The organism is Denitratisoma sp. DHT3 (assembly GCF_007833355.1).
Classification (GTDB): domain Bacteria; phylum Pseudomonadota; class Gammaproteobacteria; order Burkholderiales; family Rhodocyclaceae; genus Denitratisoma.
This window is the reverse complement of record NZ_CP020914.1, coordinates 1426555-1539752: the sequence shown is the minus strand read 5'-3', so window position 1 is coordinate 1539752 and position 113198 is coordinate 1426555. Positions and strand designations below refer to the sequence as shown.

The following is a 113198-nucleotide window of genomic DNA, read 5'->3' as shown; positions in this document are numbered from 1 at the left end:
GCAGACCCTGCATGGCGCTTTGCAGCGACTGGGCCATTTCCTGGCCGCCGCTGGCCAACTGCTCGCCGAGCAGGCGCGCGAATTCGGCGCGGGCCTCGTTGCCCAGCTCGGTGAGCTTGAGGCCGGCCTCGATCATGTGCTGGGCGGTGGCCTGGGCATATTGACTGCGCATGCCGAGCAGTTGCTGGGGGTCCTTCACGCCCAGTTGCGCCCTGGTCTGGGCGACTCCGTCTTCGAACAACTGCCGCGCCAGATCGGCCTGCAATTCGATCATGCGCTGGGAACTGGCCATCGAGAGGCGGGTCAGTGCCATTGCCGCCTCCAGGTTCTTTTGCTGCATCTCCGCCAAGGGAGGGACGGAAGTGCTCATGGGCTTCTCCTTGTGTGATGGAACCGCGACGACAGGGGCGAGGCCGGGGCCTCGTTCGGACTGCAGGGAAATCGACCGCTGCCGGTTCTTGAAAATGACCGGATCGGCATCAACTATAGCCCTATCGAACCAAGGGACGCCAACATCATGCGATTAGACAAATTCACCACCAAGTTCCAGCAGGCGCTGGCCGACGCCCAGAGCATCGCCGCGGGCGGCGATCAGCAGTTCATCGAGCCGGTGCATCTGCTGCTGGCCCTGCTCAATCAGGAGGACGGCGGCACCGCTTCGCTGCTGGGCCGCGCCGGCGGCAACGTGGCGGGGCTGAAGGCCGCCCTGCAGAAGGCCGTCGAGCGCCTGCCCAAGGTGGAGGGCCATGGCGGCGAGATCACCGTCGGCCGCGATCTCGCCGGCCTGCTGAACTTGACCGACAAGGAAGCCCAGAAGCGCGGCGACGAATTCATCGCCTCCGAGATGTTCCTGCTGGCCCTGACCGGGAACAAGGGCGAGGCGGGCCGTCTCCTGAAGGAGGCCGGCGTGATGCGCGCGCCCCTGGAAAAGGCGATCGAGGCGGTGCGCGGCGGCCAGAGCGTGGGCAGCGCCGAGGCCGAGGGCCAGCGCGAATCGTTGAAGAAATACTGTCTGGACCTGACCGAGCGCGCCCGCCTGGGCAAGCTCGATCCGGTGATCGGCCGCGACGACGAGATCCGCCGGGCGATCCAGATCCTCCAGCGCCGCACCAAGAACAACCCGGTGCTGATCGGCGAGCCCGGCGTCGGCAAGACCGCCATCGTCGAGGGCCTGGCGCAGCGCATCGTCAATGACGAGGTGCCGGAGACCCTGAAGGGCAAGAAGGTGCTGTCGCTCGACATGGCGGCGCTGCTGGCCGGCGCCAAGTACCGCGGCGAATTCGAGGAACGCCTGAAGGCGGTGCTGAAGGAGATCGCCCAGGAAGAGGGGCGCATCATCGTCTTCATCGACGAGCTGCACACCATGGTCGGCGCCGGCAAGGCCGAGGGCGCGATCGACGCCGGCAACATGCTCAAGCCGGCGCTGGCGCGCGGCGAGCTGCACTGTATCGGCGCCACGACGCTGGACGAATACCGCAAGTACATCGAAAAGGACGCCGCCCTGGAGCGCCGCTTCCAGAAGGTGCTGGTCGACGAGCCGAGCGTCGAATCGACCATCGCCATCCTGCGCGGCCTGCAGGAGAAGTACGAGCTGCACCATGGCGTGGACATCACCGACCCGGCGATCGTCGCCGCCGCGGAATTGAGCCACCGCTACATCACCGACCGCTTCCTGCCCGACAAGGCGATCGACCTGATCGACGAGGCGGCGGCGCGGATCAAGATGGAGATCGACTCCAAGCCCGAGGTGATGGACAAGCTCGACCGGCGCATGATCCAGCTCAAGATCGAGCGGGAGGCGGTCAAGCGCGAAAAGGACGAAGCCTCGCAAAAGCGCCTGGCGCTGATCGAGGAGGAACTGGCCAAGCTGCAAAAGGAATATTCCGACCTGGAGGAGATCTGGAAGGCCGAGAAGTCGGCCGTGCTCGGCTCCGCCCAGATCAAGGAGGAGATCGACCGCGTGAAGGCCCAGATGGCCGAGCTCCAGCGCAAGGGCCAGTTCGACAAACTGGCCGAGCTGCAATACGGCCAGTTGCCGCAACTGGAGGCGCAACTGGAGGCGCAACTGAAGGCCGCGGAAAAATCCGGCGACGGCAAGAAGAGCGTCAACAAGCTGCTGCGCACCCAGGTGGGCGCCGAGGAGATCGCCGAGGTGGTGTCCCGCGCCACCGGCATCCCGGTCAGCAAGATGATGCAGGGCGAGCGCGAGAAGCTGCTCAAGATGGAAGAGCGCCTGCACAACCGGGTGGTGGGGCAGGACGAGGCCGTGCGCCTGGTGTCCGACGCCATCCGCCGCTCCCGCGCCGGCCTCTCGGACGAGAGCAAGCCCTACGGCTCCTTCCTCTTCCTCGGCCCCACGGGCGTGGGCAAGACCGAGCTGTGCAAGACCCTGGCCGAGTTCCTGTTCGATTCAGAGGAGCACCTGATCCGCATCGACATGAGCGAGTTCATGGAGAAGCATTCGGTCGCCCGCCTGATCGGCGCGCCGCCGGGCTACGTCGGCTACGAGGAGGGCGGTTACCTGACCGAGCAGGTGCGCAGGAAACCCTACTCGGTGATCCTCTTCGACGAGGTGGAAAAAGCCCACCCGGACGTGTTCAACGTGCTGCTGCAAGTGCTGGACGACGGCCGCATGACCGACGGCCAGGGCCGCACCGTGGACTTCAAGAACACGGTGATCGTGATGACCTCCAACCTGGGCAGCCAGATGATCCAGCAGATGGCCGGGGACGACTACCAGGTGATCAAGCTGGCGGTGATGGCCGAGGTGAAGACCTTCTTCCGTCCCGAGTTCATCAACCGCATCGACGAGGTGGTGGTGTTCCACGCCCTGGACGAGAAGAACATCGCGGCGATCGCCCGGATTCAGCTCGCCTATCTGGAAAAGCGCATGGCGCGGATGGAAATGGGTCTGGACGTCGACGACTCCGCCCTGGCGGAACTGGCCAAGGCCGGCTTCGATCCGGTGTTCGGCGCCCGGCCGCTGAAGCGGGCGATCCAGGAGCGGATCGAGAATCCGCTGGCCAAGGGCATCCTGGAAGGCCGCTTCGGCGCCAAGGACCGGGTGCGGGTCAGCGCCAACCCGGCTGGTCACCTGCTGTTCGAAAAAACCTGAACGGTGGCTCGCCCTCTCGCTCCACGCGAGGGGGCGAAGAACCTCGGTTGGACATAGAGCAAACTCAGCAGTTTTTCCGCCGCGCCGTCGCAAGGAAAAACGGCACGCGCCGGAGGCGCAAACTGTACGCTGCTGCCACGAACGCTCCCCGTGACCTTCGAGCGCAGCGAACAAATGAGAACCCCCGCGAGGGGGGCGAAGGGGGGCAGGCCTTATTTCACAATGCTGAATTCCTCGTAGGCGCGCACCGCTTCGGCGGCGTACATCAGGGACGGGCCGCCGCCCATGTAGACGGCCACTTCGAGGGTTTCCATGAACTGCTTGCGGCTGACGCCGAGCTTGACCAGGGTCTTGACGTGAAAACCGATGCAGCCATCGCAGCGGGCGGCGACGCCGATGCCCAGCGCGATCAGTTCCTTCTGCGTCGCGTCCAGCGCGCCGGGCGCCATCGCCGCCTTTGCCATTCCGGAAAAGCCGGCCATGGTTTCCGGGGCTTCGCGGCGGAAAGTGGCGATGGCCTGGTTCAGATCCTGGGTGATTTGCTTGAATGACTTGGACATCGCGCCTCCTTGTTAATTAGAAAACTCTAATATACCAGGGTGCGTGGATATTTTGTGCGGAGAGGGCCATACCGGGCCATGGGAGATTCGATGATGAGAAAAAACCTATGGAGCGCCGCGGGCGCCGTGCTGCTTGGCGTCGCCTTGTGGGGACTGGCCCAGGGGCAGGGCGAAGCGCGCCAGGCGACGCCGCGCGCCGTGGTGCCGCGTGGCGACCTGGCGCCGGACGAAAAGTCGACCATCGACATTTTCCGCCGCAGCAACCCGTCGGTGGTCTATATCACCACCCTGGACAAGGTGGTGAATCTCTGGACCATGAACGTCACCGCCGCGCCGCGCGGCACCGGATCGGGCTTCGTCTGGGACGAACTGGGCCATGTGGTGACCAACTACCACGTGGTGGCCGGCGCCACCGCCGCCAAGGTGCGCCTGGGGGATCAGCGCAGTTTCGACGCCAGGCTGGTGGGGGTGAGCCCCGAGCATGACTTGGCGGTGTTACAGATCCAGGTGCCCGAGCGCAGGCCCCAGCCCCTGCCGCTGGGCAGCAGCCATGATCTGCTGGTGGGGCAGCGGGTGCTGGCGATCGGCAACCCCTTCGGCCTCGACCATACCCTGACCACGGGCGTGATTTCCGCGCTCGACCGCTCCCTGGAAGGCGAGGACGGAGCCACCATCCATCATCTGATCCAGACCGACGCGGCGATCAATCCCGGCAACTCCGGCGGCCCCCTGCTGGACTCCGCCGGCCATCTGATCGGCGTCAATACCGCGATCTACAGCCCTTCCGGAGCTTCGGCCGGAATCGGCTTCGCCGTGCCGGCCGACACGGTGAACCGGGTGGTGCCGGAACTGATCGCCCACGGCCGGTTCCGCCGGCCGACGCTGGGGGTGAGCGCCAACGAGCGCCTCAATGTCTTGGCGACCCGGCAACTGGGCGTGCAGGGCGTGCTGGTGCTGGAGGTGGAACGAGGCTCCCCGGCGGCGCGCGCCGGACTGCGCGGCAGCCGCCTGGCCCGGGACGGCTCCCTGGTGCCGGGAGACGTGATCCAGAGCATCGACGGTCAGGCGGTGGACAGCCCCGCCGCGATGGACAAACTGCTCGACGGCCACAAGAGCGGCGACCGGGTGCGGCTGCGAATCTGGCGCGAAGGCCAGGTGTTGACGCTGGAGACGACCGTCAGCGTGCGGGATTAGGAAAACACGGAATAAACCTTGAAACCTCGGTCAGCCACAGAGGACACAGAGGTCACAGAGGAAAAACGACAGCGCTTTTCCGCCGGGCCGCCTTTCCCACGATGGGGAAAAGCGGCACGCGGCGCCAGCCGCAACCTATCGGTGCCGCTACAGTGCTCCCCGTAACTTCGAGCGCAGCGAGCTAGAGAGAACCCCCTCCGGGGGCGAAGGGGGGCGAACCATCACCATCACACCAACGCCTGCTCCAGATCCGCGATCAGGTCGTCGGCGTCCTCCAGGCCGATCGACAGCCGCAGCATGGCGTCGGAGATTCCCCGCCGCGCCCGCTCCGCGGCGGAGAGGCCGTGATGGGTGGTGGTGCAGGGCTGGGTCGCCAGGCTTTCGACGCCGCCCAGGCTGGGCGCCAGGGCGAAAAGCTTCAGTCGGTCGGCGACGCGGGTGGCGTCCGCACCGCTGCCCGCCACCTCGATGGTCAGCATGCCGCCGTAGCCGCTCATCTGTTTTTTCGCCAGCTCATGGCCGGGGAAGTCGGGCAGGCCCGGGTAGAGCACGCGCCGGATTTTCGGGTGCCGCGCCATGGCTTCGGCGATCGCCAGCGCCGTCGCGTTCTGCTGCCGCACCCGGATCGGCAGGGTGCGGATGCTGCGCGCCAGCAGCGCGGCGATTTCCGGGGCGATGGTGGAGCCCAGGTTCTTGCGCCAGTTGCAGACCGGCGCCAGCAGCTCGCGCGAACCCATCAGGGCACCGGCGGTGAGGTCCGAATGGCCGCCGAGGAACTTGGTGCAGGAGTGGACCACGAAGTCCGCGCCCAGGCCCAGGGGCTGCTGGTTCACCGGCGAGGCGAAGGTGTTGTCGATGGCGACGCGGGCGCCGTGGCGATGGGCCAGGGCGGAAATCGCGGCGATGTCGTAGAGGTCGATGGTGGGGTTGGTGGGGGTCTCGAAGAACACCAGCTTCACGCCTTGCCGCAGCAATGCTTCGAGCTGGCCGAGTTCCTGGCCGGGAACGAAATGGGTCTGAATCCCCAACTGCGGCAACTGGTCGGCCAGCAGTTCCAGGGTGCCGCCGTAGGCTTCGCCCAGACAGACGATGCCTTCCCGGCCGTGCGCGAGGAACAGCGCCGACTCCGCCGCCATGCCCGAGCAGAAGGCCCAGGCCGCCTCCGCGCCTTCGAGGGCGGCCAGCTTGCTCTCCAGGCTGGCGATCGTCGGATTGAGACCATAACGGGTGTACAGGCTGCCGGCCTTGCGGCCCTCCACCACGTCCAGCAGGTCGGCCGTGCTGGCGAAGCGGAAGGTGGTGGTGTGGTAGATCGGCGTGAAGGGCGAGCCGTGGGCGTCGTCGATTTCGCCGGCATGGACGCAGCGGGTCGAGAGTCCGGGGGTGTCGTTCATGGTGCGGGTTCTCCGGTGGTGTCGGGTGAATGTCGGGATGTGAGGTGAAGTCGCGCTTACGGCGCGGCCTCGCCCAGAGTCCCTAGAGTCAGCAGGCCGCGGCGCAGGCCCGGGTCCTCGGGATGCTGGGAAAGGACGAAACCCAGGTCGGTGACGAATTTCAGCATGTGGCCGTTCTCCGCCAGGAATTCGCCGGTCATGTAGCGGAAGCCGCGGCGGCGGGCGAAGTCGATCAATATCTCCATCAGGCGCCACCCAAGTCCCGTGCCCTGCCAGTCGTCGGCGACGACGATCGCGAATTCGCAGGATTCGCCGTCCGGGTTGGCGACGTAGCGCACCACGCCGACTTCCCGTTCCTCGGCCTCGTCCAGGGTCAGGGCCAGGAGGGCCATTTCCCGGTCGTAGTCGATCTGGGTGAGGCGGACCAACTGGGCCGGCGACAGCTCGCGGATGCTGTTGAGGAAGCGAAAGTAGCGGCTTTCGCTGGACAGCCCCTGGACGAAGCGCTGTTCCAGTTCCGCGTCCTCGGGGCGGATCGGCCGGATGGCGACGGTGCGGCCGTTGGCGGCGCGAAAAGTGAAGCTCAACTGGGACGGATAGGGATGGATCGCCATGTGGTCGTAGGGTCCGGCGCGCGGCGGCAGCGGGGCGATCACGATGCGCGCCGCCGTCGCCACGGCGCCCCGGCTGTCCACGATCAGCGGATCGATGCTGAATTCCTGCAGCCAGGGTAGTTCGCAGACCATTTCGGAGACCCGCAGCAGCACGGCGGCCAGTGCCCCGGTATCGACCGGCGGCAGGTTGCGGTAATGGTCCAGGCGGTGGGCGACGGGCTCGCGGCCGAGCATGTCGGCGATCAGGAAATCGTTCAGGGGCGGCAGCGCCACCACCCGCTCGCGCTCCGGCTCGATGCCGGGGCCGCCCGGCCCCAGGGTGATGGTGGGGCCGAAGATCTGGTCCCGCACCATGCCGACGAGCAGGTCGCGCCCGTGGTTGCGGGGGACGGGTGCCTCGCCGAACGGAATGTGGAATGCCCACAGCAGCGCCCGCGTGGCCTCGTCGTCGAGCAGCCCCTGCCCCTGGGCGAGCGCGGATTCGATGACCTGGCGCGCGGTTTCCAGGTCGGGTGCGGAATCCGCCGTCGAGGTCGCGGCCGGGGTTTGCAGCAGCAATTGCTGGTTGCGGTAATAGGTGGAAACGTTGGCGAACATGTCCACCGCCGGTTCCGGCGTGGCGAAGGTGGGAATGCCGGCGCCGCGGAACAGCAGCCGCGCCTCGCGCACCTGTTCCGCGCCCATCCAGCAGGTGAGAATGGTCTTGCGCTGCCCGCGGCTGCCTTCGATGACGGTGCGCGCCGCCTGGGTCGGGTCGGACATGGCCTGCGGCGTCAGCACCAGCAGGATGCCGTCCACCCCGTCGTCCTCCAGGCAGGCGGCCAGCGCGGCGCCGAAGCGGGCCGGATCGGCGTCGCCGAGGATGTCGATGGGGTTGGCGTGGGACCAGTGGGCCGGCAGCGCCTGGTCGAGCCGCGCCAGGGTGGGGGGCGACAACCGGGCCAGGGGGATGCCGATGTCCGCCGCGTGGTCGGCCGCCATCGCGCCGGGGCCGCCGCCGTTGGTGATCACCGCCAGGCGGTTGCCGCGCGGGTGGAAGTGGAAGAACAGGGCCGAGGCGGCGGCGTACAACTGGCCGATGGTGCGCAGGCGCACCACGCCGGCGCGGCGCAGCGCCGCATCGAAGACGTCGTCGCCGCCCACCAGGGCGCCGGTGTGGGAAAAGGCCGCCCGTTCCCCCGCCGGATGGCGGCCGACCTTGATCAGCAGCACCGGCTTGACCCGGGCGGCGGCCCGCAGCGCGCTCATGAAGCGGCGGGCGTTGCGGATGCCCTCGATGTAGAGAAAGATGCACTCGGTGCGCCAATCGGCCACCAGATAGTCGAGCGCCTCGCCGAAGTCGATGTCGCTCTCGGCGCCCAGCGAAACCACGGTGGAAAAACCCACCTTGTTGGGCAGCGCCCAGTCCAGGATGGCGGTGCACAGCGCGCCGGACTGGGAGATCAGGCCGACGGTGCCGGGCAGGGCGCCGGTGCGGGCGAAGCTCAGGTTGAGGTTGCGGCTCGGGCGCAGCAGGCCCAGGCAGTTGGGGCCCAGCAGCCGCATGCGATGGCGGCGGGCGGCGGCCAGCGCGGCCTGTTCGAGCCGGGCGCCCTGCGGCCCGGCCTCGCCGAAACCGGCCGAGAGCAGGATTGCGTGGCGGGTGCCGGCGCGGCCGCAGTCTTCCACCAGGCCGGGCACGAGCTCGGCCCGGGTGCAGATCACGGCCACATCCACCCGTTCCGGCACCGCCTCGATCGACTTCAGCGCCGGCAGGCCGAAGATGCTGCGATGGCGCGGATTGACGCAATGGAGCCGGCCGCCGTAGCCGCCGTCGAGGAGGTTGCGCACCACCGTGGCGCCGATCGAATCCGGCGTCTCCGACGCGCCGATGACGGCGATCGAGCGGGGCTCGAACAGATGGGTCAGATAATGCAAGTCGCTGTGCATGGGAAGGAGAGCGTACCGCGGGCGGGGGGCTGGACCGGAATGGGAAATTCTACTTTGTCGTCGGTGCCGAGGCTGAACAGAAATAATGTCTATCGGCTTCTTGTTGATGCTCCCCTGCCTGATCTCCGGCCAGTTGCGCCTGCCGGACGTTGAGTCGTTTTGGGCAACCCAACAGTAAAGCCAACTTTAATGGCAGGCCAGCACGTGCATGAAGAATGACGATTTTTATGCACATACCGGGCGGTCTGTATAAAAATGTCGATTCCTTATACACGTTTGGTCTGACGTGTATAAGGAATCCGTTTTTTTATACACATGGGTGTTTGCCGATCTACCATCATGCCCGCACTGCCTTCTCTTGAGTTGCTGAATCCCGCCCGCTTTGACACTGCGCCCATCCTGAAGCGGCTGGCCAGTGCGAGCCGGGCGTTGGCCGAGCTGAAGGGCGTGGCGGCGTCGATTCCGAACCAGGGCATCCTGATCAACACGCTGGGTCTGCAGGAGGCCAAGGACAGTTCGGAAATCGAAAACATCGTCACGACCCATGACGAGCTGTTCAAGGACGATGTGTTGCCGGAGGCCTTTGCCAATCCGGCGGCCAAGGAGGTATTGCGCTACCGGCAGGCGTTGCACCTCGGCTATCGGCTGGTTCGCGAAACCGGGCTGATCACCGCCAACCATATTGTCGAGATACAGGCGGAGCTGGAACGCAACAATGCCGGGTTTCGCAAGTTGTCCGGTACTGCGCTGAAGACCGGGGCTGGCGAAACGGTCTATACCCCGCCGCAGGATCCGGCGGAAATCATCGCGCTGATGAGCGACCTGGAACGCTTCATCAACGACGGCGAGCGCTTCCCGGCTGATCCCTTGATCCGCATGGCGCTGATCCATCACCAGTTCGAGAGCATCCACCCCTTCTACGACGGCAACGGCCGCACCGGACGCATCCTCAATGTGCTCTGTCTGGTCAAGGAAGGGCTGCTCGATGTCCCGGTGCTTTACCTCTCGCGCCACATCGTCCGTACCAAGGCGGATTACTACCGCCTGTTGCAGTCCGTGCGCGATGCCGATGCCTGGGAGGATTGGGTGCTGTACATGCTGGCGGCGGTAGAACAGACCGCCGGGCAGACCATCAAAACCATCCATGCGATCAAGGAAGCGCTGTTCGACTACAAGCACCGCATCCGCGACGAATACAAGTTCTACAGCCAGGACCTGATCAACAACCTGTTCATGCACCCCTACACCAAGATCGAGTTCATCGAGCGTGACCTGGGGGTTTCCCGGCTGACTGCCAGCAAGTATCTGGATGCACTGGCGGCCGGTGGTTTTGTGCGGAAGAACAAGGTCGGGCGCAGCAATTACTACGTCAATCTGGCGCTGAACCAGATTTTGCAGGGCTAGCTGCTCGCCAAGGGGCGATTGAACTGGTGCTGCGACAGGCGGAAGCGTTTGGGGAGGTTTTAGCGTCATGACACAACGAATCGAAACGGCAAATCAGGCTTGCGAACGCGGCGAGCCAGGCGGTCCTGTTCCCTGCGAGGGAACGGTGGGGGAGATGGTGTCCGCGCATGAAGAACTCGCCGCCTCGCCCTGGGTGCGGCGTTTCGCGCCCCTGATCGTTCCCGGCGGCAGCGTGCTGGACCTGGCCTGCGGCCGTGGGCGCCATGCCCGCCTGCTGGCCGCCGCCGGCTACCAGGTGGAGGCGGTGGACCGGAATCCCGAGGCGCTGGCCGGCCTGGACGGGGTGGCCGGCGTGACGACGCGCCAGGTGGACCTGGAGGGCGGTCCCTGGCCCTACTACGCGCGGGCCTTCGACGGCATCGTGGTGAGCCGCTACCTGTTCCGGCCGCTGATGCCCCTGCTGCTGAACGCCCTGGCCGAACGCGGCGTGCTGATTTACGAAACCTTCATGAGCGGCCAGGAACTGCTGGGCCGGCCGACCGATCCGGCCTTTCTGCTGCGGCCGGGGGAGCTGCTGGATTTGGTCAGGAAGCGCATGACGGTGGTGGCCTTCGAGCAGGGCCGCGTCGAATCGCCCAAGCCGGCGATGATCCAGCGCATCTGCTGCCAGCGCGGCAGCGTTCCGTCGTTGCTGCCGTGATGAAGGCTCGCCCCCCTTCGCCCCCCTCCGGGGGGTTCGATACGGCTCGCTGCGCTCGGGTGTTTGGGGGAGCTTCGTAGCGGCACCGATGGCGGCGCGGCGGAAAAGCTTGTTTGTCACGCTACAGTTCGAAGTGCTTGCGCACCAGTTGTTCCATCAAGGCGCGGGCTTCGTCTTCGTTGACGCTGGCGATTCGGGCGCGGATGGATGGGGCGAGGCGGACGAACAGGTCCAGCAGGTCGGGGTCGAAATGGCTGCCGCGGCCGCGCACCAGGATCGCCATGGTTTCCTCGAAGGGCAGCGGCGCCTTGTAGGGGCGCTGCGAACTCAGCGCGTCGAAGACGTCGGCGATGGCGAACACCCGCGCCGCCAGCGGGATGTCCTTGCCAGCCAGGCCGCGCGGATAGCCGCCGCCGTCCCATTTTTCGTGGTGGGCTGCGACCACCTCGCGGGCGCCGTCCAGCCAGCCGGCGCCGCTGACGATTTCCTCGCCGAGGGCCACGTGCCGGCGCATGATGTCCATCTCGGCGTCGTCCAGCTTGCCCGGCTTGAGCAGGATCGCGTCGGGGATGCCGATCTTGCCGGCGTCGTGCAGAAAGCTGCCGGCGATCAGGGACTGCATGGCGCCGCCATTCAGGCCCGCGGCCTCGCCCAGGGTGGCGGAAATCCAGGCCACCCGGTAGTTGTGGGCGCCGGTGTCCGAATCCCGCTTGGCGATCGCCCGGCCCAGCGCCTCCATCATCGCGATGTGGGATTCGAGCACGTCCTTCGCCTTGGCTTCGTTGTCGGCGGCCAGATGCACGACCACCGGATACAGCACGCCGCCGCAGATCAGCGATGCCAGGCCCACCATCAGGGCGGCGAGGATGGCGTCGAAGCGGATCTGCTCCCGCTGCCAGTCGGGCACCGCGCGGACGCCCTCGAAATAGCCGGCGATGGCGCCATCGCCGTTCCTGAGCGGGACGAAGATGCGCAGTACCCACTGGCCGTCCCCCGGCGCCAGGCTTTCATAGCTCGCGGCCTGCTGCATCGGCGGGCGATGCGGGGGCAGCGCGTGTTCCAGTCGTTTGCCGGCATCGGTGGCGGTTTCGGCCAGCTTGACGCCGTTCCGGTCGTAGATCTCGACGATTTCGAACAGCCCGCCGGCCAGGATATCCGCGGCGGATCGGGCGATCTGCGCCGCCTGCGGGCCGTGGAAGGCGATGGTCTTGTGGTAGCGCAGCAGCCGGTTGGATTCCTCGATGGCGAAGGACACGGCCTCCTCCTCCGCCTGCTCCCGCGCCACGAAACCGGCGATGGGGCTGGCCACCAGCGCCAGCAGCACGCTGGCGAGGGCGATCCGCCGGGCGGTTTTCTTCTGGAATGGATTCATCCTTGAGCCTTGAATAAGTGGTTAACCACGGCGGATATGGCGAAACTGCAAAGGATTTCTATCGTCTTGACGAATCGCCCAACGGGTCAAGGTTAAAGTGAAAACGTCCGTAGCTTTAGCGTGAAAAACGAGTTTTCCCGCCGGGCCGCCATTTCCCACGATGGGGGGAAAGCGGCACGCGGCGCCAGCCGCAATCTGTCGGTGTCGCCACAGCGTTCCCCCAAACATCCGAGCGCAGCGCGCCGTATCGAACCCCCCGGAGGGGCGCGCAGGGGGGCGAGCCTTTTCATGATGCGGGGTGTTCTTTCCGCATCATGAATATTAGGTACGGTTCTCAGGTTCATCGACGCCGGCGCGGATCGCCGCGGCCAGCGCCTCGATGCCGTTCGGCGAGAGGTCGGCGCTGGTGTAGCGGGGGGCTTGCCGGTAGTCGCGGAAGTTGTGGGCCTGGGAGCGCTGGTAGAGCGGGTCGTAATGCAGTTCGAGCAATTCGGCCACCAGGGCGGGAAAATCTCCCGCCGCCACCAGCGCCTGCCAGCGGCCCAGGGTCTCGTTGCTTTGCAGGCCCTTCAGGTGGCTCAGGCGGGTGCCGAGTCCGGCCGGCGTGTCCAGGTAGTGCGCGTAGTCGCGCAGCAGGAATTCCACCCGCGCCGCGGCGGGGGCGTCGATCAGCAGGCAGGGGGCGGCGCGCAGCGCCTCGATCATGGCGTTGGGCAGGTGGATGCTGCCGATGCGGCGGCTTTCCGCCTCGGCATAGACCGGACGGGCGGGGTCCAGCTGGCTCAGGGCGGCGTGGAGCCGGGTCTCGAACAGCTTCTGCGGCGGCTGGGGGCGGTCCGGCAGCGGGCCGAGCACCGAACCGCGGTGGGCGGCCAGTTCCTCCAGGTGCAGCACCTGGGCGCCCTGGCGGGCCAGGGCTTCCAGCACCCGGCTCTTGCCGCTGCCGGTGGGGCCGGAGAGGATGCGGAAGGAAAAGCGGCCGGGCAGGGCCTCCAGTTCGGCGACCACGTGGTGGCGCCAGGACTTGTGGCCGCCTTCCAGGCGCTGCGCGTTCCAGCCGATCTCCCGCAGGATATGGGTGAAGGCGCCGCTGCGCTGGCCGCCGCGCCAGCAATAGACCAGGGGGGTCCAGGTGCGCGGGCGGTCCGCGAAACGCTCGTCGATGTGGCGGGCGATGTTGCGGGCGATCAGCGGCGCGCCCGCCACGCGCGCGGCGAAGGGCGACACCTGCTTGTAGAGGACGCCCACCCGGGCCCGCTCCGCGTCGTCCAGCACCGGGCAGTTGATCGCGCCGGGAATGTGGTCCTCGGCGAATTCGGCGGGGGAGCGGGCGTCGATGATGGCGTCAAACATCCCGAGTTGTGCTACGGTGGCAAGCCCTTTTTTCATCTGCTGTCATGACTGTCAAACTCACCCAATTCTCCCACGGCGGCGGCTGCGGCTGCAAAATCGCCCCGGCCGTGCTGTCCCGCCTGCTCGCCGAGTCGCCGCTGAAGACGCTGCCGGCGGACCTGCTGGTGGGAGTGGAGACCAGCGACGATGCGGCGGTCTACCGCTTGAATGACGAGCAGGCGGTGGTCGCCACCACCGATTTCTTCACCCCCATCGTCGACGATCCCTACGATTTCGGCCGCATCGCCGCCACCAATGCCCTGTCCGACGTGTATGCGATGGGCGGCCGGCCGCTGTTCGCCCTGGCCCTGGTGGGCATGCCCCTGGACAAGCTGCCGGAGGAGGTGATCCGCCAGATCCTCGCCGGCGGCGAGGCGGTCTGCGCCGCCGCCGGCATTCCCATCGCCGGCGGGCATTCGATCGACGTGCTGGAGCCCATCTACGGCCTGGTCGGCATCGGCGTCGTGCATCCGGGGCGGATCAAGCGCAACAGCGGCGCCCGCGCCGGCGACGCGCTGATCCTGGGCAAGCCGCTGGGCGTGGGCGTGCTCTCCGCCGCGCTGAAGAAGGGTGTGCTCTCCGCGGCCGGTTACGCCGAGATGATCCGCGCCACCACGCAATTGAACACGCCCGGCGCCGCGCTGGCGGCGATGGAGCAGGTCCATGCGGTGACCGACGTGACGGGCTTCGGCCTGGCCGGGCATCTGCTGGAGATTTGCCGCGGCTCGGGCCTCGCGGCCGAGGTGGCGTTCGAGCGCCTGCCGTTGATCGATGAGGCCGTGAGCCATGTCCAGGCCGGCATCGCCACCGGCGCCTCGACCCGCAACTGGGCCGGCTATGGGGAACAGGTGAGCCTGCCGGCGCACTGGGAAGCGGGGGGCGGCTGGCGCCAGAAGCTGGTGACCGATCCGCAGACCAGCGGCGGCCTGCTGGTGGCCTGCGCGCCCGAGGCGGCGCCGGCGGTGCTGGACTGCTTCGCCCGCGAAGGCTTCGCCCAGGCGGCCGAAATCGGCCGCCTGGAGGCGGGGAGCCCGGCGCTGCGTTTTACTTGAGTAGGGGTTTCAGGGCCTTCCAGACATGATCGAGGATGCGGGGCTGGGCGGACGCGACCGGATGCAGGCCGTCTTTCTGGAAGTTGGCCGGGTCGGCGGCCACGGGCTCCAGCAGGAAGGGCAGCAGGGCGGTTTTTTCCGCTTTCGCCACGGCGGTGAAGGTATGCTCGAAGGCGGCGGTGTAGTCGGGGCCGTAGTTCGGCGGCAGGCGCATGCCGACCAGCAGCAGGCGGGCGCCGCTGGCCTTGACGGCGCGGGCCATGGCGGTGAGGTTGTCCCGCGTCTGGGCGATGGAGAGGCCGCGCAGGCCGTCGTTGGCGCCCAGTTCCAGCACCACCACGGCCGGCCGGTGCTGGTCCAGCGCCGCGCCCAGGCGGCTGCGGCCGCCGGCGGTGGTTTCGCCGCTGATGCTGGCATTCACCAGGGTGTAGCCGCGTTCCTTGAGGCGCGGTTCCAGCAGGGCGGGCCAGCTTTGCTCCCTGGCCAGGCCGAAGCCGGCCGACAGGCTGTCGCCGAACACCAGCACCGGACGGGCCGTCGCCAGGGCGCTCCAGCACAGGACGAAAATGAGGAATAGAGAACGGATCATGATGGAACGGACGATTGAAGTGAAGGAGCGAATTGAAACGGCGGATCGAACCTGCGAGCGTAGCGAGCAAACATCATCACCTCCCCCGGAGAGGGGGGCGGAGGCGGGGTTTCGCGGAGCACTGCTCCGCGCCGCCGCAGCCGGCCGGCTGTGCAAAGCCGGCCGTGGGCGGTCGGGAGGGGGAGGGCCTTCCTGCCCTTTGCGTATTTCATGCTCGGAAGTAGGAAAATGGCTTCCATGAGCATTATGGCGATGGAAGTGGAGGGGCTGGGCAAGGATGTCGCCAGCGGCGACGGCGTGCTGACGATTCTGCACGACATTTCCTTCGCGGTGGGGGCCGGCGAGGCGGTGGCCATCGTCGGCGCCTCCGGTTCCGGCAAGTCCACCCTGCTCGGCCTGATGGCCGGGCTCGACACCCCCAGCCGGGGGCGGGTGAGGATCGAGGGCGAGGATCTGTCGGCCCTGGACGAGGACGGCCGCGCCGCGCTGCGCGGGCGCAGCCTGGGCTTCGTGTTCCAATCCTTCCAGTTGTTGCCGGCCCTGACCGCCCTGGAGAACGCGATGCTGCCGCTGGAGCTGCTGGGGCGGGCCGATGCCCCGCGCCAGGCCCGGCGCCTGCTGGAGCGGGTGGGGCTGGGGCAGCGCCTGGAGCACTATCCCAAGCATCTGTCGGGCGGGGAGCAGCAGCGGGTGGCCCTGGCGCGGGCTTTCGCTTCCGGCCCCCGGCTGCTGCTGGCCGACGAGCCCACCGGCAATCTGGACGCGGCCACCGGCGCCGCCATCATCGACCTGATGTTCGAAATGAACGCGGAGCAGGGCACGACGCTGATCCTGGTCACCCACGATGAAGCGCTGGCGCGGCGTTGCGGCCGTACGCTGCGTCTGGTGGCGGGTAGGTTGGAGTAGGCTCGCCCCCCTTCGCCCCCCTCCGGGGGGTTCTGATTGGCTCGCTGCGCTCGGGTGTTTGGGGGAGCGTTGTGGGGGCACCGATGCGTTGCGCCTCCGGCGCGTGCCGCTTTTCCCCATCGTGGGAAAGGCGGCCCGGCGGAAAAGCTTTTTCGGCATTCCATCCCTTCGCATTCTCCGGGGTGGCGCGGCGGAAAAGTCCCGTAGGTCGGGTTAGCCCACAGGGCGTAACCCGACAGACAGCCGTTGCGGACACCGATGTCGGGTTACGCTGCGCTAACCCGACCTACGGGATTGTCCAATCACCATCCGTTCGGGCTGAGCTTGTCGAAGCCCAGTGTATTGGAGCGGGCCATGCCTGCGACCAGCGCATTGTCGACCACCGATTCGCGGGCATGGCCCGCTCCTGCACGACGCGGAGGTTTTCGCCGTGTCCGCCGTGCCGGTCAGCCCCGGTTTGCCAGCATCGACCGCGCCGCCGTCTGGCCGCTGCGGACCGCGCCTTCCAGCGTTGCCGGGTAGTCGCCGGCGGTGTAGTCGCCCGCCAACAGCAGGCCGGGGACGGCGGTGAGGTTGGGGGGGCGTTGCAGGTTGGGGCGGCAGGCGAAGGTGGCGCGTTTTTCGACGATCACCTTGTGCCAGCGGGGCGGCGGCAGGCCGGGCAGCGATTTGGCCAGCAAGGCGGCGATTTCCCGGTGCAGGGCTTGCGCCAGTTCGTCCGGCGCCAATGCCTGGTGGCGGCCCTGGGCGCTGATCACGGCGGCGAGCAGGCCGGCCGGTCCGTCCAGGGCGCCCCGGTCGAACAGCCATTGCAGGTGGCCGCCCGCGCTGCCCACCATGGGGAAGGGCAATGCCACGGTTGCCGGATATTGCAGGTAGGCGGTGGCGATGGGTTCGTATTCGAAGGCGTCGAGCATCGCCGCCAGGGGGGCCAGTTCCGGCAGCGGAGGCAGCAGCGGCCGGGCGTGGCTGGGTGCGGTGGCGAGCAGCACCTGGCGGTAGGGGCCGTGATCGTCCCCGCGTTCGCGTTCGTTCAAGTACCAGCCGGCATTGGTCCGGCTCAGGCGTCCGATGCGGCGGCCGCGGTGGATCCGCGTGCCGCGCGCTTCGAGGTAGCGGGCGGCGGGTTCCGGCAGCAGGGCGGAAAAATCGGCGCGGGGCAGCAGCAGGTCGGAGGCTTCGCGGTCCGCGCCCAGGCTGTCGCGCAGCACGTTCAGAAAGACCTGCGCGGAGGCCCGGTGCGCCGGGGTGTTCAACGCGGCGACGCACAGCGGTTCCCAGAGATAGCGGCACAGGGTTGCCGGCTGCCGGTGGCGGCGCAGCAGTTCGGCGACCGAGGAGTCGGCGCCTGTGGATTTGTCGTCCCCCAGCCGGTAGCGGCGGGCGCGGAGGCTCACCATGAAACGCAGGGCGGCGAATTTCTCGCCCAGGCTCAGGCCGCGCGCGCGCGCCAGGGCCGCGGCCAGGTGCAGCGGCGCGGGCAGGCGCGGCGCCGCCAGGCTGAGCCGGCCCGGGTAGTCCAGGCGCAAGGGATGGCGCGCCAGGCCCTCGGTGGGGGCGCCGACCCGTTCCATCAGGGCCAGGGTGTCCCGATAGGCGCCGAGCAGGATGTGCTGGCCGTTGTCCACGCGCAGACCGTCGATGTCCACGCTGCGCGCCCGGCCGCCGAGGGTGCGCGAGGCTTCGAAGAGGTCGACGGTGAGGCCGGCGTCCGCCAGCGCCACCGCCGCGGCGAGGCCGGCGTAGCCGGCGCCGATGATGGCGATCGGACGATCGGTGTGGCGTTCCGTGGAATCGCTCCCCTGGACGCCCGGGTCCGGCACCTCGTCCGGTGTCATGTCATTGTTTCCAATTCAGATACAATGTTTGAGTATTGGAAAATCGCGCAAATGATGACCCGGATGGGTGCTGGAGTTCATTCTTTGCCCTTCTTTTTACGCTGTTGATTGTTGCTTTGAAGGAAACAATTGGCGGGGCGAGGGAGGGGGCCTCAACTTTTCAGCCACGTCTTGGCCGCCAGCCAGAGCTTGCGCAGCGGCGTGAGCGAGGTGCGCCGGTCCAGCACCAGGAAGCCGTCGCGGGCGATTTCGTCGAGCAGGGTGCGGTAGATGCTGGCCATGATCAGGCCGGCGCGCTGGGCGCGGCGGTCGATCCGGGGCAGCTCGGCCAGGGCGCGGTCGAAGTATTCCTGGGCGCGCTCGGCCTGGAACGCCATCAGCGCCTTGAAGTTCTCGCTGTAGCGGCCCTGCAGCAGGTCGGCGGCGGGAACGTCGAAGCGTTGCAGGTCTTCCACCGGCAGGTAGATGCGGCCGCGGCGGGCGTCCTCGCCGACGTCGCGGATGATGTTGGTGAGTTGCAGGGCCAGGCCCAGGTCGTGGGCGTATTTGAGGGTGCGGCGATCCTGATAGCCGAAGATTTCGGCCGCCAGCAGCCCCACCACGCTGGCGACGCGGTAGCAGTAGAGGTGCAGGGACTTGAAATCGGGGTAGCGGGCCTGTTCCAGGTCCATTTCCATGCCGTCGACGATTTCCAGCAGGTGCTCCTGGGGCAGCGCGTAGTGCCGCAGGGCGGCGGACAGCGACCGGGTCACCGGGTGCGTGGGGTTCCCCGCGTAAAGCGCGGCCACCTCGGTGCGCCACCAGGCCAGCTTGGCGGCGGCCAGATGCGGGTCGACGCATTCGTCCACCAGGTCGTCGACTTCGCGGCAGAAGGCGTAGAGCGCGGTGATGGCCTGGCGCCGGGGCGGGTCGAGGAACAGGAAACTGTAGTAGAAGCTGGAGCCGCTGGCGGCGGCGCGCTGCTGGCAATAGTCGTCGTGATTCGCGGCGGCGGTCATGGGGCGACGATGGGGTCGGTTTGCGGGAAAAAAGTGCGCCAGACCAGGGCCGGGGCGTCCCAGGGGGTCAGCTGGGGACGGCGGCGGAACACGTCGTAGTCGACGGCCTCGATTTTCCGCAGGATGCGCAGCCCACCGGCGACGATGGCGCGGATTTCCAGGCCGATCCGGCCCGGCAGGTCCCGCCCCAGGGCGGCGCCGGAGAGCATCAGCGCCCGCGCGCGCTGCACCTGGAAGGCCATCAGCGCGCGGAACGCCGGATCGATGCGTCCGGCCTGCAACTGGGCCTCGCTGACGCCGAAGCGGGCGAGGTCGTCCTGGGGCAGGTAGATGCGGCCGCGGGTGTTCTTTTTCAGGTCCACGGCCACGTCCTGCCAGTGGTTGATCAATTGCAGGGCCGTGCAGATGGCGTCCGAGCGGGCCGGATTGGCGCCGCTGTCCTGGCGGAACAGGCGCAGCAGCAGCCGTCCCACGGGGTTGGCGGAGCGGCGGCAGTAGTCCAGCAGTTCGCCGTAGTCGGCGTAGCGGTCCTTGGCCACGTCCTGGGCGAAGGCGTCGAGCAGATCGTGGAACAGCGCCAGGGGCAGACCGTGGGCGGCGATCACCGGGCGCAGGCGGCGGAAAACCGGGTGCGCCGTGGGCCGGCCGGCCTCGATCGCGTCCAGTTCCCGGCGGTAGGCGTCGAGCTGTTCCAGCCGCCGGGCCGGGGGCTGTTCGCCCTCGTCGGCGATGTCGTCGGCGCTGCGGGCGAAGCCGTAGATGGCGGCCACCGGCTCCCGCAATGGATGCGGCAGCAGGACGGAGGCGACAGGGAAGTTTTCGTAGTGGTCGACAGCCATGGGCGGCCCAGATGGAACCTGACAGTATAGTAGTGAATCGGTTAGAATCGCCGGTTCGCGAGGGTGGCGGAATTGGTAGACGCACTGGATTTAGGTTCCAGCGGGGCAACCTGTGCGGGTTCGAGTCCCGCCCTTCGCACCAGTTTTTGCTATACCAGTTTTTGCTATTTTTCGTAGCGTAGCCGCCCCACTCAATACCCAAGCAGCCATCCAGGAATTTCTCATGACTCAGGAACAGACCCAAGCCGCCGAGACCAGTGCGCTGGAGCGCCGTATCGATATGACCGTGGCCCTTGCCGACATCGACCAGGATGTGGAGCGGCGCCTGAAGAAGCTTTCCAAGACGGCCAAGATGCCTGGCTTCCGCCCGGGCAAGGTGCCCTTCAGGATGGTGGCTCAGCAACACGGCTATCAGGCGCGTTCCGAGGCGATCGAGGCCGCCGTCGAGCGCGCCTTCGGCGAAAAGGTGCGCGAGCAGGGCCTGCGCGTGGCCGGCTATCCCCGCGTCGAGCCCAAGCCCGCCAGCGGCGACGGCCAGCTCGAATTTTCCGCGGTGTTCGAGGTTTACCCGGAAATCACCGTGGCCGACCTGTCCTCCAGCGACGTCGAGAAGGCGGTGCTGGCGGTGGGCGATGCGGAAGTGGACAAGACCCTCGAGGCCCTGCGCAAGCAGCGCATGACGTTCGTCGCCAGCGACCGGCCGGCCCAGAAGGACGATCGCGTGGTGATCGACTTCGTCGGCCGCAAGGACGGGGTCGAGTTCGATGGCGGCAAGGCCGAGGACTTCCCGCTGCAGGTCGGCGCCGGGCGCATGGTCGCGGATTTCGACGCGGCGATGGAAGGCCTGAAGGCCGGCGAGACCAAGCATTTCGACGTCAAGTTCCCCGACGACTATCACGGCAAGGACTTGGCCGGGCAGACCGTTCAGTTCGAAGTCGCCTGTAAGAAGGTCGAGGCGCCGCAACTGCCGGAAGTGGATGCCGAGTTCGCCAAGTCGCTGGGCATCGCCGATGGCGATCTCGCGAAGATGCGCGAGGAAATCAAGACCAATCTCGAACGCGAGGTCAAGAAGCGCCTGGAAGCCCGCGTGAAGAGCCAGGTGATGGACGCGCTGCTGGCCGCCCATCCGGTCGACGTGCCCAAGGCGCTGGTCGAGGCCGAGTCCCGGCAGATGGCGCAGAACGCGCTGGCCGACCTGAGGCAGCGCGGCCTGGCGGTGAACGACATCCCGGTCGAGCCTTCCTGGTTCACCGAACAGGCGGTGCGCCGGGTGCGCCTGGGCCTGGTGGTGGCCGAAGTGGTCAAGGCCAAGGAACTCCACGCCAAGGCCGAGCAGGTGAAGGCGGTGGTGGAAGACTTCGCCCAGACGTTCGAGGATCCTTCCGAGGTGGTGCGCTGGTACTACTCCCAGCCCCAGCGCCTGGCCGAGGCCGAAGCGCTGGCCATCGAGAGCAACGTGGTCGCCTGGGCGCTGGCGAATGCCAAGGTCACCGAGAAGGCCGTGGATTTTGACGAGTTGATGGGCAATGGGGCATGATGCCTCCGACGTCCCACGATGATTGAGCGAGGAAGCCAAATGAACCGCCGTGACGATTGGGATCCCCAGGCCCTGGGCCTGGTGCCCATGGTGATCGAGACCAGCGGCCGCGGCGAGCGGGCCTACGACATCTACTCGCGCCTGCTGAGGGAGCGCGTGGTGTTCCTGGTGGGCCCGGTCAATGACGTGACGGCCAATCTGGTGGTGGCCCAGTTGCTGTTCCTGGAGTCGGAGAATCCCGACAAGGACATCCATCTCTACATCAACAGCCCGGGCGGCTCGGTGACCGCGGGACTGGCGATCTACGACACCATGCAGTTCATCAAGCCCGACGTGTCGACCCTGTGCATCGGCCAGGCGGCTTCGATGGGGGCCTTCCTGCTGGCGGCCGGCACCAAGGGCAAGCGTTACTGCCTGCCCAACTCGCGGGTGATGATCCATCAGCCGATGGGTGGCTTCCAGGGGCAGGCTTCGGACATCGAGATCCACGCCAAGGAGATCCTGTTCCTCAAGCAAAAGTTGAACGAGATGCTGGCCAAGCACTCCGGCCAGCCTGTCGAGCGCATCGAACGCGATACCGACCGCGACAATTTCCTGGCCGCCGACGCGGCCGTGGAGTACGGTCTGGTCGACAAGGTGCTGAACAATCGCGGTGAAGCGTCCGAGTAAGCGGAGAAACACAAATGACGGACAAGAAATCCGGCTCAGAGAAACTGCTGTACTGCTCCTTCTGCGGCAAGAGCCAGCATGAGGTGAAAAAGCTGATCGCCGGTCCGTCCGTGTTCATCTGCGATGAATGCATCGACCTGTGCAACGACATCATTCGCGACGAGATCAGCGGCGGCGAGGATGAAAGTCCCACGCGCGACCTGCCGGTTCCCCACGAAATCTGCAAAATCCTCGACCAGTACGTGATCGGCCAGCAGCAGGCCAAGCGGATCCTGTCGGTGGCGGTCTACAACCACTACAAGCGGCTGCGCCATCAGCAGAAGGGCAATGCCGATGTGGAGCTGGCGAAGAGCAACATCCTGCTGATCGGCCCCACCGGTTCGGGCAAGACCCTCCTGGCCCAGACGCTGGCGCGGCTCCTGAACGTGCCCTTCGTGATGGCTGATGCCACGACCCTGACCGAAGCGGGCTACGTCGGCGAGGACGTCGAGAACATCATCCAGAAGTTGCTGCAGAAGTGCGAATACGAGGTGGATAAGGCCCAGCAGGGCATTGTCTACATCGACGAGATCGACAAGATCTCGCGCAAGTCCGACAACCCGTCGATCACCCGCGACGTTTCCGGCGAAGGCGTGCAGCAGGCGTTGCTGAAGCTGATCGAGGGCACCACGGCTTCCGTGCCGCCGCAGGGCGGGCGCAAGCATCCGAACCAGGACTTCGTCCAGGTCGATACCAGCAGCATCCTGTTCATCTGCGGCGGCGCCTTCGACGGGCTGGAGAAGGTCATCCTCAATCGTTCCGAGCGCTCGGGCATCGGCTTCGGCGCCGAGGTGCGCAGCAAGGACACCAAGAGCATCACCGAAACCTTGCAGCAGGTGGAGCCCGAGGATCTGGTCAAGTTCGGCCTCATTCCCGAGTTCGTCGGTCGCTTGCCGGTGATCGCCACACTGAAGGAACTGGATGAAACCGCCCTGGTGGAGATTCTGGTCGAGCCCAAGAACGCCCTGATCAAGCAGTATCAGAAGCTGTTCGCGATGGAGGGCGTTGAACTCGAGGTGCGTCCGGGCGCCCTGCAGGCGATCGCCCGCAAGGCCCTGCAGCGCAAGACGGGCGCCCGCGGTCTGCGCTCGATCCTGGAAAACGTGCTGCTGGACACCATGTACGATTTGCCGAGCATGGACCTCGTGGCCAAGGTGGTGATCGATGAGGGGATGATCGAGAGCAGCACACCGCCGATCCTGATCTACGCTGATCAACCCAAGGTTTCGGGTTCCAACTAGGGCACGCCTGGCAGCCCGCGGAGTGGACGCGGCTGTCGATATCCGTGGAAAACCAGGATGCGGGAACGCGGGAACGTTTGGCGATCTTCTTCCCTCCAAGGATTTACAGTGCCGCATTCGGGTACTAGGCTTGAACCGCGGATGATCGTCCCCATCTGCGGTCCATGTGTTCCAATCTAGTATCAATCTAAAAGGACAAGCCTATGTCAGGCGAACTTGACCTCCCCCAAGAGAAACTCCAACTGCCGTTGCTGCCCCTGCGCGACGTGGTGATTTTCCCCCACATGGTGATTCCGCTGTTCGTCGGGCGGCCCAAGTCCATCCAGGCGCTGGAGATGGCGATGGAGTCCGGCAAGAGCATCCTGCTGGTGGCGCAGAAGTCGGCCGCCAAGGATGAGCCGGAAGTCGGGGACATGTATCCGATCGGCTGCGTGTCGAACGTATTGCAGATGCTGAAGTTGCCCGACGGCACCGTGAAGGTGTTGGTCGAGGGCGCCCAGCGGGCGAGGGTCGAGCAGGTGATCGACCAGAAGACGGTGTTTACCGCCGAGGTGACGCCGATCGTCACCGACGAGCGCGGCAATCATGAGATCGAGGCCTTGCGCCGGACGATCCTGGCCCAGTTCGATCAATATGTGAAACTGAACAAGAAGATCCCGCCGGAGATACTCACCTCCCTGGCCGGCATCGAAGAATCCGGCCGCCTGGCGGACACCATCGCGGCCCACCTGCCGCTCAAGCTGGAACTCAAGCAGGAAATCCTCGAGTTGTTCAATGTCGGCGATCGCCTGGAGAAGCTGCTGGGTCAGCTGGAGACCGAGCTGGACATCCTGCAGGTGGAAAAGCGCATCCGCGGCCGCGTCAAGCGCCAGATGGAGAAAAGCCAGCGCGAGTATTACCTGAACGAGCAGGTCAAGGCCATCCAGAAGGAGCTGGGCGAGGGCGAGGAAGGCGCGGATCTCGACGAGTTCGAGAAAAAGATCAAGGACTCCGGCATGACCAAGGAGGCCATGGCCAAGACCCAGTCCGAGTTGAAGAAACTCAAGCTGATGTCCCCCATGTCCGCGGAGGCCACGGTGGTGCGCAATTACATCGAGACCGTGCTCAACCTGCCGTGGAAAAAGAAGTCCCGCATTTCCAAGGATCTGTCCGTCGCCGAGAAAGTGCTCGACAAGGATCACTACGGCCTGGAGAAGGTCAAGGAGCGGATCGTCGAATACCTGGCCGTGCAGCAGCGGGTGGATAAGCTCAAGGCGCCGATCCTCTGCCTGGTCGGGCCTCCGGGCGTGGGCAAGACCTCGCTCGGGCAGTCCATCGCCAAGGCCACCAACCGCAAGTTCGTGCGCATGGCTCTGGGCGGCGTGCGCGACGAGGCCGAGATTCGCGGCCACCGCCGCACCTACATCGGCTCGATGCCGGGCAAGATCCTGCAGAACATGACCAAGGTCGGCGTGAAGAACCCGCTGTTCCTGCTCGACGAGGTGGATAAGCTGGGCATGGATTTCCGCGGCGACCCTTCCTCGGCACTGCTGGAGGTGCTCGATCCCGAGCAGAACCACACGTTCCAGGACCACTACGTCGAGGTGGATTTCGACCTCTCCGACGTGATGTTCGTCGCCACGGCCAACTCCCTCAACATCCCGCCGGCCTTGCTGGACCGGATGGAGGTGATCCGCCTGTCGGGCTACACAGAGGACGAGAAGGTCAATATCGCCCAGCGCTATCTGCTGCCCAAGCAGATGAAAACCAACGGCGTGAAGAAGGAGGAGCTTTCGGTCACCGAGGATGCGATCCGCGACATCGTTCGCTACTACACCCGGGAAGCCGGGGTGCGGGCCCTGGAGCGGGAGATTTCCAAGATCTGCCGCAAGGTGGTGAAGTCCCTGGTGCTGCGTCAGCGCAAGCACAAGATCGTGGTCAATGCGAAGCTGCTGGACAAGTACCTCGGGGTCCGGCGTTACACCTACGGCATGGCCGAGAAGGAAAACCAGGTGGGCCAGGTGACCGGCCTGGCGTGGACCGAGGTGGGCGGCGAACTGCTGACCATCGAGGCGGTGAGCATGCCCGGCAAGGGCAACATCCAGCGCACCGGCTCCCTCGGCGACGTGATGAAGGAATCCGTGGAAGCCGCCCGCAGCGTGGTGCGCAGCCGCGCCCAGCGCCTGGGCATCAAGGACGAGGCGTTCGAAAAGCGCGATCTCCACATCCACTTCCCGGAAGGGGCGACGCCCAAGGATGGTCCCTCCGCGGGCATTGCGATCACCACGGCGCTGGTGTCCACGCTGACCGGCATTCCGGTGCGGGCCGATGTGGCGATGACCGGCGAGATCACCCTGCGGGGCGAGGTGCTGGCGATCGGTGGCCTGAAGGAGAAACTGCTGGCGGCCGTGCGAGGCGGCATCCGTCTGGCCCTGATTCCCGAGGAAAACGCCAAGGATCTGACGGAGATTCCGGAGAGCATCAAGAATCGGATCGAGATCGTGCCGGTCAAGTGGATCGACAAGGTGCTGGAGCTGGCCCTGGAGCGCGTGCCCGAGTCGCTGCCGGAAGTGGCCGAGACGCCCGCGGTTGCGGCCGGCGAGGAAGCAGCCAAGGAAAGCGGCTGCCTCCACCATTGACGAGCGCGGCCGGAAGGCCGTGGATGAAACAAAACGCCGTCGCAGGACGGCGTTTTTTTGTGGACCGGCGGGTCGCGTGGACGACCTGCCGCTTGCCGGATTCCTTATTCGACGGCGATGCGCCGGGCGCCGTTATAGCGCTTGGCCCAGTAGCTCTCGGTCATGTCCTCGATGCGCACCTTGCCGCCGAGACGGGGCGCGTGCACGAACTGGTTGTTGCCCAGATAGATGCCGACGTGGGAAAAGGCGCGCCGCATGGTGTTGAAAAACACCAGGTCGCCGGGGCGGAGTTCGGTTTTCTGCACGACCTCGCCGGTATTCGAGATTTCCTTGGAGCTGCGTGGCAGCACCAGCCCCAACCCCTCGCGGAACACATGGCCGACGAAGCCGGAGCAGTCGAATCCCGACTCCGGCAGGCTGCCGCCCGGCCGATAGCGGATGCCGATCAAGTCCAGCGCCTGGTCGATGGCCTGCTGCGCGCTGGCGGCGTAGCGACGCACCAGGGACGGATGGGATTCCGTTTCCTGGCCGGTACTCGGGGTGGCTTGGGCGGCTTGCGCGACGAACAGGGCGAGCGCCAGAGCACTTGTCCTGACTATGGTTTTCAAATGCATGGGGCGGCACTATAAAGGTCCACGGAAAATGTGTAAACCCATGGCGGAATTACACAATTGTCACTCTTGGCGAGCCGGGGCCGGCGTCTGAAAGGAGGGCGGGCAGCCCTTCGAGACGCCGCTTGCGCTGACGGAGCGGACGGTCTCCGCCGGCTGCGCCGACTATAATGCCGCCCCCGATGCCACCTCGCCGCCGCCCGCCTATGCCCGTCACGCAAATCGAATCCCTGGACCATGACGGCCGCGGCGTCGCCCACGTGGAGGGCAAGACGATCTTCATCGAAGGGGCGCTGCCCGGCGAGCTGGTCGAATACGCCAGCTATCGGCGCAAGCCCAATTACGAGCAGGCGCAGGCGGTGCAGATTCTCAAGGCTTCCAGCCAGCGCGTCGCGCCCGGCTGCCCGCATTTCGGCGTCTGCGGCGGTTGCAGCATGCAGCACCTGGCGCCCACCGCCCAGACGGCGGCCAAGCAGCGGGTGCTGGAAGATGCCTTGTGGCACCTGGCCCGACTCCGGCCCGAGGTCGTGTACGCACCGATCACCGGCGCCACCTGGGGCTATCGCCACCGCGCCCGACTTTCGGTGCGCAATGTGCCGAAAAAAGGCGGCGTGCTGGTGGGATTCCATGAAAAACGCAGCAGCTATGTGGCGGTGATGGATCAGTGTCCGGTGCTGCCGCCGCTGATCTCGGCGCTGCTGCCCAAGCTGAAGGCCCTGGTGACACGCATGTCCACGCCGGACCGGCTGCCCCAGATCGAGGTTTCGGTGGGCGACAGCGGCGGTGAGCCCCTGCCGGTGCTGGTGCTGCGCAATCTGGAAGCCCTGACGGCAGGGGATGAAAGCCTGTTGCGGCAGTTCGCCGACGACGAGGGGGTGATCTGGTATCTGCAACCGGGCGGTCCGGCCACGGCGCAACTGTTCCACCCCCTGGACCGGCCGCCCCTGGCCTACAGCCTGCCGGATTTCGGCCTCACGCTGCGCTTCCGTCCCACCGAGTTCACCCAGGTCAACCATGGCGTGAATCGGGTGCTGGTGCGCCGGGCCATGGCCCTGCTGCGGCCCGGCCCCGGCGAGCGGGTGGCCGACATGTTCTGCGGCCTGGGCAACTTCACCTTGCCGATCGCGCGCCTGGGCGCCACCGTGGTCGGCATCGAGGGCAGCAAGGAGCTGGTGGAGCGGGGACGCGCCAACGCCGAGTTGAACGGTCTGGCGGAGCGCTGCGAATACGGCGTCGCCAATCTGTTCGAAGCCACGCCGGAGAGCCTGGCGGCGCTGGGGCATTTCGACAAGATGCTGATCGACCCGCCCCGGGAAGGCGCGGTGGAGCTGGTCAAGGCCATCGGCGCCGACGGGCCGCGCCGCATCGTCTATGTGTCGTGCAAGCCAGCGACGCTGGCCCGGGACGCCGCGATCCTGGTGCACGAGAAGGGCTATGCGCTGAAGGGGGCCGGCATCGCCAACATGTTTCCCCACACCTCCCACGTGGAGTCGATCGCGCTGTTCGAAAAACTCTAGATATGTGGGGGATCAGCGCTGACGTTGCTTGAGCAGTTGGTTCTGCTCGCGTTTCCATTCGCGCTCTTTTTCCGTGGCGCGCTTTTCGAACTGCTTCTTGCCCTTCGCCAGGCCGACCTCCAGCTTGATGCGGCCCTTGCTGTAGTGGAGGTCCAGGGGCACCAGGGCGTAGCCGGCGCGTTCCACCTTGCCGATCAGCTTGCTGATCTGGGCGGCGTGGAGCAGCAGCTTGCGGGTGCGCACCGGGTCCGGATGGACGTGGGTGGATGCGGTGGAGAGCGGGCTGATGTGGGCGCCGATCAGGAACACTTCGCCGTTCTTCAGCACCACGTAGGCTTCCTTGATCTGGACCCGGCCGGCGCGGATGGATTTGACTTCCCAGCCCTCCAGGGCCAGTCCGGCTTCGTAGCGATCCTCGATGAAGTAGTCGTGGAAGGCCTTCTTGTTGTCGACGATGCTCATGGCGAGGCTGCAAGGTAGAATTCGACGGATTCTAAACCACCGCGCTGCCATGACCGTCGTCGAGAAAATCGTTCTGGTCGAATACACCCCGGCACAGATGTTCGAGCTGGTCGACCGGGTCGAGGACTATCCGAAGTTCCTGCCCTGGTGCGGCGGTACCGAACTCCATCAGCGCAGCGACACCATCACGGTGGCCACGCTGCACATCAACTACCACGGCGTGAAATCGCATTTCTCGACCGAAAACGCCAAGGAAGCGCCCCGTCACATGCATCTGCGCCTGCGCGACGGGCCGATGAAGCATCTGGACGGCGACTGGCGCTTCACGCCGCTGGGCGAGGCGGCCTGCAAGATCGAATTCCGGCTGCATTACGAGTTCTCCAGCAAGGTGCTGGAGAAGGTGCTGGGCCCCGTGTTCAGCCATATCGCCAACAGCTTCGTCGAAGCTTTCGTCAAACGTGCCAAACAACTCCATGGCTGATTCACCCATCGCAATCGAAGTGGTCTATGCCCGCGCCGGGCAGCAGGATCTGGTCCATCTCAAACTATCGGCGGGTGCCACGTTGCAGCAGGCGCTGGAGGCTTCCGGCCTGCTCCAGAAGCACCCGGAGATCGACCTGGCCAAGGGCAAGTTCGGCATCTACGGCAAGCTGTCCCGGCTCGACGCCGAACTGCGCGACCGGGACCGGGTCGAGATCTACCGCCCCTTGATCGCCGATCCCAAGGAAGTGCGCAAGCAGCGCGCCGCCGAAGGCAAGGTGATGAAAAAGGGCGGCGGCGACGCCGAGGGATGACCGCTTCGGCGCCTGATTTGGCGCCACCGGCGCCGGGCACGTATAATCGCGCTTTGCCACAAGAGGAAAAACCATGCGACTCCTCCAGAAGGCGCTGACGTTCGACGACGTCCTCCTGGTTCCGGCTCATTCCGCCGTCTTGCCCCGCGACGTCAGTCTCGCCACTCAGCTCACCCGCAACATCCGCCTCAACATTCCCCTGGTGTCCGCCGCGATGGACACCGTGACCGAATCCCGCCTGGCCATCACCCTGGCCCAGGAGGGCGGCATCGGCATCGTGCACAAGAACCTGAGTCCTCGGGCCCAGGCCGCCGAGGTCTCCAAGGTCAAGCGCTTCGAGTCGGGCGTGCTCAAGGATCCGATCACCATTCCGCCCACCCTGACGGTGCGCGAGGTGCTGAACCTGACCCGCAGCCATCGCATTTCCGGCCTGCCGGTGGTGGATGGCGGCAAGATCGTGGGCATCGTCACCAACCGCGACCTGCGCTTCGAGACCAATCTCGATCAGCCCGTGGGCGCCATGATGACCCCACGCGAGCGTTTGATCACGGTGAAGGAGGGCGCCAGCCTGGAAGAGGCCAAGGCCCTGATGCACAAGCACCGCCTGGAGCGGGTGCTGGTGGTCAACGATGCCTTCGAGCTGCGCGGTCTGATGACTGTGAAGGACATCCTCAAGTCCAGCGAGCATCCGCTCGCGGCCAAGGACGAACTGGGTCGGCTGCGCGTGGGCGCGGCGGTGGGCACCGGCGAAGGCACCGAGGAACGGGTGGAGCTGCTGGCCGAAGCCGGCGTGGATGTGATCGTGGTGGACACCGCCCACGGCCATTCCGAGGGCGTGCTGAAGCGCGTCGAGTGGGTGAAGAAGAATTTCCCCCAGGTCGAGGTGGTGGGCGGCAACATCGCCACCGCCGCGGCGGCGCGCGCGCTGCTCGACCATGGCGCCGACGCCGTCAAGGTCGGCATCGGCCCCGGCTCCATCTGCACCACCCGCATCGTCGCCGGTGTCGGCGTGCCGCAGATCACCGCCGTCGATAACGTGGCCAACGCCCTGGCGGGGACCGGCGTGCCCCTGATCGCCGACGGCGGCATCCGCTACTCCGGCGACATCTCCAAGGCCATCGCCGCCGGCGCCAACTGTGTGATGCTGGGCGGACTTTTCGCCGGCACCGAGGAAGCCCCCGGCGAAACCGTGCTCTACCAGGGCCGTTCCTACAAGTCCTACCGGGGCATGGGCTCCCTGGGCGCGATGAAGGAAGGCGCCGCCGACCGCTATTTCCAGGATTCCGACGCCAACGTGGAGAAACTGGTGCCGGAAGGCATCGAGGGCCGCGTACCCTACAAGGGCGCCGTCGGCGCGGTGATCCATCAGTTGATGGGCGGGCTGCGGGCGTCGATGGGGTATGCCGGCTGCCGGACCGTCGACGAGATGCGCAACAAGGCCGAGTTCGTCGAGATCACCTCGGCCGGCATCCGCGAATCCCACGTCCATGACGTGCAGATCACCAAGGAAGCGCCGAACTACCACATCGACTGACCGGCGCAGGCCGATCCGGGGCGGCTGCGGCCGCCTTTGTCTTTTTCAGGGTTCCATGCCATGTCCCACCAACGCATCCTCATCCTCGATTTCGGTTCCCAGGTCGCCCAGCTGATCGCCCGCCGCGTGCGCGAGCAGCAGGTGTATTGCGAACTGCATCCTTTCGATGTCTCCGCCGATTTCATCCGCCAGTTCAACCCCAAGGGGATCATTCTCTCCGGCGGTCCGAACTCGGTCTATGAGGCCCTGGAATGGAAGGCGCCGCAGGCGGTGTTCGAACTGGGGGTACCGGTGCTGGGCATCTGCTACGGCATGCAGACCATGGCGCAGCAACTGGGTGGCATGGTCGAAAGCTCCGGCAAGCGCGAATTCGGCTACGCCGAGATCCGCGCCCGAGGCCATTCGAAACTGTTCGAGGGCATCCAGGACCGCGGCAACGACCAAGGCCACGGCCTGCTCGACGTCTGGATGAGCCACGGCGACAAGGTTACCCAGCTGCCGCCCGGCTTTAAGGTGATCGCCAGCAACGATTCCTGCCCGATCGCCGCCATGGCCGACGAAGCCCGTGGCTTCTACGCCGTGCAGTTCCACCCGGAAGTGACGCACACCCTCAAGGGCAAGGAGATGATCGCCCGCTTCGTCCATGACATCTGCGGTTGCGGCCACGACTGGAACATGCCGGACTACGTGAACGAGGCGATCGAGAAGGTGCGCGCCCAGGTCGGCAAGGAAGAGGTGATCCTCGGCCTTTCCGGCGGCGTCGATTCCTCCGTGGTCGCCGCGCTGCTGCACCGGGCGATCGGCGACCAGCTCACCTGTGTCTTTGTCGACAACGGCCTGTTGCGTCTCAACGAGGCGGAGCAGGTGATGCAGACCTTCGCTCGAAACCTCGGCGTCAAGGTGATCCACGTCGATGCCAGCGAGCAGTTCATGGGCCACCTGAAGGGCGTCTCCGATCCCGAGCAGAAGCGCAAGATCATCGGCCGCGAGTTCGTCGAGGTGTTCCAGGTCGAGGCGCAGAAGCTGTCCAACGCCAAGTGGCTGGCTCAGGGCACCATCTACCCCGACGTGATCGAGTCCGCCGGCGCCAAGACCGGCAAGGCACACGCCATCAAGAGCCACCACAACGTCGGCGGCCTGCCGGAAACCCTCAACCTCAAGCTGCTGGAGCCGCTGCGCGAATTGTTCAAGGACGAGGTGCGCGAGCTCGGCATCGCCCTGGGGCTGCCGCACGAGATGGTGTATCGCCATCCGTTCCCAGGGCCGGGCTTGGGCGTACGCATCCTGGGCGAGGTGAACAAGGAGTTCGCCGACCTGCTGCGCCGCGCCGACGCCATCTTCATCGACGAGCTGCGCGCCGCCGACTGGTACGACAAGACCAGCCAGGCTTTCGCCGTTTTCCTTCCGGTGAAGAGCGTCGGCGTGATGGGTGACGGCCGTACCTACGAATACGTCGTCGCGCTGCGCGCCGTACAGACCCAGGACTTCATGACCGCCCACTGGGCCGAACTGCCTCACAGCCTGCTGGGCAAGGTCAGCAACCGCATCATCAACGAGGTACGGGGCATCAACCGGGTGGTCTACGACATCTCAGGCAAGCCGCCGGCGACGATCGAGTGGGAATAATTACATAGCGTTTCGGTACTATTCGTACCTATTCAGAAAACACGAAAACCCCTTGGTAAAACAAGGGGTTTTCTGTTTTTTACTATTCCTGACTATTCAGGGTAGCCCTATTCTGGAGACGGTATCGGTGACGGTATTGGCATTTCTTGGGAGCTTCCGTAACATCGATACCGTCAACATCAAATGGACGCGTTGACGGTATCGTGAAATGCAAAACCCAGTAGCCGTGCGGGTTTACGGACGAAATTAGGGGATTTTGCGTTGACGGTATCGGCGACCGGGAAAGGGCCACCATGCTTACCGATACTCAACTGAAGAACCTCAAGCCGACCGGCAAGTTGTACAAGCTGGTCGATCGTGACGGCCTCTATGTGGCGGTTACCCCGTCAGGAGTTGTTTCCTTCCGATACGACTATCGACTCAACGGTCGGCGCGAAACTCTTGTTCTTGGTCAATACGGTCCAGAAGGTCTTACCTTGGGCGAGGCCAGGGAAAAACTGATCGGAGTCAAGAGGGAGATTGCTGAGGGGAAGTCACCGGCAAAGGAAAAACAGCGTTCGATTCAGAAGTCGAAAGCAGCCAAAACTTTCGGCGAGTTCTCGACTCTGTGGCTGAAGGAATATCGCATGGCGGACAGTACCCGGGACATGAGGAAATCTGTCATTGATCGCGATATCGAGCCCGAGTTTGGCCGACGCCTTCTCAAGGAAATCGCGGCTGAAGATTTGAGGGCACTGTGCGAACGGGTCAAGACTCAGCGCAATGCACCGGCAACGGCCGTTCATATCCGGGATATCGTTGCTCAGGTTTTCAGGTTTGCGATTGAACGTGGCCACAAGGTCGCAAATCCTGCTGATGATGTCAGGGCATCCTCGATCGCGACCTTCAAGCCCAAAGATCGGGCGCTTTCCCCAGATGAAATCAGGATTTTCTTCCAGGAGTTGGATTTGGTACCGACTCTGCCAACAATCCGGTTGGCGCTGAAGCTTGTTCTTCTTACGCTTGTCCGCAAGGGGGAGCTTCTCAATGCGACTTGGGATGAGATGGATTTCGTTGGCGCCAAGTGGACCATCCCCGCACAGAGAATGAAGGCCAGAAGACCCCATGTTATCTACTTGCCCGACCAAGCCATGGACATCATGATTGCGCTGAAGACTTGCGCAGGCGGATCCAATTTCATCTTGCCGTCCCGGTATGAGGGTGACAAGGGGATGTCCAACAATACCCTCAACCGCGTTATAACTGTCACGGTCGAGCATGCGAAGAAAAAGGATTTGCTGCTGGACGATTTCACCGTTCACGATCTCCGCCGAACGGGTTCAACGCTGTTGCATGAAGCGGGCTTCAATACCGACTGGATTGAGAAATGCTTGGCCCATGAACAGAAGGGAGTCAGGGCCATCTACAACAAGGCAGAGTATGCGGATCAACGCAAGGACATGCTCCAGCAATGGGCAAACTTGGTCGATGCGTGGATTGCTGGGAAAGAAATCACACCCATTCATCGCCCCTCCCGCGCGGCGGCGTAGAAATCAGAGGTTTCCGAGCTGGCTGGTGTCGGCGTCAGGCCTGTTTTCGGACAGGTCTGAATTTGCGTTTTTGGACATCCGGGGAAAGCTGTGATTGGATGAGGGCTGTGCGTCTTTCTTGGATCCAGCTCTCCACTTCGTCAAGGTCCCATACAACACAGCGTGGCGTCAGATGGAATCTATTCGGAAAGCCTCCCGACTTTTCGAGTCTGTAAATTGCCGAGTCGGAAAGCGGGATGAGACGAAGTAGTTCTTCGCGTCTGATCAAGCGCTTGACCTGAATTGGTTTGCTCATTGTCGATTCCTGACTATTCAGTACTATCGACAATTACAGCTTGCAATGGGGTGGTCCGGATTTCGAAATCGATCCAAAAAGGGCGCATTTCGAAATTCTCTCTCGGGAAGTTTGGAGTTTAGTGGTGTATTTGGTTCTCCTTGTCGGTTCTCGTTTTCATTCGGATGCGGTAAGATGGTCAGCAGATGCGCACCCTTATCGTCATTCTCCTGTCCGTTATTTTTAAGGATAGGAAATTCAACCGCCATCCCGGAAGTATCTCCGCACCCGTAACCCATCGTCAATTGGAAAATTGTCCGCAATCGCTCATTGCGCCGTGCAACAACCGGTGCCCAACCTTGCCCGAGGCCCGCAATACGCCCTCTGTCGGGCGTATTGCGGGCCTCGGGCAAGAGCGTTCCCGTCGGGCGGCGTTCGCCGCCGTCCGCTACCACGCGATCCGCTGATCGAACTCGAACTCGGGGATTGACTGCGCCAGCGGATCGGCGTGGCCCTGTCCCGCCGCCTCCCACAGCGGCGGGCCGCGCGCCGGGGCCAACTTGGGCGGTTCGATCGGCTCGCCCAGGTGCTGGAGGATCTTTCGGATCGCCTCGCCCTCGTCGATGAAGGCGATGATCCGCATCGCGCCGCCGCACTTTGGGCAGGTGAGCGGGAACACCTCGTAGATGCGCGCCAGCAAGAGCGCCCAGGCATAGCGCGCCGCCCGACGGATCGCACTTTCCTCCGCCACGGCATCGGCCTCGACCGAGGGTGGCTTCGGCGCCGCTGCCAGTGCCGTGACCGCCGACCGAAGGGGGGCATTCGGCGCCAGCACGCCGTAGTAACGATGCCGGTGGCGCCGGGGCGGCGGGATCAGCGCGGCGAGGCGATCGAGCAGTTCGAGGGGCGTCAGGATCTGGCTGACGCGCCCGCCCGGTCCCGGCTTGGGGCTCTCATAGACGAGGTGCTCCGCATCGATCTGCCGCAACCGTTCCTGCGCGAAGGCCGGGCGGGCGCAGTAGCGCAGCAGGCGCTCCCGCCCTTGCCGGTCGTCCCCTTCGATGCGCACGCCAGCGTCGAGCGAGAAGCCGCCGCCGTGCGCGCAGCGGCGCAGGGCTTCGCCCTCGGCCGAATCGAGCAGGCCGCGCCGAACGAAAAGACTGACGATCCGTTTGCGCAGCGTCGATTGCAGTCGCGCCAGCGCTTCCGCGCTGAGGTGCGTCTCCTCGAAATGCAGACTCGCGGCCTCCTTCCCCCAAAACATCCCATCGATCACGATGACATGGAAGTGAAGGTGAGCGTTCATCAGCGCGCCGAAGCGGTGGATGAAGACGACCGCGCCGATGCGTGCCGTGCCGTCGCCCGCCGGCAGGCTTTGCCGCAAGCCCTGCTCGATGGCGCGCAGAAAGCTGTGCAGCACGGTAATCCCCCCATTTTTAGGCGACGCCGCAAGTAGAGTTAAGCGGCCATGGCCAGCCGCTGTTTCGGGGTGAAGCCGCCCAAGGCCATGTGTGGGCGGTGATGATTGTAGTTGTACATCCAGCGGGTCGCTGCCAACCGGACTTCGTCGAGGCCTGACCACAGGTATTGCGACAGCCACTCGTAACGTACCGTGCGATTGAAACGTTCAACGTAGGCATTCTGTTGTGGCTTGCCGGGCTGAATGTAATCGATCCGGATACCCTGCCTGTCGGCCCAGGCCTGGATCAGGCCGCTGATGTTTTCCGGACCATTGTCACAGCGCAGGGCACCGGGCTTACCGCGCCACTCAATGATCTGGTCCAGCGCCCGGATGATGCGAGCGGAGGGCAACGAGAAATCGATCTCCATGCCCAAGGCTTCCCGGTTGAAGTCGTCGATGACATTGAATAGCCGGAAGTTCCGACCATCCTCCAACTGATCATGCATGAAATCCATCGACCAGACCTGATTGATGGCGAAGGGTACCGCGAGCGGTTCAGGCTTCTCCCTCTGAAGACGCTTTTTGGGTTTGATCCGCAGGTTCAGTTCCAACTCCCGATAAATCCGATACACCCGCTTATGGTTCCAGCGAAATCCCTTGACGTTGCGCAGGTACAGGTAGCACAAGCCGAACCCCCAGTTGCGCTGGTTCGTGGTCAGCCGGACCAACCAATCCTCAATTAGTGCATTCTCGGCGTCCTGCTTCGCTTCGTACCGGTAGCAGGTCTCGCTGATCGAGAATATGGCGCAGGCGGTTCGGATCGGCACTTTTCTGTCGGTAACGACTTGTTTGGCCATCTCGCGGCGGCGCGATGGCCTCACCACTTTTTTGCCATAGCCTCCTTGAGAATCTCGGCTTTGAGACGTTCCTCGGCGTACATCTTCTTGAGCCGGGCGTTCTCCAGCTCCAGTTCCTTCATCCGCGAGATCATCGGCGCATCCATGCCGCCGTACTTGGCACGCCACTTGTAGAACGTCGCCGAACTGATCCCCAGCTCCCGACACAACTCCGGCACCGACAGCCCAGCCTCAACGCGTTTGAGCGCTTCCATGATCTGGCTGTCACTGAATTTCGATTTCTTCATGCAGAACTCCCTCTCACGAGAAAATTCTACTTTCGCCGTCACTTAACCTGTGGGGGGATTACCGCACGGCGTTCTGCAGTTTGGCGTCGTCGAGGTGGTAGCGCAGCCGTTTCGGCAGCGAGAGCACCCACTGCCGCACCGGCAGGGCGGGGAAGACGTGATCGACCAGATGGGCGGCGGTTTCGACCATGCGCCGGGTGGTGCAAGAGGGGCAGACGCCACGACCCTTGCAGGAGTAGGCGACGATGAAATCGTGACCGCAGTCGGCGCAGCGGGCACGGGCAAAGCCGTGGGCGAGGATGCCGCAGTCGAGGTAGCGGCGGAATTCGCGTTCGCTCAGCGCCGGGACAGTGCGGCCCGCAGCGTCGTCCTGCAGCGCCAGCCAGGTGGCGAGATGCGTTTGCACGAGCCGGTAGAGCAGCGTTCGTTCCGGGCGCCGGCGTTGATAGACGGTCGCCTCTTGGCAGGGCTTTGCGGCTTGGGTGGGCATGCGCATCCTGATCGGGGGATCGGGATGGGAAACTGTATGCGCATACAGCTATCGAAGCAAGCCACCATGTCCGGCCGCCTTCGGGTGCCTGCGATGCTGTCCGAAAGTCGGCGCTGGCAACACGGCGCCGGGAATGGCACGAGATCCATTCCGCCGGATTCGCCGTTTGCGGGCGGCGAACGCAGCAGGCGCTCAGACCTTCACAAAGCTGATCTGCCCCTTCGTCGCTTCGACCTTCACACGATCCTTGGCGCCCAGCGTGCCGTCAAGAATTAGCCGCGAAAGCGGATTCTCGATGCGCTCCTGAAGCGGATCGGCGTGGCCCTGTCCCGCCGCCTCCCACAGCGGCGGGCCGCGCGCCGGGGCCAACTTGGGCGGTTCGATCGGCTCGCCCAGGTGCTGGAGGATCTTTCGGATCGCCTCGCCCTCGTCGATGAAGGCGATGATCCGCATCGCGCCGCCGCACTTTGGGCAGGTGAGCGGGAACACCTCGTAGATGCGCGCCAGCAAGAGCGCCCAGGCATAGCGCGCCGCCCGACGGATCGCACTTTCCTCCGCCACGGCATCGGCCTCGACCGAGGGTGGCTTCGGCGCCGCTGCCAGTGCCGTGACCGCCGACCGAAGGGGGGCATTCGGCGCCAGCACGCCGTAGTAACGATGCCGGTGGCGCCGGGGCGGCGGGATCAGCGCGGCGAGGCGATCGAGCAGTTCGAGGGGCGTCAGGATCTGGCTGACGCGCCCGCCCGGTCCCGGCTTGGGGCTCTCATAGACGAGGTGCTCCGCATCGATCTGCCGCAACCGTTCCTGCGCGAAGGCCGGGCGGGCGCAGTAGCGCAGCAGGCGCTCCCGCCCTTGCCGGTCGTCCCCTTCGATGCGCACGCCAGCGTCGAGCGAGAAGCCGCCGCCGTGCGCGCAGCGGCGCAGGGCTTCGCCCTCGGCCGAATCGAGCAGGCCGCGCCGAACGAAAAGACTGACGATCCGTTTGCGCAGCGTCGATTGCAGTCGCGCCAGCGCTTCCGCGCTGAGGTGCGTCTCCTCGAAATGCAGACTCGCGGCCTCCTTCCCCCAAAACATCCCATCGATCACGATGACATGGAAGTGAAGGTGAGCGTTCATCAGCGCGCCGAAGCGGTGGATGAAGACGACCGCGCCGATGCGTGCCGTGCCGTCGCCCGCCGGCAGGCTTTGCCGCAAGCCCTGCTCGATGGCGCGCAGAAAGCTGTGCAGCACGGCGTTCTGCAGTTTGGCGTCGTCGAGGTGGTAGCGCAGCCGTTTCGGCAGCGAGAGCACCCACTGCCGCACCGGCAGGGCGGGGAAGACGTGATCGACCAGATGGGCGGCGGTTTCGACCATGCGCCGGGTGGTGCAAGAGGGGCAGACGCCACGACCCTTGCAGGAGTAGGCGACGATGAAATCGTGACCGCAGTCGGCGCAGCGGGCACGGGCAAAGCCGTGGGCGAGGATGCCGCAGTCGAGGTAGCGGCGGAATTCGCGTTCGCTCAGCGCCGGGACAGTGCGGCCCGCAGCGTCGTCCTGCAGCGCCAGCCAGGTGGCGAGATGCGTTTGCACGAGCCGGTAGAGCAGCGTTCGTTCCGGGCGCCGGCGTTGATAGACGGTCGCCTCTTGGCAGGGCTTTGCGGCTTGGGTGGGCATGCGCATCCTGATCGGGGGATCGGGATGGGAAACTGTATGCGCATACAGCTATCGAAGCAAGCCACCATGTCCGGCCGCCTTCGGGTGCCTGCGATGCTGTCCGAAAGTCGGCGCTGGCAACACGGCGCCGGGAATGGCACGAGATCCATTCCGCCGGATTCGCCGTTTGCGGGCGGCGAACGCAGCAGGCGCTCAGACCTTCACAAAGCTGATCTGCCCCTTCGTCGCTTCGACCTTCACACGATCCTTGGCGCCCAGCGTGCCGTCAAGAATTAGCCGCGAAAGCGGATTCTCGATGCGCTCCTGAATCGCGCGCTTCAAGGGCCGCGCGCCGAACACCGGGTCGAAGCCGGCTTCGGCGATCAGCGCCAGCGCGGCGTCGCTGACTGTAGTCCAGCGTGATCTGATCGGGCGCATAGGCCACCGAGATCCAGCGTGTGCGGTAGCTGAAATCCTCTCCGGGCAGTTTGGGATCGACTGTAATGCCCGAGGCCGTGGGCTGGATGCCCGCCATCGTAGTAGCCATATACAGCGGTGCCGCGTCCGAGTTCATGTTGGCCATCGGGAAATCAATCATCGCCGTGGCAATGTGCTCGAAGGTCTGACCTGGGCGGGTGGCATAGTGCGCGTTGTAGCTGTCCGGGCCACTCCAGATGCCGTACCAGATGTCCGGGTAGGCGCGGGCGTGCGCTGCGTAGGTGCCACGCAGCATGGACTGCCATGCTTTATCCGGGTCCAGTGTGGCGTAGGCCGGCACAGTCCACATATGCACCGCCGGCCAGATGCCACCATTTACGTCCCAGCCGGGCGTGAGCACCGCGGCGGCCTCCTCGGTGGGTGGGTACATCTGCAGTGGACCGATCGGGCTGGGCTCGTCCAGCGTGGTCCAGATATTGTCGATCAGTTCGCGGCGCTGCTCCACACTGCCCAGCTCGGCCAGCAATGCCCAGGGCTGATGCTCCAGGAAGATGCGATCTGTGCCGCCCAGCGGGTCATCCGGCCCGCCGTAGCCGCGCAGGTACCAGCCGGCCTGCGCGTCCCACGCGGACTGCGTAGCCGTCGCCAGAGTCACAGCCCACGCGCTCATATGAGCACTCAGGGTGGCGTCGGCGGCCGCCACGGCCTCGGCGGCCATGGGCAGCACATAGGCGCCCATCGCCGTATTGTAGACACTCTCACCTGAGCTGAGGGCGGTTTCCTGATCCTGGCTGTGAAAAATTACACCGTCCGACCAGTCGCCCGTACCCACCCGCAGCAGCCCATGGGGACCGAAGCCCGTAGTCTCCGCCACGTGCCGCAGCGCCACGCGCAGGTGCTCCAGCACCGTGCGTGTACCGCTCTGCAGCGGCCCGATGTCCACGGCCACCGCCTCGTCCAGAAAGTCAAAATCACGCGTGGCCAATACGTAGTAGCTCACACCCAGCAGGATAAATAGGTCCAGGTCGGTGGACTCGGTGTGGATCACGGCATCGTCGTAGATGCCGTAGCCGGAGACGGCGTAGTAGCGGTGGCCGCTGGTATCCACCATCTGCAGGCTGTAGCGCAGCAGATCCCTGGCCAACTCCGGATCCACCAGCGCCAGCGCCACCACGAAGTGAATATAGTCGCGCTGGGCACCGTCCAGTCCATGCAGGTACAGGTAGGCCGAGCCCTGGCCGATGACTTGATTTCCGGTGGCGCCATCGTACATCGTCGATTGACGGATCTGTCCGGCATGCCACTGCAGCTCGCGGCTGAGCCAGTCCGGAATCTGCGCGCCATGCAGGTGCAGGCCCTCGGCGTACAGAGCCGCCGCAGCCTGTTCCGGCTCACCCGGCGCAGTAGGGATCGTGGTGCCGAAGCTGGCGGCAACTGTCTGGCTGGCACCGGGCTGCAGGGTGAGCTGCCAGCGCAGGGTCATGGGAGTAGGCAAGTGCACGTCCCCGGCGGTCTCGACGGGTGTGCCACCGGTCGTGAGGGCTGCCAGTATCAGGGGTGGGTAATAGCCCAGGTCGGCGGGTGCCGTGCGCGGGGCGCGCGCAACTGCGGGTACGATCTGCTGGCTAGTTGCATCCACAGTTCGGGCAAAATCTGTCGCATCGCGGAACTCGGCGCGGTCATCGAAGGCTGATTCGTTGGTCAGGCCATAGAGCATCGGAATCATCGCAGCGCTCCAGCGCTCCTCAAACTCCACAGTCACACTGGCATCCGACATATTGCGCAGAGTGGTGGTGGCGACCAGTGCCTGCTCATCCGAGTCGGGTGCGTGCAGGGTGCGTGTGATCTCGAGCTCGACGGAGCCACTGCGGACCTGCGTAGGTGCGAAGCGCACAAATCCAAGCCCAAACTCAGCCTCAGTGGTGTAGGTGGCACCCACCCCTGCGGAGGGTATGGCAATGCGCTGGCCATCGGGCAGTACGACCGCAGCGCCGTCCGCCAGATGGGCCTGGCGGATGGGGTCGCGGGTCAGCCACAGCAGGCCCGGGTCGCGGATGATGATGTCGGCGCCGCCCTCTGGACGGACAAAGGCATTCAGGCTCTGGTTGCCGATCAGGTGCATGTGCAGGTCGGAGGTACCGTAGCTGGTGGTGTAGGTCACACCCTCAGGCCGGGTGTAGTTAAAGACCGGGCCCAGAGCCGAATCCATGGTCCAGTGCCCGAATTTGCCTCCGTCGCCGGGGGTCAATACGGGTGCGGGATTGGGCACGCGCGTTTCGGTGCAGGATGCCAGTGGGAGCAGGCAGAGCAGGAGGACGGATATTTGTTTGTGCATGGAACGACGCCCCGTAAGCCCTGATTATTTCACCAAACCAATCTCGTTGCCATGCGTGCGTGAGTGTAGCGTAGGGGCAAGGCATGCCTTGCCCCTACGCTACACGCCCGATATCCAATCTGGCATACTGAGCCTGTGACCGCGATCATCGGCATCGTCAATCTGACCACGGACTCCTTCTCGGACGGGGGGCACTACCTCGACCCGCAGCGCGCGCTGCAGCACGCCCGCGAGCTGCTGGGGCAGGGCGCCCACTATGTGGACCTGGGCCCGGCCAGCAGTAACCCCGATGCCGCGCCCGTCAGTGCCACCGAGCAGATCGCACGGCTGGCGCCCGTCGTAGCGGCGCTCGAGCACAGCCGCATCAGCGTAGATGCCACAGAGCCGCAGGTGATCCGCTGGGCGCTGGGGCAGCAGCTGGCCATCGGGCAGTACGACCGCAGCGCCGTCCGCCAGATGGGCCTGGCGGATGGGGTCGCGGGTCAGCCACAGCAGGCCCGGGTCGCGGATGATGATGTCGGCGCCGCCCTCTGGACGGACAAAGGCATTCAGGCTCTGGTTGCCGATCAGGTGCATGTGCAGGTCGGAGGTACCGTAGCTGGTGGTGTAGGTCACACCCTCAGGCCGGGTGTAGTTAAAGACCGGGCCCAGAGCCGAATCCATGGTCCAGTGCCCGAATTTGCCTCCGTCGCCGGGGGTCAATACGGGTGCGGGATTGGGCACGCGCGTTTCGGTGCAGGATGCCAGTGGGAGCAGGCAGAGCAGGAGGACGGATATTTGTTTGTGCATGGAACGACGCCCCGTAAGCCCTGATTATTTCACCAAACCAATCTCGTTGCCATGCGTGCGTGAGTGTAGCGTAGGGGCAAGGCATGCCTTGCCCCTACGCTACACGCCCGATATCCAATCTGGCATACTGAGCCTGTGACCGCGATCATCGGCATCGTCAATCTGACCACGGACTCCTTCTCGGACGGGGGGCACTACCTCGACCCGCAGCGCGCGCTGCAGCACGCCCGCGAGCTGCTGGGGCAGGGCGCCCACTATGTGGACCTGGGCCCGGCCAGCAGTAACCCCGATGCCGCGCCCGTCAGTGCCACCGAGCAGATCGCACGGCTGGCGCCCGTCGTAGCGGCGCTCGAGCACAGCCGCATCAGCGTAGATGCCACAGAGCCGCAGGTGATCCGCTGGGCGCTGGGGCAGCAGCTGGCGATGCTCAATGACATCCGCGGTTTCGGTGAGCCGGCGCTGTGGCCTGAGTTGGCGCGCGCGCACTGCCAGCTGGTAGTTATGCACTCGCTGGCCGGGGCACTGGTGGCCGACCGCCGCGATGTGGAGCCGGAGCAAGTCTGGCAGAGTGTCATCGATTTCTTTGATCGCCGGATTGCGGCTCTTACGGGCGCGGGTATCGCGCGCGAGCGCCTGATCCTTGATCCGGGCATGGGATTTTTTCTGGGGGCTAATCCGCAGGCCTCGGTGCTGCTGCTGCGGCGTCTGCCCCAATTGCGGGAGCGCTACGGGTTGCCGCTGTATGTATCGGTATCGCGCAAGAGCTTTCTGGGTGCGTTGGTGGGCGGTCGCCCGGTGGCGGAGCGGGCTGCGGCTACGCTGGCTGCGGAGCTATTTGCATTCGCCAATGGAGCGGACTACATCCGCACGCACGATGTGCAGGCCTTGGCAGATGGGCTGCGGGTGCAGAATGCGTTGGGGTAGAGTGCGTTCAAGTCCCCGTGGTCAATGCCCGTTGGCAGACTTCGGGAACAGAGAAAGGCTAATTGCAAGGGGTCGGAACTTGCTCTGCTATGATGGCTAAATGTTTCTAATCTTAGATAATCGCAGTCGTTAGGTCGCATGAGTAGTGACGGATAGGAAATTCAACCGCCATCCCGGAAGTATCTCCGCACCCGTAACCCATCGTCAATTGGAAAATTGTCCGCAATCGCTCATTGCGCCGTGCAACAACCGCTGCCCAACCTTGCCCGAGGCCCGCAATACGCCCTCTGTCGGGCGTATTGCGGGCCTCGGGCAAGAGCGTTCCCGTCGGGCGGCGTTCGCCGCCGTCCGCTACCACGCGATCCGCTGATCGAACTCGAACTCGGGGATTGACTGCGCCAGCGGATCGGCGTGGCCCTGTCCCGCCGCCTCCCACAGCGGCGGGCCGCGCGCCGGGGCCAACTTGGGCGGTTCGATCGGCTCGCCCAGGTGCTGGAGGATCTTTCGGATCGCCTCGCCCTCGTCGATGAAGGCGATGATCCGCATCGCGCCGCCGCACTTTGGGCAGGTGAGCGGGAACACCTCGTAGATGCGCGCCAGCAAGAGCGCCCAGGCATAGCGCGCCGCCCGACGGATCGCACTTTCCTCCGCCACGGCATCGGCCTCGACCGAGGGTGGCTTCGGCGCCGCTGCCAGTGCCGTGACCGCCGACCGAAGGGGGGCATTCGGCGCCAGCACGCCGTAGTAACGATGCCGGTGGCGCCGGGGCGGCGGGATCAGCGCGGCGAGGCGATCGAGCAGTTCGAGGGGCGTCAGGATCTGGCTGACGCGCCCGCCCGGTCCCGGCTTGGGGCTCTCATAGACGAGGTGCTCCGCATCGATCTGCCGCAACCGTTCCTGCGCGAAGGCCGGGCGGGCGCAGTAGCGCAGCAGGCGCTCCCGCCCTTGCCGGTCGTCCCCTTCGATGCGCACGCCAGCGTCGAGCGAGAAGCCGCCGCCGTGCGCGCAGCGGCGCAGGGCTTCGCCCTCGGCCGAATCGAGCAGGCCGCGCCGAACGAAAAGACTGACGATCCGTTTGCGCAGCGTCGATTGCAGTCGCGCCAGCGCTTCCGCGCTGAGGTGCGTCTCCTCGAAATGCAGACTCGCGGCCTCCTTCCCCCAAAACATCCCATCGATCACGATGACATGGAAGTGAAGGTGAGCGTTCATCAGCGCGCCGAAGCGGTGGATGAAGACGACCGCGCCGATGCGTGCCGTGCCGTCGCCCGCCGGCAGGCTTTGCCGCAAACAGAGCGGGCTGGTGCCAGTGGTCAGGCCTGTTTCCGGACAGGCCTGAATTTGCGTTTTTGGACATCCGGGGAAAGCTGGGATTGGATGAGCGCTGAGCGTCTTTCTTGAATCCAGCCCTCCACTTCGTCAAGATCCCAGACAACGCAACGTGGCGTTAGATTGAATCTATTGGGAAAGCTACCGGACTTTTCGAGCCGGTAAATTGCCGAGTCGGAAAGTGGGATTAGACGAAGTAGTTCTTCTCGTCTGATCAAGCGCTTGACCTGTATTGGTTTGTTCATTGTCGATTCCTGACTATTCAGTACTATCGACAATTACAGCTTGCAATGGGGTGGTCCGGATTTCGAAATCGATCCAAAAAGGGCGCATTTCGAAATTCTCTCTCGGGAAGTTTGGAGTTTAGTGGTGTATTTGGTTCTCCTTGTCGGTTCTCGTTTTCATTCGGATGCGGTAAGATGGTCAGCAGATGCGCACCCTTATCGTCATTCTCCTGTCCGTTATTTTTTCGCTGAACGCTGCTTTTGCGGCCGTGGCGGGTGTGTGCGACGCTATCGATCATCTCCCGCAAGGTGGGTCTGAGCAGCACTTCCATGTAGATCAGCACAGTCACAGCGTTTCGGAGACGATGGCCGATGAGCGTGCGAACGGCGATACGGATACACAGCAAGGCAAGAAGTCTTCGGGTGGTCATTGTCATGCGCATAGCACAACGGCAACCGCTGTAACCGCATCTAATTTGGTTTCATCGCCGAACCTTGGCCACCACGTTTTAATAGCACCTCCCTTATCCCCGTTTGCCTCTTTTATCCCGGCAGGGCTTGATCGTCCGCCGCGAGATTCCCTCGCCTGATTCGGCGGGGCGCTTTCCCTAGGCATTAGTTTTTCCACCCCACCCGTAGTTCGGGTTGCGGTGACGTCCCGTCGAAATCCCTTGCTTTCAACATTCGTTGAGGATTTCGATGTTTACCCTACATCCCAGTTTCTGGCGCACGTCAGCCTTAGCTATGGCTATTGGACTGCTATCGCCCTTGACCAGCCTGGCCGCGCCTTTGACCGAGGGCGAAGCGCTGCGCCGCGCGCTGGCGCGTCCCGAACTCGCCGAACTGGCCCGCGCACGGGTCGCCGAAGCGGATGCCGATGTGGTCGCGGCGAGCACCTGGGCAAACCCTGCGCTGGAATTCTCCCGCGATAAAACCGGGGCATCGCGCGAAACGGCCTGGCGCCTGGCCCAGCCGCTCGATGTCTCCGGGCGCCGTGGCTTGCGGCAGGACGCGGCACGCCTGCGGCTCGACGCCACAGAAGCCGACACCCGTACCGGGCGTGTGGAGCGTGCGGCCGAGGTACGCCGCAGTTTTCATGAGGTACTGCGGCAGCAGTTGGCCGTGAATGTCATGGACGCCTGGCGGGCGCGCTTCGCGGTCATCGGCAGCGTAGTCGACAAGCTGGCGCGTGCCGGGGATGCCTCGGGCTATGACCGGCGTCGATTGGCGCGCGAACAGCAGGCGGCCGAAGCCAAGACGGCCGAAGCACGCGCAGGGCTGGAACGCAGCCGGGCGCGGCTGGCCGCACTGATCGGATCGGAACCCACGGAGGAAGGCGTCAGCGGGGCGTTACTGCCCACGCTGCCCGCCGGTTTGCCCGCGTTGCAGGCGCGCCTGGCGCAACGCCCGGACCTGGCCGCGCTAGCGGCCCGTGCGGAAGCCGCGAATGCCGACCACGCAGCGGCGCAGCGCAACTTTCCCGAGCTGACGGTCGGCATCGGCGGCAAGCGCACCGACGACGGTCTGCTGCGCGAATCAGGCACGCTGTTTTCGGTCTCGATGGCCTTGCCGATTTTCGACCGACAGCAGGGCGCCGAGCAACGCAGCGCGGCGCAGGCCCAGGCGGCGCGAGCCGAACAGGCGCTGACCAGACAGAAGGCCGAGGGCGAGCTGATCGGCCTGCATCGCCAGTTGGTGCAGTTGATTGCCGCCGCCGAGCGCTACCGCCGCGAGGCCGTGGCTCCCTCCGCCGACCTGGTGCGCATCGCCGAAACCGCCTACCGCGCCGGCGAATCGACCATCCTGGAACTGCTCGACGCCTACAAAGGCGCGCTGGAAGCGGAAACCACGGCCCTCGATCTCGAAGGCAAAGCGCGCGATGCGCGCATCGAACTCGATCAATTGACCGGAAGCCATCCCGAATGAAGACTCCATCCATCGCCCCGCAGGTATCGCTGATCGCGGGCCTTGTCGCCCTGTCCCTGCTCCTGTCCGCTTGCGGCGACAAAACTACCGCCAAGGACGATCACGGCAGCAAGCCGGCGGCCACCGCGCAGGCTCACGACGAGCCGGAAACCCTGACCCAGTTCACCGACCAGACGGAGCTTTTCCTGGAGTTCCCGCCCCTGGTCGTCGGCAAGCCGGCAACGCTGGCTGCACATCTGACGCGACTTGCCGACTTCAAGCCAGTCGCGCAAGGCAAGCTGACTATCGTGCTCGCTGGTGAGAAGGCTGCTGCCGACGAGCGTTTTATCGTCGAGGCCCCGGCGGTGCCTGGCATTTTCCGGGCAACAGTGACCCCCACCATTATTGGCGAGCGCGAGTTGAGCGTGATCCTGGAATCGGATCTCGGCACACTGACGCACGATCTCGGCCCGGTGACCGTCTACGCCGATATGAACGCTGCCAAGTCCGGACATGGCGGCCACGCGCATGACGAGGAAGGCATCCCCTTCAGCAAGGAACAGCAGTGGAAGATCGATTTCGCCACGGCGGAAGCGGTCAAGGGCACGGCGCGCACCGCGATTGCCGCCACCGGCACGATCCGGGCGCCAGCGGGCAGCGAGGCGCAACTGGTGGCGCCGACCGCTGGCGTGCTGCGCGCGGTCAACGGCTTTCCGCGCATCGGGCAGGCGGTCAAAAAAGGGCAAGTGCTGGCCGTGCTCGGCCCGCGCCTCGGTGGCGATAGCGATCAGGCCAGCCTAGAGGCGGCGGCCGGCAAGGCGCAGGTGGCGCTCGAACAGGCCCGGCGCGAACGCGAGCGCATGGAGCTGCTGTTCAAGGAAGAGGCCGTCGCCGAGAAACGCCTGCTCGATGCACGGGCGAATGAGCGCACGGCGCAGGCCGAAGTGCAGGCGGCCACGGCTCGGGCGCAGCAACTCGGCGGCAGCGGGGGCATTGCGCTCAAGGCGCCGATGGATGGCATCGTCGCCGAGGTAACGGCCGCCGCCGGGGCTTTCGTCAATGAGGGAGCGCCGCTGCTGCATATCGCCAACACCGGCAAGCTCTGGCTCGATGCGCGGGTGCCGGAAAGCGATATCGGCCGCCTGGGCAAGCCGACCGGCGCGGCCTTCACCGTCGATGGCTACGATCAGGGCTTTGCCATCGACATCGGCCGCAATGGATCGCTGATCGCCGTCGGCGGCATGGTCGATGCGCAGACGCGCACAGTGCCGGTGATTTTCGAATTTGCCAATCCGGAACGCTTGCTGCGGCTGGGGCTGACGGCCCGGATTCAGGTCTTTGCCGGCGGCGGGCAGGAGGCGGTATTGATCCCGGCCAGCGCGGTGCAGGACGAGAACGGCGCTCAGGTGGTCTATGTGCAGATCGGCGGCGCACGCTTCGAGCGGCGCATCGTGCAGACCGGGGCGCGCGACGGTAACCGGATTGCGGTGATCTCCGGGCTGGAAGCGGGCCAGCGGGTGGTCAGCAAGGGCGCCTATCTGTTGCGTCTGTCGACCAGCAAGGCCGCTGCCGCCGGCCACGCGCACTGAGTGCCACGAACATGATCGGTCAAATCATTCAGTGGTCGCTGCGTAACAGCCTGTTTGTCATTTTCGGCGGTTTGTTGCTGCTGGCCTGGGGCGGTTACCAGACCGCGCGCACGCCGGTGGACGTGTTTCCCGACCTCACCGCGCCGACTGTGACGGTGGTCACCGAAGCGCACGGCATGGCGCCGCTCGACATGGAAAGCCTGGTCACCTTTCCCATCGAAACGGCGCTGAACGGGGCGCCCGGCGTGCGCCGGGTGCGCTCGGCAACCAAGGTCGGGCTGTCGACCATCACGGTCGAATTCGCCTGGGGCACCGATGCCTATCTGGCGCGCCAGGTTGTCGCCGAGAAACTGCAACTGGCGAAGGCTTCGCTGCCGCCCGGCATCGAGGCGCCGGTGATGGCGCCGGCGGCGTCGATCATGGGCGAAATCATGTTCATCGCCCTGACCTGGGATGACCCGGCAAAAGTCGGCGCTGGCGGGACGGTGGTACTCAAGAACACGGCCGACTATGTGCTGCGCAAACGCCTGCTGGCGGTGCCCGGCGTCGCCGAGGTGTTGCCCATCGGCGGCGATTTGCAGCAGTTCCAGGTGACGCTGAAACCAGAGCGGCTGGCGGCCTACGGGCTGACCATCGATGAGGCGATCAAGGCCGTCGAGGGCGCCAACAGCAACGCGGCGGCGGGCTACTACGCCGAGAACGGGCAGGAATACCTGATCCAGGGCATCGGCCGCATTACCAAGGTGGACGACATTGCCGAAGCGGTGGTGGCGATCAAGCACGGCCAGCCGGTGCTGATCCGCCATATCGCCGAGGTGACGCTGGGCACGGCGCCGGTGCGCGGCGTCGGCTCGACGCGCGGCAAACCGGCGGTGGTGCTCGGCGTGCAGCGCCAGCCGGCGGCCAACACGCTGGAGCTAACGCGGCGGCTGGATGCCACCATGGCCGACATTCAGAAGTCATTGCCGGCGGGGATGAAAATCGAAACGCGCTTGTTCCGCCAGGCAGACTTCATCGAAGTCTCGATTGCCAATCTGATGGCGGCGCTGCGCGACGGGGCGATTCTGATCATCGCCATCGTCTTCGCCTTCCTGCTCTCGGTGCGCTCGACGGCGATCACGCTGGTGGCGCTACCGCTGTCGCTGGTGGCGACCGTCCTGTCGCTCAAGCTGCTCGGCGCGACGATCAACACCATGACCCTGGGCGGCATCGCCATCGCCCTGGGCGCGCTGGTGGACGATGCCATCATCGTGGTCGAGAACGTGGTCCGGCGCCTGCGCGAGAACCACCTTAAGGACACCGGGAAACGTGAATCGACCATGCACGTGGTGTTTCTGGCGACCAAGGAAATTCAGGGGTCCATCGTCTTTGCCACGCTGATCATCATGCTGGTGTTCGTGCCGCTGTTCTTTCTCTCGGGTATCGAAGGGCGCCTGATGGTGCCGCTCGGGCTGGCCTATGTCATCTCCTTGTTTGCCTCGTTGCTGGTGTCGATCACGGTGACGCCGGTACTGGCGTCGATGTTCCTCGGGGCCTCCAGGGAAATTACCGCGCCGCACGAACCGCGCTTCGTGCACTGGCTGCGTGCAGGCTATCGCCGGATGCTCGACAGAACCGTGAAGCGCTGGCAAGCGATTGCCGTCGGCAGCGCGGCCCTACTGGTGGTGTCTCTGGCGGCGCTGGGCATGGCCGGACAGTCGTTCCTGCCGGATTTCAACGAAGGAACGCTGACGGTCGGCGTCGAGACCCTGCCCGGCACCGCGCTGGCGGAATCGGCGCGGCTCGGGCAGTTGGTCGAAGAGGTCTTGCTGACGCATCCCGAAGTGATCGCCACCGCGCGCCGCACCGGCCGTTCGCCGCTCGACCCGCATGCGCTCGATGTGCATCAGTCGGAACTCGAAGTCAGCCTCAAGATGGGGGCGCGTAGCAAGGAACAATTCCTGGGCGCCCTGCGCGAAGACTTTGCCCAACTGCCCGGCGTCCAGGTGGTGGTCGGACAGCCGATTTCGCACCGCATCGATCACATGCTGTCGGGCAGCCGGGCCAATATCGCGGTGAAGATTTTCGGCAACGATCTGGCCGAGTTGCGCACGCTGGCGCAGCAGGTCAAGGGCGTGATGGAAAAGGTCGAAGGGGCGGTGGACGTCCAGCCCGAACAACAGACCGAGATTCCGTTCCTGACCGTCACGTATCGGCGCGAGGCGCTGGCACAACATGGGCTCTCGGCAAAGGAGCTGTCCGAGAATATCGAGGTGGCGTTCAACGGCGTCGCGGTATCCAAGGTGGTGCAGGGGCAGGCCAGCTTCGATCTGGTGGTGCGCTATGACCCGGCCACGCGCGACAACCTCGACACGATCCGCGCGACGCTGATCACCACGCCGAGCGGGGCGCGTTTGCCGCTCTCGGCGCTGGCCGAGATCCGCAATGATCGCGGGCCATATTTCATCAACCGCGAGAACGTACAGCGCAAGATTGTCGTCATGGCCAACGTCGCCGGACGCGACTTGAAGAGCGTGGTCGAAGAGATGCAGGCGAGCGTGGCCAAGGACGTGAAACTGCCGGCGGGTTATCACATCGAGTTCGGCGGTCAGTTCGAGTCGGCGGCGGAAGCCTCGCGCGTGCTGCTGTTGCTCGGCTCGGTGGTGGTGGTGGGCATCTTCCTGCTGCTGTTTGTCGCCTTTCATTCGGCGCGCGACGCCTTCCTGGTGATGCTCAACCTGCCGCTGTCGATCATCGGCGGCGTGGTCGGCGTGTATCTGGCCGGCGGCGTGGTGACCATCGCCTCGATCATCGGTTTCATCACCCTGTTCGGCATCGCCACCCGCAACGGGGTGATGATGATTTCGCACATCCACCACCTGATCGAGCATGACGCCGTCAATGACGTTGCGGAGGCGGTCACGCGCGGTGCCGAGGAACGCCTGATTCCCATCTTGATGACGGCATTGGCTGCTGGCCTGGCGCTGGTGCCGCTAGCGCTGTCCGCCGGGCAACCGGGTTCCGAGATTCAGGCGCCCATGGCAGTGGTGATTCTGTGCGGACTGATTTCGTCCACCGTGCTCAATATGCTCGTGGTGCCCGCTCTTTACTTACGGTTTGGCGCGGTACGCGACGAACTCGAGAGTGGCCAAGTCTTGCGTCGTCGTACTACCGACACCCTTATTGATGGATGAATAAAAGGAGATTCAAAATGAAAAAAACACTATTGTCTGCGCTGCTCGTGGCGGGGCTGGTTGGCTGTGCCGCTTCACCTGATTTGCCATCGACATATACGCTGGACTCCAACCGACCCGAGGGATTGGCCATCGTCTCGTTGACGCTGAGCGGCAAGCCGCTGGAAAAGGTCTCGGGCTACGAATATCGGATCAGGGAAGTATTACCACGCGGAGAAGCCTATGCCGTGGTTTCGCAGCATTATGCGTCGGCGCGACAGCATGCGCGGTCGGTACAGGACGAGGGTAAAGATCGCCCGGTCACGCATTCGGTAGTGGTCAAGGGACCGAATAATATTGATGCGCTCGATATTCAGGACGCTGGCAAAGCAACGGGGCGATTGGCTGCGCTTCGGTTGTCACCGGGCGACTATGAATTCCATTCGTGGCAGGTGCGCGAGCCTAGCACGTATGGAGAAACCGAGTACAGGCCGGCTCGTGAATTTGTTTATCGCTTCAGCATCAAGCCCGGCGAGGCGACGTATATCGGCCGCCTGAATCTCCATCTGAGTTCAAGAAATACCGAGCGAATCACGGTCAATGATCGGCAGGTTGAGGACATGAGTTTGCTCGGACAAAAATACCCTGCACTTCGTGCGGCAAAAATCGTCGCGGCGGTGGGAATTCTTCAGCCTTGAGGAATCGATAGGGCACGTCTCGAAAACCAAAAGTATGTCGTCGTTCAATTGTTCCAAAGGAGAACTGAAAATGAAGCTGAGAAATGGAGTGGCCATCCTGGGGATGGCAGTAGTTTTGGCTGGGTGTGGCGCACATTCCCATATGCTGACCAAAGACTCTGCGCCGCAATTGCTCAAAGGGGAATTTAGCCATGGACAGACCAATCGGCTGACGCTCGAGTCCGCCGATCGGCAATACGAAGCCACGGGATTCACAGTCGAGAAACACATGAACTGGGCCGAACTGTCGCGCCGCTACCGAGGCACCGATCCCAAGCATTGGGACCGCATCTTTGCAGGTCACGACAAGGACCATGAGACTTACTCGGCGGAAGCCAAGGCGGTCGCCAAGGACGGCGCCGAGTTGAACTGCCGGCTGGCATGGCCGTCGGGCAAGAATCCCCAGGGAATTTGCTCGGACAAGGCCGGCAAGGAATTCGCTGTCCGTTTTGACTAACCAGGAGAAAATACCCATGTTGCGTAATTTAATCCCCACCGCCGTTACCTGCCTCGCCCTCGGCATCGGCGCAATCGCCCATGCAGCAGACAAGCATGGTCACGATCACAAACCACAGCATGGAGGCCTAATCGCAGAAGCGGCCGACCTGGACTTTGAGCTGGTGGCGAAGACTGACAGCCTGACTCTCTACGTCGCCCACGATGGCAAACCGGTGGCGACCGCCGGCGCAAAGGGAACCGCGACGGTGGTTGCCGGTAGCGAGAAAATCGCCGCCACATTCGAGCCGGCCGGCTCGAATACGCTGGTGGCCAAGGGGAGTTTCAAGATGGGCGTCGGCGTGCGTGTGGCGGTTGCCGTCACGCTGGCTGGAAAGCCGGAGGCCAAACTGAATTTTCGTCTGAAATAGTCATACTAATTACCCGCCAGCATCGACTGTTCAGAACGAAGTCGGTTACATGTATTCCACTGCTGCGGTCGCAGCGGAATACGGGAGAGCCCTATTTCTCAAAAGAGAGATAGAAAAGAATGCCGTTGTCTTTCCTCGACGGCCCCACTCCTATGGGGAAACTCACCCCTGAAACCATTTGCCAGCCGGATGCGTAGTTCGTGGCGTGGCGCAGGCCCGGATTGAGGAAGGCGGTTTTTTCCCAGGCCTTCGAGCCGTCGGCTTGAACCGCCTGATTCTCGTTCCTGACGTACTCCACCAGGAAGTTCAGGGTTTCCGAATGCAGGTACACCAGACTGGCGCCATGGTTGGTGCCGCGAATATCCGCTCTCACGCCAGATGCCTCGCGGGCCTTGGGCGTATAGGTGGCGCCGGCATTCCAATGGCTGACCCATTTGTCGGCGAGATCGACGCTGAGCGGGATATTGACTTGGTAGCCCGTGGCGCCATTGCCTAGCCCTTTCTTGTACTGGCCGGTGGGCAGGTTCATCGGCCGAGAAGTTCTATGCGGTCAAACGTAGGGATAGTCAGTCACTGTTCGACAAACGCCCGCTCGATGACGTAGTCGCCAGCGACACCGATATGCGGTGAAATCTGGAACCCGAAGCCATTCAGCATCGACGAGATTTCCTTCAACATTGCCGGACTGCCGCAGATCATTCCGCGGTCGGTGGCCGGGTCGAGTGGTGGCTCACCAAGATCATCAAAGAGCTTGCCCGACAGGATCAGTTCGGTTTGCCGTCCTTCGTTGCGGAAAGGTTCGCGCGTTACCGTCGGGTAATAAATCAACTTGTCGCGGATGAGCTCACCCAGGTATTCGTGTTCCTTGAGGTCTTCCTCGATGTAGTCGTGATAGGCCAGTTCGTTGGTCCAGCGCACGCCGTGGATCAGGATCACCTTCTCGAAGCGCTCATAGGTTTCAGGGTCGTGAATCAGGCTCATGAACGGGGCCAGTCCGGTGCCGGTGGCGAACATGAACAGTCGCCGGCCGGGTTTGAGATCGCGCAATACCAGTGTTCCGGTGGGCTTTTTGCTAACCAGCAGGGGGTCGCCCACTTTCAGATGCTGCAAGCGCGATGTCAGCGGCCCATTCTGGGCCTTGATGCTGAAGAACTCTAGATGCTCTTCATAATTTGCGCTGGCAATGCTGTAGGCGCGCATCAGCGGCTTGCCATTGACTTCCATGCCGATCATCACGAACTGACCATTGGTGAAACGCAAACTCTGATCGCGCGTGGTGCGGAAGGTAAACAGGGAGTCGTTCCAGTGATGGACGCTCACGACGCGTTCGGTTCCCAGTGTGCTCATTGAATCTCCTGAATCGGAATAAAAATTGACGGTAAAAAAATCTCAGCGGGAAAATTTCAGTTCGATGCTTCGTTCCAGCGGCGGATAACAGATACCCAACGCTTCGTTGCAGCCCTGGAAATAGGCAATCAGCGTCATCCCGCCGGCCGATGGCTTCCTGTCCAGCGCGATGTCCGCGCGAACCGTTTCCTTGTAGACCTCGATTCGCCCGAAGAAGGGGTCGTCCTTGATTTCGCCGGACGACAGGACAACGTCCCGGATGCCGACGCCTGGTGAATTCTTCAAGGCAAAGCGGGTCTTGCTTTTGTACAGATAATGCTTTTTCGCCGGAATGATTTCCACGCCGATCACGTTGGCGCTTTTGTGCTTTGCGGTGACAACGAAGGCTTGTTCCGGCGGCAGCGGTTGCTCCTGCGCCGCCAATGCGGGCCGAACCATGGCAAAAATGGCAAGCAGGCTCGTTGCCGCTGCCTTCGATATAACAATACGCGGCTTCATCAAGTTGTAGCTCCATGTCCGGGACTCCGGCAAACGCTGCCGGCAGCGAGAAAAAGTCCGACGCCGAGCGTGATTGCAAGGTCGGCAAAATTGAAAGCCGGCCAGTGCCAGCCACCCCAATGAACGTCGAGTGAATCGACGACGTAACCGCGAAATACGCGGTCGGCCAGGTTTCCCACTGCGCCACCCAGAATCAGGCAGTACGCGGCGGCCTCCGGTTGCTGGCGCGGCTTGAGCAATGCCAAGGCGAGCCACGCCGAAATACCGGTCGCCAGCGCAATGAAGAACCAGCGCTGCCAACCGCCTGCGTTGGCCAGAAGGCTGAATGCCGCGCCGGTGTTCCCTACATGAACAAGATTGAAGAAGGCTGTCACCGGAATGACTTGGGCATACTCCAGCCTGGCCTCGACGAGTTGCTTGGTTCCCTGATCGAGCAGGGCGATGGCCAGCGCGGTGCACCACCAGACCCACCGTGTCCCCGAGGCAAGCCGCGCGATCCACGCCGCCAATCCTCCAATCAGGAAGCCGGCAAACACGTCCGCCGGGAAGTGTGCGCCGACAGCGATGCGCGACCACGCCACCCATGCCAGCCACGCCACCAGCAGCGCTCGAACGCGGCGGGACGCAAGCGGCCACAGGCTTGTGGCTGCGAGCATGGCATAGGCTGCATGCCCGCTGGGAAAACTGTACTGCAATTCTGGCTCGCCGATGATCCGTACCAAATCGGGCAGCGCTGCCACGGGCCGGGGAAAATCCGTAATCAGCTTCAGCATCGCAACGCCCAGCCACGCCAGTGCGAAGCCGAGCGCAAAGCGTCGTGCCTGAGTTCGTAACGCCAATGCCGCTGTTTTCGTTGCGGTCGCAGCATTCAAGCGCCGGGACCAAAGCAACAGCACGACCAGCAAGAACGGCCCGCTCCAGTAACTGCCGAGTGCGCTGCCAACCTGGGCAAGGGGCGCAAGCCAATCCGGCGTCGCCTGGTTGATCGCTCCGAACCACGCCACATTCAGGCCGTTCCAATCGTAGAAGAATTGCCTGAATGTCATCGCCGCAGCAATCTCAATCCGTTGAATACCACCAGCAGGCTGGCCCCCATGTCGGCGAACACCGCCATCCACATGGTGGCGCTGCCAGCAATCGCCAGCACCATGAATACCGCCTTGATACCCAAGGCCAGCACGATGTTCTGCCAGAGAATGGAATGCACGCTCCGGGATAGACGGATGGTTTCCGGGATGCGTCGCAGATCGTCGTTCATGATCACCACATCGGCCGCTTCCATGGCCGTATCCGTGCCCGCCGCCCCCATAGCCACGCCGATGTCGGCACGGGCCAGTGCCGGCGCATCGTTGATACCATCCCCGGTCATCGCCGTAGCGCCATAGCGGCGCTGCATTTCCTCGATGGCCGTCAGCTTGTCCTCGGGCAGCAGGTTGCCGCGCGCATCGTCGATGCCCGCCTGTTTGGCGATCGTGCCGGCCGTCGCACTGTTGTCGCCGGTCAGCATCACGGAAGCGACGCCGAGCTGATGCAGCTCAGCCAATGCCTCGCGCGAGCTTTCCTTGATGGTGTCGGCTACCGCGAAGATTGCCAGCACCTGCTGTTCCGATGCCAACAGCGTCACGCTGCGGCCTTGCGTTTCATGAATGTTCAAGCGGGCCTCGATCTCGGCGCTGCACAGGCCTCGCTCCTCGATCAAGCGATGGTTGCCCAGGGTCATCTTGCGACCATCGGTGCGCGCCTCAACTCCGCGTCCAGCCAGAGCAACGAAATCGGTCAGGCCGTATTCCGGCAGATTCAGACCGCTGGCGATCGCCTTCGCCACCGGATGATCGGAGTGCCCGGCCAGGCTTGCCGCCCAAAAAAGAACCTGCGATTCCGGCACGGATGACGGCAGTACCTCGGTCGCTACCAGGCGCGGTTTACCCTCGGTGATGGTGCCCGTCTTGTCCAGGGCAATCGCGCGCAATTTGCGGGCCTCTTCTAGGTAGACGCCGCCCTTGATCAGAATGCCGCGTCGCGCCGCTGCGGCCAGCCCGCTGACCACGGTAACCGGGGTGGCGATCACCAGCGCGCAGGGACAGGCAATGACCAGCAGCACCAACGCCTTGTAGAGCGACTGTGTCCAGCCCCAGTCGAATAGCCAGGGGCCAAGCGCAGCCACGGCCACCGCGACAAGGAAAACGGCGGGCGTGTAGATGGCCGCGAAGCGATCGACGAAACGCTGGGTCGGCGCGCGCGTTCCCTGGGCCTGCTCGACCGCATGGATGATCCGGGCCAAGGTGGTGTTGTCGGCGGCGGCCGTGACTTCGAACTCCAGGATGCCGGTCTTGTTGATGGTGCCGGCGAAGACCGGATCGCCAATCGTCTTGTCGACCGGAATGCTTTCGCCGGTCACCGGTGCCTGATTGACGGCGCTGTTGCCCGCTGTCACCCGGCCATCGAGAGGAATGCGGGCTCCCGGCTTGACCCGGGCTGTTTCCCCAAGCGCCACCTTAGCGGCGGCAAGCTCACGCCATTGCCCGTCGGCTTGTCGAACTTCGGCGGTATCCGGTGTCAGCGACAGCAGACTCTTGATCGCATTGCGTGCCCGATCCACGGAACGCGCCTCGATCAGCTCGGCAAGGGCGTACAGGGCCATGACCATGGCCGCCTCGGGCCATTGGCCAATGAGGAATGCGCCGGTTACCGCGACGCCCATCAACGCGTTCATGTTCAACTGTCCGCGCCGCAGTGCCGCCAAGCCCTTGCTGTAGGTCGAAAACCCCGACAGACTTATTGCGGCGGCGGCCATCGCCATGCCCAGCCCCTTGAGGAGCACGGTGTCGGGTGCGAAATAGTCCAGCGCTTCCGCGCCAATGGCCAGCAGCAACGCCAGCACTACCCGCCCGAAGCCAGAGCCCATGCCAGAGGGATGCAAAGGAGAAACCCCGGCGGAATCCTGTGTTACCGCCTTGGGCTCGAATCCAGCCCGGCGAATGGCGGCTATCGCTTCCGCGATCGCATCTTCGCCGGCATCGATGCTCAGCGTGCGCGCCGACAGCTGGAAGCCGAGGGAACGGATTCCCTCGATGGCCCCCAAGGCGCGCCGGATGTCGTTTTCCTCGGAGGGACAATCCATCGTCGGAATCAGCAATACCGTTGCGCCGGTTCGGGTTGGCTCGACGTTTGCCGCCGGGGCTACCGCTGAACATCCGCGAGCGCATCCACACGTTGATTCCGCCTGAGCTTGATAGTGTGGTGAAGGCTGCGTCATGATGTTTCTCCTGAAGAGCCTTCATTTAAAACCCTATAGCGGCTATAGAGTCAAGTGGTTACAATCCATGCGCCGGACGGGTTGTTTGCGAATGTTGAAGGGGGGCGTCATACACATGAAAATCGGAGAGCTTGCCCGGTTGACCGGGACGCAAGTCGAGACTATTCGCTATTACGAGCATGAGGGCTTACTGCCGGAAACCGCTCGCACGGAGGGGAACTTCCGCGTGTATGGCAATGCCCACGCCGAGCGGCTGTCCTTCATTCGCAATTGCCGCAGTCTGGACATGACGCTTGACGACATTCGAGTCCTGTTGCGCTTCAAGGACTCGCCGGCGGAGAACTGCGGCGCGGTCAATGAACTGCTCGATCAGCATGTCGGCCACGTTAGCAGCCGTATTCGAGAACTACGGCAACTGGAGCGCCAGCTACGGGACCTGCGCGACCTTTGCCAGGAAGCGCGCGACGCCGAGCACTGTGGAATCCTCAATGAACTGACGCAGAATTCCAGAAAGACGTCGGTGAAGAACGTCGGCCACGTGCGGAGTGTCCACAAAGGCGGAAAACAGGGCGATGAAGCGTAGCAACCCAGACGTCAGTGATACGGTTCCGGCCAGAAAACATTGCCAACGAATAGCCGTTTGTGAAACGCTAGACCGGAATTTGCAGTTCAAACGTAGTGACGCCAGCGGTTGACCGAACTGACGCAATGCCACCATGTGCTTGGATAATCGAGCGTGTGATCGCCAGCCCTAGCCCGACCCCATCCGCAAGGCGTTTTCGGGAAGGATCGGCCCGGTAGAACCGGTCGAAGAGACGCGGCAGATGTTCAGGCGAGATCGTTTCACCAGAATTTTCAACCCGGATCGTTGCCATTTGATCGTCATTGATGCCAATCTGAATTCGCACATAACCCCCTCGGGGTGTATGCCCGAAGGCATTTGATAGCAAATTGCCCATCGCTCGGCGCAGCATCAGGCGATCTCCACTGACGGTGGCGCTTCCGTCGACAGACAAGGTGACGCCGTTCTCGTCGGCGACCGCCTCATAGAATGACGCCAGTCCTTCCGCCTCTGCCCGAAGATCGACGGCTTCGAGATTGGGAACCACCAGGTCGTTGTCGGCCTTGGCGAGGAACAGCATGTCGGCGATCATTTTCGCCATGCGTTCCAGTTCCTCGGCGTTGGACGCAAGAACATCCTGGTACTCATCTATCGTCCTGGCACGCGACAGCATGACCTGGGTCTGCGTCAGCAGGTTGCTGACCGGTGTTCGCAACTCGTGGGCGATGTCCGAAGAAAAATCCGACAAGCGCCGGAAGGAATCCTCCAGGCGGGCCAGCATCTGGTTCAGCGTTTCGGCCAGATCCACCAGCTCGACCGGGATAGATTCGGTCGGCAGTCGGGAATGCAGTCGATCCGCCGTAATGGCCGCGGCCTCCTGTTTGATCGCGTGCAAGGGCGCCAGCCCGCGCCTGGCCGCCATCCAGCCGAGCAGCCCGGTGATGAACGCGGCGAGGACGACAACCGACCATAGCGTGGTCCGGAACGAGCTCATGAAATGTTCGTGGTGGGAGATGTCCGTCGCCACGGCAACGACGGCTGGTCTTGCCCCCTTGATGCCGGTTCGGACCATTTCTGAAATCCCGCGCAGCGGTACGCCATCCTTCGATTTCCAGATGATCGGACGCGTGCTTTCAATTTCGGAAGTTCGCGCAAGCAAGGTTTGCGGAAACTCGGCTCCGCTGGTGACGAACAGGGTTTGCCCCGATGGCGCCACCACTACGACCGCCAGCCCGTGATGCCCCACCAGGGAGTCATCCAGTTGTTGCGGCACGGCATCCAGATCGCTTTGCGAATGCACCTTTTCCAGTGCGTATCTGGCCAGTTCCAGTTTTCCGTTCAGCACCTCCATGTCCTGCTCTTCGAAATGGTGCTCGACCGAATTGCCGATCAACAGCCCAAGCGCGAGCAGGACGACGGTCGACGCCGAAGCGAACAGCAGCGTCAGTCGGAAAGTGATGGATTTGCGTCCGGCAGGCTTCACTCAGTGATCTCCAGCACATAACCCATACCGCGAACGGTGCGGATCAGCTTGGGTTCGTAGGGATCGTCGACTTTTGCTCGAAGGCGGCGCATCGCAACTTCGATCACGTTGGAATCGCTGTCGAAGTTCATGTCCCAGACCTGCGAGGCAATCAGCGAGCGTGGTAACACTTCGCCCTGGCGACGCAGCAGCAGTTCCAGCAAGGCGAATTCCTTGGCGGTCAGATCAATGCGCTTGCCGGATCGTGTGACACGACGCCGCATCAGGTCGAGTTCGAGATCGGCGATGCGTAGATACTCGGACTCCTTCGCCTTGTTACCGCGCCGCAGATGGATGCGCACACGCGCCAACAGTTCCGCGAAGGCGAATGGCTTGACCATGTAATCGTCGGCCCCCAGTTCCAGGCCATGCACGCGGTCCTGCACCTGGTCGCGGGCCGTCAGGAACAACACCGGCATGTCCTTGCCGGCCTTGCGAATGCCCTGCAGCACTGCCCAGCCATCGATGCCGGGCAGCATGACATCCAGTATCGCCAGGTCATAGGCATCCGTCAGCGCGAGATGCAGTCCATCCAGGCCATCGCGTGCCAGGTCAACGACGAACCCGGCCTCGGCCAGGCCTTGCCTCAGGTAATCCCCGGTTTTGATCTCGTCTTCGACGACCAGTATTTTCATGTGCATTCTCCCGTGTTGCGATTTGCGCCATTCTGCGCTGGCAACATGGGCAATCCCGCAAGATTACCGAAATGTAATCTGGCGGTCAGCATGACGTTAGGTGAGGTTGCGCAGAATTCGCTCATCGTCGAAAAGGAGCGAATGCTGTGGAAACTCATACTCAAAATCGTCAGGACGCCGCAAGCCGTCGCGTATTCCTGCCCCTCTCTTCGCGACAGACATGAAAGCCATCGTCTCTCGCCAACTGAAACTGATGGCGGTGTGCGCCGCCGGGCTGCTTGCCGGTCTTTCCGTGCAAGCGGCAGAAACGCCGAAATCCGGACTGGCGATCGCCGTGGAACAGGCCTGGCGTTTGAATCCCCAGGCGGCGGGACTGGATGCCCGCGAGGCCGAAGCGCGCGCTGCGCAGGATGTCGCGACCGGACTGACGCCCGAGCCCGGCTCGGTCAGCATCGGCAACCTGAACGACCGGTTCAACCGCAATCAGGGTAAGCAGGAATATGAGGTCGAACTGGCGGTGCCGCTGTGGCTGCCCGGCCAGAAAGCAGCGCGTGAAGCCGAGGCCGCAAGCCGCATCGACGAAGCCGTTGCCCGACGTTCTGCCGTGCGCTTGGAGGTCAGCGGCGAATTGCGGGAAGCGTGGTGGGCGCTGGCGACGGCACGCAGCGCCAGGATATTGGCGGCACGTCGCCTGGAAACCGCCCGTGCGCTGGAAACCGACGTCATGCGGCGCTACAAGGTTGGCGAACTGTCGCGGATCGACGCCAACCTCGCGCAAACCGAGACCCATGCCGCGAGTGCCGAGTTGGTTGAGACGGAAGCGACACTGCTCCAGGCCGAGCAGGCCGTGCAAACCCTGATCGGTTCTCCCGCCCCGAAGATTCTGGACGAAGAGTCGCCGACGACGCGGCGAGTTGTCGGTGAGGCTGGCGACTCAGCCGAAACGCATCCATTGCTGACGTCTACCGCCGCCGTCGCACGCAGCGCCCGTGCGCGCGTCCAGGTCGCGGATGAATCGCGCCGTGCCGCGCCGGAGTTGGCGCTGCGGGTTGTACGCGAGCGCGGCGACTTCGCCGAAGCCTACTCCAACAGCGTCGGCATCAAGCTCAAGATTCCGTTCTCCTCCGGTTCCCAAGTGCGCCGGGAAACATCGGCGGCACAGGCCGAGGCGAACCAGGCCGATGCCGAACTGCTGCGTACTCAGACCCGGGTCCGGCTCGACGCGGAGCGCGCACAACGCAATTTGCAGGCAGCGGAACGCCAACTGGCCATGGCGCAGGAACGCCGTCAACTTTCGGCCGAGAACCTGCGTCTTGCCGAGAAAGCCTTTTCGCTGGGCGAATCCGATCTGGCAACCTTGCTGCGCATCCGGGCCGCCGCCTTCGATGCGGATGCATTTTTCGACCGTCAGCGTGTGGCCCGCGCCGCCGCGATATCGCGATTAAACCAAGCTCAGGGAGTGTTGCCGTGAGACATGCCGTTGCCGTTGCTCTATTTTCCGTAGCTTTTTCGGCCTTCGGCCACGGCGGGGAGGACCACGGCGCACCGCCGCCGTCCGTCACCCAGGCGGTCGAGCCACGTGCCGCCGCCGCGACCGAGGAGTTCGAGGTTGTTACCTCGCTCGAAGGCAAAAAGCTGGTGGTGTATGTGGATCGCTTCGCCAGCAACGAACCCGTGGCACAGGCCAAGGTGGAGATCGAGGGTGCGGGGCTGAAGGGCGTGGCCAGCGAAACCGCGCCCGGAACCTATGTGCTCGATGTCGCCACACCCCTGCCGCCGGCCAAGCATCCGCTGACCATCAGCGTCGAGGCCGGCGATAGCGTCGATCTTCTTACCGCCACGCTGGATACCTCCGCGTCCGTGGCCAACGTGGTGCATACGCACGGCTGGAGCGAGTGGGTCGTCTGGGCGCTGTCCGGAGTCTTGCTTCTGGTCACCGGAATATTGTTTGTCGTTCGGCGTCGCATATGGGGCCACGGGCGCGCCAAGAAAGGGATTTGATGATGCGCAAAATTGATATGCATAGTCTGGTGGCCGCACTGGCTCTGGGGTTGGTCACGGGAACAGCCTTGGCTCACGGTGACGAAGATCACAGCCAGGACGCCAAGAAGAAGGCGCCTGCCGCCGTGTCGGTGGCGGGAACGATGGGTGCAGCCGGGGTGGCCGCAGCGCCCCAGCGGCTGGCCGACGGCAGCCTGTTCGTGCCGAAGCCGGTGCAACGTCAGCTAGGTTTGCGCACCCAGCCGGTGCGCATCGCCGAACTGGCGGCAACGGTCGAACTGAACGGCCGGATCATTCCCGATCCGGAAACCAGCGGCCGGGTCCAGGCCATGTTCGCCGGCAGCGTGATTCCCGGCCCGAAAGGCATGCCGACGGCCGGAAGAAAAGTTGTCAAGGGCGAAGTCCTGGCCTACCTGCGCCCGGTCAGCGGCGCCATCGAGCGCGGCAACCAGAAGGCCAGCCTTGCCGAACTCGAAGCGCAACTGGCCATCGCCGAGGGCAAGATGAAACGTTTTGAGCAACTCGAAGGCGCCGTGCCGCAGAAAGAGATCGAGGCCGCGCGCATCGAGCACAGCGCTTTGCAGCAACGGCGCGCTTACGTCCGCGCCAGCATCGACTCCGCCGAGCCGCTGGTGGCGCCGGTGGCCGGCATCGTCAGCGCCTCTCATCATCTGCTGGCCGGACAGGTGGTCGATGCCAAAGATGTGTTGTTCGAGATCGTCGATCCTGCCCGTCTTGCCGTGGAAGCGCTGGCCTACGACGTCGGCATCGCCAAGACGCTGGTTTCCGCCAGCGCCCTGGCGGACCAGACGGCGCTGGAACTCAAGTTCGTCGGCGGCGGCCAGCAACTGCGCGAACAGGCTTTGCCCCTGCTGTTTCGCATTACCAACCGGAATGCGGCAGTCGCCGTTGGTCAGCCGGTCAAAGTGATCGCCCGTACCGAGCAAGGCGTCAAGGGCGCAACCGCGCCCCGGACGGCGCTGACAAAAGTCGGCGCTGGCGAGACGGCGGTCTGGGTCCATACCGAGGCTGAGCGTTTCGTGGCCCGCAAGATTCGGCACCAGTCGCTCGATGCCGCCAACGTCGCCATCCTCGATGGCCTGCATGACGGTGACCGCGTGGTGACCGTCGGCGCCGGACTGCTCTCGCAGGTGCGCTGACATGTTTGACTACATCATTCACGCCGCGCTCAAGCAGCGGCTGATCGTTCTCGGCATTTCGCTACTGCTGATCATCTATGGCGCGATCACGCTGCGCCAGATGCCGGTCGACGTCTTCCCCGATCTCAACAAACCGACCGTAACGCTGATGACCGAGGCCGGCGGCATGGCCCCGGAAGAAGTCGAACAACTGGTGACCTTCCCGGTCGAGTCGAGCATGAACGGCATGCCGGGCGTGACCCGCGTGCGTTCGGTGTCGGGGATCGGACTGTCGATCATCTATGTCGAGTTCGAATGGGGTTCGGACATCTACCGCAACCGCCAGCAGATCGCCGAACGGCTGAATCTGGTGCGCGAAGCCCTGCCACCCGGCATCGTTCCGCAACTCGGGCCGATCTCGTCGATCATGGGCGAAATCCTGCTGATTGCGTTGCCGGCCGATCCCGACAAGATCAGCCCGATGACAGTCCGCGAATACGCGGACTGGGTGATGCGTCCACGACTGCTGACGATTCCCGGCGTCGCCCAGGTCATCCCGATCGGCGGCGAAGTGCGGCAATACCGCGTCGAGATCAAACCGGCGCAGTTGCAGGCATTGGGCATCGAGCGCGAGAAGCTGGAAGCCGCGCTGCGCGACTTCGGCGCCAACACCAGCGGCGGCTTTCTCGAAGCCCAGGGCCGCGAATGGCTGATCCGCCAGATCGGCCGCAGTTCGCGCATCGAGGATTTGCAGAATCTGGTGGTGAGCGTGAAGAACAGCCAGCCGATCCTGCTCAAGCAGGTGGCGGACGTGAAACTGGCGCCGGCCATCAAGCGCGGCGACGGCAGCTACAAGGGCAAGCCGGCGGTCATCCTCTCGGTGCAGAAACAGCCGGCTGCCGACAGCGTCCAGCTGACCCGCGAGGTCGAGAAGGCGATCACCGAGCTCGGCAAGAGTCTGCCTGAAGGTTTCGAGACGCCGTCCTTCCTGTTCAAACAGGCCGACTTCATCGAGCACTCGGTGACCAACGTCGAGGAGGCACTGCGCGACGGCGCCATCCTGGTCGCCGTGATCCTCTTCATGTTCCTGCTCAACGTGCGCACCACGCTGATTTCGCTGATGGCGATTCCGGTGTCGCTGCTGGTCACGGCGCTGGTCTTCCATTACTTCGGCCTGTCGATCAACACCATGACGCTGGGCGGACTGGCCATCGCCATCGGCGAGCTGGTGGATGACGCGGTAGTCGGTGTGGAGAACGTGCTGCGGCGCCTGAAGCTGAACCGGACCATGGATTCGCCGCGTCCCGTGGCCGAAGTCATCGCCGCCGCGACGCTGGAAGTGCGCTCCGCCATCGTCTATGCGACCGTGATCATCGTTCTGGTGTTCGTGCCGCTGTTCGTCCTGCCCGGTATCGAGGGGCGGTTGTTTACCCCGCTCGGCATCGCCTACATCGTCTCGATTCTCGCCAGCATGATTGTCTCGGTGACGCTGACGCCGGTGATGGCCTATTACCTCTTGCCTCAGATGAAGCAGCTGCACGCCGGCGACAGCCCGTTGGTGATCTGGCTCAAGCGCTGGGATGCGAAGCTGCTGCACTGGTCGTTCGGCCGCGCACGCAGCCTGCTGGCGGGCGCATTGGGCGTGGTGCTGCTGGTGGGCGCCAGCGTGCCCTTCTTCCCGCGTTCCTTCCTGCCGCCGTTCAACGAGGGCACGCTGACGGTCAATGTCCTGCTCAACCCCGGCACCTCGCTAGCCGAATCCAACAGCATCGGCACCCTGGCCGAGCAGCTGGTGATGCAAGTCCCTGAAGTCACGCAGGTCGGGCGGCGTACCGGCCGTGCCGAGTTGGACGAGCATGCGGAAGGCGTGCACTACACCGAGATGGATGTGGATCTCAAGGCGTCCGAGCGTAACCGCGAGCAGATCATCGCCGACATCCGCCAGCGCCTGGCCAGCCTGCCGGCCGCCTCCAACGTCGGCCAGCCGATTTCGCACCGGCTCGACCACCTGCTGTCCGGCGTGCGCGCGCAGATCGCGCTGAAGATCTATGGTGATGACCTCGATACCCTGCGCGGTCTGGCAGCCGGGATGCGCGACAGGCTGGCGCGGATTCCTGGCATCACCGACTTGCAAATCGAAAAACAGGTGCTGATCCCGCAGGTCAAGATCCGCCTCGACTACGAGCAGGCGGCACGCTACGGCGTGGCGCCCGGCAACCTGCTGCGCGGTCTGGAGCAGATGATCGAGGGCGAGAAAATCACCCAGATCATCGAAGGCAACCGCCGCTTCGACCTGCTGGTGCGCTTGCCGGAGTCCGCGCGCGGGCCGCAGGCATTGGCCGACCTGCTGATCGAGACGCCGACCGGCTACGTGCCCCTGTCCAAGATCGCGAGCGTCGAGGAAAGCGACGGCCCCAACCAGGTCAGCCGCGAGAACTCGCGCCGACGCATCGTGCTTTCCGCCAACACCGACGGCCGCGACATGTCCAAGGTGATCGCCGACATCCGCGCCGAACTGGCCGCCAAGCCCTTGCCCGAGGGCTATTTCACCGCGCTCGAAGGCCAGTTCCAGGCGCAGGAGCAGGCGGCCAGGCTGATCACCTTGCTTGCGCTGGTGTCGCTGACGATGATCTTCATGGTGCTGTACAGCCGCTATCGCTCGATGGCGCTGACCCTGATCATCATGGGCAACATCCCGCTGGCGCTGATCGGCAGCGTGATCGCGCTGTGGATTTCCGGGCAGCCGCTATCGGTGGCGGCGCTGGTCGGCTTCATCACGCTGACGGGCATCGCCACGCGCAACGGCATTCTCAAGATCAGCCATTACATCAACCTGTGCGCCTTCGAAGGCGAAACCTTCGGCCAGCACATGATCGTGCGCGGCTCGCTCGAACGCCTTACCCCGGTGCTGATGACCGCGCTGGTGGCCGCCTTCGCACTGATGCCGCTGCTGCTCTCCGCCGACGCCCCGGGCAAGGAAGTCTTGCACCCGGTGGCAGTCGTCATCTTCGGCGGCCTGGTGAGTTCGACCCTGCTCGACACCGTTTTGACACCGCTGATGTTCTGGCTGTGGGGCGAAAAGCCGCTGCAGCGCCTGCTGGAAAACCGCGATACCGAAAGTTTCTGACCCTCGTTCAACCCAAGGAGACACACCATGAAGTTCATTCCCTTCCTCGCCGCCGCCCTGATCGCTTCTACCGCTTTCGCCCATACCGACGAATACCTCGATACGCAGAAATCCGCCAACGGCGGTCAGCTGCGCATGGCAGGGGTGTACCACTTCGAGCTGGTGGTGAGCAAGGACAGCCAGGAAGCGAAAGACAACCCGGTGGTCGTCTATGTCACCGACCATGCCGGCACGAAGGTGCCGACGGTGGGCGCGAAGGGCACGGCAACCATCCTCTCCGGCAAGGCCAAGGCCACCGTTAACCTGCTACCGGATGGCGACAACCGGCTGAAGGGCTCGGGCGCCTACGCCTCGACGCCGGACATGAAGGCAATCGTGTCAGTAACGCTGCCGGGCAAGTCGCCCGAGCAGGCGCGCTTCACGCCGCTGGCTGTGCCGATGCAGTCGGCTCAGGACGGACATTCCGGACACTCGCACTGAGCAGGGTGAGCCGTTGAACGCGGCGTTGAAGGGACTCATTTCGTGATAGGAAAGAATTGAGGCACTGCGTCCGCCTATACTCGGCCCGATGAAAAAGACCACGTTCCGAACAAAGTGGGGGGCAGGCATCCTGATGTTGTTGACGGCATTCATCGCCTCTCAGATGGTATATCGCAGCAGCATAATCCGGCTCCATGACCAATTATTGTCTGCGGCGGCCATCGCCGAGCAAATGCATGCATCGGAGAAATTTCACTCGGCGCTGCATTTGATGCTGATGGCCGCCACCCGCTACGCCGAGACCGGCAACGAGTCGCTTCGGACTGACTTCGTCCGCGAACTGGATGTTGCGCGGTCCGCCCTCCCTGTGCTGGGGACGCGACACGGATCGAACGCATCGGGCAAGCTGGAGACCGATTTCGAAGCCTACAGCCTGATTCTCGGTGGCGTGGTGTCATCCCCACCCGGGGGAGCGGACAGATCGGGGCTGGCACATGCGCAAAAACTTTTCGACAGCACCTTTTTTCATTTCTATTCCGATCTGCATTTGCGGCACAGAGCGGACATAGAGCAGGCGGCGCAGTCAGCCCATCGTATCCAATTCTGGACCGAGGGCCTGTTCTTTGCGCAACTGGGTCTCACTGTACTTTTCAGCGTAGTCGGTCTGCTTTATCTCGAACGGATCATCCAGGCTTTCCTCTCGGATGCGGAACGCATGGCGATCACTGACGGACTTACCGGCGTGTTCAACCGCCGTTATCTCGATAGTGCTCTGGAGGAGGAACTGGGCCGTACCGGACGCCACGGGCGATCAATGACCATCGCCATGATCGATATCGACCATTTCAAACGTTTCAATGACACCAAGGGCCACCAGGCCGGTGATCAGCTGCTTCGTGCGCTGACGCAGGTTATGCGGCAGAACACCCGCGCGGAAGATCGCATTGCCCGGTACGGCGGTGAGGAGTTCGTGGTGATCCTTCCCGAGACGGCACTTGGTGCGGGAGTGACGGCCGCCGAAAAGCTGCGGAGCGCCATCGAACAGCATTTCTCCGACGGCGCAGGCCCGGGCGGCCAGGTAACCGTCAGCATCGGGGTTGCGACGTTTCCCGAAGATGGAACAAGTGCGGAACAACTGATTGCACGGGCTGACGAGCGTCTGTACCACGCCAAGGCGGACGGACGCAACCGGGTGGTGCCCGCGATGATCGATGCATCCTCGGTAGCAGACCGTGGCACGATTGCACGGCACACCACTCCAGGAGCGTAACCCTGGACATCGTTGCACATGGTCTATTGGCCGGGTTCGGACTGCATGGCATACTTTTAGGGGAGCTTTGAATGTTCAAAAAAGCAAGCGTTCGCCTTTGGCTGCTGGCAGCATTGAGTTTATGCACAATGCTTTCACTGCTAGCCCGAATATTTCACGAAAGTAGGTCGGCGGAATCGCCGTGAGGCGCGTTAATACTGGTGTCGAGACAGGGTTAACGGAGTATTCCGCCGATGCCAAATTGTACGCGTGGGGACATGGAGTTTGGGCGCCTGGGTCGTTGCACGATTGAGGCGAATTTTGAGGGTGGCGCGCTCAGTTCCGATGGCGGCCTGATGCTGCTGCGGCAAGTCGACCGGCGCATTGGATTGTCACGTGCGGTAGCGGAAGCACTGCACGACCCACGGGATCAGGATCGCATCACGCATGGGATGCGCGACCTGGTCGCCCAGCGCCTGTATGCCCTGTGCTGCGGGTACGAGGATCTGAACGACCATGCCGCCCTGCGCAACGACCCGCTGATGCAAACCGCCGTCGGCACGGGTGATGAATTGGGCAGCAGCCCGACCCTGTGTCGGCTGGAGCAGCGGGCCACGCGATCGGACATCGTGGCCTTGAACCGGGTACTGGTCGACCAGTTCATTGCTAGCCAGGCGACCTGTCCGGAGGAACTGGTGCTGGACATCGACGCCTCCGACATCCCGCTGCACGGGGAACAGGAACAGACCGAGTTCCACGCCTACTACGACCACTACTGCTACCTGCCCCTGTATGTGTTCGCTGGCAAGGCCATGCTCGCCTGCGTCCTGCGCCGCAGCCGGATCGACGGTGCCAAGCATGCGGCCGCCGTAATCAAGCTGATCGTGACCCGGCTACGCCAGACCTGGCCGGCCCTGCGGATCATTGTGCGCGGGGATTCGGGATTCTGCCGCCAGCGCCTGATCCGCTGGTGCGAACGCCACGGCGTCGGCTACATCATCGGGATGGCGAGGAATGCCCGTCTGCATCGCCACGTAGCTGACTGGGAGCAGACGATGGCGCAGGCTTTCCACGACACCGGGGTCAAGCAGCGACTGATCCGGCAATTCTCCTACGCCGCCAAGAGCTGGGATCGGGAACGACGCCTGATCACCCGCCTGGAGTTTGGCGTCCAGGGCACCAATCCGCGTTTCATCGTGACCAACCTCGACCGTCCTGCCGAGGAGCTGTATGACGACCTCTACTGCCAGCGGGGCGAGGCCGAGAACCGGATCAAGGAAACCCAGTTGGATCTGTTCGGTACGCGCGCCAGTTGCCACAAGTTCCTGGCCAACTGGCTGCGCATCTTGTTCTCGGCATTGGCTTACACGCTGATGCAACGCCTGCGCGAGATCGCGCTCCGGCACACCGATCTGGCGAAGGCCACGGCGGCGACGATTCGCGTAAAACTGCTCAAGATCGGGGCGGCGGTGATTCGCAATACGCGGCGCATTCGCATCCTGCTGGCGTCGCACCATCCGCTGCGCGATATCTACTTCATCGCCGCCAACGCCTTGGCGTCTCCATAGCCGCAACCGAGTGCGTCCCCGACATGGTGAGCTTCGGGGGTTGGGGGAAGTCCGTCTGAAATTCGCTTATTTGATCAAGATTTGATCAAATGCCTCCACACGCATCACGATCAACCCGTCCAGCATATCTACGCGCCCAAATCATAGGGCTGGTGAAATATCCGGGCTAGGCGCGGGATTTTATGGACTGAACTATCTGAACAGGGGGATGGGCATTGCGCTGAAATCCATGGGCAGCGAAATCGAGGTACTTGTCGATTTTCAGCACGCGCAATCTCATTTACACTCGCAGGTCGTCGCGTGGAAAAACATTCTGCTGCGCGGTCATGGCACCGAGAACTTCAACCGCCATCTTGCCGAGTTTGATTCGGAGGAAGTGCAAGTATCTCGCTATCTTGAAAAGGGTATTGAAAAACTCAACGCGCAAGGCATGTCTGTTTCATCTGCGGAATCGCTGCATGCCGAACACCTGGATATGGGTAAGCGGTATCGAGAAGCGCTCAAGAATTTCAATCCCAATAACCACAATGCAGGCCATGAGGTTGATGATCTTGTGTTCGGGATCGAGGTAAGTCCTCTGTCCAAGGCAGACGATCTGTTGCGCAAGATTGAAGACCATGCCCGCTCATTGGCTTCAAGTGCAATAACAGAGGGCAACGGAATCTACGTACGGACGATAAGTATATTCGGCACACTGATCGTGGTTGGTGGCGGGCTTTCGTTGCTGATATCTTTTCTCATCATTCGCGGTTTGTTACGGCAACTGGGCGGCGAGCCCGATGCCGCCGCGCTGATTGCCCAGCGCATATCGTCGGGGGAACTGAACTTCGAAGTCTCCGTGGCGAGCGGGGACCAAACCAGTTTGATGGCTTCGATGAAGCGCATGCAGCAGAGTATTCGCGATGCCGTTGCTGAAGTCCGCAACGGATCGAATGCGCTGATTGATTCGGCGCGCGAGTTGACCACCACCAGTCACGAACTCGCCGCCACGTCGGTCGCGCAAAACCAGGCTGCCGAAGAAACGGGCGAAGCGGTAAGCCGGATTACCGCCAGGATTGGCAAGATTGCCGAAAGTGCCAGGGATGCGGAAATCAGGGCATGCGAATCGGGGGATCTGTCGACACTTGGTGAAAGTACAGTCTCCAATGCGAAGCGGGAAATGGAGGAAATTGCCGCAACCGTCACTGCGGCTGCGTCGCATGTCGCTCGATTGGGTGAGGCATCGCGTCAGATATTCGAGATCGTCGGCGCGATTCGGGAGATTGCTGATCAGACGAATCTTCTTGCGTTAAACGCGGCAATCGAAGCAGCTCGTGCCGGGGAGCAGGGGCGCGGATTTGCCGTGGTGGCCGATGAAGTAAGGAAGCTGGCCGAAAGAACGACCCAGGCAACGCAGGAAATCAGCTCGATGATCAGCTCGATTGAGAATACTACCTGTCAGGCCGTTGAGAGCATGGACGAAGGCACGCAAAGAGTCAGCCATGGCGTCGATAAGGCGGCCGATGCGGCACGCTCCATGGCCGCCATTCAGGCTGGATCACGGGGTGTTGTTGCCTCGGTCAGCGAAATATCAAGTGCGCTCGATGAACAAAGGCTGGCAACCGACGATGTGGCGCGCAATGTGGACACGGTTTCACAAAAAGTCAGGCAGAACAGTTTGGCCGTTAACAGCCTGATGACCTCTGTGTCGAACGTGGTATCCGTAGCGGAGTCGCTTCAGAAAGCGACATCCCGGTTTGTCGTTTGAATTCAGTACCCAGGTAATACCTTGTCCATTCCACATAATATTCACCACCTGAACCGCATACTTCTCTTCCGGATTGTTGTGGCGGCAGCATTTCTGGGCGTATTCGCCGGCGGCGGGGCTTACTGGCTCGAATCGAGACGAATCGAAGCGACTGCCGCAGCCGCTGTGGCAGTCGCAGTTCGCCATTTCCAGGTGTCGGCTATGCAAATGCTTGGCGGCGGCATGATGGGCAACGAACACGGGGAAATCGAGGAGTTGCTCAGGAAGGACAATCTGGTCGGGCTGCGCGTTTATGGCGAGGGGGAAAGGCCAAGGTATGAAGCCTGGGGAGATATCTCCGAATCCACCCGATCTCGGCTAAGCGCACTTCCAAGGACAAAGAATGTCAGTACATCGGACTATTGGCATGAGCAGATTACGATCGGGGCCGATTACCTGATTCGTTTGCAACATCGCCTGTCGGACCCGGCGGGCCGGCAAGTCGGGCAACTCGAAGGGTTCTACCGCGCCGATGCCGCAACGCTCGATCAATGGCGAGAGCAGATTTCCAGAACCGTCGGCATGGTCGTGGTAGCGGTGCTTGGCGCGGCCATCGCGCTCTATCCCGTGCTGTTGAGACTGCTGCGTCATGCCACAGGTCTGGCATCCCGGCTTTTGGTATCCAATCTTTCCTTGCTGGTTTCGCTTGGCAGCGCCATCGCCAAGCGCGATTCGGATACAGATGCGCACAATTACCGCGTCACGTTATACGCGGTTGCGTTGGCTGAGTCCTTGCGCTTGCCTCATGACGAGATCGCAGAGCTCATTACGGGGGCATTTCTCCACGACGTCGGCAAGATCGGCATACCGGATGCGATTTTGCTCAAACCCGGACGGCTGACCGCAGACGAGTTCGAGATCATGAAAACCCATGTTCTGCATGGTCTGGACATTGTCGCGGGCAACGAGTGGATGGCGAAGGCAGGAGACGTCATCCGGCATCATCACGAAAAGCTCGATGGGACGGGTTACCCCGACGGGCTCGCGGGTGACCGGATTCCCAGAATCGCACGTCTGTTCGCTGTCGTCGATGTGTTTGATGCGCTGGTCTCGGCGCGCCCCTACAAGGCGCCGATGCCTCCCGAAATGGCTCTGTCAATTCTCAGGCGCGATTCGGGAAAGCATTTCGATCCCGTGATGGTCGATGCTTTCGGATCGATTGCCGGCGGTTTGTACGCGGCACTCGATGCTGCGAACGATGCAGACTTGCGCCGCAGACTGCATGCCGCGATAGCCGACTATTTCTGACACACCGTCTCGCCCCAAAGTGACAGAAATGTAATGTTGCAGTCAGGCTGGCGTTAGCGTTAGTAGTTCATACTGGACTCGTCGAATCAGAAAGGAGTCCCGCATGAAATCCGCAATCCGCACTGCCGTCCTGCTTGCCCTGTTCTCTCCCGCCGTCTGGGCGGCGGGAGCCCTCCCTACCGTCGAAGTTTACAAAAGCCCGACCTGCGGATGCTGCGGCAAGTGGGTCGATCACATGAAGGCGAACGGCTTCAAGGTCGTCACCCACGAAATGAACGACGTCACGCCGCACAAGCAGCGACTGGGCGTGCCGGTCGGCATGGGGTCCTGCCACACCGCCGAGGTCGGCGGCTATCTGGTCGAGGGCCACGTTCCGGCGGAGGACGTCAAGCGGCTGCTCGCCGAGAAGCCGCAGGCGAAGGGCCTGGTTTCGCCCGGCATGCCCCAGAGCGCACCCGGCATGGACCTGCCCGGGAAGGTTCCCTACGAGGTGTTGCTGGTGCGCGCCGACGGCAGCACCGCCACTTATGCGCGTCATTGAACCTTGAAGGATAAATAGATGAATCTTTCCCCTTTCCTGAGCGCCCTGCCGGCGCACCCTGCTCGGCGGCGTTTCGTGCAGGGCCTGGCGGCGGGCGGCGTGCTGGCCGGCATGTCGCCCCTCGTGCGTGCCGCTTTCGATGCAGGACGAATGACTGCCACGGGCAGCGCCCCCGTCATAACGGGCACCGACATCCAGCTCGTCGTCGCCGAAACCCCGGCGAATTTCACCGGCAGTCAGCGCATGGCGACCACCATCAACGGTTCGCTACCGGCCCCCACGCTGCGCCTGCGCGAGGGCGACACCGTGACCATTCGGGTTACCAATCGCCTGGCGGTATCCACCTCGATTCACTGGCACGGCATCATCCTGCCCTACCAGATGGACGGCGTTCCCGGCATCAGCTTCGGCGGCATCGCGCCGGGCGAAACCTTCACTTACCGTTTTCAACTGCGGCAAAGCGGCACCTACTGGTACCACTCGCATTCCGGTCATCAGGAGCAAACGGGCATGTATGGCGCGATCATCGTCGAGCCGCGCCAAGGCGAAACCATCCGGGCGGATCGCGACTACGTGGTGCATTTGTCCGATTGGACGGACGAGGATCCAGCACGGGTATTCGCCAAGCTGAAGGCGCAGAGCGACTACTACAACTTCAGCAAACCGACAGTCGCCGACTTCTTCGACGACGTCTCCCGCGACGGCATGGCGGCGGCGCTCGACAAGCGCCGGATGTGGAACGAGATGCGCATGAATCCGACCGATCTCGCCGATCTGTCGGCCGCGACCTATACCTACCTGATGAATGGCACGACGCCATCCGGCAACTGGACGGGGCTGTTCAACCCCGGCGAGCGGGTGCGCCTGCGTTTCATCAACGGAGCGGCCAATTCTTTCTACGACGTGCGCATTCCGGGCCTGAAAATGACGGTCGTCCAGTCCGATGGCGTCAATGTCGAACCTGTTTCGGTCGATGAATTCCGCTTCGGGCCGGGCGAGACTTACGACGTGCTGGTCGAGCCGAAGGATGATGCCCATACGATCTTTGCCCAGTCGATGGATCGGAGTGGCTATGCGCGCGGTACGCTGGCAGTGCGTGCCGGTCTGGAGGCAGCGGTGCAGGCAACGGACAAGGTCGAATGGCTGACCATGGCCGACATGATGGGCGACATGGGGGGCATGGACCACGGCGCGATGCCGGGCATGGATCATGGTGCGATGCCCATGCCCATGCAAGGTGCCATGCCCGGGATGAATCATGGCGCCATGGCCATGGATCACAGCCAGCACATGATGGGCGGCAACCCGCTCGCCAAACCGACGCAAGAAGTCCGGCACGCCCGGACCGAATACGGGCCAGGCACGGACATGCGCGTCAATACGCCGCGCACCAACCTCGACGACCCCGGCATCGGCTTACGCAACAACGGCCGCAGGGTGCTGACCTTGGCGGATCTGGCCACGATCGGCGGCCCGCTCGATACGCGCGGGCCGGCACGTGAAATCGAATTGCACCTGACCGGCAACATGGAACGCTATGTCTGGTCATTCGACGGACTCGAATTCGGCGGCAGCACGCCCGTGCATTTCGAGCATGGAGAGCGGGTTCGCGTCATTCTGCAGAACGACACGATGATGACCCATCCCATGCACATGCATGGCCTGTGGAGCGAACTGGAAACCGCCGAGGGACGGTTCCAGGCACGACGCCACACCCTCTCGGTGCAGCCTGCCCAGCGCATCAGCTTCCTCGTTACGGCAGATGCATTGGGACGCTGGGCCTGGCATTGCCATCTGATGTTTCACATGCACTCGGGCATGTTCCGCGAAGTGGTGGTGGCTTGAGACATGGACCAATTCGAGAGGAACACAGGCATGAATACGCGGAAGAACTGGTTGGCACTGATCCTGGCGACACTCAGCATCGCCCCCCTGTCGGCTCAGGCGCAAGGCGCCCAAGATTCAATGTCGGGCATGGACCATTCCAGGATGAACCAAGGGGAAATGAAGGCCGACGAAGCAGCGATGCCCGCGGAAGCAATGCCGGCGATGGATCACTCCAAGATGAATCACGGTGCAATGCCGGCTGACTCGGCTGCAATGCCGGCAGAATCGATGCCGGGCATGGATCATGGGGCAATGGGCACCTTGCCATCCGGCGCAACTGAGGGAATGGCCGGAATGGATCATGGCGACATAAAGGCTCAGGGTGGCGACGCTCCTGCCGACGCACGCGATCCGCATGCCTATTCCGGCGGCTATACGCTGGAAAGCGGTGACTACGTCCTGCCCGGGCCGCGCCAGCTCAAGCTGGCGGACGAGCACAGTTTCGGCAGCCTGCTGGTCGATCGTCTCGAACATGTCCGGCCCCGCCACAGCGGATCGACCGAAACCGCCTATGACATCCAGGCCTGGTTCGGTCGCGATTACGACCGGTTCGTCGTCAAAGCCGAGGGCGAGCATGCCCGGGGACGGTTACAGGAGGCCCGCACCGAACTGTTGTGGAGCCACGCAATCGCGAGCTACTGGGATGCTCAGGTCGGCCTGCGCCAGGACAGCGGCGTCGGGCCGGACCGTAGCTGGCTGGCCTTCGGCGTACAGGGCATGGCGCCCTATTGGTTCGAAGTGGACGCCACCGCCTATCTCGGCGGCAATGGCCGGACCGCGCTGCGTCTAGGCGCGGAATACGAACTGCTGCTGACGCAGCGGCTGGTCCTGCAGCCGCGTGCCGAATTCAATCTTTACGGCAAAAGCGATCTGGCCCGCGATGTCGGCAGCGGGCTGTCGGATGGTGTATTCGGTCTGCGCCTGCGTTATGAGTTTTCACGACAGTTTGCGCCGTATTTCGGCGTGGAGCGGATTGCGAAATATGGCAAGACCGCTGATTTGGCGCGCAATGCCGGAGGAGTAACCGGCGAAACGCGCTGGGTGGCTGGCCTGCGCTTCTGGTTCTAGAGAGTCGCCGAATAGTCAATTGAAAAGCAATGTCCGATCAAAGTAACACCCACGTCAACTACCCAAGGAGCACTACCATGAAAACGATCACGATATCCGTTCTTGCCGCATCGCTCGCCCTGACCATGCCGGCTTTCGCCGATGATGCGCACCACCCGGAAAAGGCGGCTGAAGCCAAGAGCGCCCCCGCGCAGATCGGGCCGCAGGTGAAGAAAATGCAGGACAACGTCAAGAAGATGCAGCCACAGCTCGACCGCATCGCCAATGCCAAAACCGACGCCGAGCGGCAAAAGGCCATGGCCGAGCACATGCAGACGATGCAGGAGAACATAGGCATGGCGCGCGGCATGCAGTCCGGGATGATGGGCTGTCCGATGATGGAGCGCGGTGGCATGGGCATGATGGGCGGTAGCCAAGGCATGGCGGGTGCGGACGACATGATGGCCAAGCGCATGGAGATGATGGAAAAGCGCATGGACATGATGCAAATGATGATGCAGGGCGGCATGGGCACGATGCAGCAAGGCGGCGCGGCCAAGCCAGCCAATTGACGGCATCTGCGGAGAAATCGCCATGTGGGGATACGATCACGGTGGCTGGCCGATGGGTATCGGCATGATCCTGCTCTGGGGACTGCCGATCATCTTGCTGGTCTGGCTGTTCGCCAAAGCGGCTTCCAGTCGCGGTGCCAAGGACGAAACACAGCAGTCCCCGCATGAGATTCTGGATGCGCGCTACGCGCGCGGCGAGATCGGGCGCGACGAGTATCAGGAGCGTCGCGCCGACCTTGAAGGACACAACAAACGATGAGCCGCGCATGGGCATGCCCTTAACAAGGAGAGAGCAATGAATACACGCTACGGTTTCGGCAAAAAGGTCGCGCTTGCATTCGATCAGGCCATCGAATGCGTCACCGCCGAGTTGCAGAAAGAAGGCTTCGGCGTACTGACCGACATCGATGTTTCGGCCACGATGAAGAAGAAGCTGGATGAGGACATGCCTCCGTATCGCATCCTCGGCGCTTGCAACCCAAAGCTGGCGCACCAGGCGATGACCGCCGAACCGTCCATCGGCCTCCTGTTGCCCTGCAATGTCGTCGTCCGCCAGGATGCCGCCGGGGCCGTGTTTGTCGAGTTCATGGATCCCGCTGCCGTGCTTCAACTCGTCGACAACCCGAACATCGAGCCTCTCGCCGCAACGGTGCGCGGCAAACTTGAGCGGGTCATGCAGGCGATCTGACGGATGCCCAGAAAGTCGGCGCTGGCGGGACGGCGCATAACCGGCACGTCGCTGACTTTCAGCATCTCCATGCTCTGCTTTGACAGGAGGGGGCCATGACCAGGAGACCCGAAACGAGCCGCGACCCTGTGTGTGGAATGGTTGTAGGCGTTGCCGCATCACCGTACTCGACGACGTGGCAAGGGCTCGAGTTCCATTTCTGTTCAGCGCAATGTCAAGAGCGCTTCATTGCCACCCCAGCGCTCTACACCGTGCCAAGAGGTGTCCAGAATATCGTTCCCATCGTCCGGAGACATAGGCTCCGCTTCGTCGCGCCGACACGGGAGGCGCTTCGTGTCGCATGCGGCAAACTCCTGAGCATGATGGGAGTCGCTGCCGCCACTCCCGATCTCGATGGCATCACGGTCGAATACGACCTACGCCAGGCGACGCTTGCACAGATTGAAGGTGTCGTTGCCGAAGCGGGCCTCATTCTTCGCGGCGGTTTGCATCGCTGGCGCCGCAATCTGTGGAAATTCATCGAGGGCAACGAAATCGAAAACGAGGCGCATCCGATGAGCGGCGCTTGCTGCAACCGTCCGCCAGCGCGGTCGCGCTAAGAGGGGGGGGCTCGGATAACGGAAAATAGAGCACGCTAAACCGGTTGCAGCGGTCGTAGCGGCCTGAACTTGCCCACGTCGACCTTGGCGCTGCTGCGCCACAGATAATCGCCGGTCAGGTTGATGTATTACCAGCCGAGAACAGTCTGTAGCCGCCTGGGGGGCACGCCACCGGCCGCACCAATCCGCTCAGCAGATAGTCGCGCACGATATGCACGCTCACCCCGGCATCAAGGGCCAGCCGGGACACCGTGTAGGCGCTCGTTGAACACCACCTTTTTCCTCATCCGGCGCAGCAGGAAAGCTGCTTCACGTCCTTGCTGAAGGTCTGCGCCGCGAGCTTCAACCCCTCGACCATCGTCAGGTAGGGGAACAACTGGTCGGCCAGTTCCTGCACCGTCATGCGGTTGCGGATGGCGAGCACCGCCGTCTGGATCAGTTCGCCAGCTTCCGGCGCCACCGCCTGCACGCCGATCAGACGGCCGCTGCCTTCCTCGATGACCAGCTTGATGAAGCCGCGCGTATCGAAGTTGGCCAGCGCACGCGGCACGTTGTCCAGCGTCAGGGTGCGACTGTCGGTTTCGATCCCGTCGTGATGCGCTTCGGCCTCGCTGTAGCCCACGGTCGCCACTTGCGGATCGGTGAACACCACGGCCGGCATTGCGGTTAGGTCGAGGGTAGCGTCGCCGCCGGTCATGTTGATCGCGGCACGGGTGCCGGCCGCTGCCGCCACATAGACGAACTGAGGCTGGTCGGTGCAGTCGCCAGCCGCGTAGATGTTTGGGCTACTCGTGCGCATGCCCTGGTCGATAACGATGGCCCCCTGCGGATTGACCTTGACGCTGGCCGCTTCCAGGTTAAGGGCGCGGGTATTCGGCGTGCGGCCGGTGGCGACCAGCAGCTTGTCGGCACGTAGTTCACCGTGCCCCGTGGTCAGCACGAATTCGCCGTCCACATGAGCGACCTGGCTGGCTTGCGTGTGCTCCAGCACCTCGATGCCCTCGGCACGAAAAGCCGCTGTGACGGCCTCGCCAATGGCTGGGTCTTCCCGGAAAAACAGCGTGCTGCGCGCCAGGATCGTGACCTGGCTGCCCAGCCGGGCAAAAGCTTGCGCCAGTTCCAGCGCCACCACCGACGAGCCGATCACGGCCAGGCGTTCGGGAATCGTGTTGCTGACCAGGGCCTCGGTCGAAGTCCAGTAGGGTGACTCTTTCAAACCTGGAATCGGTGGCACGGCCGGGCTGGCACCCGTGGCAACCAGGCAGCGGTCGAACACCACGACGCGCTCGCCACCCTCGTTCAAACGGACGACGAGGCTCTGGCTGTCCTTGAAACGCGCTTCACCGTGCAGAACGGTAATGGCCGGGTTGCCGTCCAGGATGCCTTCGTACTTGGCGTGGCGCAGCTCATCGACGCGGGCCTGCTGCTGGGCCAGCAGTTTGTTGCGATCAATCGCAGGCGCGGTTGCCGTGATACCGCTGTCGAACGGGCTTTCCCGGCGCAGATGGGCGATATGCGCAGCGCGGATCATGATCTTGGACGGTACGCAGCCGACGTTCACGCAAGTGCCGCCGATGGTGCCGCGCTCGATCAGCGTGACCTTCGCGCCTTGCTCGACGGCCTTCAGCGCCGCCGCCATCGCGGCCCCGCCGCTGCCGATCACGGCGATCTGCAACGGGTGTTCGCCGTCACTACGTTTATCAGCGGCCCCTGTCCAGCCGCGCACCTTGTCGAGCAGTCCGGCGCGGTTTTCTGTCGGCGGCGCATCGGCAAGCGTTGCCTGGTAGCCCAGTCCGGCCACGGCGGCAGTCAGTGCATCCGGTGACGTGCCCTGCTCAATGGCGAGTTGCGCTGTGCCCATCGAATAGGACACTAGCGCCGATTGCACGCCGGTCACCTTTTCCAGCGCGTCCCTGACATGCGCCGTGCACCAATCGCAGGTCATGCCTTCGATATGGAGAGTGATTGCCTCGGCCATGACTGCGCTCTCACTGATTGACGCTGGACGGGTAGCCCGCGTTTGCGGTGGCCTTGGTCAAGGCGTCGGCGTTGGTCTTGGCGTCGTCGAAGGTCACGATGGCTTCGCGTTTCTCTAAGCTGACCTCGATCTTTTGCACACCGGCAACCTTGGACAGCGCCTTCTTGACCGTGATCGGGCACGCGGCGCAGGTCATGCCGGGCACCGACAGGGTGACAGTCTTGGTGGCAGCCCAGGCGGGCGCGCTCAACGCGGCGGCCAGGGCGATGAGGGTGATGAGTTTCTTCATGGTGATCTCCTTTCAGTAGAACAGCGGCAGGATGTAGGGAAACGCGAGAGCCACCAGGACCAGCGCCGCGACGATCCAGAAAATTACCTTGTAGGCCGTCCGCACCTGGGGCACGGCGCAGACGTCGCCGGGCTTGCAGGCATGGGCAGGTCGGAAGATGCTGCGCCAGGCGAAGAAAAGCGCGATGAGCGCTGCGCCAATGAATATCGGCCGATACGGCTCCAGCACCGTCAGGTTGCCGATCCAAGCGCCGCTGAACCCCAGGGCGACCAGAACCAGCGGCCCGAGGCAGCAAGTTGAGGCGAGGATGGCGGCCAGCCCTCCGGTGAAGAGCGCCCCGCGCCGGTTTTGTGATTCAGACATGCGCTTGTCCTTTCGAATTTGAATTGGATAGCGTAACCTTACTTCCGTAGTTATGTACGGAGTCAAGCGAAATGGAAAACAATTTGGAGAACCTGACCATTGGTGTTTTCGCCAAGGCGGCCGGGGTCAATGTGGAGACCATCCGGTTCTACCAACTTAAGGGCTTGCTGCCCCAGCCAGAGCGGCCGTATGGGAGCATCCGCCGCTACGGGCAGGCGAACGTGGCGCGGGTGAAGTTCGTGAAGTCAGCCCAGCGCCTGGGATTCAGCCTGGACGAGATCGGCCAGCTTCTGAAACTGGAGGACGGCACCCATTGCGAGGAAGCCAGTAGTCTGGCCGAGCACAAGCTCAAGGATGTGCGCGAGAAGATGGCTGACCTGGCGCGCATGGAGGCCGTGTTGTCTGAGTTGGTGTGCGCCTGCCATGCGCGAAAGGGGAACGTTTCCTGCCCACTGATTGCGTCACTGCAAGACGGAGCGAACCTCGCGACGCCGGCGCGGGGTGGTCACAGGGCGACTAGGCCTTAACGTGCTTTATTTTCCGAATTCTGAGACGACCCCTAAGGGATAGTCCGGCCCTGCTGACGAAAATGTCATTTCGGCGTCATGTTCGCGTCAGGTTGTCGCGGGCATAGTGACAGTGACGTGAAGTTCATCGAAATCGATCAACATCCAGGAGGGCAAATGAAACATCGTTCCGACGACACGAACTACAAGGATCCCGTTTGCGGCATGGTCGTCAGCCGACTCACTGCGGTCGCAGAAGCGGAGCATCAGCGCAAGACCTATTACTTTTGCGCACAGGTGTGCCGGGATGCCTTCCTGGCCGACCCGAAAAGCTATCTTCGGGCGCACCGCCAGCACGGCATGCCACCCAAGTCAATGCCTACAGAAGAATACGATGCAAACCCATGACCATTCCGCGCACGGGACACCGCATGCGACTCCCGTCAGGACAAGCCGTCGCTCCCGTTGGGTCTTCGGCGGTTTCGCACTCCTCGCGGTTCTGCTCCTGGCCTTTGAGCACAGGATGCATCTCTCCGGCCTGATCGGCTGGCTGCCCTACCTGATCCTTCTCGCCTGTCCGCTGATGCACCTGTTCATGCACGGCGGCCATGGCCATGGCGGAGGCGACGGCAGGTCCAACGATGGAACAGGAAAATGACAGAAGCTGTTCCCGCCTATGGCCTGTGGTCGCTGGTGCTGATCAACTCGGCGCTGTTCATCTTCTTTGCCTTCAGCTTCTTCAAGCCTCATAGTGCTCGCGACTGGCGCACCCTGGGCATGTTTTCGGCCTTCGTGGTTGCGCTGTTCACGGAGATGTATGGATTTCCGCTCACCATCTATCTGCTCTCGGGCTGGCTGACCAAGCAGTTCCCCGGCGTGGACTTCCTCGCCCACGATTCGGGTCATCTTCTGGAAGTGATGTTCGGCTGGCGCGCCAACCCGCACTTCGGGCCGTTCCACCTGTTGTCTGCCGCGTTCATCGGCGGCGGCTTCTGGTTGCTCGCGGCCGCATGGCACGTGCTCTATGCGGCGCAGGCAAGCAATCGGCTGGCGACCAGCGGCCCTTACGCGCGTGTGCGCCATCCGCAGTACGTCGCCTTCGTCCTGATCATGGCCGGGTTCCTGCTTCAATGGCCGACGCTGATTACGCTGGTGATGTTTCCCATCCTGCTCATCGTGTATGTGCGTCTCGCCCGGCGCGAGGAACGCGATTCCGCTGCCGCCTTTGGCGAGGCGTGGACACGCTATGTGCAAGCGACCCCGGCCTTCTTTCCGCATCGGCGCACATCCAACGACCCGGGCGCGCCGGATTCACCCGTCAGATGAGCGTCGTCGTGAATCGAAGGGGATGAAATGGACAAGGAGCAAACGACCATGACCGACAAATCCGCGCCGCGGCATGAGCACCATCATCACGAGCATGGCGCCGCGAACTCGAAAGATCCGGTGTGTGGCATGAACGTGACGCTGGATGCCGGCAAGCCCAGTGCCGAGCACGAAGGGGTCGTCTATCATTTTTGCTCGCAGAAATGTCACGACAAGTTTGTCGCCAGCCCCGATCGGTACACGGCTAATCGACCGGCGGTTCCGGATGTCCCGAAGGGTACGAAATGGACCTGCCCGATGCATCCGGAGATCATCCGCGACACACCCGGCGAATGTCCCAAGTGCGGCATGGCGCTGGAACCGATGGGGGTGCCGACAGCCGCCGACGGTCCCAATCCGGAACTGGTCGATTTCACTCGCCGACTGTGGGTCGGCACGGCGTTCAGCATCCCGCTGCTGATCCTGACCATGGGACCTTTGATTGGCCTGGGGTTCATTCGCGAAGGGCTGGGCGAACGCACGGCACAATGGGCGGAGGTGCTTCTTTCATCGCCGGTGATCCTGTGGGCCGGATGGCCTTTCTTCACGCGCGGGGTGACATCCTTCGTCACGAAGAACCTCAACATGTTCAGCCTGATCGCCATGGGGGTTGGCGCGGCCTATCTTTTCAGCATCGTCGCGGTGACGGCACCGGGTGTCTTTCCGGCTGGATTTCGTATGGAGGATGGCACGGTCGGCGTCTATTTCGAGGCTGCAGCGGTCATCGTCACCCTGGTCCTGCTCGGCCAGGTAATGGAACTGCAGGCCCGGGAAGGTACCGGCAGAGCCATCCGCGCACTGCTCGACCTGGCTGCCAAAACGGCTCGGGTGATCCGCCCGGATGGCAGCGAGGAGGAGATACCCCTGGAGCAGGTCCGCGTGGGCGACCGCCTGCGGGTGCGCCCCGGCGACAAGGTGCCGGTGGATGGTGTGGTGATCGAGGGGCACTCCTCGGTCGACGAGTCGATGGTCACCGGCGAACCGGTGCCGGTGGAGAAGGTGGCGGGCGAAGCGGTGACCGGTGCCACCTTCAACGGTAACGGGACCTTCGTCATGGAAGCCGTGCGGGTTGGGGCTGACACCCTGCTTGCGCAGATCGTCGATATGGTGGCCAATGCCCAACGATCGCGCGCCCCGATCCAGAAATTTGCCGACATGGTTGCCGGTCGATTCGTGCCGGCGGTGATCGGCAGCGCCGTGTTGGCCTTCATCGCCTGGGCCCTGTGGGGACCGGCGCCGGCGTTCGCCTATGCGCTGGTGGCGGCGGTCGCGGTTCTGATCATCGCCTGTCCCTGTGCGCTCGGGCTGGCCACGCCCATGTCGATCATGACCGCGACCGGCCGTGGCGCCCAGGCAGGCGTGCTGATCAAAAACGCCGAAGCGCTTGAGCGTTTCGCCAAGGTAGATACGCTGATCGTGGACAAGACCGGCACGCTTACCGTCGGGAAACCCAAGCTTATTGCCGTGCTGCCGGCCGAAGGGCATGATGAGAACGAGGTATTGAGACTCGCGGCGAGCCTGGAGCGCGGTTCCGAACACCCGCTGGCCGAGGCCATCGTCGTCGGTGCCGAGGAGCGCGGAATTGCGCCGGCCCGTGCCGAGGATTTCGAAGCCATCACCGGCAAAGGCGTCAAGGGCCGGATCGATGGCCGCGACGTCGCGCTGGGAAACGCGAGGCTGCTCGACGACTTGGGGCTTTCGGCGCAGCAGCACTCTGCGGATGCCGATGCCCGTCGCGATCAGGGAGAGACGGTGATGTACGTCGTTCTCGACGGAGCGGTTGCCGGCCTGTTGAGCGTTGCCGACCCGATCAAGGAGACGACGCCGGCGGTGCTCAAGGCACTCCACGACCTGGGATTTCGCATCATCATGGCGACCGGCGACAACGAGCGTACGGCACGCGCCGTGGCGGCACGGCTGGGAATCGACGAAATTCGCGCAGACGTGCTGCCGGCCGACAAGGCGCGCATCATCCAGGAACTGCAAGCACAGGGCCGCAAGGTGGCCATGGCCGGCGACGGGGTGAACGACGCACCCGCACTGGCTCAAGCCGATGTCGGTATCGCCATGGGCACGGGGGCGGATGTCGCCATCGAAAGTGCCGGCTTCACGCTGGTCAAGGGAAACCTCGGCGGTATCGTGCGGGCGCGGCGCTTGTCCCGTGCAACCATGCGCAATATCAAGCAGAACCTGTTTTTTGCGCTGATTTATAACGCGGCGGGAGTCCCCATCGCAGCCGGAGCGCTCTATCCCTTCTTCGGCATCCTGATCAGCCCTATCTTTGCCGCCTTCGCCATGAGCGCCTCGTCGCTCTCGGTGGTACTCAATGCGCTGCGCTTGCGCAAGTTGGATATTTGATGGCGGAATGCCCAGAAAAAAAACGTCACGATCATTCGATCTGCGGCAAGTCAGCATTGCCGAAAATGTGATTGAAAACGGCTCCCGCAATCACGAATCAACGTTATCCCCGGCTTTGCTCGTGTCATTGTTTGGCGTTGCGAACTCTCTGACGACCACCGACTCTTTTTCCTCCGCTGCAAGTTCCACGGTTTCCTTCTTGCGTGCCGCCAGAATCGCGCGCGTGGCAAGGGTGCGAATTTGCCCGGCTACTCGAAGAATCCTGCGTTTCCATTGATATGCCTCGATGGCGTAGTGCGTGTCGTCGATGAGACAGGCAAGCCATAGGGTATCCATCGCGGCGATCAACTGATCGAACTCGCGGATGATGGCGAGAAACCGTATCGAGCGCGGCGACGTGATCTGAATCTCGACGGTACGGGCATTGGTATAGCCGATCATCGTCTCGCAGCCATTGGCTTCGCTCATATCCTGCATGCGCTTGATCTCCTGGCGAATCTCCTCCAGGGTCTTGTTGAGAAGGTCATCAACCATTGCTTCTACCGCCTGGGCCTGTTCTTCGGTGCCGATGAAGCGCAAAACGACAGTCAGCGAGAACAGGCTATTGGCGCACATGTCGTAGCCACGCTCGAATATCTGCTGGGCATGTAAGGAATTCAGCAGAGCCTTCTGGGTAATGAACGGTCGGCTATTGCTCAGCCTGACGGTGGGTATGTTGGTTGAAAGTTTGTACTGCCGTGTGGCCATGACTGTCTCCCGATTGGAATAGCCTCGGGAGAGTAGTCAGGACGAATCATCTATGGCGTCTGAAATGCGTCCAAAAAGGGCATATTTCAACAGCCTGAAAACTTTCCAGATGGCCAGAATGCGCCCATCTCATGTCCTCCTTATGGCGGACACGGTGAAGGTAGCTGGCCTTCCCAAACAAACAGCATTTCAAACCCCGGCGGGGATACCCCGTCAGGTGATGACGGCCTTCCTGCCAATTTCAACTTTTGTCAGGAGGTAGTCATGGCATCACTAAACAGAGTCACCCTCATCGGCAACTTGGGTGCCGACCCTGAGGTTCGTTACACGCAGAACCGCGAAGCGATCGCAACGATTCGGATCGCAACGACGGAGACGTACAAGGACAAGTCGTCCGGTGAAAAGAAGGAAATCACTGAATGGCACCGTGTCGTCTTTTTTGGTCGCACGGCGGAGGTCGTAGGCGAGTACCTGAAGAAGGGCTCGCCCGTCTACGTCGAAGGTCGCATCCAGACCCGCAAATGGCAGGACAAGGCGGGGCAGGATCGTTATGTCGTCGAAATTCTCGCCAGCGAGATGAAGATGCTCGGCACGCGTCCAGCGGATGATGATGCACCCGACGCAGGCAAAGGCAAGCGTACCGGCAACGGTAAAGGCAAGCCTGCAGCTGCTACGGGTCCTGCATTCGAGGATGTACCCGACATCGAGCCGTTCTGAGTCGCACGTTTCTTGTTTCCCCACCGGGAGGTCCTTCCTCCCCTGGGGGAAGGACCTCCATCACCTTTGGAGGTTTGTTCGTGGAACGCGTCATTCTTGTCCTGGCCATGCTGGCAGGCCTGCATCTGATCCTTTCGTTTCTTCAGTTTGCGCTGGAAGCCATTCGTGGCTCATTCCTGCGTGTTCGCCTCCAGGCCAAGGTCGAGGAGGTGGTGGCAGAGGCAGATGAAGTACCGGCCGAGGAAGTGATCACGGATTGGCGGCAGTACGACATACCGGCGTATCTACGCCGCAACGGGACCGGCAACGATTCCGGCCACACGGCAAAGGCTTCCTTCGAAGTCATTGCCTGAAATTTCCACCCCAGCGGGGGCATCGCCTCCGCAAGGGGATCGGTGCCCCTTTTTTCATTTCAGGAGGCACCTCATGGAACTCGTTCTTCTCGCATGCTGCATCTCTGGCTGGATCATCAGCCGTCCGATCGTTCGCGCGCTCGGTCTGTAGTTCGCAGTATTGCCTGTGGGGGTCTTCCCCGCAGCACAAAGCGCTTTTCTCGAAGAGCCCTTTGTCCTGCGGGGATCGCTCCATTTTGGATGCGGTTTTCGCCAGGGAATCTCAACAACCTCTGGAGAAAATCATGAAACTCAATCCCTATCTCGTTCGATTGTTCGACCCGCTGCCCATGGCCTTTGCCTGCGATCTCTACCAACGGCTGAGGGAAGGCAAGCGGGACATGGAAACCCGCGACATGTTGCTGAAGGCACTCGACATGGCGCGCAAAGCCGGAACCATCGAATGATCCCATCGCCCCGGACCTCCGGGGCTTTCCCGAGGGCGTTCGCCCCGAGCGTCCTGCGGAAAGACAGATTTGATCGGACGGTTATCCGTTCGATTGAAAAGCGGTAGCTGGCCGCGCGAAACAAACAGCATTTTCCAACCCAGCCGGGGACAACGCCCCGGTTCGGGTCGGTGCTTCCGGCATTCACTCTGGAGGCATCATGAAACTCAATCATCCCGGCCTGCTCGTCATGCCGGCCACGCAGTATCACGCGGAGAAAGCCATCGGCCATTCGGGTATCGTCAAGATGCTCAAAAGCCCGGCCCACCTGCGCGAGTATCTGGATCATCCGCATCAACCGACACCTGCCATGGCGTTCGGTACTGCAGTGCATACCTATGTACTGGAGCAGGATCGCTTTGCCGAGGAATTCGTGGTGGCCGAGAAGTTCGACCGTCGCACGAAGGAAGGCAAGGAAGCAGCAGCACGCTTCGAGGAAGCCAATCAGGGCAAGATCGTGATTACTTCCGAGGAGATGGCCACGCTCACCCTGGTGCAGCGTGCCGTGTTTGCCCATCAAGGGGCGGCACGACTTCTGTCCGTTGGTGACGCCGAGCTCTCGGCGTTCTGGACGGATGCGGACACGGGCCTCAACTGCAAGTGTCGGCCGGATTGGTTCAACGGTGAAGCCATCGTTGATCTCAAGACCTGCGTCGATGCCAGCAGTAGCGGGTTCTCCAAATCCATTGCGAACTTCGGCTACGACATCCAGGCGGCGTACTACGTCGACGGGATCAAGGCCGTGACCGGAATGGAGCTTCCGTTCCTGTTTGTCGCCGTGGAGAAGGACGCGCCGCATGCGGTAGCGGTGTATCGCGCCGATCCCGACGTGATCGAGATCGGGCGCAAGAAATACCGGGCGGCGCTTCAGCTCTTGAAGTGGTGCCAGGCATCAAACAACTGGCCGGCATACCAACCGGGTGGCGAGATTGAACTGATCTCCCTGCCACGCTGGGCAGCCAACACAGAAGCCTTCGAGCTGGACGCCGCCTAATCCGCGGCATTTCTTTGTAGGTCATCAACCCCGGCGGGGATACACATCCCCGTCCAGGGAGACAGGTGTCTTCGCCATTCTTCTTTGGAGAAAACCATGTCTCAAACCCTACGCAACATCCAGAAGTCCCGCCAAGGCGTGCAGTCCAACGTGGTGCCGTTCCCGGCCATGCTGGAGCAGTTCAAAGGCGAAATTGCCCGCGCACTGCCCAAGCACTTGAGTCCGGATCGCATGGTGCGCATCGCACTGACCGCGTTCCGCATGAACCCGAAACTGGCCCAGACCGATCCCCGCAGCGTCTTTGCGGCGGTGATCCAGTCCAGCCAGCTCGGGCTCGAAGTCGGCTTGATGGGCGAAGCCCACCTCGTTCCTTTCGGCAATCAGTGCCAGTTGATCCCCGGTTATCAGGGACTCATGAAGCTGGCCCGCAACAGCGGCATCGTGCAGGACATCTACGGTCACGAAGTTCGCATCAACGACAAGTTCGACATCGTCCTGGGCCTTAACCGGACCCTGATGCACGAACCGTTGAAGAAGAACGGATTCCCTGCCTCCGACGAGGAGCGCGGTGTGATCGTGGGCTTCTATGCGGTTGCGGTTTTCAAGGACGGCACTCGCACGTTTCACGCCCTGTCGAAGGAACAGATCGAACAGGTGCGCGATAACTCGCGGGGCTACCAGATGGCCAAGAAGTACGGCAAGGAAAGTCCATGGGATACGCATTTCGTCCCGATGGGCCTCAAGACCGTGATTCGGCGGCTGTGCAACCTGTTGCCGAAGTCGCCTGAACTGGCGATGGCGCTGGCGCTCGATGAGGTGACCGAGCGAGGTGAAAACCAGAACATCGGAATCACCGAAGCCATCGAAGGCTCCTGGGCACCGATCATCGACGAGGAAACGGGGGAGATCATTCAACCCACGACCGAGTCCGGTGATAAGGGTAGCAAGTCTGACAAGGCGGAGTCGCCCAAAGGCGTCGAGCCTCACGCCACTGGCAAGCTGCTGCAGGACACCCTGGCCATCATCGGCAGGACGGCAACGACCGACGAACTGGATGAAGTCTATGTCCGGGCTGAAGGCTCGTTCGAGGGCACCGAGCTGGAACAGGTGCTGCGCGCCTATCGCAGCCGCAAGTCTGCACTGGCCAATCCGTCTTCCTCGGCGAATGACATTTTCGGGGAGGATGGCAAATGACCATGCTCGGTGACACGGAGTTCGGAGCCATCCGGATCTGTGCGCGGGCGGTGCAAGTGCTCGACAAGGTCGGTTTCCTGACCCTGAGCAAGGAAGACGATGCCGCTGTGGTACTGGCGCGTAACGAACTTCTGAGCGTGATTCAGGGCAACGGCTATCAGTTGGAGTACGACAGCTACCGCCTGGTCAAGGCCGACGACCGCCACTAGCGCAGGCAATTCGCGTGCTGATGACGGAGATGGCCATGCACAAGGAAAGCGGTCAGGACCATCGGCCTGATCCAGCTCGCATGGCAGGACGTGAAGCAAAGTTTGATGAGGTGATTCCATGGACCGAGGATGACATCCTGCGGCTGCATGGTCTCCTTCTGGAGAAATCGCTGCACGACCTGTTCGATCTGAGGGTGTCCGCCAGAACACGGGCAGACATTCTCGATTGGATGCGGGCGCCACGTTCGGAGTCCGGTGCTTTTACCTACCGGGCGTGTTGCCGTCTGTTTGGCCTCGATGACGAAGAAATTCGGGATCGGGTGCTGGAACGTTACCGGCGGCGACACACTCATTGACGATTCATTTCACCCCTGGCGGGACAGTTGCATTCCCGTCCGGGGATGCGGCTGCCTGCCATTTTTCAATGGAGGCATCATGCAACTGCAAGCATCAATCAAGGTCGGGAACATCCTTCCCGGCCGCAATCCCCGAGGCTACTTCGATCCCTCGGAAATGACGGCGTTGGAAGATTCCGTGAAATCCAAGGGCGTGCTGCAGGCGATCCTCGTGCGTCCCCGCGATGCGGGGCGTTACGAGATCGTTGCCGGCGAGCGTCGCTGGCGTGCGGCAAAGAAGGTGTTTGGGGATGAGTATGAAATCCCGGCACTGGTGCGCGACCTGGACGATGGCGAAGCCGACGAGGCGGCGCTGATCGAAAACATCCAGCGTGCGGACATGAGTCCGACCGAAGAAGCCGAAGCGGCCGCCAAGATTCTTGGCCGCTGTCAGGGAGATCGGGACGAGGCCTCACGTCGTCTGGGATGGTCGCGAACCACGCTCGACAAGCGCCTGGCACTGATGAACTGTTCGGAACGGGTCCGTCGGGCCTTGTCCGAGCGGCGCATCCAGCTGGGTCACGCCGAGCTGTTGGCTGCGGTCACCCGCGACAAGCAGGATGCCGTGTTGGAGAAGTTGCTGTCACAGGCCAGTCTGCCGACGGTCGCCCAGTTTCGCGGGCAGCTTGAGCAGATCTCACGGGCGTTGAGCAGCGCCATCTTCGACAAGGGCGAGTGCACGTCGTGTTCCCATAACTCGGGGAATCAGCAGGCGCTCTTTGGCGAGGCGATTGCCGCCGGACACTGCACCCACGGTGCGTGTTTCGATGGCAAGACCGAGGCGGCGCTGGACGCAAAGAAGGCATCGCTGGCTGACGACTATCCGACCATTCGGATCGTTCGGCCCGGCGAGAACTTCACGCTCCTGCGACTGCTGGCGGAGGGCGATACCGGGGTAGGCGACGAACAGGCAAAAGCCTGCCGCGCCTGCAAGAACTTCGGTGCCGCGATCTCGGCTGTGCCCGGCAAGCTGGGCAATGTCTATCCCGACCTGTGCTTCGATGCGAGCTGCAATGCCAAGAAGGTGGCAGCGCGCATCAAGCTGGAAAAGGACAAGGCAACGCCGGCGGAAGGTTCTGCAAAGACAGCGTCAGGCAAGTCGGCAACCCCTGCCAAGTCATCCGGCAAGGCCGCATCTCAGCCAGATACCAAGTCGGATGCCAAGGTCCAGGACTCGCAACGGGTCAAGGACTACCGGCTGACAGTCTGGCGCAAGGCGCTGCGTCGGGAGTTGATGGGCAATCGTGACAACAATCTCACGGTACTCATCGCCCTGGCGTTATCGGGCAATGCCCGCCATATCAGCGATACCAAGCTGGGCAAGGCATTCGCCGCGATCACCAAGCAGGAGTTCACCAGCTTCGTGTTCAAGGCGGACGAGGCAGCACGCCTGGTGGCGCAGTCGGATGAAGCCGTTCGGGACAAGTTGTTCCTCGGACTGGCGGCATCGGCAGCGGATGGCATCGAGGAGAAGACTCTGGTCCAGATCCTCACCTATCTCGAGATCGATCTCGGGCGGCACTGGAAGCTCTGCGAAGAGTTTCTCAAGCTGCTCACCAAGAGCGAAATCGAGGCGATGTGCGACGAAATCGGCTTGAAGGTCGCCATGGGCGGGACATTTGCCAAGGCCATGAGCGGCAAGAAAGACGACATCGTCAAGGCGCTGTTAAACGTGGCGGCTTTCCCCTACGAGGGCAAGGTGCCGCGGTCGATGCGCTTCAACATCGCGTAAGACAGTTTCTTTCCACCCATGCGGGGACCACGTTCCCCGCACGGGGCGTGGTGCGCCTGCAATTTTTCTCTTTGGAGGTACCACCATGTTTTTTCAGGAACTGAAATCGTTGTTGGACGGCTGCGCAGCACTGGCGGTCACTTTGTCATCGGCCAGGGAAGGACTGATCACCGTCACGGTGCGACCCACCCCGAAGGATGCCAAGGATGCCGAGGCGTTGGCGATCCCGCTGGTCCTGACTGGAACGGCGGAGGAGCTGGATGCGCAATTCGTCGGATTGCTTCGCAGCTTTGCCGACGAGCATCAATCGCTGGCCGAGCAACTGGAAGCCACCCGCAACATTCTTGAGGCAGCCAAAAAGGACGCCAGCAAGAAAGCGGAAGGCGCACTCAGGAAAGGCACGGCCAAGGTAGCGGCGCCAGCTGATGACGATGATGATGAGACCGAGACGCCGGCAGCCGCCGACGTTCCGGTCGAAGACAACCTTTTCGCATGAGGAGGGCGTCATGACCATTACCGTTCAGAAGCTGCAGCGTTCGTTTGCCTACAACGGCATTGCCTTGCCCGATCCCGGCTGCGAGTTGTCGCCGGAGCAGGTGCGGGATGTCTATTCCGCGACGTATCCGGAGATCACGACGGCCTCGATCGAGGGGCCGGAGCAGAAGGGGGATCGGTTGATCTATACCTTCCGGCGTGCGGTCGGCACCAAGGGCAGCCTATCGGCCAATGCACAGCGAACCTCCCGGGTCGTGGTGCGGCGGCGGGATGACGGCCTGAGCTATGTCGAACCGCAATCGGCGGTTGTAACGCCGGTGGCTCGCTTGACCATCGCCTTGGGACGATGGGTCAGGTGGATCGATCGGCGTTGGCCTGTTGTCCTCCGCAAGGAGTAGGCCATGGTGTCGCTCAAGGAACGGCTTCAAGCCGTTGCCGATGGCGACTTCTCGCACTTTGAAGGCGGAATCCCTCCCGGGATTCCCGCTTTCGATCACGAGGAGATGAAACGATGCGTACAAGCCTTGCAACGCTTGGTGCTCCGGTCTCAAGCAACCGTGGCTCCCGGCGATCGTTGTCAGGTGGCCGCTTCCGTCCAGGCCCTGATCCTCTGAGTCTGCCGCAGTTTGGCCGTGGGCTCACGGTCAGCCTCAATCCCAGCCTCGATGTTCGTCGCTGGGCGATGCTGGCCTTGCGCTGGCTGGAGATTGGGGAGCTTCCCGAGTCTGCGATCGGTCTGCCGCCTACGCTGGTGCAACAAGCGTTGGTTACGTGGATCAACCGTATGGTCGGGCAGTTGCAGCACATCGGCTTCGAGGCTCATGTCGCGGCATCGCCCGTGGCATTGGGCTACGGATCGCTGTTTCCGGATGCCAGTGAGGACGATGACCAGTGGTACTGGGCCATCCAGTCCGAGCAGGTCGAGTGGTTGGGCATGAAGGATCGGCTGACCCGGATCGAGACGCTCTGTCCCGGTTTGGGCGAGACGGCGCTGTATTGGCTGCAACGGGCTTCGGGGCGCACGCTGTATGCCCTGACGCCACAATCGGCGCGCGATCTGTGCGAGTACATCCACTGGCAAGGGAGTAGCGACCAAGCCGAATGGCTGGATGAGATGCGTTCGATGGGCATGACCGACGAGGATCTGGGGGATGCAATTTCTCCGGATTGGTATGACGGTCATTTCCCGAACTGGGTGCTTCGCGCCAAGCCGGTGCTGGATGAGGAGGCCTTGTCCCGCATCCAGTCCTCCATGCCAGAAGTTGCGCCGGTAGCCGCCGTGTTGCTCGACATCGAACAATTGATGGCGGATGGCGGGCAGCTTCCCGGCCTGGACGGCATGGAAGTCGAGTCTGTCTATTTCGGGGCTTACCTGAGATGGGATGCCGATGACCCCATGGATCGGGTGTTCGATGACTTCATCGAATACGCGAACTGCGCCAGCGATGGCTATACCGATCTCTTTGGCGCCGGGGCAGTACCTCTCGATGCCGAGGGGTTCCATGTCTGGCTCCATAAGACCGGCCTGGGGTTGCAGTTGCTGTCATCACTGGATCGGTTGATCGCCCTGATCGCCGAACCCCTGTGAGTTCCATTAACCCGGAGCGGGTGATGTCCTGCCCGCCGGGCTCGACACGCCTGCACCATTTCAACAAGGAGGTCGCGATGGCGATCAATGTCAGTACGTTTTCCAGCGAACAGTCGTACCGGCTGACCCATGCCGTCCTGGTCTATCAGGATGCGCAACGCAAGCCGGCGTTCGTGTCGATTCATGATGTGGGATCGGACGATGGCAATCGTCCGGTGATTCAAGCAGGGGTTCCGGCCAGCAAGGCGGGACTCATGGCGCTGATGCGGATTCTCGATCCGGAAACGATGCTCAAGCCGGCCATCAAGCCGGCGCATGTGCTCGCGGAAGGATCGGGTTTCTTCGTCTGGTACTGCGATCCACAGGACAGACAGGTCTGGTTCGACTGCAAGGAACTCGGTGCGCGAACCTCACGGGTTCCCTGTCCGGGGCTGGTGTTCGTAGTGACCACGAAGGCATGGAAGGTGTTTGCGTTCAAGGGGCGGCAACGTCCCGATGCCGACACACCGCTGTTTGTTGCGCCATTCTTCAACGTCTGGCAAAACGGCACGATCTGTGTCGGCAGTGCCCGCTTGCCGAAAGGCGATCAGGCACATAACCACCTAGCCTGGGAGGAAGCCTTCTTCCGGTCCTACTTCACGCATCCGAACATCCATACCCCAAGGGGGCTGACCCGTTACCGGGCCGGTCCGTTTGCCTTGTGGCGGGATCTGCTGGACGCTCGCCTGAGTCGCTTTCCAACGCGCACGCTCGTTCCGACGGGTTGGACGCTACGGCAAGCATTTGAGGCCGCGGTGCTGGAAGGAGATGCGTGATGGACGCGAGAGATGTCGCCTTGCAACACTCGGCGCCTGTCGTGACGGTACCGCGCTATGGTGGATTCACGCCCCTGGCCGAGAATGGTCATCGCTTTCTGGTGACCGGTGACGGACTCTGGCTCGAAGCACGGCGTCCCTGGATGTACCTGCGGGTGCCGCTGGTCTGCCAGAAAAGCGTCCCCATGCCGTATGGCTGGGTGGGCCGTGAGCTCTCCCTGACCTTTGGCAAGATTCCTCGCCATCTGGTCATCGAGTTCTACCGGTTCGCGCTTGATCGCTGCCCGGAAGAGTGTGTGGGTTGGGTCGTGTGGAATGCCGTTTCCGGCGAGATGCGTCTGGTGTTTCCGACGGAAGAATCGACGGGATGCACGCATGTACGTTATTGCCGGCCGCTCCTCGACGACGACGAGCATCTGGTGGTCGACCTGCATTCCCATGGTCGCCTCTCGGCCTTCTTCTCGACGCAGGACGATCGGGATGATCGCGGGGAGTTCAAGATTGCTGGCGTGATCGGCAACTGCGATCGCGGGCAATGTTCGACGGCGTTTCGTTTATGCGCCAACGGGCTGTTCTTGCCGCTGGCATTCGATGAGACCGGCCTGAGCGGCCAGACAGGAGGGAATGATGGCTATCCATCATCTTGTGCCTGAACTGCTCACGCGGGAGGTACGCGTCACCGTCATCGGGGCCGGCGGGTCGGGTTCCCAGATGTTGATGGGACTGGCCCAGCTGCATACGGCCATGCTTGCCTTGGGTCACCCCGGGGGACTGGATGTGACCGTTGTGGACGCCGACCAGGTGTCGGAAGCCAATGTCGGGCGGCAGATGTTTTATCCGTCCGACGTGGGGCTCTCCAAGGCATCGGTACTCGTCAATCGCATCAACATGGCGATGGGCACCGGCTGGAAGGCGCAGATACGGCGTCTCACCGCGGGCGAGAGTTTGCGCACCGATCTGGCGATTGGTTGTGTGGACAATCGTCTGGCGCGCAAAGCGATCCTGGAATCGGTGGGACGCGCTGGCGGCGGGTACTGGCTCGACATGGGCAACCGCTTGCATGATGGTCAGGTCATTCTCGGTGTCGTACCGGCGCGTTGGGCCAAGCCCGATGCGAACCGGCTGCCTCATGCCGGCGATCTTCTCCCGGAGATCGTCGATGAGTCGCAGGAAGCCGAAGATGACACGCCGTCCTGCTCGCTGGCCGATGCCCTCGACAAGCAGTCGCTATTCGTCAATCGCGGGGTCTCGATGTATGCGCTGAATCTGCTGTGGGAGTTGTTCCGCTACGGCCAGATCGCCTATCACGGTGTTTTCGTGAATCTCAAAAATGCCCGGACGACACCGCTTCCCGTCGATCCGGCGGCATGGTCCCGTTTCGGTTATCCCAAGCCTGCGCGCAGCCGTAAGCGCAAGGCTCAAGGGAACTGATGGCTGGATCATTTTTCCGGTGCACGCGCAGTTGCGTGTGCCGGGCTTTCCGGAACGGGTTGCGCATTACTGTAGCCCGCTGTGGAAAACCCGAGTTTGGCCGTTCCCATAGGGGAACGACTGAAAGGCGGTAGCTGGCCGCTGGAAACAAACAGCATTTCTCAACCCTGTGGGGGCTCGCTCCCGACAGGGTCGCTGCCTCCCGATTTTTTACTGGAGGCACCATGAAGCACGATGTACGAATGCTGCGCGAAGCGATTCGCGTGGCCAGGGGATGGTCATGATGTTCGATCACTATCCCCGCTATGAAGGTTTTCGGGATACCCCGAGAAAACGCTCCGCCGTTTTGCGCAAGCAGAAGGCAGAACGCGAGGCCTTACCGCTTTTCGCGGATCAGGTCGCGGCATTGCAGCCATCGGTGGATGAAGTCATGTCCCGCCGTGCGCAGCGTGCAGACGTCGTCGAGGTCGAACGGCGCCAATTCACCGCCAAATGGTGGCGAATCGCCCGGCAGACCTATTTCGGTTTGCCGGCGGAGCAGAAAGCCAAAGTACAGGTCCGCTGGCATCGCTGGTGGGGGCCGCGCAATTCGAGCTGTCTGCTCTACCTGTGTTCGCAAGCCAAGGCCGAGCAGTTGTAAATCCATTCGGCCTCACGGCCATCACCCGTCCGGGGACATCGCCCGGAAGGGATAGGTGTCTCCGGCATTCAATTCTGGAGGCATCACATGTCGTATCGCATCGAGTATGACTGGGTGGCAATTCGTCTGCCCAAGGAACGTATCGAATCCGCCTACGAAGACCATTTCATTCTGGCTTCGCTGGGGGGTGACAACAATGTCTATCGGCAGGACGGCAAGCGTCCGCGTCGGTGGTCCTGCATGGCCCTCGGCATGTCCTGGCAGGTCATGCAAACCGTCGTGGAGTTTGCGGCCGCCTGCGAAGGCGGATCGCTCAAGCCACACGGTCGCTGGATGAAGCCGGAAGCCTATATCGCTCGCCTGCGGCGGGTGGTGGCGGACGCCGTCTCATTGGAGGAAGCCAGAAACCGGGGTGTCCGGGTCTCGCTCTGTATCGATATCGACACGCAGAAGATGCGTGACCGCTACGACGCCGAGTGTCTGGCCAAGTTCCGCGAAAACCGGACCGGTCTGGCGCTCAACGGCAGCGGGGACGGTATCGAGCGCTTCATCCTTTCCATCGACGATGACGCCGATTTGTCGGCCTTCGTTCGCTATCACTGGCTGAGTGATTCCAAGTCCCTGTGGCGAAAGATCGAAGTTGGCGGGCGTGGCGAAATGTAGACAGTCGTCTTTGCATCACCCGGTCGGTTGTCAGGGCTCGCGCCTTCGACATCCGATCCACCAAAGTTTCTCAACCCTTCCGGGGACACACCCCGGAGGGGGAGCGTGTCTCCGGCTTTTCAGGAGAACCGCATGAAACTCAAGAAACTTGCGGAGGTCACTATGTGGCTTCCCGGATTTGCCCCGGACGATCCATTGTCGGAGGCAAGAAGCACGGCGGAAATTATCGCCTTTCCCTTAGTCAACGAAGTACATGACGCCGTTCCGGTCATCGACGAGGGAAGTTCGGGCGACATCGCAGAACGGGTTATCGAGGTGGCGGCCGACGTTCCGGCACTCAAGCCTATCCGATCGGTATGGCCCGCGCTGGATGGCTCTCCGCATGCGATGTTGCGTGGGGAGGTCGGGAAGTTCGAGGCGAATCTGGCGGCGATCGCAGTGTTGTCGTTGCTGGATGCCGAAAACCGATTCCCGACTGACGAAGAGCGATCCGTTCTCAATCGTTATACGGGGTGGGGCGGGCTTCCCAAAGCATTCAATCCTGAGCAGGACGATCCAGCGTGGCGGGCGAGAGCCGAGTCATTGCCGGACCTGTTGGGCGAGGATTACACGAGCGCCAAGGGGAGTGTGGTCAATGCCCATTACACGGCAGTGTTCGTGATCGATGCTATCTGGGAGGCGGTGCGCCGACTCGGATTTCGGGGCGGTCGCGTCCTCGATCCCTCGGCAGGTACCGGGTATTTCATCGGTGCCATGCCAAAGGAACTGGCCGAAGTATCGGAAATCACGGCCATCGAAATCGACCGTCTGTCGTCACGGATGCTGTCGCGCCTGTATGGGCAACACGGGGTTCGTACCTTGACGGTGGGCTTCGAGAAGGCGCGATTGCCCAAAGACTGGTTCGATCTGGTGATCTCGAATGTTCCGTTCGGGAACTATCAGGTGCCGGACGATCGGAACGTGCCTTATGCAAACTTCCTGATCCACGATTACTTCTTCGGGCGAGCCCTGGAAGTGACCCGTCCGGGTGGTCTGGTGGCGTTCATCACGTCGGCCGGAACGTTGGACAAGTGGGAAGACCGGGCGCGGCGCCATATGGCTTCGCAGGCAAAGCTGCTGGGGGCGATCCGTCTGCCGTCCGGGACGTTTTCGCAGATCGCAAATACCGACGTCACGACCGACATCGTCTTTCTCCAGAAGTTGGGGGCAGGCGAAAAGGCCACCGACGACTGGATCAGCGTGGTCGAAGCGCCCTATGCGATGTGCGATGGCTCCCGCCGTTTGTATGTCTCGAACTGGTATGTCCAGAACCCGGAGATGCTGATCGGGCGCATGGGACAGAAGTCGAATGGCTATGGCTTGTCGAATGCCGCCATTTTCGATGGCGATATCGGCACTGCTTTACGGGAACGGATTGCGCGGTTGCCAGAGGGTGTTCATCACCCACGGGTGGAGAGAAATTCCCAGCCCAGTGGCAAGCCGCAGCGCGACATTCATGCCGCGGCGCCGGAGTTCGTGAAGCCGGGCGCATTCTGCCTCACCGACGATGGCCGTTTGGCTGTTTCGGAAGGCCAGGAGCTGCTGGTCATCGAGGGAACGGTATCGGCAACGGCTGCCAAGCGCATCGTCGGCATGATGGCGATTCGTGATGCGGCGAGAAAATTGCTGCATGTCCAGCATCTCACGGATGACGATAGCCGTCTTGGTAGTTACCGCATGATGCTCAACATGGCCTATGACGGCTTTGTGGCGCGGCATGGCTATCTGCATGCCAAGGCCAACAAGCTGGCGTTCAAGGGAGACCCAGACCTGCCATTGCTGTTGTCTCTGGAGAGTTACGATCCGGAGGGCGGCGTGGCGGAAAAGGCCGATGTGTTCTTCCGTCGGACCGTGGGGGTCGTCCGCAAGGTCGACCGCTGCAATACGCCGGAAGAGGCCCTGTTGGTGTCGCTGCATGAGCGGGGATGTGTGGATGTTGCGTTGATGGCATCCCTGCTTGGGCAGGCGTCATCGGCGTTCCTCCCGGACATGGCGGATCGCGGTCTGATCTTCCTGAATCCGGAAACATCGCAGTGGGAAACCGCGGATGCTTACCTGGCCGGGAACGTGCGCAGCAAGCTGGAAATGGCAGAAGCAGCGGGCGGAGAATTTGTTCGCAATGTGGATGCCTTGAAAGCGGTGGTGCCTGCTGATCTGGGGCCGGGAGAAATCGATGCCCGGATCGGATCGACCTGGATACCGGCGAGGGACTATGCCGAATTCCTCGATCAGTTGCTGGAGTGCGAGGGATGCACGGTGGAGTTCTGTGCGGAAGCCGGGGCGTGGAACATCGATGTGCCCTGGCAAGGTGAACGGTCGGTCGCATCGACCCAAACCTTCGGTACCGGACGTATCTCGGCAGGCGAGTTGTTTGTCGTGACGCTGAACCAGATGGTGCCAACGATTCGGGATCGCGATCCGGTGACAGACCGGTACTTCGTGAACACGGAGGAAACCATTGCCGCACGTGAGAAGCAGCAGGCGCTCAAGGAAGCATTTGGTGCCTGGGTGTTTGCCGATGCGAATCGTTGTGAGCGCTTGGTCAGGCTGTACAACGACCAATTTAATTCTGTGCGCTTGCGGGAGTTTGATGGGTCGGGCCTGGCTCTGCCGGGCTTCTCCGAAGTGTTCAACCTTCATCGGCATCAGAAGGACGCCATCTGGCGCATCGTGTCGGGCGGGGTGAATACCTTGCTGGCCCATGTGGTCGGTGCTGGCAAAACTCTGACGATGATCTGTGGCGGTATGGAGTTGAGGCGTCTGGGAATGGCCAGCAAGCCGTGCTATGTGGTGCCAAACCACATGCTGGAGCAGTTTGCGGCGGAGTTTTTGCGAGCCTATCCCGGGGCCAATATCCTGATGGCGAGCAAGGACGACCTGGTCGGCGACAAACGCCGGACATTGTTGTCACGAATCGCCACTGGGGATTGGGATGGCGTGCTGATTACCCACGCCTCCTTCGAGAGGATCAAGATGAGCGACGAGGCCATGACCACGTTCATCGAAGCGCGTGTCTATGAGATCGAGTGTGCCATTCGGGCCTCGAAATCACAGAAGCGAGGGAATCGGATCGTCAAGGAGCTGGAGCGGGCCAAGAAGAGCTGGCTCGCGCGGTTGGAGAAGCTGGCGGCGAAGTCGAAGAAGGATGACATGCTCACCTTCGAGGAACTGGGCGTCGATTTCCTGTTCATCGACGAGGCGCACTACTTCAAGAACCTCTACCGGTTCACAAAGATGGCACGGGTCGCAGGACTGCCCAATGCCAACTCGGAACGTGCCTTCGATATGTTCGTGAAGACGCGGCATGTGATGGACAAGCATGGTGGCCGGTCGGGGGTGGTGTTCGCAACAGGAACGCCGGTATCGAACTCGATGGCGGAGATGTGGACCATGCAACGCTATCTGCAACCCGCGACGCTGCGGGGGAATCATGTGGCGCAGTTCGATACCTGGGCGGGCAATTTCGGCGAGTCGGTGACGGCCTTGGAGTTGTCGCCCGATGGCGGGGGATACCGCATGAACACGCGGTTCGCCCGCTTCGTGAATCTGCCCGAGCTGATGACGATGTTCCGCGAAGTGGCGGACATTCGAACGGCGGACATGTTGAAGCTACCGGTGCCGCGTTTCCATTTGGAGACGGTGACAGCGAAACCCACGGCGGCCCTGAAGGCGTTTGTGGCAACGCTGGTGGAACGTGCCGAAGCCATTCGCAACGGTACGGTGTCGCCCAACGAGGACAACATGCTGGCGGTAACCAACGATGGCCGCAAGGCCGCGCTGGACATGCGGCTGGTGACTCCTCGTGAGCCGGAGGCAGCGGATGGGAAAGTGAGCCTGTGCGCCGAGCGGATTCATGGCATCTGGCGCGATACGACGGCATTCCGAGGCACTCAGGCCGTGTTTTGTGATCTGAGTACGCCAACGGACGATGGACGGTTCAGTGTCTATCACGTCATACGGGCGAAGCTCGTGGAGATGGGGGTTCCGGGAACGGAAATCGCCTTCATTCATGACTTCGAGAGCGATACCGCGAAGGCCGAGTTGTTCAAGGCCGTGCGGGAAGGGCGGATTCGCGTTCTGTTGGGCAGCACCCTGAAAATGGGGGTAGGCACCAATATCCAGACGCGTCTGGCGGCATTGCATCATCTGGATGCGCCATGGCGTCCGTCCGACGTCGAGCAACGGGAGGGACGCATTATTCGTCAGGGCAACCTGAATGAGGAAGTGCGTATCGTCCGTTACGTGACAGAGGCATCGTTCGACGCCTACATCTGGCAGACCCTCGAAACCAAGGCACGTTTCATCGCCCAGGTGATGCGTGGGGATACCGGGATGCGTAGCGCGGAGGATGTGGAACTGGCGGCGCTGTCCTATGCCGAAGTGAAGGCACTGGCGTCGGGCAATCCGCTGGTCATGGAAAAGGCTGGCATCGATGCCGAGGTCGCCAAGCTGTCCTTGCTCAAATCCCAATGGGACAACCAGCGATGGTCAAACCAGAGGGAGTCGGCCACCTTGCCCGGTCGCATCGAGAAACTCCGGCAACGGATCGAGGCGATCGAAGCGGACATTGCTGATCGGATGGATGTGCGTGGCCAACGCTTTTGCATGGTGATCGACGGGCAGCATTTTGTCGAACGTGCCGAAGCAGGCGAAGTGCTTGTCCGGTATTACGTCGAAGCCAAAGCTAGAACCCGGAAGATCGGGAACTGGAAAACGTCGGCGGGGGAGATCGTCGTCGGGCAGTTTGCCGGCTTCGATCTGGCGGTATCGATACCGACGGCGGCAGCCGATGGACCGAGCTTTCTGCTGAAAAAGCGGCGAGCCTACGTGGCACATCATTCCGATAATCCCATTGGGATGGTCAGGGTGATCGAAAACGTAGCCAATGCGCTGGAAGGCAGGCTGGCGGAAGTCCATGAGGATCTGGCACGGGCAGAAAAGCGCCTGGCCGACATCCTAGGCGAGATATCCAAGCCCTTCGATAAGGAAGATCGATTGACGCAACTGCTGGTGCGCCAACGCGAGATCAATGCCAGTCTCGATCTCGACAAGGGCAATGCCGGCGCGATGGAAGCGGAAACCGAAGTCGCGTGAAGGTGTTGTTAGGGTGTGCCGCTGTTGCCCAAATGGGTGACGGCGGACATACCTGTCTTGCACTGCATGGAAGTGTTTCAGCGAACAGCCGAAGTCGAGCCCAAAAGGGCGCATTTCAAAATCCGAGAGGGTGATCGGGTGCGTAGCATCGCATCCAGTTTCCTCCCTCCTGTGTCCTCTTGCCCGGCGCGCACGTTCTGTGCGCCGGGGTTTTTCAGAACAGGTTAGGTGCGTATTCCGAGCCTGCTGTGCAAAGCCTGAACATGGGATTCAGTCTGACGCCGTAAGGCATTGGACGGACGCGTGGTAGCTGGCCACGAGAAAACAAACAGCATTCATCAACCCCGCCGGGGAGCCATTCCCGGACGGGATCGCTCCATGCCGCGCGGAGATTTCCACACGGAGTTGTTACATGGAGGTATCGACAATGAAGCACGAGTACGAGACGCAGCAAGTCAAGGAAGATGCGCGTGGTCGCTGGGAGCGGGTTCTGCTAGCTCTCGCGCCACCGCTGAAAGCCGCGATGGAACGGACAGGCAAGCATGTGCCTTGTCCGGTTCACGGCGGTCGGGATGGCTTTCGCCTGTTTCGGGATGTCGCCGATACGGGGGGAGGCATTTGCAATACCTGCGGCAGTTTTGCCAACGGGTTTGCGCTGCTGATGTGGATCAATGGCTGGGATTTTGGCCAGACGATCCGCGAAGTGGCGGAACAGGTCGGCAGCCGGTCGCGCAGTGCCAATTCGGCGGCGGATAAATCCGAGGATGAGATGCGCCGGGAGCAGCTGAATCGCACCTGGCGGGAGTCTGTGGCTTTGTCCCACCCGAGCGCCGAGCCGGCACGGTTGTATTTGGCTCGTCGCGGTCTGTCGGTCAAGGTGCCCGAGACGCTGCGGTTTCATGCAGCACTCGGATACTACGAAGACAACCGGCGCCTTGCCGACTATCCGACCCTGATTGCGCAAGTGACGGGGCAAGGTGGCGATGCAGTCACCATCCACCGTACCTATCTCACCGCCGAGGGCCGCAAGGCGCCGGTCGATTCCCCCAAGAAGCTGATGCGCCATCCCTTGGCGCGTCAAATGACCGGGGGCGCTATTCGACTGGTGCCGGCGAATCATCGCCTGGCAGTCACCGAGGGGATCGAGACGGCACTTGCCGTCACCGAGGCTACGGGCATATCCGCTTGGGCCACCGGTAACGCGCATCTGCTGGCGACGTTCCAGCCACCGGCCGGGATCGACCAGATTCTGGTCTTTGCCGACAAGGACCGGCCCTCACGCCAACATCCATCCGGTCACGGGCAGGAAGCGGCGCGTGAGCTGGTCAAACGGCTGTGGTCCCTGGGTATCCGTGCCGGCGCCATTGCACCGGCCATGGAGATCCCGGAAGGCAAGAAGGGAATCGACTGGCTGGACGTGTTCGTTCTTGAGGGTAAAGCGGGATTTCCCGCCTTGGTCAGCGTGGAACAAGCGCTGCATCAAGCCGCCTAGGAGAACGGTCATGTACGGCGTTATCGATTTCAGTCTGATCGACACCATGTCGGGTGGGCAGGGCGCGTTTGCCCCGCCTGCAGGATGGCAAGGCGATTATCGGCAATTCCTGCGCGCGCGCTTCGACTCCGATTGCGGCGCACGGCAGCACATTGCAGTGGTTGGCCGACGACTCTTCTTCAAGATCGAAGGCAAGCCCAGCGAATTCCTTGGGCCGCATGCGGTTGAGGCGAAAGAGTTTGCCCTGTCGGTGTGGTCGGCAAGAAGGAAGTAGCAGTCGCAGAACCGGAAGTCCATCGGACATTCCATCAGTCATCCGGTTTCGACCGGAAACTTCATCCCACGGGGAATGCATTGCTCCCCGACGGGGACGGTGCTTCCCCATTTTTCTTTGGAGGCATCATGCATGATAAGTTTGCACCCCTGCTCACGCAGGCGCTCTCGGAGCCCGGAATCGTCAGTGCCGCTTATGGCCGGTTCCATCGCTTCAGCATCGGCAACCAGATTCTGGCGGCCATTCAGTTGCAAGAGCGCGATCTGCCCATGGCACCAATCGCCAGTTTCCTCCGCTGGAAGGAACTGGGGCGCTCCGTCACCAAGGGTCAGAAGGCGTTGTCGCTCTGGATGCCGATCACGGTCAAACGCCGTGACTCGGAGTCCGACGACGGATCGATGGAAGAAAACAGTCGGTTGCTGACGCTATTCAGGTTGGCACCACGCTGGTTCAGCCTGGATCAGACCGAAGGCGAAGATTACGTCGAAGCTATCGAATCGCCACAGTGGAATGCCGGAGTTGCCTTGGCGGAACTCGGTATCTCGCAGGAGCCATTCGAACTCATGGACGGGAATGTGCAGGGCTATGCGGTTAAACGGCGAATTGCCGTGAGCCCGATTGCCGAGTATCCGCACAAGACCCGGTTTCACGAAATGGCGCATGTGGTGCTTGGCCATACCGAAGAAGGCGATTGCCATGACGCCGCGACGATCCCGAGAAGCATTCAGGAGGTCGAGGCGGAGGGCGTGGCCTTCCTGCTGTGTTCCATCCTCGAAATGCCCGGACGCGATGAGTCGCGAGGCTACATCCAGTCCTGGCTCGATGGCGATGTATTGCCGGAGAAGTCGGCGCAACGGATTTTCAGCGCAAGCCAGAAGATCCTTGTTGCCGGAAAAGCCGCTGACGAAGCGAGCGTATTGCAGTAATCCGAATCCATTCATTCCACCCCGCGGGGCGACTCATCGCCCGCATGGGGAGGGGCCGTCCTGCATTTCTTTGGAGGCACCCAAGATGATGAACCAAACCAACCGTGAGCTACTGGACATCCTGCTCGGATCGTCGGCGGCCAATTGTCTCAATCATTCGCTGGCTGAGCTGTTCGGCCTGCGGCGAAATTTCCCGGCAACCGTTCCCGGTATTGCCGAGGAGATTCCGGCGTATGCCGTTTCCGACCGGCTGCTTGCTGCACGGGAACTGCTGCGACGTGCGCTGGAGGAAACTTTAAGGGAACCTTCGGACTCTCTGGCATCTCCCGATGCCGTGAAAAGCTACTTGAGATTGTTTCTAGGTGGTCAGGAGTATGAGAGCTTCGTTGCACTATGGCTCGATGCCCAGAACCGGTTGATCGCAAGTATGGAAATGTTTCGTGGTACGACTACGCAAACATCGGTGTATCCGCGCGAAATGGTGCGTGTCGGTTTGAAACTGAATGCGTCGGCGGTGATCGTTGCGCATAACCACCCCAGTGGCAGCGCTGAGCCATCACGAGCCGATGAGATGTTGACGCAGCAGCTACGTCAGGCGCTTGCGCTGATCGACGTCAAGGTGCTCGATCACTTCATTGTGACCGATGCCTCGGTCATGTCCTTTGCAGAACGGGGACTGATTTAGAAAACTTGGCCCTGCACACCAATTGGTGTGCAGGGCCATTTTATTTGTAATAGAGTATTACATATACGATACGCTATCGTAATGGCTAACGAATTCGGCCGGAAAAAATCACCGTTCCCATCAGGATGATGTCTGATGTGAGCGGTAGGATTGGGTTGGGCCAACACGGGTTCAGTGCCTTGAGAAACTGACCTTCCGGTGTCTCGACGAATCGCCTGAATAGCCCGGCTTTCGGACTGACCGCAACAACATCACAACCGTGCGTGGGTTTTACGGCCGGATCAACAAAAATCACTTCACCTTCCCGATAGCCGTCTTCACCCACCATGGCTTCCCCAATAACCGGTAGAGCGAAGCTCATGTCGCTATGGGGTATCGGGCAAATCAAAGCTCGGCCCGGTGGAATGTCTCCCGAGTACGGGGTGTGGGTCAACGTTTCCCAGCGTCCGATGGGTACGGCGCCCTTGTCGAACAAGCGGACTGAAATAGGGTCTTGCCCAGTGAGCTGCTCAGGCGTGACGCCCAGCACACCGCCGATTTTCTCCAAAGTCTCGCGGCGAGGTTTCTTGGCCTTGCTGCGCTCCTTGAGGATGCGATTGATCGCAGGCTGTGAGACTCCTGAACGATGCGCTAGGTCAGTCTGATTCAGGCTGTGCTTGTCCATCAGCGCTTCCAGAATCTCCGCGACGGGGTTTTGCCCAAGGAGCGTTGCTTCCATCGTAGTCGTCATAATTTATTCCACTCGGCGGTTACATTGGTGATAATTGTAATATAAAATGCGCACTCGTGACCATTCATCGGAATTTTTATTATGGAACAGCGTGACATCCTCAAAATCAACCGGCAGCTTCTCCTCCTGACCCGTCAAATGGCCAACGACAGCGATGCCGCCGAATTGATGACAGGTCTATCAAAGCCCGTCATCGACAAGATTGCCACCCTGGATATGGAAGAGATCGAAGAGTTGGCTGAGACAGTCGGTGTCTCGCTCTATACCTTGCGGTTCTCCGATCCGGTATTCACCAGGTTATTGCAACTGCCACGAGATGCTCGAAGTACGTACGCCGAGGCAACGCTGGCAGGCAATAGTCGTGGCGGCGCTACTTTCCCCTGAGGAGTTGGAAAATCATCGGATAGCCCATGAGCTGGTCAGGCTGAAGCTCAGGCTACCGATCGTGAATCATCTGACCCAGATTCATATCAAGCCACTCCGGCTTCGCTGGCGTGTGATTCATGCCGAAAGCCCGCCAAACGGCAGGCTCCCTGAGTCGGTTCGACCTTTCATCGTCGATGCCCTCTCGGCGGCAGAACTGGCGAGTTTCGCAGCAGTGTATCAACGCCTTGGTGGCGCCGATGACAGTAAGGTTTCTGCCTCGATGCTGTTACGGGCGAGGGAGGTGCATCTGCGTATCGCGCATCGGGAAATCGACATCAATGCCGCCTATTTTGCCGTGCGAGACGTTCGTGCCAAGATCGTTGAGTGGCGGAGATGCGGTCGCTGCCAGACCTACTACATCTTCGATATCAACGAATTTCATGCCAGATACTGCCCATACTGCGAGTTAAGCAGCAAAAGATGATCAGGGCATCAGTCGGTAGCAGAGCGGCAAATTACAAACTGCCCTTGAGCCGCTGTATCAGCTTGTTCGCCGTTACCTTTTGATCCAGGTTTGAAACGTCCTCGGTTGCTGGAGGTTCTCGGACCGACGGTGGCGGCAGTCTTTGTACATCTCTGAGTCCGAGCAAAGCCAGTATCCGAAGTCGCTCGGCCCGGTCTCGGAGTTGAACATTCGATAGATCTGCAACGAGTTCAGGATAAATACTGGTCGGGATTTTGACGACGACCCTGATCGAGGACATCTCAGGCTCCTATCCGCCAGAAGCCGCGGGCATTGGCAAAGACTGGCAGATCAGATGTGGAGACCTTGAGGTTAGGAAACGCTTCCTTCACCGATGGCTCGAAGAATCCTGCGCCGCCACCGACCAACAGTACGATGTCGGCACCTGCGTTTTCTTTGCGCAGAGATTCCCGTAGTCGTGTGGCCACAATCGGCCCCACTTTTTCGGCAGCTTTTTTGAGGTAGGAGGCGAAATCGATTCGCTCTCCAAACAATCGAACCTCAGTCTGATTTTGCCTGATGGCGTTTTCAAGCCGCTCGCGTCCAATGTTTCCCCCGAAGTCATTGGCGACGAGCTTCGCTGCTTCATCCAGGATGACGGAAGATGCTTCGAGACTGGTGCCACAGGATTGGCGACGTAGCTCTCCATGGCTGATCAGCACCCAGTCAACGGAGAAGAAACCTGGATCGACCACCAGGACTCGCGACTCTTCAAACTCGGATGCGTCAGTCAAGTTCCAGACATGATCGACAAATCCTCCTACCGGCTGCGGCACCACTTTGACTTGTTGGACGGTGATCCGTCGGCGCGGGGTGACCTGGTGTTCTCCCTGCATCTGCGATTGAAGCCGTTCGCGGAGGTCCGGGTTCAAGTACTGATTGACGGGTAGGCCAGTGACGAGCATGTCTACCTGATCGAGTTCAGAAAGCAGCAATCCGGCATGGAAGAGTGCGCGATACGACTCTGTCGATGGGTAATCTTCATGAAGTTCGCGACTCCACAATTCGGCACGGTCCGGCGATAGTCCTGCAACGAACGGGTTGCCGTTGACCATCACGCGCAGAAAGTCATCTTCTGCCTTGCCGGAAATTTTCTCGCCCAAACGGTCTGCTGGTGCCGCACCGGCAGGGCGCAACAGAACTTGTGGATTGTGGCCCGCCTTACCAAACGCCAGCTTGAGATTGGAATAGCCAATATCGATTCCGAGCACATTCATTTCAGGTTCTCTCCCGTAGCACTTCAGTGGCTGTCATGCCCGACATTGGGTCATGAGACCTGGCAGTAGCACTGCAGGGCACCCCGAGACAGGACGTAATGCCTGGGATTGCGATAGTGCATATCGCGAGTGCACCGCCAGAGCACCTGATCCTATGGCGCGCTCTGTAGCTGTGGATTTTGAAATGCGTCCAAAAAGGTCACATTTCGAACGCCCAGAGACACGGATGCTTTTTACGATGGCGTCCGTTGAATCCGGAACAACAAGGGTTCCAGCGTCATGTCTGGGCTTGCTGTGGTTTCACTGGTACGACGGGCGCAAACGACGCCAGATTGCCCCGAATGCCGGGTCCGGCGTACTTCCCGATGGATTCAACGGGCGATCCAATTCTCGGCGTGGCGAGAAACAGGTCGAAAGCCCCGCTGTGGATTGTGCGGGGGATGCAACCGGAGCTTAAAGCTTGGAGAGATGGTATGGATGAACGACTCGGGCAGGTTCGAACGATACTCAAAAACTACATTGGTGATCTGTTCGATCAAGCCTCCAACACGGCGGTCAGATTTGAGCTTTTTACCGTAGAGGGAAATTCCCTGCGAAAGGGCTGGGACGACCAAAACACCCTGAAGTATCGCGTTCAGCTTAAGCAGAATACGCTCATGCTGGAATGGTATCAACGGGTATGGAAGCGCGATGCCAAGGGCAATCGAAGCACAGAGCATCACTACATTCGCAAGCGCAACAAGAACAAGCGCGGCACCGATCTCGTCTATAGCTATGACATGGGCGACCTGTTCAAGTTCGCGCCTGAGTGGAGCCGTGAGCGGGTTATGGAGGTGGAGACCGAAGCGGCATCGCTCCGCCGTCAGGCACATTACTGTTCCTCGATGCTCGTGATCCTCGGGCGAATGGAGCGCTATTTGGCCGATTGCACCGGAGAGTCGCTGCCAGAGGAGGACGCAGCATGAACATGCAGCCACGATATCTTGTGACCGATACGTTCGACTTGCGCATGCTGGCATCGTTGACTGTTGGCATTACGCTGAAAGAGCTGTCTCTGGACGATGTTTGCGATCTGATCGAGAGAGCGGAACAGGAACAGCGTATGGGCCTTCATGGCGGCTGGGCAGATGGTCTCAAGCACCCGCTTGCGACCGCATTGGCACCCGACGGACCAATCCTGCTGGTGGCAAATCAAGTACAGACGGCACAAGGAGAGGTGATGAGGTGGGTTCAGGTGGAAATAGTCGCCTGAGATTTCTTTGGACATCGTTGGATACCGGAACCCGGCCCTATTTCAAATTGCGACCAGGAAGGGCGCATTTCGGTCGCCGGTGAACTTTCCGTGCTGCTACAAGCATGGGGACGATTTCGATGTCCTTCTTCCCATGTCCATTTTCAATTTCTGCTGCATGAGGATTCACCTACCGTTGCGAGCCATAGATTTTCCATGACAGGCTCGGAACGGGTCCATAAGTTGATCGGGCTTGCCTCCGACATTGCTGCCGGTGAAAGCGATGCCGAGTCCATTGGATTTCTGGGACAGGCATTGGTGCAAACAACCTTGCCACATAGCGATCCCGGTGTTCCGTACTTCGAACGCTCCAGCGGGGCCGTGTCGCTGTCGATCATCGCCAACCCGAAATTCGGATTGCCTTTCGGGACGGTGCCGAGACTACTGCTTGCGTGGATATGTACCGAGGCGGTGCGAACCAAGTCGCCCGTGCTGGGACTTGGTCGAAGTCAGAATGAATTTCTCAGAAAACTTGGAATGCGCACGGACGGTCGGGACTGTATTCGCCTGCGCACACAATCGCTGAAACTGTTTTCGTCCATGCTGTCCATCACGTACCAAATCGAGGGACGGTACGGACTCAAGAACATGCCCATCGCGGATGAGGCATTTGTGCTCTGGGATCCTCACCGGCCCGATGATCGGATGCTATGGGAAAGCAGCTTGCGATTGTCGAATTCATTTTTCAAGAACATTACTGACTCTCCCGTACCGATCGACATGCGTGTGTTGCGTGCTCTGTCGAAATCGCCGTTGGCAATGGATATCTATTCCTGGCTGGTCTATCGAATATTTCTGTTGCGAGTCAAAAATCGGCCTGGCGTGATGATTCCGTGGTCAGCCTTGAAGCTTCAATTCGGCGCGGACTATGGCGACAGCCCGCGAGGATTGATCGATTTCAAAAAGCGGTTTCTTCTTCGCTTGAAGGAGGCGCAGTTGTTCTATCCAGAAGCCAATGCCACGCCACAGGATGCCGGTCTGTTTGTGGGCGCAAGTCGGTTGCATACCCGGCATACCGGTGCCGCCAAACTATCCAGACTCTGACGACAGATTTTCGGTCTAGTCCTGCTGGGATCGTGGGGGCCTTCCTCCATGCCGGTCTTTGATGACTTTTCCACAGAAAATGATTGGGAACTACTTGCAATTTACTTGTAAACCTACAAGCAACTACTTGAGGCAAGGCTGTATGCCTTGTCCCGTAAGGGATTCCCGCCGATGGCCGGGACAGTTGTCACGTAATCCGGGGACAGATGTCACATGGTCGCGGGACAGATTTCACGTGGGAAAAATGTCGTGGCGCCGGAGATGCCCCACCCAGTCGAGTATCTAGCTGAATTAGGCGGTGAGACAGATTTCACGTGGATAACTTCTGTATCGGCGGGCGACCTGTGGATAACCGCCATTCGAAATGTGACCGATTCGGATCGATTTCGGATGTTGCATATTTTGGGAAATCCGTAAGATGAATTTCAGGCGGTAGGTTTTCACCTCGACAGACATCGGGGATATCCGCCCGAGGTCGGCCGGCGGTGCCTCGCAATCAACACCGGCAATGCGAGGACTTGACCGCACGCTATACGGTGCCTCCATCGGGTCTGATCGCATCGCTTGCTCCACGATACGGGGCTTAACGAATTCTAAGCAAGGAGATCATGATGAGTCTGACGAAACCAGGGATGATGGCAACACTGTGTTGGCATGGGTGGAATCTTCTGCGACTGCGCGGCGACTGGAAGTCGATGCCAGATTCCAGGAGTTTTCTCGGCATTGTGTTGATCCTGGTATTCCTTGGCGGGATGGCAGAGCAATTTTCGCGCGGACATGAGCTCTTGACCGCTGCCATTGTTACCGTTTCCTGGCTCGTGATTCTCCTTTGGTCGTCGCGGCAAGCCGGCGCAATCAACCGGCGTTTGGCGTTCGCACTGGGTCTCCTTTCGATCATGATCCAGGCGGGATTGATCCTGTCGACTTGGATGCCGGTGACAGAATGGCCGGTAGCAATCTGGTCGGGAATTGCGGTCATGCACCTCATTTCCCAAGCTTCCCAAGACGGCGCGGGAGCATGGCGCTGAACGGGAATGGTCAAAAATAATGGCCAATGCATCCTCTCCCTACCAGTTTGAAGTCCCATGGCGTCCGAACTTCGAAGCACGCATGGCGGTAGTCTGGACTATTGGCGCAGTTGCGATTTT

106 protein-coding genes, 1 tRNA gene and 7 pseudogenes (2 of these 114 only partly in view) are annotated in these 113198 nt (G+C 62.4%); 77 read left to right on the top strand and 37 right to left on the bottom strand.

The window, feature by feature from the left end; translation table 11 throughout:
- On the bottom strand, positions 1 to 370 hold the 5' portion of the coding sequence (locus B9N43_RS07015) for a phasin family protein (RefSeq protein ID WP_145841587.1). The gene continues 134 nt to the left of window position 1, outside the view; 370 of the gene's 504 nt are visible here — the first part of the coding sequence; it begins with the start codon at positions 368 to 370; the stop codon falls past the left edge of the window.
- Positions 371 to 517: 147 nt separating this feature from the next.
- Here B9N43_RS07015 and clpB point away from each other — a divergent pair, with 147 nt between their 5' ends.
- Complete coding sequence (gene clpB, locus B9N43_RS07010; protein WP_145841586.1) at positions 518 to 3115, top strand: ATP-dependent chaperone ClpB; 2598 nt, start codon at positions 518 to 520, stop codon at positions 3113 to 3115.
- 212 nt (positions 3116 to 3327) lie between these two features.
- Here clpB and B9N43_RS07005 read toward each other — a convergent pair whose 3' ends face one another.
- Positions 3328 to 3675: a carboxymuconolactone decarboxylase family protein gene (locus B9N43_RS07005; RefSeq protein WP_145841585.1), complete on the bottom strand. Its 348-nt coding sequence runs from the start codon at positions 3673 to 3675 to the stop codon at positions 3328 to 3330.
- A gap of 90 nt (positions 3676 to 3765) precedes the next feature.
- On the opposite strand from B9N43_RS07005, the gene B9N43_RS07000 reads away from it, so the two are divergent.
- Positions 3766 to 4869, top strand: coding sequence for a S1C family serine protease (locus tag B9N43_RS07000; protein WP_261379410.1), 1104 nt, complete (start codon positions 3766 to 3768; stop codon positions 4867 to 4869).
- A 227-nt stretch (positions 4870 to 5096) separates the two neighbouring features.
- Here the strand turns inward: B9N43_RS07000 and B9N43_RS06995 are convergent, their stop codons facing one another.
- Together B9N43_RS06995 and B9N43_RS06990 are read right to left on the bottom strand one after the other, a co-directional pair.
- Positions 5097 to 6263 carry a trans-sulfuration enzyme family protein gene (locus tag B9N43_RS06995; RefSeq protein WP_145841584.1) on the bottom strand — a complete coding sequence of 389 codons (1167 nt, stop codon included), beginning with the start codon at positions 6261 to 6263 and terminating at the stop codon, positions 5097 to 5099.
- Between the two features lie 56 nt (positions 6264 to 6319).
- Complete coding sequence (locus B9N43_RS06990; protein WP_145841583.1) at positions 6320 to 8806, bottom strand: GNAT family N-acetyltransferase; 2487 nt, start codon at positions 8804 to 8806, stop codon at positions 6320 to 6322.
- A gap of 339 nt (positions 8807 to 9145) precedes the next feature.
- On the opposite strand from B9N43_RS06990, the gene B9N43_RS06985 reads away from it, so the two are divergent.
- Both B9N43_RS06985 and B9N43_RS06980 read left to right on the top strand, forming a co-directional pair.
- A complete protein-coding gene (locus tag B9N43_RS06985) occupies positions 9146 to 10210 on the top strand; it encodes a Fic family protein (protein WP_145841582.1) in 1065 nt (354 codons plus the stop codon).
- A 67-nt stretch (positions 10211 to 10277) separates the two neighbouring features.
- On the top strand, positions 10278 to 10910 hold the full coding sequence (locus tag B9N43_RS06980) for a class I SAM-dependent methyltransferase (RefSeq protein ID WP_261379409.1): 633 nt from the start codon (positions 10278 to 10280) through the stop codon (positions 10908 to 10910).
- A gap of 121 nt (positions 10911 to 11031) precedes the next feature.
- Here B9N43_RS06980 and B9N43_RS06975 read toward each other — a convergent pair whose 3' ends face one another.
- The gene (locus tag B9N43_RS06975) at positions 11032 to 12282 is read right to left on the bottom strand and encodes an HD-GYP domain-containing protein (protein ID WP_145841581.1); all 1251 of its coding nucleotides are present in this window, start codon (positions 12280 to 12282) and stop codon (positions 11032 to 11034) included.
- A gap of 321 nt (positions 12283 to 12603) precedes the next feature.
- Complete coding sequence (gene mnmH, locus B9N43_RS06970; protein WP_409994727.1) at positions 12604 to 13635, bottom strand: tRNA 2-selenouridine(34) synthase MnmH; 1032 nt, start codon at positions 13633 to 13635, stop codon at positions 12604 to 12606.
- Between the two features lie 44 nt (positions 13636 to 13679).
- Between mnmH and selD the strand changes: the two genes are divergently transcribed.
- Positions 13680 to 14726, top strand: a complete 1047-nt coding sequence (gene selD / locus B9N43_RS06965) for a selenide, water dikinase SelD (RefSeq protein ID WP_145841579.1) — start codon at positions 13680 to 13682, stop codon at positions 14724 to 14726.
- Here selD and B9N43_RS06960 read toward each other — a convergent pair.
- The gene (locus B9N43_RS06960) at positions 14719 to 15315 is read right to left on the bottom strand and encodes an arylesterase (RefSeq protein WP_145841578.1); all 597 of its coding nucleotides are present in this window, start codon (positions 15313 to 15315) and stop codon (positions 14719 to 14721) included. The two genes, selD and B9N43_RS06960, sit on opposite strands and share 8 nt — an antisense overlap.
- Positions 15316 to 15552: 237 nt before the next feature.
- On the opposite strand from B9N43_RS06960, the gene B9N43_RS06955 reads away from it, so the two are divergent.
- Positions 15553 to 16221, top strand: coding sequence for an ABC transporter ATP-binding protein (locus B9N43_RS06955; protein ID WP_261379408.1), 669 nt, complete (start codon positions 15553 to 15555; stop codon positions 16219 to 16221).
- A 446-nt stretch (positions 16222 to 16667) separates the two neighbouring features.
- Here B9N43_RS06955 and hpnE read toward each other — a convergent pair whose 3' ends face one another.
- The 3 genes from hpnE to hpnC form a co-directional block, all read right to left on the bottom strand.
- Positions 16668 to 18059, bottom strand: a complete 1392-nt coding sequence (gene hpnE, locus B9N43_RS06950) for a hydroxysqualene dehydroxylase HpnE (RefSeq protein ID WP_145841577.1) — start codon at positions 18057 to 18059, stop codon at positions 16668 to 16670.
- Between the two features lie 152 nt (positions 18060 to 18211).
- Positions 18212 to 19057: a presqualene diphosphate synthase HpnD gene (hpnD, locus tag B9N43_RS06945; RefSeq protein WP_145841576.1), complete on the bottom strand. Its 846-nt coding sequence runs from the start codon at positions 19055 to 19057 to the stop codon at positions 18212 to 18214.
- Positions 19054 to 19896 carry a squalene synthase HpnC gene (gene hpnC / locus B9N43_RS06940; protein WP_145841575.1) on the bottom strand — a complete coding sequence of 281 codons (843 nt, stop codon included), beginning with the start codon at positions 19894 to 19896 and terminating at the stop codon, positions 19054 to 19056. The genes hpnD and hpnC overlap by 4 nt, the downstream gene beginning before the upstream one ends.
- Before the next feature lie 57 nt (positions 19897 to 19953).
- On the opposite strand from hpnC, the gene B9N43_RS06935 reads away from it, so the two are divergent.
- The 5 genes from B9N43_RS06935 to lon all read left to right on the top strand — a co-directional run bounded on the left by B9N43_RS06935 (position 19954) and on the right by lon (position 26000).
- Positions 19954 to 20038, top strand: a tRNA-Leu gene (locus B9N43_RS06935).
- Between the two features lie 81 nt (positions 20039 to 20119).
- Positions 20120 to 21433: a trigger factor gene (gene tig / locus B9N43_RS06930; protein ID WP_145841574.1), complete on the top strand. Its 1314-nt coding sequence runs from the start codon at positions 20120 to 20122 to the stop codon at positions 21431 to 21433.
- Between the two features lie 39 nt (positions 21434 to 21472).
- Positions 21473 to 22102, top strand: a complete 630-nt coding sequence (clpP, locus tag B9N43_RS06925; protein ID WP_145841573.1) for an ATP-dependent Clp endopeptidase proteolytic subunit ClpP — start codon at positions 21473 to 21475, stop codon at positions 22100 to 22102.
- A 14-nt stretch (positions 22103 to 22116) separates the two neighbouring features.
- Positions 22117 to 23382: an ATP-dependent Clp protease ATP-binding subunit ClpX gene (clpX, locus tag B9N43_RS06920; protein ID WP_145841572.1), complete on the top strand. Its 1266-nt coding sequence runs from the start codon at positions 22117 to 22119 to the stop codon at positions 23380 to 23382.
- A 203-nt stretch (positions 23383 to 23585) separates the two neighbouring features.
- Entirely contained in the window at positions 23586 to 26000 is a 2415-nt protein-coding gene (gene lon, locus B9N43_RS06915) for an endopeptidase La (protein WP_145841571.1), read from the top strand.
- Between the two features lie 104 nt (positions 26001 to 26104).
- Here lon and B9N43_RS06910 read toward each other — a convergent pair whose 3' ends face one another.
- Complete coding sequence (locus B9N43_RS06910) at positions 26105 to 26614, bottom strand: C40 family peptidase (protein ID WP_145841570.1); 510 nt, start codon at positions 26612 to 26614, stop codon at positions 26105 to 26107.
- Between the two features lie 203 nt (positions 26615 to 26817).
- On the opposite strand from B9N43_RS06910, the gene rlmD reads away from it, so the two are divergent.
- Entirely contained in the window at positions 26818 to 28128 is a 1311-nt protein-coding gene (gene rlmD / locus B9N43_RS06905; protein WP_145841569.1) for a 23S rRNA (uracil(1939)-C(5))-methyltransferase RlmD, read from the top strand.
- A gap of 12 nt (positions 28129 to 28140) precedes the next feature.
- Here rlmD and smpB read toward each other — a convergent pair whose 3' ends face one another.
- A complete protein-coding gene (gene smpB / locus B9N43_RS06900) occupies positions 28141 to 28590 on the bottom strand; it encodes an SsrA-binding protein SmpB (RefSeq protein ID WP_145841568.1) in 450 nt (149 codons plus the stop codon).
- Between the two features lie 49 nt (positions 28591 to 28639).
- On the opposite strand from smpB, the gene B9N43_RS06895 reads away from it, so the two are divergent.
- The 5 genes from B9N43_RS06895 (at position 28640) to B9N43_RS06875 (ending at position 34073) form a co-directional block, all read left to right on the top strand.
- Positions 28640 to 29071 (top strand): type II toxin-antitoxin system RatA family toxin, encoded by a 432-nt coding sequence (locus B9N43_RS06895; RefSeq protein WP_145841567.1) that lies wholly within the window; start codon positions 28640 to 28642, stop codon positions 29069 to 29071.
- On the top strand, positions 29064 to 29384 hold the full coding sequence (locus B9N43_RS06890; RefSeq protein WP_145841566.1) for an RnfH family protein: 321 nt from the start codon (positions 29064 to 29066) through the stop codon (positions 29382 to 29384). The genes B9N43_RS06895 and B9N43_RS06890 overlap by 8 nt, the downstream gene beginning before the upstream one ends.
- Positions 29385 to 29457: 73 nt before the next feature.
- Positions 29458 to 30918 (top strand): IMP dehydrogenase, encoded by a 1461-nt coding sequence (guaB, locus tag B9N43_RS06885; RefSeq protein ID WP_145841565.1) that lies wholly within the window; start codon positions 29458 to 29460, stop codon positions 30916 to 30918.
- 60 nt (positions 30919 to 30978) lie between these two features.
- Positions 30979 to 32544 carry a glutamine-hydrolyzing GMP synthase gene (gene guaA / locus B9N43_RS06880; protein WP_145841564.1) on the top strand — a complete coding sequence of 522 codons (1566 nt, stop codon included), beginning with the start codon at positions 30979 to 30981 and terminating at the stop codon, positions 32542 to 32544.
- A gap of 293 nt (positions 32545 to 32837) precedes the next feature.
- A complete protein-coding gene (locus B9N43_RS06875; RefSeq protein ID WP_145841563.1) occupies positions 32838 to 34073 on the top strand; it encodes a tyrosine-type recombinase/integrase in 1236 nt (411 codons plus the stop codon).
- A gap of 34 nt (positions 34074 to 34107) precedes the next feature.
- Here the strand turns inward: B9N43_RS06875 and B9N43_RS06870 are convergent, their stop codons facing one another.
- The 7 genes and pseudogenes from B9N43_RS06870 to B9N43_RS17555 all read right to left on the bottom strand — a co-directional run.
- Positions 34108 to 34368, bottom strand: coding sequence for a helix-turn-helix transcriptional regulator (locus B9N43_RS06870; RefSeq protein WP_145841562.1), 261 nt, complete (start codon positions 34366 to 34368; stop codon positions 34108 to 34110).
- Between the two features lie 427 nt (positions 34369 to 34795).
- Positions 34796 to 35767 (bottom strand): transposase, encoded by a 972-nt coding sequence (locus B9N43_RS06865; protein ID WP_145841561.1) that lies wholly within the window; start codon positions 35765 to 35767, stop codon positions 34796 to 34798.
- Between the two features lie 38 nt (positions 35768 to 35805).
- Positions 35806 to 36893, bottom strand: a protein-coding gene (locus B9N43_RS06860) for an IS3 family transposase (protein WP_145841560.1) whose coding sequence is annotated in 2 segments (ribosomal slippage) — positions 35806 to 36632 and positions 36632 to 36893 — 1089 coding nt in all. Because the reading frame shifts where the segments join, the coding sequence is not laid out codon by codon here.
- Positions 36894 to 36954: 61 nt separating this feature from the next.
- Positions 36955 to 37383, bottom strand: a pseudogene (locus B9N43_RS06855) (transposase zinc-binding domain-containing protein); the annotation flags it as partial.
- A gap of 192 nt (positions 37384 to 37575) precedes the next feature.
- Positions 37576 to 39036 carry a transposase gene (locus tag B9N43_RS06850; RefSeq protein WP_186454020.1) on the bottom strand — a complete coding sequence of 487 codons (1461 nt, stop codon included), beginning with the start codon at positions 39034 to 39036 and terminating at the stop codon, positions 37576 to 37578.
- Positions 39037 to 39228: 192 nt separating this feature from the next.
- Positions 39229 to 39423 (bottom strand): annotated as a pseudogene (locus B9N43_RS06845) (hypothetical protein); the annotation flags it as partial.
- Between the two features lie 343 nt (positions 39424 to 39766).
- Positions 39767 to 40564: pseudogene (locus B9N43_RS17555) on the bottom strand (GH36-type glycosyl hydrolase domain-containing protein); the annotation flags it as partial.
- A 1359-nt stretch (positions 40565 to 41923) separates the two neighbouring features.
- Here B9N43_RS17555 and B9N43_RS17755 point away from each other — a divergent pair.
- Together B9N43_RS17755 and folP are read left to right on the top strand one after the other, a co-directional pair.
- On the top strand, positions 41924 to 42601 hold the full coding sequence (locus tag B9N43_RS17755; protein WP_145841556.1) for a dihydropteroate synthase: 678 nt from the start codon (positions 41924 to 41926) through the stop codon (positions 42599 to 42601).
- Between the two features lie 111 nt (positions 42602 to 42712).
- Positions 42713 to 43501 carry a dihydropteroate synthase gene (gene folP, locus B9N43_RS06830; protein ID WP_145841555.1) on the top strand — a complete coding sequence of 263 codons (789 nt, stop codon included), beginning with the start codon at positions 42713 to 42715 and terminating at the stop codon, positions 43499 to 43501.
- 351 nt (positions 43502 to 43852) lie between these two features.
- On the opposite strand, the gene B9N43_RS06825 is transcribed toward folP, so the two are convergent.
- From B9N43_RS06825 to B9N43_RS17170, 3 genes are read right to left on the bottom strand one after another with little or no spacing between them, the layout of a single operon-like run.
- Positions 43853 to 44788: a transposase gene (locus tag B9N43_RS06825; RefSeq protein WP_145841554.1), complete on the bottom strand. Its 936-nt coding sequence runs from the start codon at positions 44786 to 44788 to the stop codon at positions 43853 to 43855.
- Positions 44789 to 44811: 23 nt separating this feature from the next.
- Complete coding sequence (locus tag B9N43_RS06820; RefSeq protein ID WP_145841553.1) at positions 44812 to 45072, bottom strand: helix-turn-helix transcriptional regulator; 261 nt, start codon at positions 45070 to 45072, stop codon at positions 44812 to 44814.
- 23 nt (positions 45073 to 45095) lie between these two features.
- Positions 45096 to 45488: a hypothetical protein gene (locus tag B9N43_RS17170; RefSeq protein ID WP_186454019.1), complete on the bottom strand. Its 393-nt coding sequence runs from the start codon at positions 45486 to 45488 to the stop codon at positions 45096 to 45098.
- A 331-nt stretch (positions 45489 to 45819) separates the two neighbouring features.
- Here B9N43_RS17170 and B9N43_RS06810 point away from each other — a divergent pair, with 331 nt between their 5' ends.
- The 6 genes from B9N43_RS06810 to B9N43_RS06785 all read left to right on the top strand — a co-directional run bounded on the left by B9N43_RS06810 (position 45820) and on the right by B9N43_RS06785 (position 53300).
- Positions 45820 to 46977 carry a TolC family protein gene (locus B9N43_RS06810; RefSeq protein WP_186454018.1) on the top strand — a complete coding sequence of 386 codons (1158 nt, stop codon included), beginning with the start codon at positions 45820 to 45822 and terminating at the stop codon, positions 46975 to 46977.
- Positions 46974 to 48545 (top strand): efflux RND transporter periplasmic adaptor subunit, encoded by a 1572-nt coding sequence (locus tag B9N43_RS06805; protein ID WP_145841550.1) that lies wholly within the window; start codon positions 46974 to 46976, stop codon positions 48543 to 48545. The genes B9N43_RS06810 and B9N43_RS06805 overlap by 4 nt, the downstream gene beginning before the upstream one ends.
- 11 nt (positions 48546 to 48556) lie before the next feature.
- Complete coding sequence (locus tag B9N43_RS06800; protein ID WP_145841549.1) at positions 48557 to 51718, top strand: efflux RND transporter permease subunit; 3162 nt, start codon at positions 48557 to 48559, stop codon at positions 51716 to 51718.
- A 17-nt stretch (positions 51719 to 51735) separates the two neighbouring features.
- Positions 51736 to 52395 carry a hypothetical protein gene (locus B9N43_RS06795; RefSeq protein ID WP_145841548.1) on the top strand — a complete coding sequence of 220 codons (660 nt, stop codon included), beginning with the start codon at positions 51736 to 51738 and terminating at the stop codon, positions 52393 to 52395.
- Positions 52396 to 52465: 70 nt separating this feature from the next.
- Positions 52466 to 52891 carry a hypothetical protein gene (locus tag B9N43_RS06790; protein WP_145841547.1) on the top strand — a complete coding sequence of 142 codons (426 nt, stop codon included), beginning with the start codon at positions 52466 to 52468 and terminating at the stop codon, positions 52889 to 52891.
- Positions 52892 to 52907: 16 nt separating this feature from the next.
- Positions 52908 to 53300: a hypothetical protein gene (locus B9N43_RS06785; RefSeq protein WP_145841546.1), complete on the top strand. Its 393-nt coding sequence runs from the start codon at positions 52908 to 52910 to the stop codon at positions 53298 to 53300.
- A gap of 91 nt (positions 53301 to 53391) precedes the next feature.
- Here the strand turns inward: B9N43_RS06785 and B9N43_RS06780 are convergent, their stop codons facing one another.
- The 6 genes and pseudogenes from B9N43_RS06780 to B9N43_RS06760 all read right to left on the bottom strand — a co-directional run bounded on the left by B9N43_RS06780 (position 53392) and on the right by B9N43_RS06760 (position 58401).
- Positions 53392 to 53829 carry a hypothetical protein gene (locus B9N43_RS06780; protein ID WP_145841545.1) on the bottom strand — a complete coding sequence of 146 codons (438 nt, stop codon included), beginning with the start codon at positions 53827 to 53829 and terminating at the stop codon, positions 53392 to 53394.
- 41 nt (positions 53830 to 53870) lie between these two features.
- Entirely contained in the window at positions 53871 to 54647 is a 777-nt protein-coding gene (locus B9N43_RS06775; RefSeq protein WP_145841544.1) for a ferredoxin--NADP reductase, read from the bottom strand.
- Between the two features lie 42 nt (positions 54648 to 54689).
- Positions 54690 to 55145, bottom strand: coding sequence for a protein-disulfide reductase DsbD N-terminal domain-containing protein (locus tag B9N43_RS06770; protein WP_145841543.1), 456 nt, complete (start codon positions 55143 to 55145; stop codon positions 54690 to 54692).
- Positions 55145 to 55603: pseudogene (gene lspA / locus B9N43_RS17545) on the bottom strand (signal peptidase II); the annotation flags it as partial. The gene B9N43_RS06770 and the pseudogene lspA, both read right to left, overlap by 1 nt.
- A 33-nt stretch (positions 55604 to 55636) precedes the next feature.
- A pseudogene (locus tag B9N43_RS17540) lies at positions 55637 to 56191 on the bottom strand (phosphatase PAP2 family protein); the annotation flags it as partial.
- Positions 56188 to 58401: a heavy metal translocating P-type ATPase gene (locus B9N43_RS06760; protein WP_145841541.1), complete on the bottom strand. Its 2214-nt coding sequence runs from the start codon at positions 58399 to 58401 to the stop codon at positions 56188 to 56190. The gene B9N43_RS06760 and the pseudogene B9N43_RS17540, both read right to left, overlap by 4 nt.
- Positions 58402 to 58516: 115 nt before the next feature.
- Between B9N43_RS06760 and cadR the strand changes: the two genes are divergently transcribed.
- Positions 58517 to 58984 carry a Cd(II)/Pb(II)-responsive transcriptional regulator gene (gene cadR, locus B9N43_RS06755; RefSeq protein WP_145841540.1) on the top strand — a complete coding sequence of 156 codons (468 nt, stop codon included), beginning with the start codon at positions 58517 to 58519 and terminating at the stop codon, positions 58982 to 58984.
- Positions 58985 to 59051: 67 nt separating this feature from the next.
- Here the strand turns inward: cadR and B9N43_RS06750 are convergent, their stop codons facing one another.
- Both B9N43_RS06750 and B9N43_RS06745 read right to left on the bottom strand, forming a co-directional pair.
- A complete protein-coding gene (locus B9N43_RS06750; RefSeq protein WP_145841539.1) occupies positions 59052 to 60446 on the bottom strand; it encodes a heavy metal sensor histidine kinase in 1395 nt (464 codons plus the stop codon).
- Complete coding sequence (locus B9N43_RS06745; RefSeq protein WP_145841538.1) at positions 60443 to 61120, bottom strand: heavy metal response regulator transcription factor; 678 nt, start codon at positions 61118 to 61120, stop codon at positions 60443 to 60445. The genes B9N43_RS06750 and B9N43_RS06745 overlap by 4 nt, the downstream gene beginning before the upstream one ends.
- Positions 61121 to 61340: 220 nt before the next feature.
- On the opposite strand from B9N43_RS06745, the gene B9N43_RS06740 reads away from it, so the two are divergent.
- From B9N43_RS06740 to B9N43_RS17535, 17 genes and pseudogenes are all read left to right on the top strand, one after another.
- On the top strand, positions 61341 to 62591 hold the full coding sequence (locus B9N43_RS06740; protein WP_145841537.1) for a TolC family protein: 1251 nt from the start codon (positions 61341 to 61343) through the stop codon (positions 62589 to 62591).
- Positions 62588 to 63121 carry a hypothetical protein gene (locus B9N43_RS06735; RefSeq protein WP_186454017.1) on the top strand — a complete coding sequence of 178 codons (534 nt, stop codon included), beginning with the start codon at positions 62588 to 62590 and terminating at the stop codon, positions 63119 to 63121. Before B9N43_RS06740 ends, B9N43_RS06735 begins: the two co-directional genes overlap by 4 nt.
- Before the next feature lie 17 nt (positions 63122 to 63138).
- Positions 63139 to 64281 carry an efflux RND transporter periplasmic adaptor subunit gene (locus B9N43_RS06730; RefSeq protein WP_222428831.1) on the top strand — a complete coding sequence of 381 codons (1143 nt, stop codon included), beginning with the start codon at positions 63139 to 63141 and terminating at the stop codon, positions 64279 to 64281.
- A gap of 1 nt (position 64282) precedes the next feature.
- On the top strand, positions 64283 to 67387 hold the full coding sequence (locus tag B9N43_RS06725; protein ID WP_145841536.1) for an efflux RND transporter permease subunit: 3105 nt from the start codon (positions 64283 to 64285) through the stop codon (positions 67385 to 67387).
- A 27-nt stretch (positions 67388 to 67414) separates the two neighbouring features.
- A complete protein-coding gene (locus B9N43_RS06720) occupies positions 67415 to 67867 on the top strand; it encodes a hypothetical protein (protein ID WP_145841535.1) in 453 nt (150 codons plus the stop codon).
- 88 nt (positions 67868 to 67955) lie between these two features.
- Positions 67956 to 69137 carry a sensor domain-containing diguanylate cyclase gene (locus B9N43_RS06715; protein WP_145841534.1) on the top strand — a complete coding sequence of 394 codons (1182 nt, stop codon included), beginning with the start codon at positions 67956 to 67958 and terminating at the stop codon, positions 69135 to 69137.
- 233 nt (positions 69138 to 69370) lie between these two features.
- Positions 69371 to 70684, top strand: coding sequence for an IS1380 family transposase (locus B9N43_RS06710; protein ID WP_145840817.1), 1314 nt, complete (start codon positions 69371 to 69373; stop codon positions 70682 to 70684).
- Between the two features lie 208 nt (positions 70685 to 70892).
- A complete protein-coding gene (locus B9N43_RS06705) occupies positions 70893 to 72431 on the top strand; it encodes a methyl-accepting chemotaxis protein (RefSeq protein WP_145841533.1) in 1539 nt (512 codons plus the stop codon).
- 21 nt (positions 72432 to 72452) lie between these two features.
- Positions 72453 to 73718, top strand: a complete 1266-nt coding sequence (locus tag B9N43_RS06700; RefSeq protein WP_145841532.1) for an HD-GYP domain-containing protein — start codon at positions 72453 to 72455, stop codon at positions 73716 to 73718.
- A 103-nt stretch (positions 73719 to 73821) separates the two neighbouring features.
- Entirely contained in the window at positions 73822 to 74259 is a 438-nt protein-coding gene (locus B9N43_RS06695; RefSeq protein WP_145841531.1) for a DUF411 domain-containing protein, read from the top strand.
- Positions 74260 to 74277: 18 nt separating this feature from the next.
- On the top strand, positions 74278 to 76104 hold the full coding sequence (locus tag B9N43_RS06690; RefSeq protein WP_145841530.1) for a copper resistance system multicopper oxidase: 1827 nt from the start codon (positions 74278 to 74280) through the stop codon (positions 76102 to 76104).
- Positions 76105 to 76134: 30 nt separating this feature from the next.
- Positions 76135 to 77214 carry a copper resistance protein B gene (locus B9N43_RS06685; RefSeq protein WP_145841529.1) on the top strand — a complete coding sequence of 360 codons (1080 nt, stop codon included), beginning with the start codon at positions 76135 to 76137 and terminating at the stop codon, positions 77212 to 77214.
- A gap of 77 nt (positions 77215 to 77291) precedes the next feature.
- The gene (locus B9N43_RS06680) at positions 77292 to 77765 is read left to right on the top strand and encodes a hypothetical protein (protein ID WP_145841528.1); all 474 of its coding nucleotides are present in this window, start codon (positions 77292 to 77294) and stop codon (positions 77763 to 77765) included.
- Between the two features lie 22 nt (positions 77766 to 77787).
- Positions 77788 to 78024 carry an SHOCT domain-containing protein gene (locus B9N43_RS06675; RefSeq protein ID WP_145841527.1) on the top strand — a complete coding sequence of 79 codons (237 nt, stop codon included), beginning with the start codon at positions 77788 to 77790 and terminating at the stop codon, positions 78022 to 78024.
- Between the two features lie 36 nt (positions 78025 to 78060).
- Entirely contained in the window at positions 78061 to 78453 is a 393-nt protein-coding gene (locus B9N43_RS06670) for a DUF302 domain-containing protein (protein ID WP_145841526.1), read from the top strand.
- 95 nt (positions 78454 to 78548) lie between these two features.
- Positions 78549 to 78689 (top strand): annotated as a pseudogene (locus B9N43_RS17750) (YHS domain-containing protein); the annotation flags it as partial.
- 123 nt (positions 78690 to 78812) lie between these two features.
- Entirely contained in the window at positions 78813 to 79052 is a 240-nt protein-coding gene (locus tag B9N43_RS17535; protein WP_261379406.1) for a hypothetical protein, read from the top strand.
- Positions 79053 to 79191: 139 nt separating this feature from the next.
- Here B9N43_RS17535 and B9N43_RS06660 read toward each other — a convergent pair.
- The 4 genes and pseudogenes from B9N43_RS06660 to merT all read right to left on the bottom strand — a co-directional run.
- Positions 79192 to 79302: pseudogene (locus B9N43_RS06660) on the bottom strand (transcriptional regulator MerD); the annotation flags it as partial.
- 33 nt (positions 79303 to 79335) lie between these two features.
- The gene (gene merA / locus B9N43_RS06655; RefSeq protein WP_145841524.1) at positions 79336 to 81030 is read right to left on the bottom strand and encodes a mercury(II) reductase; all 1695 of its coding nucleotides are present in this window, start codon (positions 81028 to 81030) and stop codon (positions 79336 to 79338) included.
- Positions 81031 to 81040: 10 nt separating this feature from the next.
- Positions 81041 to 81319: a mercury resistance system periplasmic binding protein MerP gene (merP, locus tag B9N43_RS06650; RefSeq protein ID WP_145841523.1), complete on the bottom strand. Its 279-nt coding sequence runs from the start codon at positions 81317 to 81319 to the stop codon at positions 81041 to 81043.
- A 12-nt stretch (positions 81320 to 81331) separates the two neighbouring features.
- Positions 81332 to 81682 (bottom strand): mercuric ion transporter MerT, encoded by a 351-nt coding sequence (gene merT / locus B9N43_RS06645; RefSeq protein WP_145841522.1) that lies wholly within the window; start codon positions 81680 to 81682, stop codon positions 81332 to 81334.
- A gap of 71 nt (positions 81683 to 81753) precedes the next feature.
- Here merT and merR point away from each other — a divergent pair, with 71 nt between their 5' ends.
- The 5 genes from merR to B9N43_RS06620 all read left to right on the top strand — a co-directional run bounded on the left by merR (position 81754) and on the right by B9N43_RS06620 (position 85911).
- The gene (gene merR / locus B9N43_RS06640) at positions 81754 to 82209 is read left to right on the top strand and encodes an Hg(II)-responsive transcriptional regulator (RefSeq protein WP_145841521.1); all 456 of its coding nucleotides are present in this window, start codon (positions 81754 to 81756) and stop codon (positions 82207 to 82209) included.
- 117 nt (positions 82210 to 82326) lie between these two features.
- A complete protein-coding gene (locus tag B9N43_RS06635; protein ID WP_261379405.1) occupies positions 82327 to 82596 on the top strand; it encodes a YHS domain-containing protein in 270 nt (89 codons plus the stop codon).
- Positions 82496 to 82846 (top strand): DUF2933 domain-containing protein, encoded by a 351-nt coding sequence (locus B9N43_RS17745; protein WP_409994726.1) that lies wholly within the window; start codon positions 82496 to 82498, stop codon positions 82844 to 82846. The genes B9N43_RS06635 and B9N43_RS17745 overlap by 101 nt, the downstream gene beginning before the upstream one ends.
- The gene (locus B9N43_RS06625; protein ID WP_145841518.1) at positions 82843 to 83514 is read left to right on the top strand and encodes a methyltransferase family protein; all 672 of its coding nucleotides are present in this window, start codon (positions 82843 to 82845) and stop codon (positions 83512 to 83514) included. The genes B9N43_RS17745 and B9N43_RS06625 overlap by 4 nt, the downstream gene beginning before the upstream one ends.
- A gap of 48 nt (positions 83515 to 83562) precedes the next feature.
- Entirely contained in the window at positions 83563 to 85911 is a 2349-nt protein-coding gene (locus B9N43_RS06620; RefSeq protein WP_222428830.1) for a heavy metal translocating P-type ATPase, read from the top strand.
- A 90-nt stretch (positions 85912 to 86001) separates the two neighbouring features.
- Here the strand turns inward: B9N43_RS06620 and B9N43_RS06615 are convergent, their stop codons facing one another.
- Complete coding sequence (locus B9N43_RS06615) at positions 86002 to 86658, bottom strand: hypothetical protein (RefSeq protein ID WP_145841516.1); 657 nt, start codon at positions 86656 to 86658, stop codon at positions 86002 to 86004.
- 264 nt (positions 86659 to 86922) lie between these two features.
- Between B9N43_RS06615 and ssb the strand changes: the two genes are divergently transcribed.
- From ssb to radC, 22 genes are all read left to right on the top strand, one after another.
- Entirely contained in the window at positions 86923 to 87375 is a 453-nt protein-coding gene (ssb, locus tag B9N43_RS06610; protein WP_145841515.1) for a single-stranded DNA-binding protein, read from the top strand.
- Between the two features lie 80 nt (positions 87376 to 87455).
- Entirely contained in the window at positions 87456 to 87728 is a 273-nt protein-coding gene (locus B9N43_RS06605) for a hypothetical protein (RefSeq protein ID WP_145841514.1), read from the top strand.
- A gap of 284 nt (positions 87729 to 88012) precedes the next feature.
- Positions 88013 to 88174 (top strand): hypothetical protein, encoded by a 162-nt coding sequence (locus B9N43_RS17165; RefSeq protein ID WP_170228062.1) that lies wholly within the window; start codon positions 88013 to 88015, stop codon positions 88172 to 88174.
- A gap of 199 nt (positions 88175 to 88373) precedes the next feature.
- The gene (locus B9N43_RS06600) at positions 88374 to 89207 is read left to right on the top strand and encodes a PD-(D/E)XK nuclease-like domain-containing protein (RefSeq protein WP_145841513.1); all 834 of its coding nucleotides are present in this window, start codon (positions 88374 to 88376) and stop codon (positions 89205 to 89207) included.
- A 96-nt stretch (positions 89208 to 89303) separates the two neighbouring features.
- Complete coding sequence (locus B9N43_RS06595) at positions 89304 to 90401, top strand: recombinase RecT (RefSeq protein WP_145841512.1); 1098 nt, start codon at positions 89304 to 89306, stop codon at positions 90399 to 90401.
- A 2-nt stretch (positions 90402 to 90403) separates the two neighbouring features.
- Complete coding sequence (locus B9N43_RS06590) at positions 90404 to 90610, top strand: hypothetical protein (protein ID WP_145841511.1); 207 nt, start codon at positions 90404 to 90406, stop codon at positions 90608 to 90610.
- 14 nt (positions 90611 to 90624) lie between these two features.
- The gene (locus tag B9N43_RS06585) at positions 90625 to 90966 is read left to right on the top strand and encodes a hypothetical protein (protein WP_186454016.1); all 342 of its coding nucleotides are present in this window, start codon (positions 90625 to 90627) and stop codon (positions 90964 to 90966) included.
- A gap of 79 nt (positions 90967 to 91045) precedes the next feature.
- Positions 91046 to 92737 (top strand): PRTRC system ParB family protein, encoded by a 1692-nt coding sequence (locus B9N43_RS06580; RefSeq protein ID WP_145841509.1) that lies wholly within the window; start codon positions 91046 to 91048, stop codon positions 92735 to 92737.
- Between the two features lie 85 nt (positions 92738 to 92822).
- Positions 92823 to 93233, top strand: coding sequence for a PRTRC system protein E (locus B9N43_RS06575; RefSeq protein WP_052473506.1), 411 nt, complete (start codon positions 92823 to 92825; stop codon positions 93231 to 93233).
- 10 nt (positions 93234 to 93243) lie between these two features.
- Positions 93244 to 93630 (top strand): PRTRC system protein C, encoded by a 387-nt coding sequence (locus B9N43_RS06570; RefSeq protein WP_145841508.1) that lies wholly within the window; start codon positions 93244 to 93246, stop codon positions 93628 to 93630.
- Positions 93631 to 93633: 3 nt separating this feature from the next.
- The gene (locus tag B9N43_RS17160) at positions 93634 to 93846 is read left to right on the top strand and encodes a hypothetical protein (protein WP_186454015.1); all 213 of its coding nucleotides are present in this window, start codon (positions 93634 to 93636) and stop codon (positions 93844 to 93846) included.
- A 68-nt stretch (positions 93847 to 93914) separates the two neighbouring features.
- Positions 93915 to 94820, top strand: coding sequence for a PRTRC system protein F (locus B9N43_RS06565; RefSeq protein ID WP_186454014.1), 906 nt, complete (start codon positions 93915 to 93917; stop codon positions 94818 to 94820).
- Positions 94817 to 95635, top strand: coding sequence for a PRTRC system protein B (locus B9N43_RS06560; RefSeq protein WP_145841506.1), 819 nt, complete (start codon positions 94817 to 94819; stop codon positions 95633 to 95635). The genes B9N43_RS06565 and B9N43_RS06560 overlap by 4 nt, the downstream gene beginning before the upstream one ends.
- The gene (locus B9N43_RS06555; protein WP_145841505.1) at positions 95635 to 96288 is read left to right on the top strand and encodes a PRTRC system protein A; all 654 of its coding nucleotides are present in this window, start codon (positions 95635 to 95637) and stop codon (positions 96286 to 96288) included. The genes B9N43_RS06560 and B9N43_RS06555 overlap by 1 nt, the downstream gene beginning before the upstream one ends.
- Positions 96260 to 97066 (top strand): PRTRC system ThiF family protein, encoded by an 807-nt coding sequence (locus B9N43_RS06550; protein WP_222428828.1) that lies wholly within the window; start codon positions 96260 to 96262, stop codon positions 97064 to 97066. The genes B9N43_RS06555 and B9N43_RS06550 overlap by 29 nt, the downstream gene beginning before the upstream one ends.
- 280 nt (positions 97067 to 97346) lie before the next feature.
- Positions 97347 to 97706: a hypothetical protein gene (locus B9N43_RS06545; protein ID WP_145841504.1), complete on the top strand. Its 360-nt coding sequence runs from the start codon at positions 97347 to 97349 to the stop codon at positions 97704 to 97706.
- A gap of 87 nt (positions 97707 to 97793) precedes the next feature.
- Complete coding sequence (locus tag B9N43_RS06540; RefSeq protein WP_145841503.1) at positions 97794 to 98369, top strand: hypothetical protein; 576 nt, start codon at positions 97794 to 97796, stop codon at positions 98367 to 98369.
- Positions 98370 to 98501: 132 nt separating this feature from the next.
- Positions 98502 to 103502, top strand: a complete 5001-nt coding sequence (locus tag B9N43_RS06535) for a DEAD/DEAH box helicase family protein (RefSeq protein ID WP_145841502.1) — start codon at positions 98502 to 98504, stop codon at positions 103500 to 103502.
- A 427-nt stretch (positions 103503 to 103929) separates the two neighbouring features.
- Positions 103930 to 104994: a toprim domain-containing protein gene (locus B9N43_RS06530; RefSeq protein ID WP_186454013.1), complete on the top strand. Its 1065-nt coding sequence runs from the start codon at positions 103930 to 103932 to the stop codon at positions 104992 to 104994.
- Between the two features lie 10 nt (positions 104995 to 105004).
- Positions 105005 to 105268: a hypothetical protein gene (locus tag B9N43_RS06525; protein WP_145841500.1), complete on the top strand. Its 264-nt coding sequence runs from the start codon at positions 105005 to 105007 to the stop codon at positions 105266 to 105268.
- Between the two features lie 128 nt (positions 105269 to 105396).
- Complete coding sequence (locus tag B9N43_RS06520) at positions 105397 to 106194, top strand: ArdC-like ssDNA-binding domain-containing protein (protein ID WP_145841499.1); 798 nt, start codon at positions 105397 to 105399, stop codon at positions 106192 to 106194.
- 85 nt (positions 106195 to 106279) lie between these two features.
- Positions 106280 to 106879, top strand: a complete 600-nt coding sequence (radC, locus tag B9N43_RS06515) for a RadC family protein (protein WP_145841498.1) — start codon at positions 106280 to 106282, stop codon at positions 106877 to 106879.
- 85 nt (positions 106880 to 106964) lie between these two features.
- On the opposite strand, the gene B9N43_RS06510 is transcribed toward radC, so the two are convergent.
- Entirely contained in the window at positions 106965 to 107609 is a 645-nt protein-coding gene (locus B9N43_RS06510) for a LexA family protein (RefSeq protein WP_145841497.1), read from the bottom strand.
- 81 nt (positions 107610 to 107690) lie between these two features.
- Between B9N43_RS06510 and B9N43_RS06505 the strand changes: the two genes are divergently transcribed.
- Positions 107691 to 107993, top strand: a complete 303-nt coding sequence (locus tag B9N43_RS06505; protein WP_145841496.1) for a flagellar transcriptional regulator FlhD — start codon at positions 107691 to 107693, stop codon at positions 107991 to 107993.
- Complete coding sequence (locus B9N43_RS06500; RefSeq protein ID WP_186454012.1) at positions 107971 to 108459, top strand: FlhC family transcriptional regulator; 489 nt, start codon at positions 107971 to 107973, stop codon at positions 108457 to 108459. The genes B9N43_RS06505 and B9N43_RS06500 overlap by 23 nt, the downstream gene beginning before the upstream one ends.
- 281 nt (positions 108460 to 108740) lie before the next feature.
- Here B9N43_RS06500 and B9N43_RS06495 read toward each other — a convergent pair whose 3' ends face one another.
- Positions 108741 to 109715, bottom strand: a complete 975-nt coding sequence (locus tag B9N43_RS06495) for a ParM/StbA family protein (RefSeq protein ID WP_186454011.1) — start codon at positions 109713 to 109715, stop codon at positions 108741 to 108743.
- A gap of 473 nt (positions 109716 to 110188) precedes the next feature.
- On the opposite strand from B9N43_RS06495, the gene mobI reads away from it, so the two are divergent.
- The 5 genes from mobI to traD all read left to right on the top strand — a co-directional run.
- The gene (mobI, locus tag B9N43_RS06490; RefSeq protein WP_145841494.1) at positions 110189 to 110680 is read left to right on the top strand and encodes a conjugative transfer protein MobI(A/C); all 492 of its coding nucleotides are present in this window, start codon (positions 110189 to 110191) and stop codon (positions 110678 to 110680) included.
- Positions 110677 to 110967, top strand: a complete 291-nt coding sequence (locus tag B9N43_RS06485) for a hypothetical protein (RefSeq protein WP_145841493.1) — start codon at positions 110677 to 110679, stop codon at positions 110965 to 110967. Before mobI ends, B9N43_RS06485 begins: the two co-directional genes overlap by 4 nt.
- 195 nt (positions 110968 to 111162) lie before the next feature.
- The gene (locus B9N43_RS06480; protein WP_145841492.1) at positions 111163 to 112050 is read left to right on the top strand and encodes a replication protein RepA; all 888 of its coding nucleotides are present in this window, start codon (positions 111163 to 111165) and stop codon (positions 112048 to 112050) included.
- Between the two features lie 608 nt (positions 112051 to 112658).
- Positions 112659 to 113078: a hypothetical protein gene (locus B9N43_RS06475; RefSeq protein WP_145841491.1), complete on the top strand. Its 420-nt coding sequence runs from the start codon at positions 112659 to 112661 to the stop codon at positions 113076 to 113078.
- Between the two features lie 19 nt (positions 113079 to 113097).
- Positions 113098 to 113198, top strand: the 5' portion of a protein-coding gene (gene traD, locus B9N43_RS06470) for a conjugative transfer system coupling protein TraD (protein ID WP_145841490.1). It continues 1720 nt past the right edge of the window; the window shows 101 of its 1821 coding nt (coding positions 1–101); the start codon lies at positions 113098 to 113100; its stop codon lies off the right edge, out of view.

What these genes read in the sequence shown, in the direction of transcription:
- clpB (WP_145841586.1), top strand. Translation starts at nt 518, where the DNA reads ATGCGATTAGACAAATTCACCACCAAGTTCCAGCAGGCGCTGGCCGAC.
- B9N43_RS07005 (WP_145841585.1), bottom strand. Translation starts at nt 3,675, where the DNA reads ATGTCCAAGTCATTCAAGCAAATCACCCAGGATCTGAACCAGGCCATC.
- B9N43_RS07000 (WP_261379410.1), top strand. Translation starts at nt 3,766, where the DNA reads ATGATGAGAAAAAACCTATGGAGCGCCGCGGGCGCCGTGCTGCTTGGC.
- B9N43_RS06995 (WP_145841584.1), bottom strand. Translation starts at nt 6,263, where the DNA reads ATGAACGACACCCCCGGACTCTCGACCCGCTGCGTCCATGCCGGCGAA.
- B9N43_RS06990 (WP_145841583.1), bottom strand. Translation starts at nt 8,806, where the DNA reads ATGCACAGCGACTTGCATTATCTGACCCATCTGTTCGAGCCCCGCTCG.
- B9N43_RS06985 (WP_145841582.1), top strand. Translation starts at nt 9,146, where the DNA reads ATGCCCGCACTGCCTTCTCTTGAGTTGCTGAATCCCGCCCGCTTTGAC.
- B9N43_RS06980 (WP_261379409.1), top strand. Translation starts at nt 10,278, where the DNA reads ATGACACAACGAATCGAAACGGCAAATCAGGCTTGCGAACGCGGCGAG.
- B9N43_RS06975 (WP_145841581.1), bottom strand. Translation starts at nt 12,282, where the DNA reads ATGAATCCATTCCAGAAGAAAACCGCCCGGCGGATCGCCCTCGCCAGC.
- mnmH (WP_409994727.1), bottom strand. Translation starts at nt 13,635, where the DNA reads ATGTTTGACGCCATCATCGACGCCCGCTCCCCCGCCGAATTCGCCGAG.
- selD (WP_145841579.1), top strand. Translation starts at nt 13,680, where the DNA reads ATGACTGTCAAACTCACCCAATTCTCCCACGGCGGCGGCTGCGGCTGC.
- B9N43_RS06960 (WP_145841578.1), bottom strand. Translation starts at nt 15,315, where the DNA reads ATGATCCGTTCTCTATTCCTCATTTTCGTCCTGTGCTGGAGCGCCCTG.
- B9N43_RS06955 (WP_261379408.1), top strand. Translation starts at nt 15,553, where the DNA reads ATGAGCATTATGGCGATGGAAGTGGAGGGGCTGGGCAAGGATGTCGCC.
- hpnE (WP_145841577.1), bottom strand. Translation starts at nt 18,059, where the DNA reads ATGACACCGGACGAGGTGCCGGACCCGGGCGTCCAGGGGAGCGATTCC.
- hpnD (WP_145841576.1), bottom strand. Translation starts at nt 19,057, where the DNA reads ATGACCGCCGCCGCGAATCACGACGACTATTGCCAGCAGCGCGCCGCC.
- hpnC (WP_145841575.1), bottom strand. Translation starts at nt 19,896, where the DNA reads ATGGCTGTCGACCACTACGAAAACTTCCCTGTCGCCTCCGTCCTGCTG.
- tig (WP_145841574.1), top strand. Translation starts at nt 20,120, where the DNA reads ATGACTCAGGAACAGACCCAAGCCGCCGAGACCAGTGCGCTGGAGCGC.
- clpP (WP_145841573.1), top strand. Translation starts at nt 21,473, where the DNA reads ATGAACCGCCGTGACGATTGGGATCCCCAGGCCCTGGGCCTGGTGCCC.
- clpX (WP_145841572.1), top strand. Translation starts at nt 22,117, where the DNA reads ATGACGGACAAGAAATCCGGCTCAGAGAAACTGCTGTACTGCTCCTTC.
- lon (WP_145841571.1), top strand. Translation starts at nt 23,586, where the DNA reads ATGTCAGGCGAACTTGACCTCCCCCAAGAGAAACTCCAACTGCCGTTG.
- B9N43_RS06910 (WP_145841570.1), bottom strand. Translation starts at nt 26,614, where the DNA reads ATGCATTTGAAAACCATAGTCAGGACAAGTGCTCTGGCGCTCGCCCTG.
- rlmD (WP_145841569.1), top strand. Translation starts at nt 26,818, where the DNA reads ATGCCCGTCACGCAAATCGAATCCCTGGACCATGACGGCCGCGGCGTC.
- smpB (WP_145841568.1), bottom strand. Translation starts at nt 28,590, where the DNA reads ATGAGCATCGTCGACAACAAGAAGGCCTTCCACGACTACTTCATCGAG.
- B9N43_RS06895 (WP_145841567.1), top strand. Translation starts at nt 28,640, where the DNA reads ATGACCGTCGTCGAGAAAATCGTTCTGGTCGAATACACCCCGGCACAG.
- B9N43_RS06890 (WP_145841566.1), top strand. Translation starts at nt 29,064, where the DNA reads ATGGCTGATTCACCCATCGCAATCGAAGTGGTCTATGCCCGCGCCGGG.
- guaB (WP_145841565.1), top strand. Translation starts at nt 29,458, where the DNA reads ATGCGACTCCTCCAGAAGGCGCTGACGTTCGACGACGTCCTCCTGGTT.
- guaA (WP_145841564.1), top strand. Translation starts at nt 30,979, where the DNA reads ATGTCCCACCAACGCATCCTCATCCTCGATTTCGGTTCCCAGGTCGCC.
- B9N43_RS06875 (WP_145841563.1), top strand. Translation starts at nt 32,838, where the DNA reads ATGCTTACCGATACTCAACTGAAGAACCTCAAGCCGACCGGCAAGTTG.
- B9N43_RS06870 (WP_145841562.1), bottom strand. Translation starts at nt 34,368, where the DNA reads ATGAGCAAACCAATTCAGGTCAAGCGCTTGATCAGACGCGAAGAACTA.
- B9N43_RS06850 (WP_186454020.1), bottom strand. Translation starts at nt 39,036, where the DNA reads ATGCCCACCCAAGCCGCAAAGCCCTGCCAAGAGGCGACCGTCTATCAA.
- B9N43_RS06820 (WP_145841553.1), bottom strand. Translation starts at nt 45,072, where the DNA reads ATGAACAAACCAATACAGGTCAAGCGCTTGATCAGACGAGAAGAACTA.
- B9N43_RS17170 (WP_186454019.1), bottom strand. Translation starts at nt 45,488, where the DNA reads ATGACAATGACCACCCGAAGACTTCTTGCCTTGCTGTGTATCCGTATC.
- B9N43_RS06805 (WP_145841550.1), top strand. Translation starts at nt 46,974, where the DNA reads ATGAAGACTCCATCCATCGCCCCGCAGGTATCGCTGATCGCGGGCCTT.
- B9N43_RS06800 (WP_145841549.1), top strand. Translation starts at nt 48,557, where the DNA reads ATGATCGGTCAAATCATTCAGTGGTCGCTGCGTAACAGCCTGTTTGTC.
- B9N43_RS06795 (WP_145841548.1), top strand. Translation starts at nt 51,736, where the DNA reads ATGAAAAAAACACTATTGTCTGCGCTGCTCGTGGCGGGGCTGGTTGGC.
- B9N43_RS06790 (WP_145841547.1), top strand. Translation starts at nt 52,466, where the DNA reads ATGAAGCTGAGAAATGGAGTGGCCATCCTGGGGATGGCAGTAGTTTTG.
- B9N43_RS06785 (WP_145841546.1), top strand. Translation starts at nt 52,908, where the DNA reads ATGTTGCGTAATTTAATCCCCACCGCCGTTACCTGCCTCGCCCTCGGC.
- B9N43_RS06780 (WP_145841545.1), bottom strand. Translation starts at nt 53,829, where the DNA reads ATGAACCTGCCCACCGGCCAGTACAAGAAAGGGCTAGGCAATGGCGCC.
- B9N43_RS06775 (WP_145841544.1), bottom strand. Translation starts at nt 54,647, where the DNA reads ATGAGCACACTGGGAACCGAACGCGTCGTGAGCGTCCATCACTGGAAC.
- B9N43_RS06770 (WP_145841543.1), bottom strand. Translation starts at nt 55,145, where the DNA reads ATGAAGCCGCGTATTGTTATATCGAAGGCAGCGGCAACGAGCCTGCTT.
- B9N43_RS06760 (WP_145841541.1), bottom strand. Translation starts at nt 58,401, where the DNA reads ATGACGCAGCCTTCACCACACTATCAAGCTCAGGCGGAATCAACGTGT.
- cadR (WP_145841540.1), top strand. Translation starts at nt 58,517, where the DNA reads ATGAAAATCGGAGAGCTTGCCCGGTTGACCGGGACGCAAGTCGAGACT.
- B9N43_RS06745 (WP_145841538.1), bottom strand. Translation starts at nt 61,120, where the DNA reads ATGAAAATACTGGTCGTCGAAGACGAGATCAAAACCGGGGATTACCTG.
- B9N43_RS06740 (WP_145841537.1), top strand. Translation starts at nt 61,341, where the DNA reads ATGAAAGCCATCGTCTCTCGCCAACTGAAACTGATGGCGGTGTGCGCC.
- B9N43_RS06730 (WP_222428831.1), top strand. Translation starts at nt 63,139, where the DNA reads ATGCATAGTCTGGTGGCCGCACTGGCTCTGGGGTTGGTCACGGGAACA.
- B9N43_RS06725 (WP_145841536.1), top strand. Translation starts at nt 64,283, where the DNA reads ATGTTTGACTACATCATTCACGCCGCGCTCAAGCAGCGGCTGATCGTT.
- B9N43_RS06720 (WP_145841535.1), top strand. Translation starts at nt 67,415, where the DNA reads ATGAAGTTCATTCCCTTCCTCGCCGCCGCCCTGATCGCTTCTACCGCT.
- B9N43_RS06715 (WP_145841534.1), top strand. Translation starts at nt 67,956, where the DNA reads ATGAAAAAGACCACGTTCCGAACAAAGTGGGGGGCAGGCATCCTGATG.
- B9N43_RS06710 (WP_145840817.1), top strand. Translation starts at nt 69,371, where the DNA reads ATGCCAAATTGTACGCGTGGGGACATGGAGTTTGGGCGCCTGGGTCGT.
- B9N43_RS06705 (WP_145841533.1), top strand. Translation starts at nt 70,893, where the DNA reads ATGGGCATTGCGCTGAAATCCATGGGCAGCGAAATCGAGGTACTTGTC.
- B9N43_RS06695 (WP_145841531.1), top strand. Translation starts at nt 73,822, where the DNA reads ATGAAATCCGCAATCCGCACTGCCGTCCTGCTTGCCCTGTTCTCTCCC.
- B9N43_RS06690 (WP_145841530.1), top strand. Translation starts at nt 74,278, where the DNA reads ATGAATCTTTCCCCTTTCCTGAGCGCCCTGCCGGCGCACCCTGCTCGG.
- B9N43_RS06685 (WP_145841529.1), top strand. Translation starts at nt 76,135, where the DNA reads ATGAATACGCGGAAGAACTGGTTGGCACTGATCCTGGCGACACTCAGC.
- B9N43_RS06680 (WP_145841528.1), top strand. Translation starts at nt 77,292, where the DNA reads ATGAAAACGATCACGATATCCGTTCTTGCCGCATCGCTCGCCCTGACC.
- B9N43_RS06675 (WP_145841527.1), top strand. Translation starts at nt 77,788, where the DNA reads ATGTGGGGATACGATCACGGTGGCTGGCCGATGGGTATCGGCATGATC.
- B9N43_RS06670 (WP_145841526.1), top strand. Translation starts at nt 78,061, where the DNA reads ATGAATACACGCTACGGTTTCGGCAAAAAGGTCGCGCTTGCATTCGAT.
- B9N43_RS17535 (WP_261379406.1), top strand. Translation starts at nt 78,813, where the DNA reads ATGATGGGAGTCGCTGCCGCCACTCCCGATCTCGATGGCATCACGGTC.
- merA (WP_145841524.1), bottom strand. Translation starts at nt 81,030, where the DNA reads ATGGCCGAGGCAATCACTCTCCATATCGAAGGCATGACCTGCGATTGG.
- merP (WP_145841523.1), bottom strand. Translation starts at nt 81,319, where the DNA reads ATGAAGAAACTCATCACCCTCATCGCCCTGGCCGCCGCGTTGAGCGCG.
- merT (WP_145841522.1), bottom strand. Translation starts at nt 81,682, where the DNA reads ATGTCTGAATCACAAAACCGGCGCGGGGCGCTCTTCACCGGAGGGCTG.
- merR (WP_145841521.1), top strand. Translation starts at nt 81,754, where the DNA reads ATGGAAAACAATTTGGAGAACCTGACCATTGGTGTTTTCGCCAAGGCG.
- B9N43_RS17745 (WP_409994726.1), top strand. Translation starts at nt 82,496, where the DNA reads ATGCCTTCCTGGCCGACCCGAAAAGCTATCTTCGGGCGCACCGCCAGC.
- B9N43_RS06625 (WP_145841518.1), top strand. Translation starts at nt 82,843, where the DNA reads ATGACAGAAGCTGTTCCCGCCTATGGCCTGTGGTCGCTGGTGCTGATC.
- B9N43_RS06620 (WP_222428830.1), top strand. Translation starts at nt 83,563, where the DNA reads ATGACCGACAAATCCGCGCCGCGGCATGAGCACCATCATCACGAGCAT.
- B9N43_RS06615 (WP_145841516.1), bottom strand. Translation starts at nt 86,658, where the DNA reads ATGGCCACACGGCAGTACAAACTTTCAACCAACATACCCACCGTCAGG.
- ssb (WP_145841515.1), top strand. Translation starts at nt 86,923, where the DNA reads ATGGCATCACTAAACAGAGTCACCCTCATCGGCAACTTGGGTGCCGAC.
- B9N43_RS17165 (WP_170228062.1), top strand. Translation starts at nt 88,013, where the DNA reads ATGAAACTCAATCCCTATCTCGTTCGATTGTTCGACCCGCTGCCCATG.
- B9N43_RS06600 (WP_145841513.1), top strand. Translation starts at nt 88,374, where the DNA reads ATGAAACTCAATCATCCCGGCCTGCTCGTCATGCCGGCCACGCAGTAT.
- B9N43_RS06595 (WP_145841512.1), top strand. Translation starts at nt 89,304, where the DNA reads ATGTCTCAAACCCTACGCAACATCCAGAAGTCCCGCCAAGGCGTGCAG.
- B9N43_RS06590 (WP_145841511.1), top strand. Translation starts at nt 90,404, where the DNA reads ATGCTCGGTGACACGGAGTTCGGAGCCATCCGGATCTGTGCGCGGGCG.
- B9N43_RS06580 (WP_145841509.1), top strand. Translation starts at nt 91,046, where the DNA reads ATGCAACTGCAAGCATCAATCAAGGTCGGGAACATCCTTCCCGGCCGC.
- B9N43_RS06575 (WP_052473506.1), top strand. Translation starts at nt 92,823, where the DNA reads ATGTTTTTTCAGGAACTGAAATCGTTGTTGGACGGCTGCGCAGCACTG.
- B9N43_RS06570 (WP_145841508.1), top strand. Translation starts at nt 93,244, where the DNA reads ATGACCATTACCGTTCAGAAGCTGCAGCGTTCGTTTGCCTACAACGGC.
- B9N43_RS17160 (WP_186454015.1), top strand. Translation starts at nt 93,634, where the DNA reads ATGGTGTCGCTCAAGGAACGGCTTCAAGCCGTTGCCGATGGCGACTTC.
- B9N43_RS06565 (WP_186454014.1), top strand. Translation starts at nt 93,915, where the DNA reads ATGCTGGCCTTGCGCTGGCTGGAGATTGGGGAGCTTCCCGAGTCTGCG.
- B9N43_RS06555 (WP_145841505.1), top strand. Translation starts at nt 95,635, where the DNA reads ATGGACGCGAGAGATGTCGCCTTGCAACACTCGGCGCCTGTCGTGACG.
- B9N43_RS06550 (WP_222428828.1), top strand. Translation starts at nt 96,260, where the DNA reads ATGATGGCTATCCATCATCTTGTGCCTGAACTGCTCACGCGGGAGGTA.
- B9N43_RS06545 (WP_145841504.1), top strand. Translation starts at nt 97,347, where the DNA reads ATGATGTTCGATCACTATCCCCGCTATGAAGGTTTTCGGGATACCCCG.
- B9N43_RS06540 (WP_145841503.1), top strand. Translation starts at nt 97,794, where the DNA reads ATGTCGTATCGCATCGAGTATGACTGGGTGGCAATTCGTCTGCCCAAG.
- B9N43_RS06535 (WP_145841502.1), top strand. Translation starts at nt 98,502, where the DNA reads ATGAAACTCAAGAAACTTGCGGAGGTCACTATGTGGCTTCCCGGATTT.
- B9N43_RS06530 (WP_186454013.1), top strand. Translation starts at nt 103,930, where the DNA reads ATGAAGCACGAGTACGAGACGCAGCAAGTCAAGGAAGATGCGCGTGGT.
- B9N43_RS06525 (WP_145841500.1), top strand. Translation starts at nt 105,005, where the DNA reads ATGTACGGCGTTATCGATTTCAGTCTGATCGACACCATGTCGGGTGGG.
- B9N43_RS06520 (WP_145841499.1), top strand. Translation starts at nt 105,397, where the DNA reads ATGCATGATAAGTTTGCACCCCTGCTCACGCAGGCGCTCTCGGAGCCC.
- radC (WP_145841498.1), top strand. Translation starts at nt 106,280, where the DNA reads ATGATGAACCAAACCAACCGTGAGCTACTGGACATCCTGCTCGGATCG.
- B9N43_RS06510 (WP_145841497.1), bottom strand. Translation starts at nt 107,609, where the DNA reads ATGACGACTACGATGGAAGCAACGCTCCTTGGGCAAAACCCCGTCGCG.
- B9N43_RS06505 (WP_145841496.1), top strand. Translation starts at nt 107,691, where the DNA reads ATGGAACAGCGTGACATCCTCAAAATCAACCGGCAGCTTCTCCTCCTG.
- B9N43_RS06495 (WP_186454011.1), bottom strand. Translation starts at nt 109,715, where the DNA reads ATGAATGTGCTCGGAATCGATATTGGCTATTCCAATCTCAAGCTGGCG.
- mobI (WP_145841494.1), top strand. Translation starts at nt 110,189, where the DNA reads ATGGATGAACGACTCGGGCAGGTTCGAACGATACTCAAAAACTACATT.
- B9N43_RS06485 (WP_145841493.1), top strand. Translation starts at nt 110,677, where the DNA reads ATGAACATGCAGCCACGATATCTTGTGACCGATACGTTCGACTTGCGC.
- B9N43_RS06480 (WP_145841492.1), top strand. Translation starts at nt 111,163, where the DNA reads ATGACAGGCTCGGAACGGGTCCATAAGTTGATCGGGCTTGCCTCCGAC.
- B9N43_RS06475 (WP_145841491.1), top strand. Translation starts at nt 112,659, where the DNA reads ATGATGAGTCTGACGAAACCAGGGATGATGGCAACACTGTGTTGGCAT.